General features: G+C 59.3%; 82 protein-coding genes and 2 tRNA genes. 47 read left to right on the top strand and 37 right to left on the bottom strand.

From position 1 onward, the window contains the following. Positions 1-355 precede the first annotated feature (355 nt). From BI292_RS08985 to ispD, 5 genes are all read left to right on the top strand, one after another. Positions 356-1987 carry a CTP synthase gene (locus BI292_RS08985; RefSeq protein ID WP_092272412.1) on the top strand — a complete coding sequence of 544 codons (1632 nt, stop codon included), beginning with the start codon at positions 356-358 and terminating at the stop codon, positions 1985-1987. 5 nt (positions 1988-1992) lie between these two features. Next, the gene (gene kdsA / locus BI292_RS08980; protein WP_092272409.1) at positions 1993-2838 is read left to right on the top strand and encodes a 3-deoxy-8-phosphooctulonate synthase; all 846 of its coding nucleotides are present in this window, start codon (positions 1993-1995) and stop codon (positions 2836-2838) included. Positions 2839-2994: 156 nt separating this feature from the next. Beyond that, positions 2995-4284 (top strand): phosphopyruvate hydratase, encoded by a 1290-nt coding sequence (gene eno / locus BI292_RS08975; RefSeq protein ID WP_010462792.1) that lies wholly within the window; start codon positions 2995-2997, stop codon positions 4282-4284. 189 nt (positions 4285-4473) lie between these two features. Then, a complete protein-coding gene (ftsB, locus tag BI292_RS08970; protein ID WP_008028992.1) occupies positions 4474-4752 on the top strand; it encodes a cell division protein FtsB in 279 nt (92 codons plus the stop codon). Next, positions 4749-5456: a 2-C-methyl-D-erythritol 4-phosphate cytidylyltransferase gene (gene ispD / locus BI292_RS08965; protein ID WP_101207659.1), complete on the top strand. Its 708-nt coding sequence runs from the start codon at positions 4749-4751 to the stop codon at positions 5454-5456. The genes ftsB and ispD overlap by 4 nt, the downstream gene beginning before the upstream one ends. Positions 5457-5581: 125 nt before the next feature. Here the strand turns inward: ispD and BI292_RS08960 are convergent, their stop codons facing one another. Further along, a complete protein-coding gene (locus tag BI292_RS08960; protein WP_092272403.1) occupies positions 5582-6478 on the bottom strand; it encodes a LysR substrate-binding domain-containing protein in 897 nt (298 codons plus the stop codon). 118 nt (positions 6479-6596) lie between these two features. Here BI292_RS08960 and BI292_RS08955 point away from each other — a divergent pair, with 118 nt between their 5' ends. The 8 genes from BI292_RS08955 (at position 6597) to rpoS (ending at position 13814) form a co-directional block, all read left to right on the top strand. Continuing rightward, positions 6597-7709 carry an S-(hydroxymethyl)glutathione dehydrogenase/class III alcohol dehydrogenase gene (locus BI292_RS08955; RefSeq protein WP_092272399.1) on the top strand — a complete coding sequence of 371 codons (1113 nt, stop codon included), beginning with the start codon at positions 6597-6599 and terminating at the stop codon, positions 7707-7709. A 91-nt stretch (positions 7710-7800) separates the two neighbouring features. Continuing rightward, positions 7801-8646, top strand: coding sequence for an S-formylglutathione hydrolase (gene fghA / locus BI292_RS08950; protein WP_101207658.1), 846 nt, complete (start codon positions 7801-7803; stop codon positions 8644-8646). Positions 8647-8689: 43 nt separating this feature from the next. Further along, positions 8690-9163, top strand: coding sequence for a 2-C-methyl-D-erythritol 2,4-cyclodiphosphate synthase (gene ispF / locus BI292_RS08945; RefSeq protein WP_092272393.1), 474 nt, complete (start codon positions 8690-8692; stop codon positions 9161-9163). Then, the gene (gene truD / locus BI292_RS08940; RefSeq protein WP_101207657.1) at positions 9160-10218 is read left to right on the top strand and encodes a tRNA pseudouridine(13) synthase TruD; all 1059 of its coding nucleotides are present in this window, start codon (positions 9160-9162) and stop codon (positions 10216-10218) included. The genes ispF and truD overlap by 4 nt, the downstream gene beginning before the upstream one ends. Next, positions 10206-10955 carry a 5'/3'-nucleotidase SurE gene (gene surE, locus BI292_RS08935; protein WP_101207656.1) on the top strand — a complete coding sequence of 250 codons (750 nt, stop codon included), beginning with the start codon at positions 10206-10208 and terminating at the stop codon, positions 10953-10955. The genes truD and surE overlap by 13 nt, the downstream gene beginning before the upstream one ends. A 41-nt stretch (positions 10956-10996) precedes the next feature. Continuing rightward, entirely contained in the window at positions 10997-11632 is a 636-nt protein-coding gene (locus tag BI292_RS08930) for a protein-L-isoaspartate(D-aspartate) O-methyltransferase (protein ID WP_177327881.1), read from the top strand. 211 nt (positions 11633-11843) lie between these two features. Continuing rightward, positions 11844-12701 carry a peptidoglycan DD-metalloendopeptidase family protein gene (locus BI292_RS08925; protein WP_092272381.1) on the top strand — a complete coding sequence of 286 codons (858 nt, stop codon included), beginning with the start codon at positions 11844-11846 and terminating at the stop codon, positions 12699-12701. Between the two features lie 105 nt (positions 12702-12806). Next, the gene (gene rpoS / locus BI292_RS08920; protein WP_101207655.1) at positions 12807-13814 is read left to right on the top strand and encodes an RNA polymerase sigma factor RpoS; all 1008 of its coding nucleotides are present in this window, start codon (positions 12807-12809) and stop codon (positions 13812-13814) included. Between the two features lie 481 nt (positions 13815-14295). Here the strand turns inward: rpoS and fdxA are convergent, their stop codons facing one another. The 4 genes from fdxA to BI292_RS08905 all read right to left on the bottom strand — a co-directional run bounded on the left by fdxA (position 14296) and on the right by BI292_RS08905 (position 18426). After that, entirely contained in the window at positions 14296-14619 is a 324-nt protein-coding gene (gene fdxA, locus BI292_RS08915; protein WP_064393166.1) for a ferredoxin FdxA, read from the bottom strand. Between the two features lie 141 nt (positions 14620-14760). Next, entirely contained in the window at positions 14761-17340 is a 2580-nt protein-coding gene (gene mutS / locus BI292_RS08910) for a DNA mismatch repair protein MutS (protein ID WP_101207654.1), read from the bottom strand. A gap of 196 nt (positions 17341-17536) precedes the next feature. Further along, complete coding sequence (locus tag BI292_RS28925; RefSeq protein ID WP_167370419.1) at positions 17537-17704, bottom strand: hypothetical protein; 168 nt, start codon at positions 17702-17704, stop codon at positions 17537-17539. Continuing rightward, complete coding sequence (locus BI292_RS08905) at positions 17701-18426, bottom strand: zeta toxin family protein (protein ID WP_101207660.1); 726 nt, start codon at positions 18424-18426, stop codon at positions 17701-17703. Before BI292_RS08905 ends, BI292_RS28925 begins: the two co-directional genes overlap by 4 nt. A 249-nt stretch (positions 18427-18675) precedes the next feature. Between BI292_RS08905 and BI292_RS08900 the strand changes: the two genes are divergently transcribed. From BI292_RS08900 to recX, 23 genes are all read left to right on the top strand, one after another. Continuing rightward, on the top strand, positions 18676-19410 hold the full coding sequence (locus tag BI292_RS08900) for an XRE family transcriptional regulator (protein ID WP_092272372.1): 735 nt from the start codon (positions 18676-18678) through the stop codon (positions 19408-19410). Positions 19411-19948: 538 nt separating this feature from the next. Continuing rightward, a complete protein-coding gene (locus tag BI292_RS08895; protein ID WP_101207653.1) occupies positions 19949-20299 on the top strand; it encodes a phage holin family protein in 351 nt (116 codons plus the stop codon). A gap of 28 nt (positions 20300-20327) precedes the next feature. Then, entirely contained in the window at positions 20328-20912 is a 585-nt protein-coding gene (locus BI292_RS08890) for a hypothetical protein (RefSeq protein WP_101207652.1), read from the top strand. Next, the gene (locus BI292_RS08885; protein ID WP_101207651.1) at positions 20909-21091 is read left to right on the top strand and encodes a DUF2635 domain-containing protein; all 183 of its coding nucleotides are present in this window, start codon (positions 20909-20911) and stop codon (positions 21089-21091) included. The genes BI292_RS08890 and BI292_RS08885 overlap by 4 nt, the downstream gene beginning before the upstream one ends. Then, a complete protein-coding gene (locus BI292_RS08880; protein ID WP_101207650.1) occupies positions 21091-22587 on the top strand; it encodes a phage tail sheath subtilisin-like domain-containing protein in 1497 nt (498 codons plus the stop codon). The genes BI292_RS08885 and BI292_RS08880 overlap by 1 nt, the downstream gene beginning before the upstream one ends. 67 nt (positions 22588-22654) lie before the next feature. Further along, positions 22655-23002, top strand: coding sequence for a phage tail tube protein (locus BI292_RS08875; RefSeq protein WP_101207649.1), 348 nt, complete (start codon positions 22655-22657; stop codon positions 23000-23002). Then, positions 22999-23295: a phage tail assembly protein gene (locus BI292_RS08870; RefSeq protein WP_101207648.1), complete on the top strand. Its 297-nt coding sequence runs from the start codon at positions 22999-23001 to the stop codon at positions 23293-23295. The genes BI292_RS08875 and BI292_RS08870 overlap by 4 nt, the downstream gene beginning before the upstream one ends. A gap of 130 nt (positions 23296-23425) precedes the next feature. Continuing rightward, positions 23426-25231, top strand: coding sequence for a phage tail protein (locus BI292_RS08865; RefSeq protein ID WP_101207647.1), 1806 nt, complete (start codon positions 23426-23428; stop codon positions 25229-25231). Next, entirely contained in the window at positions 25218-26456 is a 1239-nt protein-coding gene (locus BI292_RS08860) for a DNA circularization protein (protein WP_101207646.1), read from the top strand. Before BI292_RS08865 ends, BI292_RS08860 begins: the two co-directional genes overlap by 14 nt. Before the next feature lie 3 nt (positions 26457-26459). Further along, positions 26460-27509, top strand: coding sequence for a phage baseplate assembly protein (locus tag BI292_RS08855; RefSeq protein WP_101207645.1), 1050 nt, complete (start codon positions 26460-26462; stop codon positions 27507-27509). Positions 27510-27645: 136 nt separating this feature from the next. Next, positions 27646-28155, top strand: a complete 510-nt coding sequence (locus BI292_RS08850) for a phage baseplate assembly protein V (RefSeq protein ID WP_101207644.1) — start codon at positions 27646-27648, stop codon at positions 28153-28155. Then, positions 28155-28553 carry a phage GP46 family protein gene (locus BI292_RS08845; protein WP_101207643.1) on the top strand — a complete coding sequence of 133 codons (399 nt, stop codon included), beginning with the start codon at positions 28155-28157 and terminating at the stop codon, positions 28551-28553. The genes BI292_RS08850 and BI292_RS08845 overlap by 1 nt, the downstream gene beginning before the upstream one ends. Next, complete coding sequence (locus BI292_RS08840; protein ID WP_101207642.1) at positions 28543-29583, top strand: baseplate J/gp47 family protein; 1041 nt, start codon at positions 28543-28545, stop codon at positions 29581-29583. The genes BI292_RS08845 and BI292_RS08840 overlap by 11 nt, the downstream gene beginning before the upstream one ends. After that, the gene (locus BI292_RS08835; protein ID WP_101207641.1) at positions 29574-30170 is read left to right on the top strand and encodes a YmfQ family protein; all 597 of its coding nucleotides are present in this window, start codon (positions 29574-29576) and stop codon (positions 30168-30170) included. The genes BI292_RS08840 and BI292_RS08835 overlap by 10 nt, the downstream gene beginning before the upstream one ends. A gap of 172 nt (positions 30171-30342) precedes the next feature. Then, positions 30343-31446 carry a phage tail protein gene (locus BI292_RS08830; RefSeq protein ID WP_101207640.1) on the top strand — a complete coding sequence of 368 codons (1104 nt, stop codon included), beginning with the start codon at positions 30343-30345 and terminating at the stop codon, positions 31444-31446. A 7-nt stretch (positions 31447-31453) separates the two neighbouring features. Beyond that, complete coding sequence (locus BI292_RS08825; RefSeq protein ID WP_101207639.1) at positions 31454-32020, top strand: tail fiber assembly protein; 567 nt, start codon at positions 31454-31456, stop codon at positions 32018-32020. A gap of 37 nt (positions 32021-32057) precedes the next feature. Beyond that, positions 32058-33266 (top strand): carbohydrate-binding protein CenC, encoded by a 1209-nt coding sequence (locus tag BI292_RS08820; protein ID WP_101207638.1) that lies wholly within the window; start codon positions 32058-32060, stop codon positions 33264-33266. Positions 33267-33279: 13 nt separating this feature from the next. Continuing rightward, positions 33280-33477 (top strand): hypothetical protein, encoded by a 198-nt coding sequence (locus tag BI292_RS08815; protein WP_101207637.1) that lies wholly within the window; start codon positions 33280-33282, stop codon positions 33475-33477. Between the two features lie 19 nt (positions 33478-33496). After that, positions 33497-34060 carry a glycoside hydrolase family 19 protein gene (locus BI292_RS08810; RefSeq protein WP_101207636.1) on the top strand — a complete coding sequence of 188 codons (564 nt, stop codon included), beginning with the start codon at positions 33497-33499 and terminating at the stop codon, positions 34058-34060. After that, positions 34042-34572 (top strand): lysis system i-spanin subunit Rz, encoded by a 531-nt coding sequence (locus BI292_RS08805; protein WP_101207635.1) that lies wholly within the window; start codon positions 34042-34044, stop codon positions 34570-34572. Before BI292_RS08810 ends, BI292_RS08805 begins: the two co-directional genes overlap by 19 nt. Positions 34573-34651: 79 nt before the next feature. After that, entirely contained in the window at positions 34652-35152 is a 501-nt protein-coding gene (locus BI292_RS08800) for a CinA family protein (protein WP_092272319.1), read from the top strand. An 83-nt stretch (positions 35153-35235) separates the two neighbouring features. Next, positions 35236-36288 (top strand): recombinase RecA, encoded by a 1053-nt coding sequence (recA, locus tag BI292_RS08795; protein WP_092272316.1) that lies wholly within the window; start codon positions 35236-35238, stop codon positions 36286-36288. A gap of 8 nt (positions 36289-36296) precedes the next feature. Next, positions 36297-36764, top strand: coding sequence for a recombination regulator RecX (recX, locus tag BI292_RS08790; protein ID WP_092272313.1), 468 nt, complete (start codon positions 36297-36299; stop codon positions 36762-36764). Between the two features lie 51 nt (positions 36765-36815). Here recX and BI292_RS08785 read toward each other — a convergent pair whose 3' ends face one another. Further along, positions 36816-37934 carry a TIGR00730 family Rossman fold protein gene (locus tag BI292_RS08785; RefSeq protein ID WP_092272310.1) on the bottom strand — a complete coding sequence of 373 codons (1119 nt, stop codon included), beginning with the start codon at positions 37932-37934 and terminating at the stop codon, positions 36816-36818. Between the two features lie 348 nt (positions 37935-38282). On the opposite strand from BI292_RS08785, the gene BI292_RS08780 reads away from it, so the two are divergent. Next, positions 38283-38477, top strand: a complete 195-nt coding sequence (locus BI292_RS08780; RefSeq protein WP_054047053.1) for a hypothetical protein — start codon at positions 38283-38285, stop codon at positions 38475-38477. Positions 38478-38493: 16 nt separating this feature from the next. Here BI292_RS08780 and BI292_RS08775 read toward each other — a convergent pair whose 3' ends face one another. Continuing rightward, positions 38494-38919, bottom strand: coding sequence for a PA3611 family quorum-sensing-regulated virulence factor (locus BI292_RS08775; RefSeq protein WP_092272307.1), 426 nt, complete (start codon positions 38917-38919; stop codon positions 38494-38496). Between the two features lie 190 nt (positions 38920-39109). Here BI292_RS08775 and BI292_RS08770 point away from each other — a divergent pair, with 190 nt between their 5' ends. The 3 genes from BI292_RS08770 to BI292_RS08760 all read left to right on the top strand — a co-directional run bounded on the left by BI292_RS08770 (position 39110) and on the right by BI292_RS08760 (position 41211). Beyond that, on the top strand, positions 39110-39868 hold the full coding sequence (locus BI292_RS08770) for a tRNA-uridine aminocarboxypropyltransferase (RefSeq protein ID WP_092272304.1): 759 nt from the start codon (positions 39110-39112) through the stop codon (positions 39866-39868). A gap of 255 nt (positions 39869-40123) precedes the next feature. Further along, on the top strand, positions 40124-40774 hold the full coding sequence (gene erdR / locus BI292_RS08765; protein ID WP_092272301.1) for a response regulator transcription factor ErdR: 651 nt from the start codon (positions 40124-40126) through the stop codon (positions 40772-40774). Positions 40775-40848: 74 nt separating this feature from the next. Further along, a complete protein-coding gene (locus tag BI292_RS08760) occupies positions 40849-41211 on the top strand; it encodes a diacylglycerol kinase (RefSeq protein ID WP_092272298.1) in 363 nt (120 codons plus the stop codon). Here the strand turns inward: BI292_RS08760 and BI292_RS08755 are convergent. Then, positions 41208-42134, bottom strand: coding sequence for a LysR family transcriptional regulator (locus BI292_RS08755; protein WP_178076554.1), 927 nt, complete (start codon positions 42132-42134; stop codon positions 41208-41210). The genes BI292_RS08760 and BI292_RS08755 overlap by 4 nt on opposite strands. A gap of 138 nt (positions 42135-42272) precedes the next feature. Between BI292_RS08755 and fpr the strand changes: the two genes are divergently transcribed. Continuing rightward, positions 42273-43052: a ferredoxin-NADP reductase gene (fpr, locus tag BI292_RS08750; protein ID WP_003443014.1), complete on the top strand. Its 780-nt coding sequence runs from the start codon at positions 42273-42275 to the stop codon at positions 43050-43052. Between the two features lie 161 nt (positions 43053-43213). On the opposite strand, the gene tsaA is transcribed toward fpr, so the two are convergent. The 5 genes from tsaA to rimO form a co-directional block, all read right to left on the bottom strand. Beyond that, on the bottom strand, positions 43214-43912 hold the full coding sequence (tsaA, locus tag BI292_RS08745) for a tRNA (N6-threonylcarbamoyladenosine(37)-N6)-methyltransferase TrmO (protein ID WP_101207633.1): 699 nt from the start codon (positions 43910-43912) through the stop codon (positions 43214-43216). 208 nt (positions 43913-44120) lie between these two features. Next, complete coding sequence (locus BI292_RS08740) at positions 44121-44591, bottom strand: DUF1456 family protein (protein WP_092272289.1); 471 nt, start codon at positions 44589-44591, stop codon at positions 44121-44123. Positions 44592-44665: 74 nt separating this feature from the next. Then, on the bottom strand, positions 44666-45376 hold the full coding sequence (locus BI292_RS08735) for an rRNA pseudouridine synthase (RefSeq protein ID WP_092272286.1): 711 nt from the start codon (positions 45374-45376) through the stop codon (positions 44666-44668). A 190-nt stretch (positions 45377-45566) separates the two neighbouring features. Next, entirely contained in the window at positions 45567-46040 is a 474-nt protein-coding gene (locus tag BI292_RS08730) for a GNAT family N-acetyltransferase (protein WP_101207632.1), read from the bottom strand. Between the two features lie 118 nt (positions 46041-46158). Next, positions 46159-47496, bottom strand: coding sequence for a 30S ribosomal protein S12 methylthiotransferase RimO (gene rimO, locus BI292_RS08725; RefSeq protein ID WP_092272280.1), 1338 nt, complete (start codon positions 47494-47496; stop codon positions 46159-46161). Between the two features lie 288 nt (positions 47497-47784). Here rimO and BI292_RS08715 point away from each other — a divergent pair, with 288 nt between their 5' ends. Next, positions 47785-49686 carry a potassium transporter Kup gene (locus tag BI292_RS08715; RefSeq protein ID WP_092272277.1) on the top strand — a complete coding sequence of 634 codons (1902 nt, stop codon included), beginning with the start codon at positions 47785-47787 and terminating at the stop codon, positions 49684-49686. 250 nt (positions 49687-49936) lie between these two features. On the opposite strand, the gene BI292_RS08710 is transcribed toward BI292_RS08715, so the two are convergent. The 4 genes from BI292_RS08710 to BI292_RS08695 form a co-directional block, all read right to left on the bottom strand. Beyond that, the gene (locus BI292_RS08710; RefSeq protein ID WP_101207631.1) at positions 49937-51232 is read right to left on the bottom strand and encodes a virulence factor family protein; all 1296 of its coding nucleotides are present in this window, start codon (positions 51230-51232) and stop codon (positions 49937-49939) included. After that, on the bottom strand, positions 51232-53874 hold the full coding sequence (gene mprF, locus BI292_RS08705; protein WP_101207630.1) for a bifunctional lysylphosphatidylglycerol flippase/synthetase MprF: 2643 nt from the start codon (positions 53872-53874) through the stop codon (positions 51232-51234). The genes BI292_RS08710 and mprF overlap by 1 nt, the downstream gene beginning before the upstream one ends. Before the next feature lie 278 nt (positions 53875-54152). Then, positions 54153-54229, bottom strand: a tRNA-Met gene (locus BI292_RS08700). A gap of 220 nt (positions 54230-54449) precedes the next feature. Continuing rightward, positions 54450-54526, bottom strand: a tRNA-Met gene (locus BI292_RS08695). Between the two features lie 300 nt (positions 54527-54826). Here BI292_RS08695 and dinB point away from each other — a divergent pair. Further along, entirely contained in the window at positions 54827-55888 is a 1062-nt protein-coding gene (dinB, locus tag BI292_RS08690; RefSeq protein WP_101207629.1) for a DNA polymerase IV, read from the top strand. Positions 55889-55997: 109 nt separating this feature from the next. Here the strand turns inward: dinB and BI292_RS08685 are convergent, their stop codons facing one another. The 4 genes from BI292_RS08685 to BI292_RS08670 all read right to left on the bottom strand — a co-directional run bounded on the left by BI292_RS08685 (position 55998) and on the right by BI292_RS08670 (position 60771). After that, positions 55998-56951, bottom strand: a complete 954-nt coding sequence (locus BI292_RS08685; RefSeq protein ID WP_092272253.1) for a hypothetical protein — start codon at positions 56949-56951, stop codon at positions 55998-56000. Between the two features lie 17 nt (positions 56952-56968). Continuing rightward, positions 56969-58684, bottom strand: a complete 1716-nt coding sequence (locus BI292_RS08680) for a proline--tRNA ligase (RefSeq protein WP_101207628.1) — start codon at positions 58682-58684, stop codon at positions 56969-56971. A 130-nt stretch (positions 58685-58814) separates the two neighbouring features. Beyond that, on the bottom strand, positions 58815-60374 hold the full coding sequence (locus BI292_RS08675; RefSeq protein WP_092272247.1) for an AmpG family muropeptide MFS transporter: 1560 nt from the start codon (positions 60372-60374) through the stop codon (positions 58815-58817). 43 nt (positions 60375-60417) lie between these two features. Next, positions 60418-60771: an MGMT family protein gene (locus tag BI292_RS08670; RefSeq protein WP_101207627.1), complete on the bottom strand. Its 354-nt coding sequence runs from the start codon at positions 60769-60771 to the stop codon at positions 60418-60420. Positions 60772-60936: 165 nt separating this feature from the next. Between BI292_RS08670 and BI292_RS08665 the strand changes: the two genes are divergently transcribed. Then, a complete protein-coding gene (locus BI292_RS08665; protein ID WP_092272241.1) occupies positions 60937-61944 on the top strand; it encodes a DUF481 domain-containing protein in 1008 nt (335 codons plus the stop codon). A gap of 75 nt (positions 61945-62019) precedes the next feature. Here the strand turns inward: BI292_RS08665 and BI292_RS08660 are convergent, their stop codons facing one another. After that, positions 62020-63447 carry a toxin-antitoxin system YwqK family antitoxin gene (locus tag BI292_RS08660; RefSeq protein ID WP_101207626.1) on the bottom strand — a complete coding sequence of 476 codons (1428 nt, stop codon included), beginning with the start codon at positions 63445-63447 and terminating at the stop codon, positions 62020-62022. A 132-nt stretch (positions 63448-63579) separates the two neighbouring features. Beyond that, a complete protein-coding gene (locus BI292_RS08655; RefSeq protein ID WP_002554837.1) occupies positions 63580-63789 on the bottom strand; it encodes a cold-shock protein in 210 nt (69 codons plus the stop codon). A 356-nt stretch (positions 63790-64145) separates the two neighbouring features. Here BI292_RS08655 and dcd point away from each other — a divergent pair, with 356 nt between their 5' ends. Further along, positions 64146-64712 carry a dCTP deaminase gene (gene dcd / locus BI292_RS08650; protein ID WP_054047011.1) on the top strand — a complete coding sequence of 189 codons (567 nt, stop codon included), beginning with the start codon at positions 64146-64148 and terminating at the stop codon, positions 64710-64712. Between the two features lie 106 nt (positions 64713-64818). Next, positions 64819-65025, top strand: a complete 207-nt coding sequence (locus BI292_RS08645; RefSeq protein WP_092272235.1) for a hypothetical protein — start codon at positions 64819-64821, stop codon at positions 65023-65025. A gap of 161 nt (positions 65026-65186) precedes the next feature. Here BI292_RS08645 and pdeM read toward each other — a convergent pair whose 3' ends face one another. From pdeM to BI292_RS08590, 11 genes are all read right to left on the bottom strand, one after another. Beyond that, entirely contained in the window at positions 65187-65840 is a 654-nt protein-coding gene (gene pdeM / locus BI292_RS08640) for a ligase-associated DNA damage response endonuclease PdeM (protein WP_092272231.1), read from the bottom strand. Beyond that, positions 65840-68326, bottom strand: coding sequence for a ligase-associated DNA damage response DEXH box helicase (locus BI292_RS08635; protein ID WP_101207625.1), 2487 nt, complete (start codon positions 68324-68326; stop codon positions 65840-65842). The genes pdeM and BI292_RS08635 overlap by 1 nt, the downstream gene beginning before the upstream one ends. Positions 68327-68561: 235 nt before the next feature. After that, complete coding sequence (locus tag BI292_RS08630) at positions 68562-69326, bottom strand: ABC transporter ATP-binding protein (RefSeq protein WP_092272224.1); 765 nt, start codon at positions 69324-69326, stop codon at positions 68562-68564. 13 nt (positions 69327-69339) lie between these two features. Beyond that, positions 69340-70458, bottom strand: a complete 1119-nt coding sequence (locus tag BI292_RS08625; protein ID WP_101207624.1) for a succinylglutamate desuccinylase/aspartoacylase family protein — start codon at positions 70456-70458, stop codon at positions 69340-69342. A gap of 27 nt (positions 70459-70485) precedes the next feature. Then, a complete protein-coding gene (locus tag BI292_RS08620; RefSeq protein ID WP_101207623.1) occupies positions 70486-71196 on the bottom strand; it encodes an ABC transporter permease in 711 nt (236 codons plus the stop codon). Then, entirely contained in the window at positions 71193-71921 is a 729-nt protein-coding gene (locus BI292_RS08615) for an ABC transporter permease (RefSeq protein WP_092272213.1), read from the bottom strand. Before BI292_RS08615 ends, BI292_RS08620 begins: the two co-directional genes overlap by 4 nt. Before the next feature lie 56 nt (positions 71922-71977). After that, on the bottom strand, positions 71978-72760 hold the full coding sequence (locus BI292_RS08610; RefSeq protein WP_092272210.1) for a transporter substrate-binding domain-containing protein: 783 nt from the start codon (positions 72758-72760) through the stop codon (positions 71978-71980). A gap of 438 nt (positions 72761-73198) precedes the next feature. Beyond that, positions 73199-74887: an ATP-dependent DNA ligase gene (locus tag BI292_RS08605; RefSeq protein WP_101207622.1), complete on the bottom strand. Its 1689-nt coding sequence runs from the start codon at positions 74885-74887 to the stop codon at positions 73199-73201. Beyond that, a complete protein-coding gene (locus BI292_RS08600; RefSeq protein WP_101207621.1) occupies positions 74884-75918 on the bottom strand; it encodes a ligase-associated DNA damage response exonuclease in 1035 nt (344 codons plus the stop codon). The genes BI292_RS08605 and BI292_RS08600 overlap by 4 nt, the downstream gene beginning before the upstream one ends. Before the next feature lie 188 nt (positions 75919-76106). Next, a complete protein-coding gene (locus BI292_RS08595) occupies positions 76107-78557 on the bottom strand; it encodes a penicillin acylase family protein (RefSeq protein WP_101207620.1) in 2451 nt (816 codons plus the stop codon). A 306-nt stretch (positions 78558-78863) separates the two neighbouring features. After that, positions 78864-79508 (bottom strand): glutathione binding-like protein, encoded by a 645-nt coding sequence (locus tag BI292_RS08590; RefSeq protein WP_101207619.1) that lies wholly within the window; start codon positions 79506-79508, stop codon positions 78864-78866. A gap of 145 nt (positions 79509-79653) precedes the next feature. Here BI292_RS08590 and BI292_RS08585 point away from each other — a divergent pair, with 145 nt between their 5' ends. Beyond that, complete coding sequence (locus BI292_RS08585; RefSeq protein WP_101207618.1) at positions 79654-80202, top strand: cysteine hydrolase family protein; 549 nt, start codon at positions 79654-79656, stop codon at positions 80200-80202. Positions 80203-80395: 193 nt separating this feature from the next. Here the strand turns inward: BI292_RS08585 and BI292_RS08575 are convergent, their stop codons facing one another. From BI292_RS08575 to BI292_RS08565, 3 genes are all read right to left on the bottom strand, one after another. Further along, on the bottom strand, positions 80396-80611 hold the full coding sequence (locus tag BI292_RS08575; protein WP_101207616.1) for an SEC-C metal-binding domain-containing protein: 216 nt from the start codon (positions 80609-80611) through the stop codon (positions 80396-80398). A gap of 5 nt (positions 80612-80616) precedes the next feature. Next, positions 80617-81102: an LEA type 2 family protein gene (locus tag BI292_RS08570; protein ID WP_101207615.1), complete on the bottom strand. Its 486-nt coding sequence runs from the start codon at positions 81100-81102 to the stop codon at positions 80617-80619. Between the two features lie 162 nt (positions 81103-81264). Continuing rightward, a partial coding sequence (locus tag BI292_RS08565) for a YchJ family metal-binding protein (RefSeq protein ID WP_178076553.1) occupies positions 81265-81568 on the bottom strand: 304 nt, incomplete at its 5' end.

Below are 81568 nucleotides of genomic sequence, written 5' to 3'. Positions count from 1 at the left end.
TTGCGGGGGTTGAACGGGGAGGCGGGCGAGGGCTGGAATTTACATTGGCAGCCGCCGAGCGAAGATCAAGGTTTGAGCTGATAGGGGCTTTCCGGTAGACTACGCTCCCTTCTTGATACAACTTCTGTGGATTCGCCTGAATTGCAGGAGTTGCCGATTACCAAGCAGTCTTTGCTGGGCGATTCCAAAAAATGTGTAGCGAGCAACGCACCGGAGTTTCATCTCCCGGTCTGTCACAACGCGGCGGTTTTTTTGAAAGGTGCACTGTGATTAATGCAGGTGATCGGGGGCTTCGGCCTTCCTTCGCTTTCCCCGGCGGCTCGGACCGCTTTAACGCAGACTTCTAGGGTTTTTCATGACGCGCTACATATTCGTCACGGGCGGTGTTGTTTCTTCATTGGGGAAAGGCATTGCCTCGGCTTCATTGGCGGCCATCCTGGAGGCGCGGGGACTTAAGGTCACCATGCTGAAGCTGGACCCGTACATCAACGTTGACCCGGGCACCATGAGCCCGTTCCAGCACGGTGAAGTGTTCGTCACTCACGACGGCGCCGAGACCGACCTGGACCTGGGCCACTACGAGCGGTTCATCCGCACGACCATGACCCAGAACAACAACTTCACCACTGGCCGTGTCTACGAACACGTGCTGCGCAAAGAGCGCCGTGGTGATTACCTGGGCGCGACCATTCAGGTGATCCCGCACATCACCGACGAAATCAAGCGCCGCATCATCAAGGGTGCCGGCGATGCTGACGTGGCGATGGTCGAGATCGGTGGCACCGTCGGTGACATCGAGTCGCAACCGTTCCTCGAAGCCATTCGTCAATTGCGTTTCGAAGTCGGCGCCAAGCGCGCGATGCTGATGCACCTGACGCTGGTGCCGTACATCGCCACTGCCGGTGAAACCAAAACCAAACCAACCCAGCACTCGGTCAAGGAACTGCGTTCCATCGGCCTGCAACCTGACGTGCTGGTGTGCCGCTCCGATCACCCGATCGACATCTCGTCGCGTCGCAAGATCGCCCAGTTCACCAACGTTGAAGAACGTGCGGTGATTGCGCTGGAAGACGCCGACACCATCTACAAGATCCCGGGCATTCTGCACTCGCAAGGCCTGGACGATTTTGTTGTCGAGCGTTTCGGCCTGCAATGTGGCGGCGCCGATCTGTCCGAGTGGGAAGCCGTGGTCGACGCCAAGCTCAACCCTGAGCACGAAGTCACCATCGCCATGGTCGGCAAGTACATGGAGCTGCTGGACGCCTACAAGTCGCTGATCGAAGCGATGAGTCACGCCGGCATCAGCAACCGCACCAAGGTCAACCTGCGCTACATCGATTCCGAAGACATCGAAAACCAGGGCACCGCGCTGCTCGAAGGTGTCGACGCGATCCTCGTTCCGGGCGGCTTCGGTCTGCGCGGCGTGGAGGGCAAGATCACCGCCGTGCAATACGCTCGCGAAAACAAGGTTCCGTACCTCGGCATCTGCCTCGGCATGCAAGTGGCGGTCATCGAGTTCGCACGTAACGTGCTGGGCTGGAAAGACGCCAACTCCACCGAGTTCGATCGCGCCAGCGGTCACCCGGTCGTGGGCCTGATCACCGAGTGGGAAGATGCCACCGGCGCGGTCGAAACCCGTACCGAAGCGTCTGATCTTGGCGGCACCATGCGTCTCGGCGCACAGGATTGCCTGCTGGAGCCGGGTTCGCTGGTTCACGATTGCTACGCCAAAGACGTGATCGTCGAACGTCACCGTCATCGTTACGAAGTGAACAACAACCTGCTGCCGCAAATCATGGAAGCCGGCCTGAAAATATCCGGTCGCTCCGGTGATGGCGCGTTGGTTGAAGTGGTCGAAGCACCGGATCATCCTTGGTTCGTCGCTTGCCAGTTCCACCCGGAGTTCACCTCGACACCGCGCGACGGTCACCCGTTGTTCACCGGTTTCGTTAAAGCAGCGTTGACTCAACACCAGAAGAAGGCTTGATTCCAATGGCGCAGAAGATCATCCGTGTAGGCGATATCGAGATTGCCAACGACAAGCCAATGGTGCTTTTCGGTGGCATGAACGTGCTGGAAAGCCGCGACATGGCGATGCAGGTCTGCGAAGAGTACGTAAAGGTTACCGAGAAACTCGGTATCCCTTACGTGTTCAAGGCCAGTTTCGACAAGGCTAACCGTTCCTCCGTGACCTCTTACCGTGGCCCCGGCCTGGAAGAGGGCATGCGCATTTTCCAGGACATCAAGCAAGCCTTCGGCGTGCCGATCATCACCGACGTCCACGAGCCTGAGCAGGCTGCGGTCGTCGCTGAAGTCTGCGACATCATTCAGTTGCCGGCCTTCCTGTCGCGCCAGACCGACCTCGTGGTCGCGATGGCCAAGACTGGCGCGGTGATCAACATCAAGAAAGCCCAATTCCTTGCGCCGCACGAGATGAAACACATCCTGAGCAAGTGCGTGGAAGCGGGTAACGATCAGTTGATCCTCTGCGAACGCGGTTCGAGCTTCGGCTACAACAATCTGGTCGTCGACATGCTCGGCTTCGGCATCATGAAGCAGTTCGAATACCCGGTGTTCTTCGACGTGACTCACGCGCTGCAAATGCCTGGTGGTCGTTCCGATTCCGCCGGCGGGCGTCGCGCCCAGGTCACCGATCTGGCCAAGGCCGGCATCAGCCAGTCGCTGGCGGGTCTGTTCCTCGAAGCCCACCCGGACCCGGATAACGCCAAATGCGACGGCCCTTGCGCCTTGCGCCTGGACAAACTGGAGCCATTCCTGGCCCAGCTCAAAGCGTTGGACGAACTGGTTAAGAGTTTTCCGACGGTAGAAACCGCGTAAACCTCTTTTCTCCGGTAAAGTACCGCACGATTTAATGTTCAGGCCCTCGGGCCTGAGCCTTATCGTCCGCAAGACTGCCCGCTGTACATCACTTGCCGACGGTAAAAGATTTCCTCTAGCTGCGTCGTTTTCGTCAACTTTGGAGTGTTTACAACAATGGCAAAAATCGTCGACATCAAAGGTCGTGAAGTTCTCGACTCCCGTGGCAATCCCACCGTCGAAGCGGACGTGCTTCTCGATAACGGCATCATCGGTAGCGCTTGCGCGCCGTCCGGTGCTTCCACTGGCTCGCGTGAAGCACTCGAGCTGCGTGATGGCGACAAGAGCCGTTACCTGGGCAAAGGTGTACTCAAAGCCGTAGCCAACATCAACGGTCCGATTCGTGACCTGCTGTTGGGTACCGATCCAAGCGACCAGAAAGCCCTCGATCACGCGATGATCAAGCTCGACGGCACTGAAAACAAAGGTTCCCTGGGCGCCAACGCGATCCTCGCCGTTTCCCTGGCCGCGGCCAAGGCAGCAGCACAGGACCAGGACCTGCCGCTGTACGCTCACATCGCCAACCTGAACGGCACGCCGGGTGTTTACTCGATGCCGGTGCCGATGATGAACATCATCAACGGTGGCGAACACGCCGATAACAACGTCGACATCCAGGAATTCATGGTTCAGCCGGTTGGCGCCAAGTCTTTCTCGGAAGGTCTGCGCATGGGCACCGAGATTTTCCATCACTTGAAAGCTGTGCTGAAGGCCCGTGGCCTGAGCACTGCAGTCGGTGACGAAGGTGGTTTCGCGCCGAACCTGGCGTCCAACGAAGACGCTTTGAAAGTGATCTCCGAAGCCGTGGCCAACGCCGGTTACAAGCTGGGCACCGACGTGACCCTGGCACTGGACTGCGCGGCCAGCGAATTCTACGAAGACGGCAAATACAACCTGTCCGGCGAAGGCCAGGTGTTCACCGCTGAAGGTTTCGCTGATTACCTGAAAGGCTTGACCGAACGTTATCCGATCATCTCGATCGAAGATGGCCTGGACGAGTCCGACTGGGCTGGCTGGAAGATCCTCACCGACAAGATCGGCGAGAAGACCCAACTGGTAGGCGACGACCTGTTCGTGACCAACACCAAGATCCTCAAGGAAGGCATCGATAAAAAGATCGCCAACTCGATCCTGATCAAGTTCAACCAGATCGGCACTCTGACCGAAACCCTGGAAGCCATCCAGATGGCCAAGGCTGCCGGTTACACCGCCGTGATCTCGCACCGCTCCGGCGAAACCGAAGATTCGACCATCGCCGACCTGGCCGTGGGCACTGCGGCTGGCCAGATCAAGACCGGTTCGTTGTGCCGTTCCGATCGCGTGTCCAAGTACAACCAACTGCTGCGTATCGAAGAGCAGTTGAATGGCAAAGCCAAGTACAACGGTCGCAGCGAATTCCGCGGTTAAGCTGTACGTGGTAAAAAGCGCTACACAGTAAAAAGGTGTCGGATTGTGTCGAAATAAGTCGCGACAGCGATGGATTTGCCACTAATCTGATGTCTCAAGAGCACAAGCCTGGGTCTTCCAGGCTTCGTGCTATCAGAAGCTTCATAGTTTTGGCATGGCTGTCTTTTTTCACTGGATACCTGATATTCGATGCGCAGTCCCAATTGGTTGTTCCTCGTCTTGCTCCTGCTGCTGGCTGGCCTGCAATATCGCCTGTGGGTGGGAAATGGCAGCCTGGCGCAAGTGGCCGAGCTGACTCAGCAGATCGCAGATCAACACGCTGAGAACGAAGGCTTGCTGGAGCGCAATCGGGTGATGGACGCCGAAGTCAGTGAGTTGAAGAAAGGCATGGAGACCGTTGAAGAGCGGGCTCGTCATGAGCTGGGTATGGTCAAGGACGGTGAAACCCTTTACCAGTTGGCTCAATGATCCAGTCGTTACCGGCCTTCTGGGCCGTGATTCCTGCCGCGGGCGTCGGTGCCCGAATGGCTGCGGACCGTCCCAAGCAATACCTGCAACTGGGCGGCCGAACAATTCTCGAACACAGCCTCGGCTGTTTCCTTGACCATCCTTGCCTGAAAGGCCTGGTGGTCAGTCTTGCTGTTGATGATCCTTATTGGCCAAACCTGGCCTGTGCTGGCGATGCGCGGATTCAGCGCGTCGACGGCGGCGCCGAGCGTTCCGCTTCGGTGCTTAATGCCTTGCTGCATTTGCACGCGTTGGGTGCCGACGAAGAAGACTGGGTGTTGGTGCACGACGCCGCGCGGCCCAATCTGGCGCGCGATGACCTGGACAAATTGCTCGGTGAACTGGCCGATGATGCGGTCGGTGGCTTGCTCGCAGTGCCGGCGCGGGACACGCTGAAACGCGTCGACAAGCACGGGCGCGTGGTTGAAACCGTGGATCGCAGTGTGATCTGGCAAGCGTATACGCCGCAGATGTTTCGCCTCGGCGCGCTGCATCGGGCGTTGGCTGACAGTCTGGTGGCGGATGCCGTTATCACTGACGAAGCGTCGGCGATGGAGTGGGCGGGTCTGGCGCCACGCTTGATTGAAGGGCGCTCGGATAACCTCAAGGTTACGCGGCCGGAAGATCTGGAATGGTTGCGGTTACGTTGGGCTAATCGCCGCTGAGTTTTTTGTTGACTGGCCTGCCGCCATCGCGAGCAAGCTCGCTCCCACAGTGGATTTGAGTTCGACGCATAACCCCTGTGGGAGCGAGCTTGCTCGCGATGGCGGTGGTTCGGTCAACACATCACTCAGACCCGATACTCCGGCCGCTCAGCCAACCCTTCCTTCAAATAATCCACCAACTTCCTAACCTTCGGCGACAGATGCCGTTGCTGTGGATACAGCGCCCACACCGCGGTATTCGGCGGTTGATGCGCTTCCAGTAACGAAATCAATTCGCCGCTTTTCAGATGCTCCAGCACGTAATAATCCGGCAACTGACACAACCCCACGCCTAATAGCGCCGCATCCAATACCGCTTGCCCACTGTTGCAACGCCAGTTGCCCTGCACACGCTGGGAAAATTCGCGGCCGTTCTGTTCCAGTTGCCACAGATCCGAACTGCCGATCAGGCAATTGTGCCGACTCAATTCCGACAAGCTGTGTGGGCGACCATACCGTTCCACGTAGGACGGTGACGCGCACAAGTACATGCGGCGCGGCGCCAGGCGTGCGGCCACCAGTCGTGAGTCCTGCAAGCGACCGAGGCGGATCGCCAGATCGAGGCCTTCATGCACCAGATCGAGTTGGCGATTGCTCAGCTCGATGTCAATCCGCAGTTGCGGATACAGCGCCATGAACCGTGTCACCAGCGGCACGATAAAGCGCTCGCCGTAAGCCACCGCGCAAGTCATGCGCAACATGCCTTTGGGTTCGCTGGTCAGATCGCCGACTGCACGCAGCGCTTCTTCGCGGCCATCCTGCAAACGCTGGCAATGTTGCAGGAAGGTTTGCCCGGCTTCAGTCAGCGTCACTCGGCGCGTGCTGCGATACAGCAATCGCGTCTGAAGTCGTTCTTCCAGACGTACGATTTGTCGACTGACATGCGAGGAAGAAACCCCAAGACGTTCCGCCGCAGCGGTGAACTGGCTGCATTCGGCAACGGCGACAAATTCGTCGATCCCTTCCCAACGGTTTTCAGACATCGTTGATTATCCCTGTACAGCAATAATATTTTGCATTTGGCCCGATTATTCATCGTTCGGCCATGTATTACACTCCTGTTCTTGTTTTTATATTCATTGGATTCTCTGGAGAGTCAGCATGATCAAGTCGCGCGCCGCCGTAGCCTTCGAGGCGAAGAAACCCCTCGAGATCGTTGAAGTCGATGTCGCCATGCCGAAGGCCGGTGAAGTTCTGCTTCGCGTCGTGGCTTCCGGAGTTTGCCACACCGACGCTTACACCTTGTCCGGCGCCGACCCGGAAGGCATCTTCCCGTCGATCCTCGGCCACGAAGGTGGTGCCGTGGTTGAAGCCATCGGCGAAGGCGTGACCTCGGTTGCGGTGGGCGATCATGTGATTCCGCTGTACACCCCGGAATGCCGCCAGTGCAAATTCTGCCTGTCGGGCAAAACCAACCTGTGCCAAGCGATTCGCTCGACCCAGGGCAAAGGCCTGATGCCGGATGGCACCACGCGCTTTTCCTACAAGGGTCAGCCGATTTTCCACTACATGGGCACCTCGACCTTCTCCGAGTACACCGTGCTCCCGGAAATCTCCGTTGCCAAGATTCCAAAAGAAGCGCCACTGGAAAAAGTCTGCTTGCTCGGCTGCGGTGTCACCACCGGCATCGGCGCCGTGCTCAATACCGCCAAGGTCAAACCGGGTGATACCGTGGCTATTTTTGGCCTCGGCGGCATTGGCTTGTCGGCAGTCATCGGCGCTGCCAAAGCCAAGGCCGGGCGGATTATCGCGATCGACATCAACCCGGAGAAATTCGAAATCGCCAAGCAATTGGGTGCAACCGATTGCGTCAACCCGAAAGACTTCGATCGTCCGATCCAGGAAGTCATCGTCGACATGACCGATGGCGGCGTCGACTTCTCCTTCGAATGCATCGGCAACGTGCAACTGATGCGTGCAGCCCTTGAGTGCTGCCACAAGGGTTGGGGCGAATCGGTGATCATCGGTGTCGCCGGTGCTGGCCAGGAAATCGCCACGCGTCCATTCCAACTGGTCACTGGGCGCGTCTGGCGCGGGTCGGCGTTCGGTGGCGTGCGCGGTCGTACCGAGTTGCCGAGCTATGTCGAAATGGCCGAAACCGGCGAGATTCCTCTGGATACTTTCATCACCCACACCATGGGCCTGGAAGATATCAACAAGGCGTTCGACCTGATGCACGAAGGCAAGAGCATCCGTACCGTCATCCATTTCTAAGAAACAGCGACAGGCCTCCCGCCATAAGCTGCAAGCGAGCGCGCCTCGACTTGCAGCTTGAGGCGGGTGGCGTGCAGTTGGGAGGATTCCCGTGAGCCTGGAAAACATCTCTTGCCAGAAAAGCTTCGGCGGCTGGCACAAGCGTTATCGGCACCGTTCCGATGTGCTCGGTTGTGACATGGTGTTTGCCGTATACCTGCCGCCGCAAGCGGAGCAGGGCGGCAAGTTGCCGGTGCTGTACTGGTTGTCCGGTTTGACCTGCACCGACGAAAACTTCATGCACAAGGCTGGCGCGATGCGCATGGCCGCCGAGCTCGGGCTGATCATTGTTGCGCCGGACACCAGCCCGCGCGGCGCCGATGTGCCGGGCGATCCGGATGGCGCCTGGGATTTCGGCCTCGGTGCCGGTTTTTACCTGAATGCCACACAGGAACCCTGGTCGCGGCACTATCGGATGCATGATTACGTGGTGCAGGAATTGCCGGCACTGGTCGAAGCGCATTTCCCGGCATCGACCAAGCGCGGCATCAGCGGCCATTCCATGGGTGGCCACGGTGCGCTGGTCTGTGCATTGCGCAATCCCGGGCGTTATCAGTCAGTGTCGGCGTTCTCGCCGATCAACAACCCGATGGATTGCCCGTGGGGTCAAAAGGCCTTCTCCCGCTACTTGGGCGAGGACCGTTCAAAGTGGCGTGAATGGGATGCCTGCGCGCTGATCGCCGAGGCCGACGAGAAGCTGCCGTTGCTGGTCGATCAGGGCGATCGCGACGATTTTCTCGCCACTCAACTCAAGCCTGAAGCCCTGCAGCATGCCGCGAAACTTGCCGGCCACCCGCTGACGTTGCGCCTGCAACCGGGCTACGACCACAGCTATTTCTTCATCGCCAGCTTCATTGACGACCACTTACAGCATCACGCACGCGCCCTAGCCGAGTAATGCGGGTAGAATCACGCCCTGACAAAAATCGGGGCGTTTTTTTATGCGTATTGGCCACGGCTATGATGTGCACCGTTTCGCTGAAGGCGATTTCATTACTCTGGGCGGCGTGCGCATTGCACACAGCTTCGGGCTGCTCGCTCATTCCGACGGTGACGTCCTGCTGCACGCCTTGAGCGATGCCTTGCTCGGCGCGGCTGCGTTGGGCGATATCGGCAAACATTTCCCGGACACCGACCCGACCTTCAAGGGCGCCGACAGCCGCGCGCTGTTGCGTCACGTGGTCGCGCTGATCCACGCCAAGGGCTGGAAAATCGGCAATGTCGATAACACCATCGTCGCCCAGGCACCGAAAATGGCCCCGCATATCGAATCGATGCGCGCGCTGATTGCCGCGGATCTTCAAGTTGAGTTGGATCAAGTGAACGTGAAAGCTACCACCACCGAGAAGCTCGGCTTCGTCGGTCGCGAAGAAGGCATCGCCGTGCATTCCGTTGCCTTGTTGCTGCGCGCATGAACGAAGCGCAATTGCTCGGCCCGCGTGCGTATGGTGATGCCCTCGGCAGCGCCGTGCTGAAAGCCACGGCGGAAGATTTCCAGGTCGATGAAGTCCTCGATATTCCCCTGAGTGGCGACGGCGAACACCTATGGATCTGGGTGGAAAAACGCGGTTTGAACACTGAAGAAGCGGCCCGGCGAATTGCCAAGGCTGCCGGCGTGCCGTTGCGCACCGTCAGTTACGCGGGGCTCAAGGACCGTCAGGCATTGACGCGCCAGTGGTTCAGCGTGCAACTGCCGGGCAAGGCTGACCCGGATCTGTCGGCGGCTGAAAACGACACGTTGAAGATCCTCAAGACCGGTCGGCATAAACGCAAACTGCAACGCGGTGCCCATTCGGCCAACGGTTTCACGTTGCGCCTGACGCAATTTGCCGGCGACAAAGCGGCGATCGAAGAGCGTCTGCAATTGATCGCCAAGCAGGGTATTCCCAATTATTTCGGCGCCCAGCGCTTTGGTTTTGACGGCGGCAACGTCGTTGATGCGCGTGCCTGGGCGGCGCGCAAAGCGTTGCCGGAACAGCGCAATGTGCGTTCGCGTCTGTTGTCCACGGCACGCAGTTTTCTCTTCAACCAAGTGTTGGCGGCGCGGGTTGCCGACGGTAGCTGGCAGCGTGCGCAGGTCGGCGATCTGCTGGCCTTCACCGACAGCCGCAGTTTCTTTCCGGCGGGTGAGGCTGAATGCAGCGATCCGCGCCTGGCGATTCTTGACCTGCACCCGACTGGCCCGCAATGGGGCGAAGGTGACTCGCCGACGACGGGCGCTGTCCATGAACTGGAGCAGGCAATCGCCAACCGCGAAGCAGACTTGCGCGACTGGTTGATTAACGCCGGTATGAGTCACGAACGCCGCATCCTGCGGCTGCCCATTGCTGGGTTGACGTGGCATTATCCCGAGCCTGACATTCTGCAACTGGAATTCGTCCTGCCGGCCGGATGCTTCGCCACCGTATTGGTGCGCGAACTCGTCGATCTGGTGCCGGTGGGGCAGACGGACAGCCCATGCGTATTCTGATTTCTAACGACGATGGGGTAACCGCACCCGGTCTCGCCGCGCTTTATGCTGCGCTGGCGGATTTCACCGAGTGCGTGGTTATCGCCCCGGACCAGGACAAAAGCGGCGCCAGCAGTTCGCTGACGCTCGACCGTCCGTTGCACCCGCAAACCCTCGCCAACGGCTTTATCAGCCTGAATGGCACACCGACCGATTGCGTGCACCTGGGCCTCAATGGCCTGCTGGAGCGACGTCCGGACATGGTGGTTTCGGGGATCAACCTCGGCGCCAACCTCGGTGACGACGTGTTGTATTCCGGCACGGTGGCGGCGGCCCTCGAAGGGCGCTTCCTCGAACGTCCTGCGTTTGCCTTTTCGCTGGTCTCACGGCAAGTGGAGAACCTTCCCACAGCCGCTTACTTTGCGCGCAAACTGGTCGAGGCTCACGCCGACCTCCAATTGCCACCGCGCACGGTACTCAACGTGAACATTCCCAACCTGCCGCTGGACCACATCCGCGGCATTCAGCTGACCCGCCTCGGGCACCGCGCCCGCGCTGCCGCGCCGATGAAAGTGGTCGACCCGCGCGGCAAGTCCGGTTACTGGATTGCCGCGGCCGGCGACGCCGAGGATGGCGGCCCGGGCACCGACTTTCATGCGGTGATGCAGGGCTATGTTTCAATCACTCCACTACAACTGGATCGCACCTTCAATGATGCCTTCAGAAGTCTCGATGGCTGGCTGGAGGGGCTGCACTAATGGGTCGTGAACAAGACGATATGCTCCGTCGCGGCATCGGCATGACCTCGCAACGTACTCGCGAGCGCTTGATTCAGCGGTTGTACGAAGAGGGCATTTGCAACGCCAAAGTGCTGGAAGTCATCCGCCGCACGCCTCGTCATCTGTTCGTTGACGAAGCCTTGGCGCACCGCGCTTACGAAGACACCGCGCTGCCGATCGGCAACAACCAGACCATTTCCCAGCCTTATATGGTGGCGCGCATGAGCGAGCTGCTGCTGGAGGCCGGTCCGCTGGACAAGGTCATGGAGATCGGCACCGGTTCGGGTTATCAGACTGCTGTGTTGTCGCAACTGGTTGAGCGGGTGTTCTCGGTGGAGCGCATCAAGGTTTTGCAGGATCGAGCCAAGGAACGTCTGGTCGAACTCAACCTGCGCAACGTGGTATTCCGCTGGGGCGATGGTTGGGAAGGCTGGCCGGCACTTGCGCCGTACAACGGCATTATCGTCACCGCCGTTGCCACTGATGTGCCGCAAGCGTTGCTCGATCAATTGGCTCCGGGCGGGCGCCTGGTGATCCCGGTCGGGTCCGGCGAGGTCCAGCAATTGATGCTGATCATCCGTGAAGAACAGGGCTTTTCCAGACGTGTGCTGGGGGCGGTGCGCTTTGTGCCACTGCTCAACGGGCCGCTGGCCTGAGCATTTGTTCGGCGGCGCTGAATTCTCACAGATCGGCCGTGTCTTACAGCGGCGACGTTTGTTTAAACGGGATTCATCGGCGGGCAGCAAACGTGTGCGAGCGGTGAATTCGCTTCATTAAAGGTAAAGCCTGCATCGCCCGTTATACTTGCGACATTTCGTGCCGAAATACGGCAATCCATATTTTCAGCCACCACAAAGGGAGCGGCGGGTGAGTCTCACAGTCATTGCGCAGCGTATGGGTACAGCAAGCTTTCAGCGCCTGGTGACTGGCCTTGTCTTGAGCACGTTGCTGGTCGGTTGCTCCAGCACCAAGTCGAGCACCGTGGGCGTGGTCGATCGCAACAAATCGGTCAACCAGCGTCCGGCAGTGACCACCGGCCAATATGTCGTTCGACCAAAAGACACCTTGTTCTCGATCGCTTTTCGCTACGGCTGGGACTACAAAGCCCTCGCCGCACGGAACAATATTCCTACGCCGTATACGATCCATCCGGGTCAGACAATTCGCTTTGACGGTCGCGCCGGTTCAACGCCGCCGACGGTGTCGAGCTCGTCCACTTCAACGCCTTCCTCGACGTTGAAAACCACGGTAATCCGCCGCCAGCCGAATGGCGCAACGACCAGCACAGCGGTGGTTGCACCGTCCGTCGCGAGCAAGGTTCCGCTTGCTCCACTACCTCCAGCGGGCCCAGCCCCGACCGGCTGGGGATGGCCATCTAATGGCATATTGATTGGTAAATTCTCTTCAAACGGTAGTTTGAATAAAGGAATTGATATCGCCGGGGATTTGGGACAGCCTGTTTTAGCTGCGTCTGATGGGACGGTGGTATACGCCGGGAGTGGCTTAAGGGGCTACGGCGAATTAGTCATCATCAAACACAGCGATACCTACGTCAGTGCCTACGGACATAACCGCAGGCTTTTGGTTCGGGAGGGACAGCAGGTCAAAGTCGGGCAGACAATTGCCGAAATGGGGTCAACGGGCACAGACCGGGTGAAACTGCATTTTGAGATTCGCCGCCAAGGTAAACCTGTAGATCCGCTGCAATTCCTGCCGCGTCGTTGATTTGTTGTCAGCCTGTTCCGTCACGTAGAGGGGACAGGCTTCAGCGCTGCCAAGGATAAAGGCGCCGCTTGAGCTTGAGGTCGAACTCACCAAAGGACTATAACAATGGCTCTCAGTAAAGAAGTGCCGGAGTTTGACATCGACGATGAGGTTCTCCTTGTGGAGACCGGCATCGCCACGGAATCGATGTCGGACGATGAAGGGGCAGCTCCACCTTCCGTTCGTACTAAATCCAAACACTCCGCTTCGCTAAAGCAGCACAAGTACATCGACTACACACGAGCACTCGATGCTACGCAGCTGTATCTCAATGAAATCGGCTTTTCCCCTCTGCTATCCCCGGAAGAAGAAGTGCATTTTGCGCGTTTGTCGCAAAGTGGCGATCCGGCTGGGCGCAAACGCATGATTGAAAGCAACTTGCGGCTGGTGGTGAAAATCGCCCGACGTTACGTCAATCGCGGCTTGTCGCTGCTGGACCTGATCGAAGAGGGCAACCTCGGTCTGATCCGCGCAGTAGAGAAATTCGACCCTGAACGCGGCTTCCGCTTCTCGACCTACGCAACCTGGTGGATTCGTCAAACCATCGAGCGCGCGATCATGAATCAGACCCGGACCATCCGGCTGCCGATTCATGTGGTCAAGGAACTCAACGTGTACCTGCGGGCTGCACGCGAGCTGACGCAAAAGCTCGATCACGAACCCTCACCCGAAGAAATCGCCAACCTGCTGGAGAAACCAGTGGGCGAGGTCAAGCGCATGCTGGGCTTGAACGAGCGGGTTTCTTCGGTCGACGTCTCGCTGGGTCCGGATTCGGATAAAACCCTGCTGGACACCCTTACTGACGATCGCCCGACCGATCCATGCGAACTGCTGCAGGACGATGACCTGTCCCAGAGCATTGATCAGTGGCTTTCGGAGCTGACCGACAAGCAACGCGAGGTGGTCATTCGCCGCTTCGGCCTGCGCGGTCACGAGAGCAGCACGCTTGAAGACGTGGGCCTGGAAATCGGTCTCACCCGGGAGCGGGTCAGGCAAATCCAGGTTGAAGGCCTCAAGCGACTTCGCGAGATTCTCGAGAAGAACGGCCTGTCGAGTGAGTCGCTGTTCCAATAAAGCGTTCATTCACTGGCAATGAAAAGCCCCGACTGGTTCGGGGCTTTTTGTTGCCCGCCAGAAAACTCTGGATCGTAGACTCGTGCTGTAAGACTTCGCTTACTCTCTCGTAAGTGTTCGTTATTTTTACAGGTTGGCAGTTGGCGCTTTTGTTGGGTGTTGGCCTTTAACTATCTGTAAATAAAGGATATTTCTTTTTATTAAGCTCATATGACAGCCCCAGCCAGCTGCGCAGGCCGGTTGCCGATGTCAGGGATTTCTCTAGTATCTGAACTGTGTCGACGGACAGACACACCCTTCAAGGATGAGGGGAAAGGACATTGCAGGACGCAATTCATCAGGACGATGAAAAGGATTAAAGGGAATAAGGACGAAATGTGGGCGGGTCAAACCGCCCCTTTTTTTCGCCTGCAGAAAAGTCGTTTGATCCTGCAAAAACAAAAAAGGCCCGCGAGGGGCCTTCTTCGAGAACGCGGCGCAATCAGCGTTCGAGATCCTTGATCTTGCCTTTGACGCCATCCCACTCTTCGGCATCGGGCAACGATTCTTTCTTCTCGGTTATGTTTGGCCAGATCTCGGCCAGATCAACGTTCAGCTGGATGAATTCCTGCATGTCTTCCGGGACTTCATCTTCAGAGAAAATGGCCACGGCCGGGCATTCCGGTTCGCACAGTGCGCAGTCGATGCACTCATCCGGGTGAATCACCAGGAAGTTCGGGCCTTCGTAAAAGCAGTCCACCGGACAGACTTCTACGCAGTCGGTGTACTTGCACTTGATGCAGTTGTCGGTGACGACGAAGGTCATTTCTAATTTTCTCCTCAGGCGGCGGCAGCGGAGCCCCTTCACGTTGGGGTCGCCAGGTTTGGGAGCGATAGTCTGCAGGCCGGCTAAACGCCTGCAGCATCCCAAACCGCGCGAGATTCTAACAGCTTGCAGGCAAGTGCGTTAGATCCGTGTCTTTAGTGCATAGAGCATTTCTAACGCACGACGCGGACTCAGATCATCCAGGTCGAGTTTAGCCAGTTCGTCGAGCACCGGATGCGGCAGGCTGGCGAACATGTCGCTCTGCAGCGGCGCGGCCGGTTTGCCCTTGACCGGTTTCGGTACTTCGTGGGGCAGGGCGGTGGCCTCAAGGCGACCCAGATGCTCGCGAGCACGCACGATCACTTCGCTCGGCACACCGGCCAGTTGCGCGACCGCCAAGCCGTAGCTCTGGCTCGCCGGGCCGGGCAACACGTGGTGAAGGAAGACGATGCGTTCGTTGTGCTCGGTGGCATTCAGGTGCACGTTGGCCACCAGCGGTTGCGCTTCCGGCAATACGGTCAGTTCAAAGTAGTGCGTGGCGAACAGCGTGTAGGCGCGCAGATAGGCCAAGCGCTCGGCCGCCGCCCACGCCAGCGACAGGCCGTCGAAGGTGCTGGTGCCGCGACCGACTTCGTCCATCAACACCAGGCTGCGCTCGGTGGCGTTGTGCAGGATGTTCGCGGTTTCGCTCATTTCGACCATGAACGTCGAACGCCCGCCGGCCAAGTCATCGCTGGAACCGATGCGGGTGAAGATCCGGTCCACCAGCGACAGTTCGCAACTGGCCGCCGGGACGAAACTGCCGATGTGCGCCAGCAACACGATCAACGCGGTCTGGCGCATATAAGTGGATTTACCGCCCATGTTCGGGCCGGTGATCACCAGCATGCGCGTGTTGTCGTCGAGGCTCAGGTCGTTGGCCACAAACGGCGTGCTCAGCACTTGCTCGACCACCGGGTGACGACCCTGGCTTATGCGCATGCACGGCTCTTCGACGAAACGCGGGCAGTTCAGATCGAGGTTCAGCGCACGTTCGGCGAGGTTGCTCAGCACGTCCAGTTCGGCGAGTGCAGCGGCGGTGTCTTGCAGCGGCGGCAGTTGCGCGATCAGGCTTTCGAGCAGCGCTTCATAGAGCATCTTTTCACGCGCCAGGGCACGGCTCTTGGCCGACAACGCCTTGTCTTCGAACGCTTTGAGTTCCGGCGTAATGAAGCGCTCGGCACCTTTGAGCGTCTGGCGCCGGATGTAGTCTGCAGGCGCCGACTCGGCTTGCTTGCTCGGCAACTCGATGAAGTAACCGTGGATGCGGTTGTAGCCGACTTTCAGGTGCGAGAGGCCGGTGCGGGCCTTTTCGCGCGCTTCGAGATCAATAAGGAACTGCCCGGCGTTTTCGCTGAGCGATTGCAAGTCGTCGAGTTCGGCGTCGTAACCGGTTTTCAACACGCCGCCGTCACGGATGACCGCAGGCGGGTTGTCGATAATGGCTTTTTCCAGCAGCGCCGCCAGTTCCGGGTAGGTGCTGGTGGTCGCGGCCAATTGAATGATGTGCGGGGCTTCGAGCTCGCGCATCGCCACTTGCAACTCGGGCAGCGCGCCGAGGGCATCACGCAGGCGAGCGAGGTCGCGAGGGCGGGCGTTACGCAGACCAATCCGCGCCAGAATTCGCTCGATGTCGCCGATTTCCTTGAGCTGCGGTTGCAGCTTTTCGAAACGGTAGCTGTCGAGCAGATTGGTGATCGAGGTCTGACGCGCGAGCAATACAGTCAAGTCGCGCAGTGGACGGTTGAGCCAGCGGGTCAGCAAGCGGCTGCCCATGGCGGTCTGGCAGCGATCGACCACCGATTGCAGGGTATTGTCGCGCCCGCCCGCCAGATTGGTGTCGAGCTCGAGGTTGCGACGGCTCGCGCCATCGAGCACCACAGTGTCGTCCAGGCGCTCATGACGCAAACTGCGCAAGTGCGGCAGGGCGGTGCGCTGGGTTTCCTTGGCGTAGCTGAGCAGGCAACCGGCGGCGCCGATGGCCAGCGTCAGGTTTTCGCACCCGAAGCCTTTAAGGTCTTGCGTGGAAAACTGCTGGCAGAGACTTTTCAACGCCGAATCGCGTTCAAAATCCCACGGCGCACGGCGACGAACCCCACGACGTTTCTCCGCCGGCAGGTCCTTCGGCCAGTCATCCGGGATCATCAGTTCCACCGGATTGACCCGCTCCAGTTCCGCCAGCAGATTTTCCCAACCCTTGATTTCCAACACGGTGAAGTTGCCGCTGGTGATGTCGAGCACTGCCAGACCGAACAGACGCTCATCGCCCAGCACCGCAGCGATCAGGTTGTCGCGACGCTCATCGAGCAACGCTTCATCACTGACCGTGCCCGGCGTAATAATCCGCACCACCTGACGATCAACCGGGCCTTTGCTGGTCGCCGGATCGCCGACCTGCTCACAGATCACCACCGACTCGCCAAGCTTCACCAGCTTCGCCAGATAACCTTCGGCGGCGTGGTAAGGAATCCCACACATCGGAATCGCCTGCCCCGCCGATTGCCCCCGGGCCGTCAGGGTAATGTCCAGCAACTTGGCGGCCTTCTTCGCGTCTTCATAGAAGATCTCGTAGAAGTCGCCCATGCGGTAGAACATCAACTGGTCGGGGTGCTGATTCTTCAGACGCCAGTACTGCTGCATCATCGGCGTGTGGGAGGACAGATCGGAGAGTGCTTTATTCATCGGAAATCAGGAAAACTCGTTGAAAGATGTAGGGCAAAGGAGGGGCATCGGCCCGGCTTTTCCGCGATGGGCGCAAGGTTAACATGGGTGGTCTGTGGGGCGCAGGCATCTGAGCCCGATGGCGCCTCGGACCATTACCGTGGAACAAAAAAAGCCCGGCATTTGGCCGGGCTTCTCGATGATCTGCGAAGTGCTGTCAGCCTTGTTTGGTCTCGACTTGCATCATCACAAGATTCTGCTGTTTGGTCGCCTCGATCAAAACCTCACTGTAAACGCGTTTTTTTTGCTCCGATTTAGCGTTACGGATAAAGTCGGCAAAAAGGCTTTTGGCACCCTTGTTACTGCCTGGCTTGATCGAAATCATGATTTCGCTCCTGATGATAATTCGAGCGTGGCCTCAAGATCGGCCCGCGTATGGCGCTCAGGTATATGGTAGTCAATCTTATCGACGCCGGCTTTGTAAAGACATCCTGAGTTATCGATATGTTTGAGCAGCAAATCCACATGTATATCGCTGCCGTACTCTAGCTTAAGTGCGTTTACAACGTCACGCGCTGCGAAATACTGATCGATGAAATGCGCCTTGCGAATTCTTCTGCCCTCCGCTTCCTCTCGGGCTTTGACAAAGCCCCAAGCAAGTTGCGGATTTTGATAGACGTACAGGATTTGTACAAACCGTCCCTTTTTCAAGGATCGCTCGACATTTTTTCTGGCGACATCAATGTTTGAAAACGTGCCATCGAGTAGAAAAGATTGTCTCTGGTCGAGAGCGAAGTCGAGTATTTTTTCGACGAGGATCGAAACGCCGCCCTGAAAAAGCCAAGAGTTAGCACCGGTGTATTCCGAAAACTCGTTCCGAAGCTCGTCCGGATCAATCCTCAAGATTTTCGTATCGGCGAAAAGATTCAAAAGGGCGATTGATGCTTCAGTTTTACCAGCCCCAGGGGAGCCCGCCATGAACACCGACACCGGTGCTTCTTCCGGGGGATAAATTGCTTGGTTCGTCCGACGCGTTCCGATTGCCTTCTTGTTTGCACGAGCGAAGCTCACCGCTTGGGCAGATACCTTTATCTCTCCAGGCGTCATTTGATGCCTTGCGGGTATCGTCTCATTCACCACGAGCAAACTCCTTTTTGTTAGTCGTAATCTTCGGAGCTGCGAAGCTTAGCCCGGTCAGTCAAGGATGAAGTGGTAGTAAATGAAACAAGAATTGTGTGCCTCCTTTGCAGTGCAGGGTCAGCAAAGCACTCACAGACGCTGGCGGTAGACCTCTTTTTTCAGGTTTATGCATATCTGCATTTGTTTTCCTGAAAAACATCAAGCATTATTCGCGTTATGCAAAAACGCAACGTTTCCTCAGTCTTAAGAGCATTGCTCGATCAGCACGGGATCTCCCCCACGGAGCTTCACCGTCGCACGGGTGTGCCGCAATCCACGCTTTCGCGGATTCTCAGCGGGAAGATCGTCGATCCTTCGGATAAACACATTTCGAAGATCGCCGAATACTTCGCCGTGAGCACCGACCAGTTGCGCGGGCGCATGGACCTTGCGCCCGCCGCTGGCGGTGGCCGCGATCATCTACATTCCGAACTCAAGGACATAAGTTTGTGGGACGACGACACCCCAGTCGATGACGACGAGGTGTCCGTGCCCTTTCTTCGCGAGGTTGAATTGGCGGCAGGATCAGGAAGATTCGTCATTGAAGAGAGCGAGCGCTCAAGCTTGCGCTTCGGCAAACGCAGCCTGCGGCACAACGGGGTGCAGTTCGATCAAGCCAAATGCGTGACGGTACGCGGCAACAGCATGTTGCCTGTGCTGCGCGATGGCGCGACTGTCGGGGTCAACGCCGGCAAATGCGGGATCGGCGACATCGTCGACGGCGACCTCTATGCGATCAACCATAACGGCCAGTTGCGGGTGAAACAGCTTTACCGCTTGCCGACCGGGATTCGCCTGCGCAGCTTCAATCGTGACGAACACCCGGACGAGGACTACACCTTCCAGGAAATCCAGGAAGAGCAAATCGTCATCCTCGGTCACGTCTTCTGGTGGGGTATGTACGCCCGCTGACGTCACCGCCCGCCGATAAAACCCGCTGCCCGGCGGGTTTTTTTTCGTCTGTAGAAAACCGCCAACACCCGCATTCACGGGGCTCTCATGCGTCTGTGCATTTCAGATGCATAAATAAATGCATTTACGCATTGACTGTATATGCATCCATGCATATTCTTTGTCTCAAGCGGCTCAACAAAGCAGCTCGAAACCAGGCTCTTTAGTTCCACGACAAAGGCAGCGATGAACCGGCCTCAACGGTTCAGAGGGTTGGCAACTGACCCGGGTGTGCAGCGTAAAGCACCAAAAGCAGTTATCCGGCGGGCAGGGACCGCGGTCGGAAAAACAATTTGAATCGATCCGTACCGCGCCAGTAGCGCCGAACGATCAGCGCAGGACCGCATTACTGAAAAGCCCGGCGCGTTGCCGGGCTTTTTGGAATGCCTACCTGATGTCAGGCACGTCGAGAGACAAGGTTTGAAACACCTATCCATTCCTCTACCCACACACAAACACAAACAACTCATTCCTCATCAATTACACCAGGAGGTGTGACATGACAAACGAGCAACAAGCGTTGCTGGACATGCCGATCTGGCTTGTCATCGTCCTCGCCCTGGTGGGCGGGGTGTCTGGCGAAATGTGGCGCGCCGACAAGGAGGGCGCCCGAGGCTGGGCGCTGATCCGGCGCCTGGCATTGCGCTCCGGGGCCTGCGTGATCTGCGGGGTCTCGGCAATCATGCTGCTGTACGCCGCCGGGGTGTCGATCTGGGCGGCTTGCGCATTCGGTTGCCTGACGGCGATGGCCGGGGCGGACGTGGCCATCGGGCTTTACGAGCGTTGGGCGGCGAAGCGCATTGGTGTCTGCGATGTGCCGCCGCGTGATTCTCGTTCTGATCAAAGTTGAACCCCTGATAAAACACTGGAGCGCCCTGATGAAGATCTCCCCGATCCTCACGCAGTTGCGTGAGCAATGCCCAACCCTGGCTAGTCGTGTGGCGGCCGGCATCGACCCAATCACCCTGAACACCGACACGAACCTTCAAACCCCTTTTGCCTACGTTGTGCCCCTCGCCGATGTGGCGAGCAGAAGCCTTGCGCAAAACCTCGCCCTGCAACCTATTCGCGACCGCTTCGAAGTGACCTTGGTGCTTGACACCAGCGACGCTACAAAAACGCTGGATCTGTTGCACGACCTGCGCGCTGAGTTGTGGCGGGCGCTAGTTGGGTTCAAACCGGGCAGCGACTACGACGCTATCGAATATGAGGGCGGAGAACTGCTTTCCATCGATAACAACCGGGCGTTGTATCGCCTGCGCTTTTTTGCCGAATTCCAGCTCGGCCGCAATCTGCCCAATCAGCCGGCAGAGAGTTGGCACGAGCGTGAACTGGACGGTTTGTCGTCCTTTACCGGGGCCACCGTGCGGGTCGATGCCATCGATCCGGCGGACCCTAATCTGCAACGTCCAGGCCCCGACGGGCGCCTGGAAATGACTTTTCCTGGAGATGTAACCCCATGAGCAAACGCATCACCGTGCTGCCGGCACCTGGCCGTGTCGTGCCGGACCCGGAGGCGGGCGATCTGCTGCCCTCCGACGGCCGTGAAGTGCCGGACAACGCTTGGTGGCGTCGTCGTCTGGACGATGGCGATATCACAACCCAAGCCGTGCAAGCGGCCAAACCACAGGGAGCCAAATAATGGCGATCGGATTCAGCAACATCCCCGCGGACATTCGTGTCCCGCTGTTTTACGCCGAGATGGACAATTCGGCAGCCAATAGCACGTCGTCTGCCATGCGCCGTTTGATCGTTGCCCAGGTCAACGATGACATCACTGCGGCCGATGTCGGCAAACTGGTGCTGGTGTCCAGCGTGGCGCTGGCGAAAAGTATCGGCGGGCAAGGTTCAATGCTTGCGTCGATGTACGAAACCTTGCGCAAAACTGACCCCACCGGCGAGGTCTGGTGCCTGCCGCTGCACAACACGGACGGGAGCATGGCCAAAGGCGTGCTGACACTGACCGGAACTGCGACGCAAAGTGGCGTGCTCAACCTGTACGTCGGCGGTATTCGTGTGCAAGCGGCTGTCGTCAATGGCTTCACTGCGGCACAAGCGGCGACGGCGTTGGCGCTGAAAATCAACGCGGCGGCGGATCTGGCGGTCAGCGCGTCGGCGGTGGAAGGCATCGTTACCTTGAGCGCGAAATGGACGGGCGACAGCGGCAACGACATCAGCCTGCAATTCAATCGCCTGGGCAAGAGCAATGGCGAAGAAACTCCGGCGGGCCTTACCTCGGCGATAACCGCCATGACCGGCGGCGCCGGTGTGCCGGATCAAGTCGCTGCAGTAGCGGCGCTGGGCGATGAACCGTTCGAGTTCATCTGTCTGCCCTTCTCGGACCTGTCGTCCCTCAACACCTGGCAAGCCGTCATGGATGACAGCACCGGACGCTGGTCGTGGGCCAAGCAATTGTTCGGTCACGTCTACAGCGCCAAGCGCGGCACCATCGGCACGTTGGTCGCTGCGGGCCAAGCGCGTAACGACCAGCACATGACCATCCAGGCACTGGAACCGGGCGTACCGCAACCGTTCTGGGTCCAGGCTGCGGCGCTGGCAGCGCGCACTTCGGTGTTCATCTCCGCCGACGCCAGCCGTCCGACCCAAAGCGGCAGCCTGCCAGGTCTCGACCCGGCGCCGGCCAGCGAGCGCTTCACCCTGACCGAGCGTCAGTCGCTGCTTAACTACGGCATCGCCACCGCGTACTACGAAGGCGGTTACGTGCGCATACAGCGCTCGATCACCACCTATCAGAAGAACGCTTACGGCCAGGCTGATAACTCCTACCTGGACAGCGAAACCATGCACCAGTCGGCGTTCATCGTGCGTCGTCTGCAAAGCGTGATTACCAGCAAATACGGGCGCCACAAACTGGCCTCCGACGGCACCCGTTTCGGCGCCGGCCAGCCAATCGTCACCCCGAGCACCATTCGCGGTGAGCTGATTGCCCAGTACGCCAAGCTCGAACTGGAAGGCCACGTGGAGAACGCCGAACTGTTCGCCGAGCACCTGATTGTCGAGCGCGACGTACAGGACCCGAGCCGCGTAAACGTGCTGTTTCCGCCGGATTACATCAATGGCCTGCGCGTGTTCGCACTGCTCAACCAATTCCGTCTGCAGTACGACGACGCGGCTTGATTCGCGCGTTTGAGTTTGTGATTTCAGCCCACCTTGCGTGGGCTTTTTATTTGAAGGGAGAAACACCATGGGTCAACTGATTGCGGGCACCTGCTACGTCAAAGTCGACGGCGCTCAACTGACGATCAATGGCGGCTGCGAAGCGCCACTGATGTCCACCAAACGCGAAACCGTCGTACCGGGTTTCTACAAGGAAACCGACATTGCGCCATCTTTTAAAGTGACGGCGCTACACACCCCAGATTTCCCCCTCAAGCAACTGATTGCAGGCGTGGACATGACCGTTACCTGCGAATTCAGCAACGGCAAAGTCTACGTGCTGGCCGGTGCCTATCTGGTTGAAGAGCCGGTGTCCAAGGGCGATGACGCGACCATCGAACTGAAATTCGAAGGCATCAAGGGGACTTGGCAATGAGCGCCGCCGTGAAGCTTCAAGTTGCGATCGAAGCCCACGGCGAGCCTTTGACCGAACTCAACCTGCGCCGCCCGACGGTGCAGGAAGTGCGGGCGATCAAAGCGTTGCCGTACAAGATCGACAAGAGCGAAGAAGTCAGCCTCGACATGGATGTCGCGGCCAAATACATCGCGGTCTGCGCCGGCATTCCACCGTCGTCGGTCAACCAGTTGGACCTGGCTGACCTCAACGCGCTGAGCTGGGCCGTCGCGAGTTTTTTCATGAGTGCGGCGTCGGAGCCATTACCGACCTGATCGCGGTCGCCTATGACCTGGCCTGGTTCTGGAAGGTTGACCCCGAACAGATGATGGCCAGGCCACTGGATGTGCTCCGGGAATCCCTGGAGCACGCGCAACGGATCAATGCGATGCAGCAGGTGCAGTGATGGCAGATGAAGACACGATCAAAAAATCGGTGCTGTTGACCGGCATCGACGAACTCTCGCCCAAGCTCAAAGCCCTTGTCTCGAAGGTCGGCAGCTTTAAAAACAGTTTTGAGCAGGCCGGCCTCGGCAAGCTGGACATCAGTGGCCTGTTCAATGGCGGCAGCGTGATTACGCCCTTCTTGGAGGGAATCAAGGCGTCCGACGCGTTCAAGATTAAATTGGCCGAGGTCAGTGAGTCGGCCAGGCCGGTTGATTTGCCAGGTGCGCCCGAGAGCGCTGCGCAAGAGATGAATATTTTCAGTGCGTCGATGGCCAAAGTTTCGACTTCCATCGACGCCGCGCTGGCACCGGCAGTCGCCACACTGGTGGTCGGTCTTGAGCCTTTGTTGACCGGTGTCGGCAGTTTGCTCAATGACAATCCGAAGCTGGTCGAAGGGCTGGCAGTCGGTGCCATGGCTTTTTCAGCAATGCAAACCGCCGTAGCCGGTGCGACACAGGTTTTTGACCTGATGAACAGCGTGCTCAAGACCAGTCCGATCATGCTGATCGCCTTGGGTGTCGCATTGGCGGCTGGTCTGATAATTGCTAACTGGACGCCGATTTCAGCGTTCTTCACCCAGCTCTGGGACGGCGTGAAAAACCTCGCAACGAAGGCCATGGCGGTGTTGAGTACGGTGTTCAACTGGACGCCGCTCGGCATGTTGATAGCCAACTGGGCGCCGATTGCCGGGTTCTTTTCCGTCATCTGGGCGCGCATCAAGGTGCTGACCTCTTCGGTGGTGGGTTTCCTCAAAACGGCGTTTTCCTGGACGCCTTACGGGATGATCATCGACAACTGGGCCGGGTTGACCGGTTTGTTCTCGGCGACCTGGGAGCTGCTCACGGCCATGACGGTGCCGGTGATCGACTTCCTCAAAGGCCTGTTCGACTGGTCGCCGCTGGGCATGATCCTCAACAACTGGGGAAGCATCACCGGTTTCTTCGGTGCGATCTGGACCACGCTGCAATTGGCGGCCCAGACGATAAAAGACTTATTCGGAACGTTGTTCGATTACTCGCCGCTGGGCACGATCATCAACAACTGGGGCGCTATCAGCGCGTTCCTCGATCCGCTGTGGGCCACGCTGCGAGCCTCGGCGCAAGTGCTCAAAGACTTCTTCATCAGTGTGTTCGAATGGTCGCCGATGACGCAGATTGCGGCGAAATGGCAGCCGATCAGCGAGTTGTTCTCGGCGCTGTGGGGCGTGGTGCAAGCCTTGGCCGCACCAACGCTGGAGTTCTTGCGCGGGATGTTCGAATGGTCGCCGTTGGGACAAATCATCAAGAACTGGGAACCGATCACCGAGTGGTTCAGCGGTCTGTGGAACAAGCTTCAGGACGTCATCGCGCCGATCAAGGAATTGTTTGAAGGTGGCTTCGCGGGCGTGATTGCCAAGGTCACCGGCAAGGTTGAAAGCTTGGCCGAGGCGCAGCAGCAAACCAATACCGAACCTAATGGTGGATTGGCACCGGCGTTTTTTGGCGCCAATGCGAAGCCGTCATCAAGCACGGAGTTGGCGTCCGGCAACTTGGCGCCAACGCCGTCGTTGCTGACGGGCTCCCTTACGCAAAACTCCAGCGCGCTTATCCAGCAAACTGCCGCCAACAACCGCACCCAACTTGAAGGCGGCCTGACCGTGCGCTTTGAAAACGCACCGGCCGGCCTACGCACCGATCAGCCGCAAACCAATCAACCGGCGCTGATGCTCAATTCGCGCATCGGCTATCGCTCACTTTCCCTGGGAGGTTCCAATGAGCTGGCGTGACCGTTTATTGCCGGCGTCCTTTCGGGGCGCTGGTTTCTGGGTCGATCAGGCGAAAACCCCGGTCGGTAAAAAGGGCCAGTTGCACGAATACCCGCAGCGCGATTTACCGTTTTTCGAGAACCTTGGCCAGCAAGCGAAGGTTCACGACCTGACGGCATTCATCGTCGGCGCGGATTGTCTGGAACTGCGCGACAAACTGCTCAAGGCCCTGGAGCAGGGCAGTGGTGAACTGGTTCATCCGTGGTTGGGACGGCTGCAAGTCAAGGTCGGCGAATGCGACATGACCCACACCCGCCAGGACGGCGGACTGGTGACTTTTGCACTGAAGTTTTACCCCGATGAACCGCTGCCATTTCCCACCGCTACCGTCAGCACGCAGCAAATGTTGTTGGTCTCCGCTGACAGTTTTCTGGGGGCGGCGGTGGCGCGTTTCGAAGACGCTATGAGCTTGATCAAAGCCGCGCGCATAGGCATTGCCGACCTGCGCAATAGCATCAAGGAGGTCTACGCAGTCGTACAGCAACAACTGCAGCCGCTGATCGATCAATACCGGCAGATCAGCGACCTGGTCAAAGCGGTCAAGGAGTTACCCAAGGAAGTGGCGGCCGAATTCAAAGGTTTGATCGGCGACATCAAGGAGCTCAAGGACTTCGCCCGTAGCGGCTACCGTGGCGTGATTGCCAACGTTTCCCAACAGGTCGAAGCCATCCGCAAGGCCGACGCTCCGAAGATCACCACCGGCAATGACACCACTGCCGCCGCGCAAGCATTGACCAATCTGGTGCAGGACACGTTGCTGGTACAGGTCGCGCAGTGGGTCGCCGCGATGCCGGTAGCCTCGCGGGCGATCAAGCTCGGGTCCACGCCTTCACTGGAGCAGCAAGCTGCGCAACCGGTACAGCGCCAAGCCGTGCCGGTGGCCGACGATGTGCTGGCGTTGCGCGCGGCGCTTGAGGAGGCAATCCAGCAAGCATCGAACAAAGCCGATCCGGCCCATTATCAAGCCATGACGGACCTGCGTCACAAGCTCAGCGCGCACCTGACGGCCGTTGCGTCGTCGGGTGTCAGGCTGGTCAGCAAGTCGTTTCAAGAGAGCTTTCCAGCGCTGGTGGTTGCCTTTAAGCAGTTGGGCGATGCGACGCGAGTGGAGGAGGTGACCCAGCGCAATGGCATTGTCCACCCCGGTTTCTCCCCGCCCAATGACCTGAAACTCTCCGGGGAGTAAGGCATGAGTGAATTGGATAACAAAGTCACTTTGACCGTTGATGGACTGGAATACGGCGGCTGGAAAAGCGTGCAAATCATCGCGGATCTGGAGCGTCAATTCCGCACGTTCAAGCTCGACATTACCTGGCAGTGGCCGGGGCAGACGCAGGTGCGCCGGATTCAACCCGGTGCGCCATGTGAGGTGCGTATCGGCAGTGAACTGGTCCTTACCGGATACGTGTTCAAGGCACCGATCAGCTATGACGGCAGGCAAATCAGCCTGAGCGTCGAAGGCAGTTCGAAAACCCAGGACCTGGTGGACTGCGCCGCCATCAACCGTCCAAACCAATGGCACCAGCAACCATTGCTGAGCATCGTCGAGGCGCTGGCATCCTCGTACTCGGTATTCGTCACCAGTGAAATTACCGAAACCGCCCGGCTCGGCAGTCACACCATCGTGCCGGGGGAAACGGTCTTCCAGTCCATTGATCGATTGCTGACGTTGTTTCGCGTGTTTTCTACTGATGACGCTCAGGGCCGGGTGGTTCTGGCGCGACCCGGAAGCGGTGGGCGGGCCAGTGATGGTCTGGAACTGGGCAAAAACATTCTCTCGGCCAACGCGCCAATGGATTACAGCCAAGTGTTTGCCGAATACCGGGTAATCGGTCAGCAAAAAGGCAATGACCTGAAGAGTGGGGCGGCCGTCAGCGAAGTCGAGGCGATCGCGAGCGATCTTGGCTACAAACGCAAGCGGGTGACGGTGATCAATGAAGGCATGCAGATCACTCCTGAACTGGCATTGCAACGGGCCAGATGGGAGGCCGGGACTCGCGCCGGCAAGGCGTTAACCAGCACTTATCAGGTGCAGGGCTGGCGCCAGGCCAATGGTGATTTGTGGCGTCACAACACGCTGGTCAAGGTCAAGGATCCGGTGCTGGAAGTGGATGGCGACATGCTGATTTCCAAAGTCACGTATGCGCTTTCGGCGCAGGGCTCAGTAACCACTCTGCAAGTTGCACCGCCATACACCTTCGACGCCAATCCGACGCCGCCCAAGAAAACTTCAGGTTGACGCTCAAACATGTGGGAGCGAGCTTGCTCAGGAGGACAGCAGCACTTTCAACATCTATAACGCGTGACCCACCGCCATCGCAAGCAAGCTCGCTCCCACACTTGATCGCATTCAGCCTGAACCTGAAGGAAACCCAATGAGCCTACTGACACGCCTCCTGGCGCGCGGCACTGTCGTGCTCGCCAACTCGGCCACCAAGTTGCAATCGCTGCAGATGCGCCTCACCGCCGGCGAAGTGAACGACGAAATGGAACACTTCGAACCCTACGGTTTCACTAGCAATCCACTGGCCGGGGCTGAAGGCATTGCTACGTTTCTGGGCGGCGATCGCTCCCACGCTATCGTTCTAGTAGTTGCTGATCGACGTTACCGCCTCAAGGCTCTGGCTCAGGGTGAAGTGGCGATTTACACCGACGAAGGCGACCGGATTCACTTCAAGCGCGGGCGAATCATCGACATCCAGACCGCGACCCTTAACATCCGCGCCAGCAGCGCAGTGAACATCGACACACCGACCCTGACCCAGACAGGCCAAATCATCTCACAAGGCGACCAAGTCGCAGGCGGTATCAGCCAGATCAAGCACGTGCACGTCGGCGTGCAGGCGGGCAACGGGCAGACCGGCATGCCGGCGGGAGGCCATTGATGTTCATCAGTCAAAACCTGCATGCCGCGCTGACCCGCGCGGTGCTGATCAGCCTATTCACTTGGCGCCGCGCCGCCGCTGACGATGGCCTTGATGACGAGGAACGTTTCGGCTGGTGGGGCGACACTTTTCCTACCGTCGCCGACGATCGCATCGGTTCGCGGCTGTGGCTGTTGCGCCGGGTCAAGTTGACGCGGCAAACGCAGATGGACGCCGAGTTCTATGCCCGCGAAGCGCTGCAGTGGCTGATCGACGATGGTCACTGCCGCGCCATCGACATCATCAGCGAACGCCTCGACACCCAGCGCCTGAACCTGCGCACGTTTCTGACCCTGGCCGATGGCGAGCGCCTGGACATCAATCCTGATAACAGTTGGCAGGTGATCTATGCCGTTTGAAACCCCTACGCTGCCGGTGCTGATCAAGCGCACCCAAAGCGACCTGGCCAGCGATTCGCTGCGCCAGTCCGATGCGCAAGTTTTGGCCCGCACCCTCGGTGGCGCAGCCTATGGCCTGTATGGCTATCTCGACTGGATTGCCGAGCAGATCCTCCCGGACAAGGCCGACGAATCGACCCTGGAACGGATCGCTGCATTGCGTTTGAACCAGCCACGCAAAGCGGCGCAAGCCGCCAGTGGCCAAGTCAGCTTTACTGCAAACGCCGGTGCGGTGCTGGATGTCGACACGCTGCTGCAATCGAGTGACGGTCGCACCTACAAAGTCACCGCGTCGCGTACTACTAGCAACGGCATCAACAGCACCGCGATCGCCGCGCTCGATGCCGGAAGTCTGGGCAATGCTGATCCAGGTATAACGCTCATTCCGGTGCAGCCGATCCAGGGAATCGCTGGCAACAGTTTCACTGTGCTGGCGCCAGGCCTGATCGGCGGTGTGGCCCGTGAAAGTCTTGAATCGCTGCGCTCGCGAGTGATCAGTTCCTATCGCATCATCCCTCACGGCGGCTCGGCGCAAGACTACGAAACCTGGGCGCTGGAGTGCACTGGTGTTACCCGTGCATGGTGTCGCGGCACCTACTCGAAACTGGGTATCGTCAATTTGTACATCATGCGCGACGACGATCCGCAACCGGTGCCCAATCCGGCGCAATTGGCTGAAGTCCAGGCCTACATCGAACCGTTGCGACCGGTGACAGCGGAGTTACATGTGCTTGCGCCGATCCAGGTGCCCGTTGTCTACACACTGAGCCTCACACCGGACACGACGGCGGTGCGCGCAGCCGTAGAAGCGCAGCTGCGCGACTTGCACAACCGTGAGGCCGGTCTCGGTGACACCTTGCTGATCAGTCATATCCGCGAAGCGATCAGCAGCGCTACCGGTGAGAGCGACCACACGCTGACGTCGCCCACTGCCGATGTCGATTCGGCCGTCAACCAGTTGCTGACGTTCGGAGGTTGCGTATGGGCCTGAGAACCGCCGCGCAATATCACGCGCAACTGCGCCACTTACTACCTAGCGGTCCGGCGTGGGACCCCGAGCAGGTTCCGGAACTGGAAGAGGTGCTCGTAGGTATCGCCGAGGAATTGTCACGCCTTGACGCTCGCGCCTCTGAGTTGCTCAACGAAATGGATCCGGCCGGCGTCAGCGAACTGGTGCCCGATTGGGAGCGGGTGATGAACCTGCCCGACCCATGCCTTGGCGCCACCCCGTTGTTCGACGACCGGCGCCTCGCCGTGCGCCGTCGTTTGCTCGCCGTCGGCAGCCAGGCCATCGGTTATTACGTCGAAATTGCCCGCACGCAGGGTTATCCGAACGCCACCATCAGTGAACTCGAAGCGCCGCGAATGGGCCGCTCTCGGTTTGGCGTGGCGCACTTCGGTACGTGGCAAGCACAGTTCATGTGGACCCTCAACACGGGTGGTCGGCTACTGCTGGGTCGCCGTTTTGGTGCCAGTTATTGGGGGGAGCGCTTTGGCATGAACCCGGGCTCGGCGCTGGAATGCCTGATTCAACGCAGCGCACCTGCACACACCAGGGTGCACATTAATTATGACTAGCGGGCCGTGCCAAGCTCCGGCAATGCTGTAGTGAAAGGGCCCGGCTCAGGAAGACCTTAACCAATCATCATTTCAGAACGCCCACCCATCGGTGGGCGTTTTCTTTCATACATGACCTGCTGCGCTGTTTTGCCAATGGCTGTGCATGGCTTAATTACAGGGAACACCCACTATGGATTATCCAAAAAGCGTCCCCAGTGTCGGACTGGTGAATGGACGGTTCGTCGATGAAAACCCGGTCGCAGGTTCGCCCGGCTCGTTGATACCCGCGGTTTGGGGCAACGCTGTTACGCAAGAGATTTTGAATGTTGTAGCGGGCGCCGGGATGGCTGCCTCGGAAGCGGACAATGGTCAACTGCTGAAAGCGATCCAGGCAATCATTGCCGTGACTACTCCCACGCGATCGGTGGTGACGCGTATCGCGGCCTCGAAAATGCTGACGCCGGAGGAACTCGGTCTGGTATTGATCGACGCCAGCCCGGGGGCCGCCACCGTGGTACTGCCTCCCGCCAATCTGGCCATGGGCGTGCGCGATGTAATCGTCCGACGTGTAGACAACAGCGGTAGTCGCCTGGTGGTCCAGGCTGACGGCACTGATCGGATCAGATTTCATACCCATCTTTCAGCCGTTGGCTACCCATTTCTAGTGTTAATGGGCGGTGGTGACTGGTGGCATTTGCGTAGCGATGGCGTGGGTAGTTGGTGGCCGGTGGGCCGTCTGGACGGATCTGCCCTGGGACGCCAAGTGTTCGAAACCACGCTGCAAATCAACCCCGGGGGCTATGGCGCTCTCAATGGCAATGTCCTTGTACGTAGCGAATGGCCTTGGTTATGGGACCACGCGCAAGCATCAGGTGCGTTGACGACGGAGGCGGCGAGAGGTGGCAGGGAGGGTGGCTGGACCACTGCAGATGGCGCGTTGAACTTCAGACTTCCGGAGGTGCGAGGGGAGTTTCTTCGAGTGCTTGACGAGTCACGAGGCTTGGATCCGGCGCGAGCGCTGGGCAGCAACCAGCTTCACTCGCTGCAGAAACATAACCATTTTCTCCCCACCGGCACGACCAGCTCAGTCAGTCCGGCCTCAAGTATTCCTGACGGGATATGGGATGTGGGGCATGACGTTAATTACAGCCCAACCGGTACCACCATCGCTACGACTTATCCTAATCCCGCCTTCAATGCCGGAGCCGACGTCGATATAGGCACCATCGGGACTTTCACAACTGAAACCCGCCCTCGAAACATTGCCTATCCGGGCCGAATCAAGTTGATCTGAGGTACTTATGTTTAATTATTTGATCGATAAAAGCGGCGCCTTGGTCGGCCCTGTCGAGTTTCCGGTAGTGCCGGGCATGGGCGTGCAGTTACCCAGCAATGCAGTCTCGTTGGGAATCGAATTAGCCGAGGCGCCAGGGGACCATACATGGGCGTTCGTCGACGGTGCACTGAAGCTCCAAGCCGATTATCGAGGTGATGTATATCGCACGGATACGGGGTTCAGAGAAACTTGGGTAGAACTGGGTGATTTGCCAAGCGGCTATACAACTCAGGTTTTTCCGGGCGCTTATCACTGTTGGGCTAATGATACTTGGATGCTAGATGAGGCAGCCAGACTCGCTGATCTCCAGCGACAAGTATTGGTGAAACGCGATGATTTACTGCGCGAGGCAGTTCTGCGCATCGCTCCCCTTCAATACGCTGACGATATCGGCGACGCCACTGACGATGAGCAACTGGCCCTGATGGAGTGGAAGCTCTATAGCGTCGAGTTGAATCGCATCGAGAAACAGGCGGATTACCCTGCTGAGATCGCCTGGCCAACCTCACCCCTGTCGGTCACCCATCCATAAACCGGTGCGGGATGGCTTTTAACCAAGGAAAAAATAGATGGATTATCCAAAGAGTGTTCCCAGCGCGGGACTCGTTGACGGGCGATTTGTCGATGAAGATCCGGTGGCGGGCAAGCCTGGCTCGCTGATCCCGGCTCGTTGGGGTAATGCCGTTACGGAGGAAATTCGCAACGCCATTACGGAGGCAGGTTTGACGCCGAAGGAAGATCTGAATAGCCAACTTGCAATGGCCATTCGGCAACTGTCAAAACCGGATCCATTGCAACTTTACCCCTTGCAGGTGTACCGAAAAAACGTCCTTATCAACGGTGGTTTTGATATCTGGCAGCGCGGATCGTCAAATCTTGCGCCCAACGTCGGCGGCTACATTGCGGATCGTTTTCGGTGTGACTGGAACGGCAACGCGGGCGTGAACATCGCCCGGCAAAATTTTTCGTTGGGGCAGACCGAAGTTCCCAATGAGCCTAGGCATTTCCTGCGCTGGCAGCAAATAATCGCTGGCTCCGGCGCGACAATTCACCAGATATCACAAAGTATCGAATCGGTAAGAACGCTGGCAGGCAGCGTCGCCACTCTCTCGTTCTGGGCGAAGTCTGATGCGCCTCGCCCATTGAACGTATCTATAGCTCAGAACTTCGGGCCCGGTGGGTCGGCTGCTGTCGCCATAAACGTAGGCAGCTTTGAACTGACCACGTCCTGGGCTCGGTATACATCGACTTTTCAGGTTCCATCACTGGCCGGAAAGATGCTGAGTACTGTGGATAACGACTTTCTGCGACTGGCATTCAATCTGCCGTTAAATGCTTTACAGACCGTCGACCTAGCGCAGATTCAACTTGAAGCAGGGCCCGTGTCCACGCCATACGAGTATCAGCCCGTCACGCAACAGTTAATCAGCTGTCAGCGATATTTCGAGAAGTCTTTCAATTCCGGACTTGCGATACAGGCGGGGAATGGCACCGTTACGTCTCAAGCGACCTTCAGTCAGGTCGTTGGCGCTAACAGTCGGCAGTCCGGAATCAACATTCCATTTTTTGTGCAAAAAAGGGCTCAAGCAACTGTCTCGATATTCTCTCCGGGTGATAACAGCAACCAAGTCTGGAATCAGTCAATTGCCAAGGCATGTACGGAAACGGCCGTCCAGGGCTACACAAATCGCAGCGTTGCTTTCACTACGGTAACAGCCGTTGGTAGTGCTACTGGGCATACATTGCAAATCGAGTGGACTGCGGACGCAGAACTTTAGGAGAGCGTAAAGCATGAGTTATCAGTTGACCGTTAGTGGTGTCGTTCGCGTTTCTGACTTGGCTTTTATTCCTTCAGACCCGGCTAACCGTGACTGGGCCGATTATCTGAACTGGGTTGCATTGGGCGGTGAGGTTCAGCCGTTGCATTCGCCGCCAGAAAGTCAGGTATCTGATGAAGGCGTACTCGCTTTTTTGAAACGAATGGTTTGACCAACAAAGTGGCGACCCTATGAATGTCACGACGCAACAATTACAAAACATCATGCCCAACGCCCGCACCCAAGCGGGCGTTTTCATTTCCGCCCTCAACACCGCCATGACCCACCGCAACATCAACACGCCGAAACGCATCGCCGCGTTCCTCGCGCAGGTCGGCCACGAGTCGGGGCAGTTGCAGTACGTGCGGGAGTTGGGCAGCGACCAATACCTGAGCAAGTACGACACCGGCAGCCTCGCCGCGCGTTTGGGCAATACCCCGCAGGCGGATGGCGACGGCCAGAAGTACCGCGGCCGTGGGCTGATTCAGATCACCGGACGCGATAACTACCGAACCTGCAGTCTTGGCTTGTTCGGCGATGATCGTTTGCTGTTTATCCCCGAGCTGTTGGAAAAACCGCAATGGGCCGCAGAATCCGCCGCGTGGTTCTGGGAGCAGAAAGGCTTGAACGAACTGGCTGATCGCGACCAGTTCAACAGCATCACGCGGCGGATCAACGGTGGTCTCAACGGGCTCGAGGATCGCCTGCAATTGTGGGCGCGGGCGAGGGCGCTGTTATGCCAGCCTTCGGCATGACGTCCTGGCGAGTGATTGGGATTGTGCTGTTGGTGGCTGTGTTGGCGGGTGTTGCGGCGGCGCTGGCCTGGCAGGTTCAGGATTGGCGGTTTGGCCGGCAACTGGCGGAGCAGGCCAGATTGCACGCTGAAACGCTGAGTCAATTGAGCGAAGCAACGGCGACTCAGCAACGGGCCGAGCAGGCTAGACGCCAGGCTCTGGAGCAACGTTTGTCGGCCAGTGAGCAAACCCATTATCGAGTGCTAAGCGATGCCCAACGTGATCAGGATCGCTTGCGCGATCGTCTTGCTACTGCTGATGTGCGCCTGTCAGTCCTTCTCGACGCCAGCGACGTCGCCGCCCATTGCGCAATGCCCGCCGCCACCGGCGCCGGCGGCGTGGATCATGGCGCCGCACGCGCCCGACTTGACCCGGCGCATGCTCAACGAATTATCGCCATCACCGACGCCGGCGACCGCGGATTGATCGCCTTGCAGGCGTGTCAGGCGTATGTCAAAGCCTTGGATCGCTAACATTTGGACCCATGCTGCGGCTTGCAAGCGGCATTTGCTCGTGTACGGTGGTCCCATTGCGCTCGATCAGGAGAGGACTGTGAAAGAAATCACCCAGCTGGCCGCTGAACTTGGCAGACGCCTGCAGGTTCTCAATGCTCATGTCACCACTGCCGAATCGTGCACCGGTGGCGGGATTGCCGAGGCGATCACGCGTATTCCCGGGAGCTCGGCATGGTTTGAGGCCGGCTACGTGACGTACTCCAACCGACAGAAAACCGCACAATTGAATGTCCCCGAGGCGTTGTTTGAATCGGTGGGGGCGGTCAGTCGCGAGGTGGTCGAGGCCATGGTGGTTGGCGCGCAGGGCAAAAGTCATGCGCATTTTGCCGTGGCGGTCAGCGGTGTCGCGGGGCCGGATGGCGGCTCGGCGAGCAAGCCGGTGGGCACGGTCTGGCTGGCCTGGGGTGTCGGCGATGCGGTTTTCAGTGAGGTCCAGCACTTTGCCGGCAACCGCGACGAGGTCCGCCGACAAACGGTGAAGGCCGCGCTAGAGGGGCTGCTGCGCCACGCCGCCGGAGAAATCTCAAATCAGGGGTAGGCGATCCTCAAACGCTGTGGAATAATACTGGCTACTTATACAGGTGTTGGCCGTCAGGCCTTATTGATTACGTGAGGACTTTAATGGACGACAACAAGAAGAAAGCCTTGGCTGCGGCCCTGGGTCAGATCGAACGTCAATTCGGCAAGGGTGCCGTGATGCGTATGGGCGATCAAGACCGTCAGGCGATCCCGGCTATTTCCACTGGCTCTCTGGGTCTGGACATCGCGCTCGGCATTGGCGGCCTGCCAAAAGGTCGAATCGTCGAGATCTACGGTCCTGAATCCTCCGGTAAAACCACACTGACGCTGTCCGTGATCGCCCAGGCCCAGAAAGCCGGCGCGACCTGCGCATTCGTCGACGCCGAACACGCACTCGACCCTGAGTACGCTGGCAAACTGGGCGTCAACGTCGACGACCTGCTGGTTTCCCAGCCGGACACCGGCGAGCAGGCCCTGGAAATCACCGACATGCTGGTGCGTTCCAACGCGGTTGACGTGATCATCGTCGACTCCGTTGCTGCACTGGTGCCGAAGGCTGAAATCGAAGGCGAAATGGGTGACATGCACGTCGGCCTGCAAGCCCGTCTGATGTCCCAGGCGCTGCGTAAAATCACCGGTAACATCAAGAACGCCAACTGCCTGGTTATCTTCATCAACCAGATCCGGATGAAAATCGGCGTGATGTTCGGCAGCCCGGAAACCACCACCGGTGGTAACGCGCTGAAGTTCTACGCCTCGGTTCGTCTGGACATCCGCCGTACTGGCGCGGTGAAAGAAGGTGACGAGGTTGTTGGTAGCGAAACCCGCGTCAAGGTTGTGAAGAACAAGGTTGCTTCGCCGTTCCGTCAGGCCGAGTTCCAGATTCTTTACGGCAAAGGCATCTACCTCAACGGTGAGATGATCGACCTCGGTGTGCTGCACGGTTTCGTCGAGAAGTCCGGCGCCTGGTATGCCTACAACGGCACCAAGATCGGTCAGGGCAAGGCCAACTCGGCCAAGTACCTGGCAGAAAATCCGGACATCGCCGCAACGCTCGAGAAGCAACTGCGTGACAAGCTGCTGAGCCCGGCACCGGACGTCAAGGCATCGCCAGCCAAAGCGACTGCTGATGACCTGGCTGACGCTGATATCTGATTGATCCGATGACCGCCGTACTCGATACACTCGTCGCGGTGCGGCGAACCGCCATGGACCTGCTCGCCCGACGCGAGCACGGTCGAGTCGAGCTGACGCGTAAACTGCGTCAGCGCGGCGCTCTCCCTGAAATGATCGACACCGCGCTCGACCGGCTGACGGAAGAGGGCTTGCTCTCCGAATCCCGCTACCTCGAAAGCTTTGTCTCCTACCGAGCCCGTTCCGGCTATGGGCCGTTGCGGATCCGCGAAGAACTCAGCCAACGCGGCCTGCAGCGTCCTGACATCGAACTCGCATTACGCGAGAGCGGTATCAATTGGCAGGAACAGTTGGAAGACACCTGGCGTCGCAAGTTTGCCGGGCACCTGCCGATCGACATGCGTGAACGTGCCAAGCAAGGGCGTTTCCTCAGCTATCGGGGGTTTTCCATGGAGATGATCAGCCGCTTGTTCAGCGGTCGAGGAGTCGACGATTAAATGAAAACGGCCCGCTATTTCGATAGCGGGCCGTTTTTTTTTGCCTGTCGTTTAGCTCACGTTGGACGGTTCCCGCGAACGCTGTTGCGCTTGGGGTTGGGGCTGCTCCCAGTTTTCCGGCAGATTGATGTAATCCACCAGTTCGCGCAGGCGCCCGTGGTCACGGGCATTGAAGGTGAAAGCCAGCCGCGCCAGATGGCTGAACTGCGGATCATCGTGCTCTTCGCCGGCATAAACGTGCTGATGGAAATGATCGCTCAGGCACAAATCGGCAAATGCCGTTTGCATCTCTTCGAGCGCATCTTCGCTGAGTTGATGATTCATGCGGATCACAAACTGCTTTTTGAGCCAGCGGCTGGAGTGGAAGTTGCTGTAGAACCGGTTGATCTCGGCCACCGCCTCTTCGGCGCTGTAGACCAGGCTGACCAGCTTCAAATCCGTGGGCAGGATGTACCGGTTGTCCGCCAGTTGATGCTGGATAAAATCCAGCGCGCCTTGCCAGAACGTGCCACCCGGCACATCCAGCAACACCACCGGGACCAAGGGGCTTTTGCCCGTCTGGATCAAGGTCAGCACTTCCAGCGCTTCGTCCAGCGTGCCGAAGCCGCCGGGACATAAAACCAGCGCATCAGCCTCTTTGACGAAGAACAGCTTGCGGGTAAAGAAGAAGTGGAAGGACAGCAGATTGGTCGTGCCTTGCACCGTCGGGTTGGCATGTTGCTCGAAGGGCAGGGTGATATTGAAACCCAGGCTGTGCTCCCGACCGGCGCCTTCATGGGCGGCGGCCATGATCCCGCCGCCGGCACCGGTGATCACCATCAGGTCCGAGCGTGCAATCGCAGCGCCGAGTTCGCGGGCCATGCCGTACAGCGGATGTTCAATCGGTGTGCGCGCCGAGCCGAAAACCGTGACTTTGCGACGTCCCTTGAACTGTTCCAGCACACGAAAGGCGTGCTCCAGTTCGCGCAGGGCTTGCAGGGTGATCTTGGCGTTCCAGCGGTTGTGATCTTCCTGGGCCATGCGTAGCACAGTCAGGATCATGTCGCGGTAAATCGGAATATTGGGGCTGTTCGGTGAAACCAGCTTGAGTTGCTCTTCGACCTTGCTGATGAGGTCGTGGCCGCTTTCTTCAAAATGACGGCTGAGGAGGTCATTCGGTAGGTAAGGCATTCAACTTCTCCTTGCATGCAGGCTGTGGTTTTTCCAGTGCATGGAAAAAACCTTCGCAACAAATACACAACGGGCCGCTCCTTTTCGGCCTTCAATACAGTGTGAATAGATTAAATCTAGTCCCTCGAGGGCGATTGCGCTGGGTTGATCATTGCGCCGCAAAGTCTTTCCTGGCAACCGCTTATTAACGAATCCCAAGGTGGTTTCGCCGCTCGTCTGAACGTGGTCCCAGTGGCTGTGGCTCTGATTTACTAAGTTACAGGTGTGACACGACAACTTTGCGTCAACGACAACACGCAAGGTTCACGCAATTCAGGGATCAGAGGGTGTGCAGGGAGGCGGGAAGCCATGGCCAGATTGATTCTGGAGATCGATGCGCAACTGTATCGATTATTGAAATCGTCAGCCGAGACCAATCATTTGAGTCTTGAAGAGGAGTGCTGTCGGCGTCTGGGCGGCGGTGAGCGCCGGTCGCGCTATTTGCAGGCATTGTTGGCAGAATTGCGCGCCGAGGATGAACAACGGCGCGCCAATTCTCGATAACTGCTGCTTCCGATAATTACTTCTTCTTCGCCGGACCGGCTTTCGGGCAATCGGATTCCTGATAGCTGGCAGAGCCGACGTTGCGGTTGGTCTTCACTTCGGTGAAGTCGTAACGCATCACCGCGCCTTTGGCCATCAGTTTGCGGAACGATGGATTGTTGCAGACCGAGGCGCCCAGCTGGAAATACACGGCTTTGGGGTCAGCGCGCATTTTGTCGGCATGGCTGCTTTGCACGCTCAGGTGGTTGATCAGCGTAGTGCCTTCAACGGTGTAGCCCTGATCAAGAATGTCTTCGTTGATTGCCCGTGGCGTGCCGACGCTGCTCTGTGCGGCGACGTTGCGCAGTTCTCGACTGAGATTTTGCTCACTCAAGGAAGCAGCTTGAGCGCTGAAGGACGACGCCAGCAAAACGGCAGCGGTGGGAACGATAAGGCGCAGCATGAAACTCTCCTGGTTCAGTGACTGGTGATTTCGACCAGCCACATGACTGTGCGTTCAGTGGCGGCGAATTATAGGGGAGCGGGCCCGGACGGTACAGGCTTGCGCCGGCCGCTCTGATAAACTGCGGCACTTTCCACGTTGCCGAGTGCCTTTTTGTGTCGATTTACCTTGCCTGTCGGCGTTGCCTGCGATGAATCCCGTGCCTGCCAAGTTTGCGATAAACGCCGTGGCCCGTTTGCGCGATCAGCGCGAAGAGGAAGGTATCAAGCCGATTCAGGCCCGTGGCTGGCGGGCAACGCGGTGCCGCGCCTGCCGCGTGATCGAGAGCCATTGCCTGTGCGCGTGGCGTCCGCAGGTCGAAACGCGTTCGGGCGTGTGCCTGATCATGACCAACAAGGAAGTGTTCAAACCGAGCAACACCGGTTGGCTGATTGCCGACGTGGTGCGCGATAACCATGCCTTTATATGGTCGCGCACCGAAACCGATCAGCAGTTGCTGGATTTGCTGGCCGATCCGCAATGGCAACCGTATCTGGTGTTTCCCGGCGAATATGTCGAACCCGAGCGGGTGACCAATACCGTCGACGTCGATAGCAGCAAGCGTCCGCTGTTCATTCTGCTCGACGCCACGTGGACCGAAGCGCGGAAGATTTTCCGCAAAAGCCCTTATTTCGATCGCCTGCCGATCCTCAGCCTGTTGCCGGAAAAACTCTCGCGTTACCGCTTGCGCCGCTCGACCCGCAGCGAGCATTTGTGCACCGCGGAAGTGGCCGCGTTGTGCCTGGACCTGGCGGGCGACAGCGCTGCGGCCTCGGCGCTGGACGCTTACTTCGACGTCTTCAGCCAACATTATCTGGACGCCAAGCAACAGCTGGAAATGAACGTTGAAACACCGGCGCACGCCGAGCTGAAGCCATTCGTGCAGAACACGGCGCCAGTGATCGGCTGATTGTCGCCCATACTGCAAAGAACTGTCCCGGCAACGCACCTTGACCACCCTTGTTTGGCTGGGCATGCTTGGCGCCGATTGGGGTGCGGCCAAAGTTTGATACGCCGACTTCTTACGTCCGGGAACTGCTTGATCAGCCCACGTAATTGGCGTTGAACGTGCCCTGTTGGTGCCGCTCCGTGGCTGCACCCAGAGTTGTTTTGGCGAGGCCTGAATGCATCAGGCGTCCCATGAAAAAACAGGATCATTTGAAAAATGGCCACATACGAAATCCTGATTGCCGATGACCATCCTCTTTTTCGTAGTGCGCTGCACCAGGCGCTGACCCTGGGCCTGGGCCCCGACGTGCGTCTGGTAGAAGTGGCGAGCATTGCCGAGTTGGAAACCCGTCTCGACGAAAAGGCCGATTGGGATCTGGTGCTGCTGGACCTGAACATGCCCGGCGCCTACGGTTTTTCCGGGCTGGTGCTGCTGCGCGGGCAATACCCGCAGATCCCGGTGGTAATGATTTCGGCGCAGGAAGAAGCGACGATCATGGTCAAGTCCCGTGAGTTCGGCGCCAGTGGTTTTATTCCGAAGTCGAGCGACCTCGGGGTTATTCAAAAAGCCGTGCGTGCCGTGCTGGATGGCGATGTGTTCTGGCCGCCGCAGGCGTTTGAAGCGGTGAGTGTGTCCGCCGAGGCCAAGGCTGCCAGTGAAGGGCTTGCGAGCCTGACGCCGCAGCAGTTTCGCGTATTGACGATGGTCTGCGAGGGTTTGCTGAACAAGCAGATCGCCTATGAGCTGAGCGTGTCCGAAGCGACCATCAAGGCGCATGTCACGGCGATTTTCCGCAAGCTGAATGTGCGGACCCGAACCCAGGCTGCTTTGCTCTTGCAACAACTTGAGTCAATTTCGAACAATTAAGCGCCGCTTATTCACGCTTTTTTGACTTTGATTACTCTAGCTTTCCCACTCCTTTCTGGTCAGTTGCCCACTCTATGTCACCTTTTAAAGGCCAGACCGGCCTAAAACGCATCCTCAACGCCTCCGGTTATTCACTGGACGGTCTGCGCGCAGCCTTCACCGGCGAGGCGGCTTTTCGGCAACTGGTGTTGCTCAACGTCGTTCTGATTCCGCTTTCGTTCTTCCTGAACGTCAGCCGCGTCGAGCAAGCGTTGCTGATCGCCGTGTGCCTGTTGGCGCTGATTGTCGAGTTGCTGAATTCGGCAGTAGAAGCGGCCATCGACCGCATTTCCCTTGAATTGCACCCGCTGTCGAAGAACGCCAAAGACATGGGCAGCGCCGCGCAGTTCGTGGCGTTGACCATGATTGCGCTGGTGTGGGCGGTGATCCTGCTTTAAGCGATGGTCGGCAGGACGATCTCGTCGCTGCGCTGAACCCCAGCGGTGAAAGCGCGGCACAGTTCGAGGAATTCGCGCATCGCCGGTGTCTGGAATTTCTGTTTGTGCCAGATGAAATAGAACTGCCGCGCCAGGTCCAGATCCGGCGTTTCCACTGCCACCAGGCTGCCGCGGCGGAACGCATCGCGCAGCGCCAGGCGTGAAATGCAGCCAATCCCCAAACCTGATTCCACTGCGCGTTTGATCGCTTCGGTGTGTTCCAGTTCGAGGCGAATATTCAACGCGCTGCGATGGTGACGCATGGCTTGATCGAAGGTCAGCCGCGTGCCGGATCCTTGTTCACGCAAGATCCACGCTTCGTGACTCAATTCTTCCATGCTCGCGATCCCGCGTTTGGCCAGCGGATGTTGCGGCGCGCAGAACACCACCAGTTCATCCTCGACCCAGCTCTGCACTTCGATGTCCGGATGGCTGCAATCGCCTTCTATCAGACCCAGATCAATTTCGTAGTGAGCGACTTGTTGCACGATGTTGGCAGTGTTCTGCACGTGCAGTTTCACTTGGCTTTCCGGGTGGCGCTGCATGAAGCTGCCGATCAGCAACGTCGCCAGGTAATTGCCGATGGTCAGCGTCGCCCCCACCGCCAACGAGCCGAAACCGGATTTGCCGTTGAGCAAGTCTTCGATCTCTTTGGACTGGTCGAGCAGCGCCACCGCTTGCGGCAACAGTTGTTTGCCGAGGGCGTTGAGGCTCAGGCGTTTGCCGGCGCGGTCGAACAGTTGGCAACTGGACTGGCGCTCCAGCTCGGTGATCGAGGTGCTGGCCGCCGATTGCGAGAGGTTGAGCAGACCCGCAGCACGGGACACGCTTTCCTGCTGAGCAACGGCGACGAAGACTTGAAGTTGACGTAGAGTAAATCGCATATCTATATAACCGATAACCCTTATCTTAATAATCCAGTTAACAGATATTGTGGCTGCCATTAGAATGCGATGCAATTGCGCACATCGGTTCATTTTTCACGCAGCCAGCGCAGACCAATCTCCAGGAGTCCCACGTACATGAGCAACATGAACCACGAGCGTGTCCTCAGTGTTCACCACTGGAACGACACTCTGTTCAGCTTCAAGTGCACCCGCGATCCGGGCCTGCGCTTCGAGAACGGTCAGTTCGTGATGATCGGCCTGCAACAGCCCAATGGCCGCCCGCTTATGCGCGCTTACTCGATTGCCAGCCCGAACTGGGAAGAGCATTTGGAGTTCTTCAGCATCAAGGTGCCTGATGGCCCGCTGACTTCCCAGTTGCAGCATCTGAAGGAAGGCGACGAGATCATCATCAGCAAGAAGCCTACCGGCACGCTGGTGCTGGATGACTTGAAGCCTGGCAAACATTTGTACCTGCTCAGCACCGGTACCGGTCTGGCGCCGTTCATGAGCGTCATCCAGGACCCGGAAACCTACGAGCGTTTCGAAAAAGTGATCCTGTGCCACGGCGTGCGTTACGTCAACGAAGTCGCTTACCGCGAGTTCATCACCGAGCACCTGCCGCAGAATGAGTTCTTCGGCGAGGCCCTGCGTGACAAGTTGATCTACTACCCGACCGTGACCCGCGAGCCGTTCGAGAACGAAGGTCGTCTGACCGATCTGATGCGCAGCGGCAAGCTGTTCAGCGACATCGGCCTGCCACCGATCAACCCGCAGGACGACCGCGCCATGCTCTGCGGCAGCCCGAGCATGCTCGACGAAACCAGCGAAGTGCTGAACAGCTTCGGTCTGAAAGTTTCGCCGCGGATGCGCGAGCCGGGTGATTACCTGATCGAGCGCGCGTTCGTCGAGAAGTAAACCCGCTGCGACCTTGTGGGAGCGAGCTTGCTCGCGATAGCGCTATAACAGTCAACATCAATGTTGAATGTGAAGGCCTCATCGCGAGCAAGCTCGCTCCCACATAAAGCAAAAGCCCGCATTGCCTGAGAAGGCAATGCGGGCTTTTTCGTTTTCGGCGTTTAAGTGTTCGCGGGGATAACTTCGAGGACGCGAATCAAACCAGCCTCGGGATAATGCCAACGCACATCCAGGTCCCAGAATTGCGCGCCATATTCGCGTTCCGGCGCAGGAGTCTGGTAGGCCGGGCGTGGGTCTTGCGCCAGACACTGCTCGATCAACGCCACCAACGGCTCATCCAGACGTTGAGCATGGCCATGCGCCTGCTGCAACGCCGAATCCGTCCACTGCACGGGAATCAGCTGCGGTGCGGCACTGGCGATGCTGTTGGAGGCGCTGTCGATGATGTCGGCGTAAGGCACGTAGGGTTTGATGTCGAGAATCGGCGTGCCGTCGAGCAGGTCGATTCCGGAGATGAACAGCCGATTGGCTTCGACCTTGTCCAGTTTGACCACCGATTGACCGATTCCATTCGGCCGATGTGTCGCGCGGGTGGCAAACACGCCCATGGACTTGTTGCCGCCCAGACGCGGCGGGCGGACTTTCAGGCGCGGTTTTTCTTCCATGGCCTGGTGAAACAGGAACAGCAGCCAGACATGACTGACCTGCTCCAGCCCTTGCACCGCGTCACCCTGATCGAACGGCGCCACCAGTTCCAGCACACCACGCGCGGCCGGGGCCAGTTGCGGTTGGCGCGGGATGGCGAATTTCTCCTTGAAGCAGGAGCGCACGAAGCCGATGGGGGAAACGCTGTAGGTCATGGTTTGGGTCGAGGCGGGAATGGAGGCGGGCATGATAACCCGATCGACCGTTACATCGGTGGTGCCTGTCAGTCCGCCATCGCCAGCAGGCTCACTCCCGCACTGATCTCCCGTGCGGCACAGATCAAATGTAGGCGTGAGCCTGCTCGCGATGGCGATTGCGAAAACGCCTTCGCGGGCAAGCCTCGCTCCTACAGAGGGCCGGCTATTACTGCGGGCGAACGCGCAGGGTCAGGCCTTTGAGGAAGTTGCGCAGCAACTGGTCGCCGCACGTGCGGTAGTTGGTGTGGCCGAACTTGCGGAACAGCGCGCTCAGCTCAGGCTTGGACACCGGGAACTCGGACGCCTTGAGGATCGCGTGCATGTCGTCTTCTTTCAGTTCGAAGGCCACGCGCAGTTTCTTCAGGATGATGTTGTTGGTCACCGGCGTTTCGATCGGCTGCGGCGGACGGCTTTCGTCCTTGCCGCGCTTGAAGATCACCAGGCCATCGAGGAAGTGCGCCATGACTTCGTCTGGGCAGCGCACGAAACCTTCCTCGTCCTCTTCTTTCTTGTCGAGGTAGGTCAGCAGGTCTTCCATGGACACGTCCATGCCGCCGATCTTGATGATCTCGATGAGTTTCTTGTCGCTGATGTCGAGCATGTAGCGCACGCTGCGCAGTACGTCGTTATGAATCATGGTGTGCAATCCTGATATCGGCAGTGGGCGCCGCCTAAAAAGCGGCGCCGAGATGTAGGGCGGCGTGAAAAGTCTTAGAACTTCTCTTTGCCGGACAGGTAGCGCCATTGGCCCAACGGCACTTTGCCGATGGACACGCCGCCGATGCGAATGCGACGGATGGCGACGACCTTCAGGCCGACGGCCTGGCAGAACAGGGCGATCACGCCCGGTTGCGGGTTTTTCATGGCGAAGCGCAGGCGGTTCTCGTTCTGCCAACTGGCCTTGACCGCCGGCAGCTCCTTGCCTTTGTAAGTGAGGCCGTGGTTCAGGCGATTGAGGCCGTGAGCCACCATGTCGCCTTCAACCTCGACCACATATTCCTGCTCGATTTTCGCCGCATCCGCCGTGAGCTTGCGCAGGATCTTCCAGTCCTGGGTGAACACCAGCAGACCGCTGGCGTTGGCCTGCAGGTCGGTGCTGGCGGTCAGGCGCAGGAAGTGGCCCTTGAGCGGCCGCTTGCTGAAGCGGTGTTCATCGCTCAGGGTCTCGGGGCTGAGGGTTGCCAGCGCGGTGTCTGCGTCCATGCCCACGGGCACGTTGAGCAGAATGGTCACCGGCTCCGGCGCGGTCGCCTTGGCCTCTGGGTCGAGCTCGACTTTCTGGTTCTCGACCTTGAATTGCGGCTCGTCGATGACTTCGCCGTCAACGGTGACCCAGCCGCCCTCGATGAACAGCTCAGCCTCCCGACGGGAACAGCCGACGAGTTCGATGAGGCGTTTGGAGAGACGAATCGGGTCAGTCATGACAGGGCCGTAACAAAAAAGGGGTGGGCATTGTACCTGCTGGGCGCCGGTTAATCCCGGCTCCATTTGCGAGGTTCGGCTTTTTGTGGGAGTGAGCCTGCTCGCGATAGCGGTGGTTCAGTCAATTTAGCTGTTGAATGACACACCGCTAGCGCGAGCAGGCTCACTCCTGCACTTGATTTGTGTTGTGTCAGCCATGCTTGGAACGTTGCTGGTTCTGTCGCAAACGCATGTGCAGCAGCGGATAGGGCTGGCCCATGCCGTCATGCTCGGTGCGGCCAATCACCTCGAAACCCTGCTTGAAGTAAAACCCCAGCGCTTGTGGATTCTGTTCGTTGACGTCCAGTTCGTAAGCGTTCAGGTGTTCCAGCGCATAATGCAGCAACTGTTTGCCCAAACCCTGACCGCGATGCGCCGGGTCGATGAAGAGCATTTCGATCTTGCCCGCCGCGATCCCGGCAAACCCGGTGATGCGCTGGCGCGAGTCTTTGGTGCAAATCAACATCACCGCATCGAGGTAACGGGTCAGCACCAGGTTCTTCAGCAGTTCGATGTAACTGTCGGGCAGAAAGTCATGGGTGGCGCGCACCGAAGCCTCCCAGACCCGTGTGAGTTCTGCGTAGTCGCTTTGTTTCGGCGTATGAATGACCGAGTGCTGGCGCATGCCCGCCTGGCTCCGATGAATGGATGAATGATGGAGGCGAATCCGTTCTTCACAAAACGATAGACCGAAAAAAGCCCCGCATCTCGTCGAGAGAGCGGGGCTTTGCGGTTTTTTTGCGTTAGATCTGTTCAGCCCACAAGTCGTATTCGTCGGCGTCGGTGACTTTGCACCAGACTTTGTCGCCCGGCTTCAGATTGCTGCCGTTGTCGATAAATACGTTACCGTCGATTTCCGGTGCATCGAAGAAGCAGCGGCCGACCGCGCCTTGCTCGTCGACTTCATCGACCAGCACTTCGATTTCACGGCCGACACGCAGTTGCAGGCGCGCCGAGCTGATCGCTTGCTGGTGCGCCATGAAGCGATCCCAGCGGTCTTGCTTGACGTCGTCCGGGACGATGGCCGCGTCCAGCAGGTTAGCCGGGGCGCCTTCGACCGGCGAGTACTGGAAGCAGCCGACGCGATCAAGTTGCGCTTCGGTCAGCCAATTAAGCAGGTACTGGAAGTCTTCTTCGGTTTCGCCAGGGAAACCGACGATGAAGGTCGAACGGATGATCAGGTCCGGGCAGATCTCGCGCCAGTTCTTGATCCGCGCCAGGGTCTTGTCTTCGAACGCCGGGCGCTTCATCGCTTTGAGGACTTTCGGGCTGGCGTGCTGGAACGGGATGTCCAGGTACGGCAGGATTTTCCCGGCGGCCATCAGCGGAATCAGCTCGTCAACGTGCGGGTACGGGTAAACGTAGTGCAGACGCACCCAGACACCGAGCGAGCTCAGGGCTTCGCAGAGTTCGGTCATGCGGGTTTTCACCGGCGCGCCGTTCCAGAAACCGGTGCGGTACTTGACGTCGACGCCGTAGGCGCTGGTGTCTTGCGAAATCACCAACAGCTCTTTGACGCCGGCCTTGACCAGACGCTGCGCTTCGTCGAGGACGTCGCCGACCGGACGGCTGACCAGTTTGCCGCGCATCGACGGGATGATGCAGAAGCTGCAGCTATGGTTGCAGCCTTCGGAAATCTTCAGGTACGCGTAGTGGCGCGGCGTCAGTTTCACGCCTTGCGGCGGCACCAGGTCGATCAGCGGGTTGTGATCTTGACGCGGCGGCACAGCGTCGTGCACGGCGTTGACCACTTGCTCGTATTGCTGCGGACCGGTCACGGCGAGCACGCTCGGGTGGACCTTGCGAATATTGCCTTCCTCGACACCCATGCACCCGGTGACGATGACCTTGCCGTTTTCCTTGATCGCTTCGCCGATCACTTCCAGCGATTCAGCCTTGGCCGAGTCGATGAAACCGCAGGTGTTGACCACCACCACATCGGCGTCTTCGTACGTGGAGACGACGTCATAGCCTTCCATGCGCAGCTGGGTAAGGATGCGCTCGGAGTCGACCAGTGCTTTGGGGCAACCCAGAGATACGAAGCCAACCTTTGGATTGGCCGTGGCGGGAGTGGTGGACATGTCTAACCTCGGTATTTGTTGACGCCTCCAGCCGGGAACGGCAAGGCGACTGACGGGCACTTGGCGTGCCTCTGATCAAAAAGTGCGCAATTCTAGCGATGGGCGAGGCACTTGACCAGCTTTATGAGGGAAATGCGACGAGTGCTGCGCTATGCTTCGCGCCGTTGAGCTTTATCGAATTTTTACAGTCAACAAATCGTCTGTAACCTGAAGTAAAACAGCGCATGCTGCACGGCAAAGCATAGTGCTTCTTATAAGTAGTCCGGGTCTGAGTAGTAGGAGTTTTGGATGGGTCAGGCAAGTAGTCAGACGGCGGGCGGCGAACATTCGGCAGCAAAACCGATCGGCATGCTGGTCGCGGCGGTTGGGGTGGTTTACGGCGATATCGGCACCAGCCCGCTGTATACGCTCAAGGAAGTTTTCTCTGGCGCCTATGGTGTACCGGTCAACCACGACGGTGTATTGGGCATCCTCGCGCTGATCTTCTGGTCGCTGATCTGGGTGGTCTCGTTCAAATACATGATGTTCGTGCTGCGCGCCGACAACCAGGGCGAGGGCGGGATCATGGCCCTGACCGCGCTGGCCCGTCGCGCCGCCGCCGGGCATCCGAAACTGCGGACCTTGCTGGTGGTGTGCGGGCTGATCGGCGCGGCGCTGTTCTACGGCGACAGCATGATCACCCCGGCGATCTCGGTACTCTCGGCGGTCGAAGGCCTCGGGCTGGCATTCGATGGCATCGACCATTGGGTCGTGCCGTTGTCGCTGGTGGTGCTGGTGGCGCTGTTTTTGATTCAGCGCCACGGCACCGCGCGCATCGGCATTCTGTTCGGGCCGATCATGGTCACCTGGTTTGTCGTGCTTGGCGCCCTCGGCGTTTACGGCATTCTGCAACACCCGGAAGTGCTTCAGGCGATGAACCCGGTGTGGGCCGTGCGCTTCTTTATTGTCCATCCGGGCATGGGCGTGGCGATTCTCGGCGCGGTGGTGCTGGCGCTGACCGGCGCCGAAGCGCTGTACGCCGACATGGGCCACTTCGGGCGCAAGCCGATTGCCCGCGCGTGGTTCATCCTCGTGCTGCCCGCGCTGGTGCTCAACTATTTTGGCCAAGGCGCATTGTTGCTCGGCGATCCTGAAGCGGCGCGCAACCCGTTCTATCTGTTGGCGCCAAGCTGGGCGCTGATCCCGCTGGTCGGTCTCTCGACACTGGCCACGGTGATCGCTTCGCAAGCGGTAATTTCCGGCGCATTCTCCCTGACCCGTCAGGCGATCCAGCTCGGCTACATTCCGCGCATGCACATCCAGCACACCTCCAGCGCCGAACAGGGCCAGATCTACATTGGCGCGGTGAACTGGTCGCTGATGGTTGGCGTGATTCTGCTGGTGCTGGGCTTCGAATCCTCGGGCGCGCTGGCCTCGGCGTACGGCGTCGCGGTGACTGGCACCATGCTGATGACCACCGTGCTGGTATCGGCGGTGATGTTGCTGCTGTGGAAGTGGCCACCGATCCTCGCAGTACCATTGTCGATTGGTTTCCTCGTCGTCGATGGCCTGTACTTCGCCGCCAACGTACCGAAAATCGTCCAGGGCGGCGCATTCCCGGTGATCGCCGGCATCGTCCTATTCGTCCTGATGACCACCTGGAAGCGCGGCAAACAGCTGCTGGTCGAACGTCTCGACGAAGGCGGCCTGCCACTGCCGATCTTCATCAGCAGCATCGCCGTGCAACCGCCGCATCGCGTCCAGGGCACCGCCGTGTTCCTCACCGCGCGCCCCGACGCCGTGCCCCACGCGCTGTTGCACAATTTGCTGCACAACCAGGTGCTGCACGAGCAAGTGGTGCTGCTGACGGTGGTCTACGAAGACATCCCGCGCGTGCCGGCATCACGCCGTTTTGAAGTCGATGCCTACGGCGAAGGCTTCTTCCGGGTCATCCTGCACTTCGGCTTCGTCGACGAGCCGGACGTGCCGCAAGCGCTGAAGTTGTGCCATCTCGATGACCTGGACTTCAGCCCGATGCGCACCACCTACTTCCTCAGTCGCGAGACGGTCATCGCCTCGAAACTCGAAGGCATGGCACGTTGGCGCGAAGCACTGTTTGCGTTCATGTTGCAGAACGCCAACGGCAATCTGAGGTTCTTTAATCTGCCGTTGAACCGGGTGATTGAGCTGGGGACGCAGGTGGAGATGTAAGCTTTGAAGAAAAGCCCCCGCTGCCGTTGAGGTAGCGGGGGCTTTTTTGTGTCTGGTGCATATTTTGAAGGAACAAAGATCCCCTGTAGGAGCGAGCCTGCTCGCGATAGCGGTGGATCATGCGCTATCAATGTTGCCTCTGCCTCTATCGCGAGCAGGCTCACTCCTACAGGAAAGCAGGGTGTCTGCTGGAATGAAAAAGCCCCCGCAACCTTAGGCTGCGGGGGCTTTTTATTCAGCGAGGCTCACATCACTCCTGCGCTGCTTCTTCCTTGGCCTGACGCTTGACGATGATGTCCACCAACCGCTGTGCCAGCGCCGGGTAGTTTTCATCGAAGTGATGACCGCCAGGCAATTTCATCGCTTCGCCCACCGCAGTCTTGTCAGTGCAGCCACTCTCGTCGACTTCTTCTTCGCCGTAGATGCACACCACTTTGTCGGCGGGCAGTTTGGCCATTTCCGGGCCGGTGGCGGCTTCTTTGCCGGCGTTGCCGAGCCAGCCTTCGACTTCGATCTCGAAGCTGCCGGTGCGGGCGAACGCCAGCAGAATGATCGCGTCGACGCGTTGCTGCTCCGCTGGCTCCAAGCGGTTGTAGATCGCCGGGAGGACGTCGGCGCCGAACGAGTAGCCGGTGAGGATGAAGCGTTTGGTGCCCCATTTCTGCCGGTAGTGCTGCATCAGTTCGGCGAGGTCGAGGGCACTTTGCTCCGGGCTCTTGTGCTGCCAGTAGTAGCGCAGGGTGTCGATGCCGACCACCGGGTAGCCGATCTTGGCCATCTCGCCCGCCACATCGCGGTCGAGGTCGCGCCAGCCGCCGTCACCGGAGAGGAACAGGGTGACGGTGTCCTTGGCCTGGCCAGCCGGGACTTCGACGACCGGAATCTGCAGGCCGCCTGCGGCTTTATCGCCGCCGACGAGGATCTTGCGCAGTTCGTTGTTCAGCACTTGCGGCAGGTTGATGTCGTAGTCGCTGATGCTGGTTTCGGCGTTAGGTTGATCGCGCACAAAACCTGCGCTGGTGTCATCCGGGTTGTCGTTCCAGGCCGCCAGCCAGTGGCCGTGGGTCGCAGTTTTTGGCAGCAGGTGCGTGCAGCCGGGTTTCTCCAGCGCGAGGTCGACGGAAACCGCTTGAGCCTTGTCGTCCTTCTGCTCGGCCAACCAGCGCCACGCCAGCACCGCGCCTGGGCCGATGCCGCTGACCAGCGTTGCCGGACCTTGCAGTTGGCGCAAACCCGATTGCAGCGCGCGGCTTTGCAGCAGGCAATCCTTGGGCAGGATCACCTGGACGATCTGCGCCGAACCGCTGCGGCTCAAGGTCTTGAGTTGCTGATCATTGAGTTTCTGTTCGTCGGGCACCGCCACCAGCACCTGAGCCTTCGGCGTGGTGCCGGGGATCACGCGAGTCATGGCGACGCCATCGGCCGGCGGCAGTTGTTCGAGCGTCGGTTCCGGTGCCGGGCGTTTCATGTACCAGTAACCGCCACCGGCAATCAGGGCCAGCACTACCAGTGCCGCCAGTACGTACCGCAAGGAGCGTTGAATCATCAGCGTTTCACCAATCCAGTCAAGCCGCCTGCAATCAGGGCGGCAGTATCGGCCAGCGCCACCAGCGGATCGAGTCCGGCGGGCACGGCCATATAACGGGGTTCCCAGTCAGGCTGGAATTTGTCTTTGAAGCGGCGCAAGCCTTGGAAGTTGTACAGCTGCTCACCACGGCGGAATACCATCGAGCCCAGACGCTGGGTCAGCGGTGCGCCACGCCGGGGTTGTAGCCCCGAGAGCGGCACCATGCCCAGGCTGAAACGTGCGTATCCATGGTTTTTATAATGTTGAATCAGGCCGACCATCATGAATTCCATGGTCAGCTTCGGCGCTTCCGGGTGCGCGCGCATCAGGTCGAGGCTGGCCAAGTCATGGCTGTAAGTCTCGAGCAGATTGGCGAATGCCACCGGGCGTCCTTCGAAACGAATCACCGCGACACGGAAATGCTTGAGGTATTCATTGCTGAAACGGCCGAGCGAGAAGCCTTTCTCGCGCACGTTCTTGCCGGTCAGCCAGGCATCGGAAATCACCTTCAGCTCATCCATCGGTGCGTGGCCCGGTTCGTGGATTTCCAGCGACAAGCCGTCGCGGGTGCCACGGTTCCAGGTGTAGCGCAGGTCTTTCATCTCTTTGCCCTTCGCTTCGAGATCAAAGCGATGCAGATCGACCCGCGCTTCTTCGCCGAGCTTGATCGCGGTCAGGCCGATGTCCATGTAGTACGGCAGGTTCTCGGCGCGCACCTGATAGAACACCGGGCGGGCGTGGTGGATGTCACAGAGGTCGCGGAACTGCCAGATCATTTCCGCACGTTGCTGGCTCGGACCGATCGGGTCGTACAACGCCACCAGGCTGCGGCCACGGCGCGCGTACATCAGGAACGCCTGGTCGTTGGGATGAAACAGCAACGCCTTGTCGCCGGTGAGCGCGAGGCCGCCGTCGGGTTGCGACGACGCCATGAGGATTTTCACCGCGCGGTCCAGCTCTTCGGTGGTCGGCAAATGAATCACCGGACGCGCCGTACGCAGCAACCAGGTCAGCGAAACCACCACCAGCAGCACGGCGGCGCCCAGCAGCGAGCGCAAACCACGTGGTGCATCGGCGTCTAGGGTGAACTGCCACCAGAGCTGATGGCTGTAAGGCACATCCTGATACGCAAACAGCAGCAGCCACATTGACGCCGCGAGTACGCACAGGCTGGCGACCAGATACAGCGGCGAGAACGGCAGTTCAGTCAGGCGGCTGGCGCGATAGAACGAACTGCGAAACACCCCGAGCAGGCTCGCGGTGAGGGTCATCAGGCAGGCTTCTTCCCAGTCGAAACCCTTGAGCAGCGAGAGCAGGGCGCCGACCAGCAACAGAATGGTGGTCAGCATCCATGCCGCCGAGAGTCGGCGGCGCAGGCCTTGGGCCAGCAGCAAACACAGCACGCCGATCAGGCTGGCACCAAAGTGCGAGGCGTCGACCAAGCGGTGCGGGATCAGAAAACCGATGTGTTCCAGTCGGGTGTCGATCTCCGGAGTCGCGCCGGAAAACAGCAGCACCACGCCGGACAAGAACACCAGCAACGCAAGGATTGGCGCCGCCAGACCGGACGCCGCGCGCAGCGACTGCCGCGATTGGAACAGGCGCTGGCCTTCATTGATCAGCAGGAAGATGCACGCGACCAGCAGCGGCAGCACCACGTAAATCAGACGATAGAGCAGCAGCGCCGCGGCGAGTGGCGCAGCGCCGAGCGTGTCGGCAAACGCGGCGAGCAGAATCGCTTCGAACACGCCGACGCCGCCGGGCACATGGCTGAGCACGCCGGCGGCCAGCGCCAGCAGGTAAACCAGCAGGAACGCACCGAAGGGCGGCGCTTCCGGCAGCAACAGATACAACACGGTGGCGGCCGCGGCGACGTCCAGCGCGGTGATCACCAGTTGCAGGAAAGTCAGGCGCCGACCCGGCAGGCGCAGCGTGCGGCGGCCGGCCTTGACCAGCAGGTTGTCCGGGTAGGGCTGTTCCGGCAAACGCCGACGGTAAATGCCGATCGCCAGCACCGCAGTCAGCAGCAGCACCGCAGCAGCGATCACGCCGAGCAAAATCTCGGGAAGTCCCAGCGCGGCAGAGGCGGCGGGCAGGTTGCTCAAGGTCGCGAGCGCTGCCAGTGGTGGTAGCGCGCAACCGAGCGAGAGGCTGGCAAACAGCGTCATGTGCGCGACGTCGGCAGCGCCCAGACCATGCCGTGCATATAAACGGTAGCGAACCGAGCCGCCCGAGAGCATCGACAGGCCGATTGCGTTACCGATGGCGAATGCAGTGAAGCCGCCCAGCGCCAACGTGCGCGGCGCAAGCGTCACGCCGGCGTAGCGGCTGGCCGACCATTCATAGCCGAGCAAAATGACGAAGCCAACGATGGTCGCGGCCAGCGCACCGATCAATGCCGGTTTCGGCACTTCCAGGATCGAGTCGTGCAGCGCATACAGATCAAGTTCGCTTAATAGATGGCGACAGGCAATCAGCGCGATGGCGAACAACAGCAGGGTGACCGCCAGACCAATAGGCTGGCGATACTTGCTGACCCGATCAAGCAGGCGCAAACGCTCGGCTTTGATCGGTTGTGTCGCGGTGACGGGGTCTTGTGGATCAGACGAATTGGCGCGCATCAATCACCTCTTGGATTGTGCGCGACAGGATGGAGGTATCGAGCCAAGTTACCAATCCCTGTAGAAAAAAATAATCACAAATTGTAACGCCTCTCACCGCTGTTCGGTGATCGCGCGTCATCGGTCGTACACAGCCTGCCAAGGGCTCAGCATAGACTGGCCTGAAGGCGAGGGCGGTTCTAGTACGGTTCACTGCACGGTGACAGATCATTGTTGCGAAAGGACTTTTTCGACAGATACAAAAAAGGCCACTCTTTCGAGTAGCCTTTCTTGATGTTTGGTTGCGGGAGCCGGATTTGAACCGACGACCTTCGGGTTATGAGCCCGACGAGCTACCAGACTGCTCCATCCCGCGTCTGTGTGGCGGCATTCTACAGAGGAACGCCGGGGTGTCAACGGTTAACTTTGAATTAGGTCAAATAAGCGTGAATTAGCGTCCGATGGTGACGAGTGACAGGTAAGCATCGGAATCAGAACGATTTCTGCTTTATTGCCTGTGCGCGGCCAGGTGTTGAATCAGACAAAATAGACGCGCACAAAAAAGGCCACTCTTTCGAGTAGCCTTTCTTGATGTTTGGTTGCGGGAGCCGGATTTGAACCGACGACCTTCGGGTTATGAGCCCGACGAGCTACCAGACTGCTCCATCCCGCGTCTGTGTGTCGGCATTCTACAGCGCAGCGCGAGTGTGTCAACCTTCAATGTGAAGAAAAACGCTTGTTGTTCAATCGCTTAGCATTGGAAAGGGGCGGGTGAAAGCGCTACAAGGCAGGCATGGCAAGGGCTGCAGCTCTATTGGAGGGGGGTGTTCGATTGATAAAACAAATTCATAGGGCCTTTTCCTGCGCGTAATAAAGAAGATTCAGAGTACTGGTGCTATATACAGGTGTCAGTGAGATACTGCCGGCCCGGCCCGTTAACGCTGTATTTATTCGCCAAGAACACCGCTTTTATATGACTCAACGCAAAATCATCCACGTCGACTGTGACTGTTTCTACGCCGCCATCGAGATGCGTGATGACCCGCGCCTGGCCGGCAAGCCTCTGGCGGTGGGTGGTTCGGCGGACCGGCGCGGCGTCATTGCGACCTGTAACTACGAAGCGCGGGCCTATGGCGTGCGGTCGGCGATGTCGTCCGGGCATGCCTTGAAGCTGTGCCCGGACCTGACCATCGTCAAGCCGCGAATGGACGCCTATAGAGAAGCATCGAAGGAAATTCACACGATCTTCACCGATTACACCGAGCTTATCGAACCGCTTTCCCTCGATGAGGCTTTCCTCGACGTGTCCGACAGCGCGCACTTCGGCGGCAGCGCCACGCGCATTGCCCAGGACATCCGTCGTCGCGTCTCCAATCAACTGCACATCACCGTGTCTGCTGGCGTGGCGCCGAACAAGTTTCTGGCGAAGATCGCCAGTGACTGGAAAAAGCCCAACGGCCTGTTCGTGATTACCCCCGATCAGGTCGAGGATTTCGTCAGCGGTTTGCCGGTGAGCAAGTTGCACGGCGTGGGCAAGGTCACCGCCGACAAGCTCGGACGGCTCGGCATCGTCGATTGCGCGCATTTGCGGGAGTGGAACAAATTGGCGCTGGTGCGTGAATTCGGCAGCTTTGGTGAGCGACTCTGGAGCCTGGCGCGTGGGATAGATGAGCGACCGGTGCACAACGACAACCGTCGGCAGTCCATCAGCGTCGAAAATACCTACGACGTCGATCTGCCGGATCTGCGCAGTTGTCTGGATAAACTCCCCGAATTGCTCGAGACCCTGGCCGGACGCATGGCGCGGATCGACAGCAGCTATCGGCCGGGCAAACCGTTCGTCAAAGTGAAATTCCATGACTTCACGCAAACCACGCTGGAACAGGCCGGGGCAGGGCGGGATCTGGGCAGTTATCAGTTGTTATTGACCCAGGCGTTCAATCGCGGCGGCAAACCGGTGCGGTTGTTGGGGGTCGGGGTGCGGCTGGAGGATTTGCGCGGAGGGTTTGAGCAGATGGAGTTGTTTGAACGGTAGCGACAGGTTTTGATGCGGTGAATGTGAGGACGCTTTCGCGGGCAAGCCTCGCTCCTACAGGAAAACACGATACCCGTAGGAGCGAGGCTTGCCCGCGAAGCTTTTGCCTTTAATTCGGATTCGGATCCGCCACCAGTCGCCCGGCATCCTTGGTCAATGACTTGAGGAATTCGGTTTGCAGCTCCGGATCGTTGCGTGTCAGCTCGATCAGGCTTTGCTCCAGCTCACTGGCTTCTTCTTCCAGACCCAATTCCGACAGACGTTTGACCCGGTGTACCCACTGGCTCACTTCGTCGTCTTCAAGATCGTCGTAAATCAAACCGTGCGCTTCGAGTAGCTTGCCGCGCAAACCGCTGCTGACCGCCAGGGACGAGTCGGTGTGCACGTCGTCCTGGGCGTCGGCGACGGTGATCAGCAGCCGGCTCAGATGATTGATGTCATGTTCGGCGAACGGACTGTCCAACAGGTTCAGGCGCAACACGCCGTTCTTGTCGGTGTTCAGTTCGAAGGTTTCCTTGCCAGCCTTGACCTGTACCGGGCGTTCGCTCCACGGCAGGCTCGAATATTCGGTGCGCTTGTCCAGCTGAACTTCGTCGATGCCGGCGAGGTTTTGCTGGGCGCGGCCGTGAGACTGCACGTTCATGAACGGGTTGATCCCGGCGAAACCGTAGCTCAGCCAATCCTTGGTCACGCTGTCCGGCAGGTTGCCGAGGGCGAACACGTTGACCACGTTCGCGCCGACACCGGCCACCACCGCGACCATCCCCAGCGGGATCTCGTAGACCTCCCGCCAAGGTTGGTAAGGCGTATAGCGGTCGTAATGGCGCGTGACCTCGAACTCGGTGACTTCGAAGGATTTCTGCTCGTGGATTTTCACCCGCCGTTGCGGCAGCTCAAGCACCTTGGGCTCACCGACATCGATCTGCAGGCTGTGATCGAGCAATTTGCGCTCGACACGTTCCTCGTGCTCGCTGCGTTGCGACATTTGATTGGCACAACCGCTGACCAGCAGGGTGCCGCACAGGGCGGCACCACCGAGGCCTAAGGTGTTTCGCTTGAACATGACTTCTCTATCTGGTGTCAGCGGCGGATACGCGCCTGGAGGAAGGACAGCACGTCAGCGACCGGCAGCGCTTGCGCCTCGGCCTCGGTGCGGCTCTTGTATTCCAGGTTGCCTTCGGCGAGGCCGCGGTCACTGACCACGATCCGGTGAGGAATGCCGATCAGCTCCATGTCCGCGAACTTGATGCCCGGGCTGGTTTTCTTGTCACGATCGTCCAGCAGCACTTCGAAACCGGCCGCGGTCAATTGCGCGTACAGCGTGTCAGTGGCTTCGCGAACCTGTTCGTTGTCGTAGCGCAGTGGCACCAAAGCGATCTGGAAGGGGGTGAGGGTATCGCTCCAGATAATCCCTTTGTCGTCGCTGTTCTGCTCGATGGCCGCAGCCACCACGCGGGAAACGCCGATGCCGTAGCAACCCATTTCCAGGGTCACCGGCTTGCCGTTCTCGCCCAGCACTTCGCACTTCATCGCTTTGCTGTACTTGTTGCCCAGCTGGAAGATGTGCCCGACTTCGATACCGCGCTTGATTTCCAGGGTGCCCTGGCCATCCGGGCTCGGGTCACCAGCGACAACGTTACGCAGGTCGGCCACGGTTGGAACCGGCAGATCGCGCTCCCAGTTCACGCCGAAGTAGTGCTTGTCGTCGATGTTGGCGCCAATGCCAAAGTCGCTCATCAGTTCAACCGAGCGGTCGATGATGATCGGCAGCGGCAGGTTCAACGGGCCGAGGGAGCCGGCACCGGCGCCAATCGCGTCGCGCAGTTCACTCTCGGACGCCATCACCAGCGGGCTGGCAACGCCTGGCTGCTGGGATGCCTTGATTTCGTTCAGCTCATGGTCGCCACGGATGATCAGGGCAATCAGCTTGCCCGCTTCTTCGGCGTGAACCACGAGGGTCTTGATGGTTTTTTCGATCGGCAGACCGAAACCTTCGACCAGTTGCGCAATGGTCTTGGCGTTAGGTGTGTCGACCAGACGCAGCTCTTCGGCAGGCGCGGCGCGGGAGGTCTCGCGCGGCACTGCTTCGGCCTTCTCGATGTTCGCCGCGTACTCGGAACCGTTGCTGAAGACGATATCGTCTTCGCCGGACTCGGCCAGTACGTGGAACTCGTGGGAACCGGCGCCGCCGATCGAGCCGTTGTCGGCTTCAACAGGACGGAACTTCAGGCCCAGGCGCGTGAAGATATTGCAGTAGGCCTGGTGCATGCGATCGTAAGTGACCTGCAGCGATGGCTGATCCGCGTGGAAGGAGTAGGCGTCCTTCATGATGAATTCGCGGCCGCGCATCAAGCCGAAGCGTGGACGGATTTCGTCACGGAATTTGGTCTGGATCTGGAACACGTTGATCGGCAGCTGTTTGTAGCTGCTCAACTCGTTGCGCATCAGGTCGGTGATCACTTCTTCGTGGGTCGGGCCGGCGCAGAAATCGCGACCGTGACGATCCTTGAAGCGCAGCAGCTCAGGGCCGTACTCTTCCCAGCGACCGGATTCCTGCCACAGCTCAGCCGGCTGAGTGCTCGGCATCAACACTTCGAGCGAGCCGGCGGCGTTCATTTCTTCACGAACGACGGCTTCGACCTTGCGCATTACTCGCAAGCCCATCGGCAGCCAGGTGTACAGGCCCGAGGCGAGTTTGCGGATCATGCCGGCGCGCAGCATCAGCTGGTGGCTGATCACGACCGCGTCGGAAGGCGTTTCTTTCTGTGTGGCGAGCAAAAATTGACTGGTGCGCATGGTTGGCCGTTGTCGGTTGCTGATGACGAGAAATGACGGAGCATTGTACGGGCGAGATCTGCTGACGTACAGAAGTGCGGCCGGCGGTGTGGCTCGATGGCGGGAATCCTCCCGCCATTGGAGATCTTTCCTACGGCTGATCCGCGACCGGCGTTTGTGCCGGTTCAGGTGTCGGCTTTGGGCCGGCCCGGCGGCTCTCCTGGAACCAGTGCAGGGCGATCAGCAGCAGCGTCGGAACGCCGAGCAGCGCGGTGATCAGGAAGAAGTTGTGATAGCCGAATTTCTCCACCATGACCCCGGAATAACCGCCGATCAGGCGCGGCAGCAAGAGCATGATCGAGCTGAGCAGGGCGTATTGGGTGGCGGAGAACTTGAGGTTGGTCAGGCTCGACAGGTAGGCGACGAACGCCGAAGTCGCCAGACCCGAGCTGAAGTTGTCGAGGGAAATGGTCAGGATCAGCATGTTCAGGTCCGGCCCCATGTCCGCCAGCATCAGGAACAGCAGGTTGGTGCCCGCCGACGTGATGCCGCCGATCAGCAGGATCGGCAAAATGCCGAATCGCACGATCAGCAAACCGCCCATGCCAGCGCCGACCAGCGTCATGATCAAACCGAAGATTTTGCTGACGCTGGCAATCTGGTCCTTGGTGAAACCCTGGTCGATATAAAAGACGTTGGCCATTACGCCCATCACCGTGTCGGACATCCGATACGTCGCGATCAGCCCGAGCAGCAGGAAGGCCTGCCAGCGGTAACGCAGAATGAAGTCGTTGATCGGCGTCAGCACCGGCGCCAGACCACGGCGGCCCATGGCTGACAGGCACATGGCGGTCAGCGTGATGTAGAGGATTGCGCGCAGGAACGCGCGGTCTTCGAGCAGCAGGTCGAGCAGGCTTTCGGCGCCGAACAGCACGCTGGCGAAATCGGTGTTGTAGAGCTGAGTGAACATGGCCGGCACCGACACCAACAGCACGATCAGGACAAATACCGACGCCAATTGATGGACAAAACTGTAGCGCCCGGCCTGCAACTGAGTGCGCAGCGGCACCGGTGGCTCGCGCATGAACAGCGTGGTCAGCAGCGCAGGAATCATCAACGCGCCGAACAGCACATAAGTGCCGGCCCACGCCGAGTGCTGATAGTTGAAACCGGTGGAGCCAAAACCTTCGGCGAAGAACAGCGCGCCCGCAGTCGCCAGCAGCGCAGCAATGCGATAACCGGACATGTAGCTGGCGGCGAGGGCGGCCTGGCGGCTGTCGTCGGCGATTTCCAGACGATAGGCATCGACCGCGATGTCTTGCGTGGCGGAGGCGAATGCGACGACCACGGCAATCGCGATCAGCCAGGACAGGTGCTTCTGCGGATCGCAGAAACCCATGCCGATCAGGCCGAGGATCACCAATGATTGCGAAAGCACCAGCCACGAGCGGCGGCGGCCGAGTTTGCCGAGCAGTGGCAGGCGCCATTGATCGAGCAGCGGCGACCACACCCATTTAAAGGCGTAGGCCAAACCGATGAGGCTTGCATAACCGATGGTTTCGCGAGCCACACCGGCTTCACGCAACCAGACTGACAACGTCGAAAACACCAGCATGTAGGGCAGGCCGGCGGCGAAACCAAGCAACAACAGCACAAGTGTTGAAGGGCTGGCATAGGCGGCGAGCGCGGCGCGCCAGGTTTTACGGGGCATGGGCTGGAGTCTGCCTCAAGATTACGGAAACAAAGCGCGCACTCTAACCGCTGTGCTCTACCGGGCGCCAGCCATGACGCTGAATATCAACACGATTGTTCAGGACACTGATGCCTTCGGTGCGCAAACGCGCACGTTGTTCATCGCCGGAAGCGCTGCCCGCCGGCAAGCTGATTCTCCCAACGGTGCCGAGCACGCGATGCCAGGGCAGGGTGGTGTCGCCGGGCAATTGGCTCAAGGTGCGCCCAACCCAGCGCGCGGCCCGGCCGAGTCCGGCCAATTGCGCCAATTGCCCGTAACTGACGACTTTGCCCTCGGGCACTTGAGCCAGGGTCAAATAGAGTGCCGTGCGTCGGATTTGCGCCGGGCTTTCGGTTTCGCTGGTTACGTCGTTCACGTCCGCAATACCTGAGGAAATGGGTTTTTATCGCCGCCAGATTAGAGCCTGCGGTGCCAATTGAGAAATGAACTCAATAGAATTAGTCGGGTCAGTCCTTGCTAGCGCGTTATTCCTAGGGATAATGCCGACTTTTTTTCGCAAACCAGAGCCTTCGATCCGCTTATGTTGTCCAGAACCTTGTTGTGCCTCGCTGTCTTCAGTGCTTCCACGCCTTTGCTCGCCGACACCGTATGGTTGAAAAACGGTGACAAATTAAGCGGCAAGATCACCGTGTTCGATGGCGGCAAACTGCTGATCCAGACCGCATACGCCGGCGCTATCCCGATTGACTGGAAGCAGGTCAAAACCCTGGAAAGCGACCAGGAACTGCTGGTCAAGCAAGACGCCTACAACGGCGAGAAGGCCAAATCGCTGCAAGCCGCCGAGGATGGCAAAGTCACCCTGGCCAATGGCGAAGCGCCGAAAACTGTCGAGTTGGCGAGTATCCAGCAGATTCTCAAGCCTAAACCGGTGGTCGAAGATCTGGTGTGGAAGGGCAACGTCGACATGGCGCTGGACTATCAGCGCGCCGAGAAGGACACCGATGATTACGACGTCGGCTTCAAGACTTCCGCGCGCCATGGTCGCTGGCGGCACATTGCCGAAGGCGAGTACAACCGCGAATTCCAGGACGACGTGGTCACCACCGACAACTGGCGCGCCGAGTATTCCCTCGACCGCTTCCTGACCGATCACTGGTACTGGCAGGGTCGCTTGAACTACAAACGCGACAAGGTTGAAGAGTTGTCCCGTCAGCGCGTCGTCGGTACCGGTCCGGGTTATCAATTCTGGGATAACGAACTGGGCGCGTTCTCGCTGGGTTCGCTGCTCAACCGCACCGATTACGAATACAGCGATGGCGGCAAGGACGACTTCTATTCGGTCGCGATGAAGTGGGATTACAACCGTTACCTGATTGGCAAGAAAGTCGAGTTCTTCACCAACGGCGAACTGGGCAAGCCGCTGTCCGGCGTAGCCGATTACTCGCTGGATGCCGAATTGGGCTTGCGCTACAAGGTCACCGAGTGGGCTTCGCTTAACCTCAAGGCTGAGCGCGATGTCATCAGTGGCACCAATGACGCCGATCTGAACAAGACGCGCTACACCGCAGGGTTTGGCGTGGCTTGGTAACTAGCTGACAGATCAAAAAAATCGCAGCCACTGAGGCTGCGATTTTTTTTGCTTTTTTTTGTGGGGGATCGCGGCTTAGGTGCATTCACCCTGACGCACACCGGCCTCGTAACGGCATTCGCCATTCGGGCTGCCGTCCTGTTTCCACATGTGCATCACGCCTTGCTCGCGGCCCTCGACGTAATCGACTGATGAGCTCATCTGGCCGTTTTCGAACCAGGTGATGGCCGGGCCCTGCAGTTTGCCGTCCTTGTAGATGCGGTGATCCTTCAACTGCCCGCTCTGATACCACTCCTTGAAATCACCCTGTTCGCGGTGCTTTTCGTCCCATTGCCATTGCACGGTTTGCACGCCTTGGGCGTTCCACGTGGCGTAACTGCGCTGCACCTGTTTTTCGAAAAACTGCTTTTCCTCGACTTTGCCGTCGGCGTAATAGCTGATGACCCAGCCGTCCGGGCTGCTGTCGACGTTGTTGCGCGTGCTGCGCACCGAGCCGTCTTCGAAGTAAGACGTGCTGGCGCCCTGTGCCAGGCCCGCGACGAAGGTGCTGCTGTCTTTGAGTTTGCCGTTGGGGTAATAACTCAGGGCCGGGCCGTCCGGGACGTCGTTGCGATAACTGATCCGGCCAATCACTGCGCCGTTTTCGTCATGTTCCAGGTATTCGCCGTCGACGCGTTTGCCCTGATGCCAGTTATAGGCCTCGGCTTCTTTGCCGTTGTCGTGATAAGTGGTTTCCCGGCCTTCCAATTGACCGTCCAGGTAATGAGAGCGCTTGGTCAGTACGCCGCTGTCGGAATAGCTGAGCACTTCACCTTGAGGGTTGCCCTGCAAGTCGTACTTCAAGGTCTGGCCGAGTTTGCCGTTTGGGTAATAGGTTTTCGATTCCAGAACAGGTTTGCCCGAGACGAAGTCCTTGGCGTCGACGAAGTAGTCGCGGCGCAGGGTGCCGGTTTCCGCGTACTGGATTTTGGCGTGCCAGGCTTTGCGCTTTTTATCGTAGGTCAGTGGCATCGGCAGGTAGAACGTCGCCTGGCCCTTGCTGGTCGGTGCGTATTCCTCGTCCAGATACAGCTTGCCGTCCACCAGCGATGTGGTCAGCTGGGCGCATTCTTTCGGCGTGCAGGCACGGACTTTCTCGAAAAATGCGCGTTTGCCGTCACATTCCGAGAGCGTTATCAGCAACGGGGTTTCGTCGTCGATCAATTGCTGCACTTCGTCGATCAGTCGGCCGAACGATTCGTTGGGCACGCCCACTGATTCCGGTGTGAGGTAAACCTCATTGCTGCCGCAAGCGTGTTCGGTCGAGAGTTGCAGTAACACTGCCGCGCGCAGCTGTAGCTGCGAGGCGCCTTGAGCGTCAGGGCCTTTGGCGAGATAGGTCGCGTGGGTGTTCATGCCGACGATGATGGTCGGGTGGTCGGGGCGGGGATCGGCGTGAATCGAGAAGGGCGACGAGAGGGCGATCAGTGCTGCGCCCAGGGTTTTCCATTGGTTGAACGGCATCCTGCTGCTTCCATGTGATTTTCCAGGTGGCGAATCATATAGAAGGAGGGCGCTGTGGCGTAAGGCAAAAACACTCGCCCACAAAAAAGCCCCGCTTTTGAGGGCGGGGCTTTTTACTAAAGCAAGTACAAGTTAGATAACTTGAACTTCTTCAGCTTGCATGCCTTTCTGACCGCGGGTAGCGATGAAAGAAACCTGTTGGCCTTCTTTCAGGCTTTTGAAGCCGTCGGATTGGATTGCTTTGAAGTGAACGAACAGGTCGTCACCGGATTGTGGAGTGATGAAGCCGAAGCCTTTTTCATCGTTGAACCACTTAACGGTACCGGTTTGGCGATTAGACATGGTGTAACTCCTTGAACAAAGATAACTGCGACGCAGGAAGAACCCTGGCCGAGACTGAGTGCAAAGAGCAGGAAAAATTCTTGTAGATGGTTGGATCGAAATTCAACATATCGTGTAGAGATTCTCAGTGACACAAGCAGCACAGTGGCGCCACCTTAACCCTTTTTGCAGAACGTGCCAATGCTTCGTGCGAATGTTTCTCTGATTTCGTGACTGACGGTGCATCGGATCGGCGCCAAGCCCCGGTAATCACGGGGGATCGCCGAGAATTATTTCTCGCACTTTGAACCCGGGGCGTGCGCCTAGTAAGATGCCGGACAGAATTTTTCCACCTCGCTATTCAGGACAACCCCGCCATGAGCATCAAATCGGACAAGTGGATTCGCCGCATGGCGCAAGAGCACGGCATGATCGAACCGTTCGTCGAGCGCCAGATGCGCGGCGAAGGTGCCGAGCGGCTGATTTCCTACGGCGTGTCGAGCTATGGCTACGACGTGCGCTGCGCCGGTGAATTCAAGGTGTTCACCAACATCAACTCGGCCATCGTCGACCCGAAGAACTTCGATGAGAAGAGCTTTGTTGATGTCACCAGCGACGTCTGCATCATCCCGCCCAACTCTTTTGCACTGGCGCGCACCGTGGAATTCTTCCGCATCCCGCGCAACGTGCTGACCATCTGCCTGGGTAAAAGCACCTACGCGCGTTGCGGCATTATCGTCAACGTGACGCCGCTTGAGCCTGAGTGGGAAGGTCACGTCACTCTGGAATTCTCCAACACCACGACCCTGCCGGCGAAAATCTACGCCAATGAAGGCGTGGCGCAGATGCTGTTTTTCGAATCCGACGAAGAGTGCGAAGTGTCCTACAAGGACCGTGGCGGCAAGTATCAGGGCCAGCGCGGCGTCACGTTGCCACGCACCTGAGTCGTCCATCTGACAGGTTCGGGGAATTCTTTGGCGGCTAAACACTCTATTGGGTGTACTGCCCGGTTTGCTTACAGCGGATCGGGCCATTGCTCAGGAGTGCTCCATGAAGATCGATCCGCAAATAAGCGCCGAACTGGCCAGGCTCGAGCCCAATCAAGTCGGTGTCCTGGCCTGGTCCTTGTTGGCGCATCCGCCAATGCTGGCAGGGGGCATCCCCGGCCAACCCGACCCAGACTCCCCCAATGAACAGCCCACCGAACCCGGTGTGCCAACCCTGCCAGATGAGCCACCTCCGGCGCCTGTCGCCTGATGTTGGTCCCGCGCTCGTCGCATGACGCGGGATCGATCACGCCTACCTGTAATCGATAACGCGTTACCTGTAGGAGCAAAGCTTGCTCGCGATGGCGGTGTATCTGTCAGCTAATAGTTGCCTGACTCACCGCCATCGCAAGCAAGCTTTGCTCCCACGATTCAAACTGGCCAAATCTCGCCATCGCCGATGACGAACACCCGACAGCTGTCATCCCGATCGACCTGATAACCGCCGGTAAATGCGCCGAACGCAGGCATCAGGCTGATCTGCTCGCCCAATCTGAAACACGCCAGACGCAAACTTTGCCGACCCTTGCCATGCAGTCGATAAACCGGGTGCACGTGGCCCGCCAGCACGTGGCGGCTCGGGTGCGGATCCGGTTCGTGCTGCAACGCAAACGGCCCCAGCAGCAGCGGTTCCGGGACCACGCGGATGTTCAGCGAGTCCGGCGGATCGCCCGCGCGTTTGTCGTGATTACCGCGAATCAGCGTCATCGGCAGCGCGTGATGACGCTCACGCCAGGTCGCCAACGCCTTCAATGTCTCGGTCGCGTGCGAGCCCGGCCCATGCAGAAAGTCGCCAAGAAAGATCAACTGACGACAGGGCAGGGCGGCCAGCAATCCGTCCAGCACCGCAATGTTTTGCGACGTGGTGCCGCGCGGCACCGGTTGGCCGAGGCTGCGATACGCCGCAGCCTTGCCGAAATGCACGTCGGCGATCAGCAGTGCCTGCTGCGCTGGCCAATAAATCGCTTTCTCGGGCAACAACCAAAGCTCTTCGCCAGCCAGGCGCACAGGAAACGGCGCGCCCATCAGTTTTTCCCGGTTTCAGCGGTTTTTTCCAGATCGCCGACCATTCGGCGGATGCGATCAGCGAGTTTTTCCGAGCTCATGCTTTCGCGCATTCTTTCCACCAACAGCGGAAAGCCTAGCGGCGTAGGACGTTTGATCTGATGCAGGTCGAATCTCAAACTATTGATGTGGGCCAACGTTTCCTCCAGTCGCCGAATATCCAATTCTTCCCGTAGGACTTCTTCCCCAGCCTGGGCCAACAACAAGTTGTCGGCGTCGTACTGCTTGAACACCTCGAAAAACAAACCGCTCGATGCCTGCACCTGTCGCGTACTTTTCGGCGCGCCAGGGTAGCCGGCGAACACCAGCCCGGCGATCCGGGCGATCTCGCGAAAGCGTCGCAGCGCCAGTTCCCCGGCATTCAGGCTGGCGAGCACGTCGGCCAGCAGATTGTCGGCGCTGAGCAACGCCGGATCCAAGTGTTCGGACCAATCGACATAGGTGGCGCTGAGCAATTCGAGCCCGTAATCGTTGACCGCAATCGAGAACGTCACCGCTTGGCGCTGACTGATCCGCCACGCCAACAGGCTCGCCAGGCCCAAATGCACTTGGCGCCCGGCGAACGGATACAGGAACAAATGCCAGCCTTCGCGCGACTTCAGCGACTCGGCCAGCAGGCTGTTTTCGGTCGGCAACCCGGACCAGCGTTGCTGCACTTCCAGCAGCGGGCGCAGCGCTTTCATTTCCGGGCCGACAAAGTCGCCGGCGGCGGCGCTGCTGAAACGTGCGACCACCGCCCGCGCCAGTTCATTGGAAAGCGGCATGCGCCCGCCATTCCAGCGCGGCACTGTGGCGCGTTTGACCGTGCTGCGGCGCACGTACGCGGTCATGTTTTCGACGCGGATCAGCTCCAGCAAACGCCCGGCGAAGAGAAAACCGTCGCCAGGCTTGAGCCGAGCGATAAATCCTTCCTCGACGCTGCCCAGCGTTTTGCCGCCACCGCCCTTGCTCCAGAACTTCAGCTGGATGCTCGCGTCGCTGACAATCGTGCCAATGCTCATGCGATGGCGTCGCGCCAGTCGCGCATCGGGTACGCGCCACACGCCGTGTTCGTCCGGTTCGACCCGGCGATAATCCGGATACGCCGTCAGAGAAAGTCCGCCGTGACGTACGAAAGCCAGCGCCCATGCCCAATCCGCCAGGGTCAGATCGCGATAAGCCCAGGCGCCGCGGACTTCTTCGTACAACTGTTCAGGAATAAAGCCACCGCCGAGCGCCATGCTGACCAGATGCTGCACCAGTACATCCAGCGGTTTGTGCGGTGATTGGCGCGGTTCGATGCGCCGCTGCGCCACGGCGTCTTGCGCGGCGGCGGCCTCGACCAATTCGAGGCTATGGGTCGGCACCAACGTGACGCGCGACACCCGCCCAGGCGCGTGACCGGAACGCCCGGCGCGCTGCATCAGCCGCGCCACGCCTTTCGCCGAGCCGATCTGCAACACGCGTTCGACCGGCAAAAAATCCACGCCCAAGTCGAGGCTGGAGGTGCAGACCACCGCTTTCAGTTGGCCGTCCTTGAGCGCGCGTTCCACCCAATCGCGGGTGTCGCGCGACAGTGAGCTGTGATGCAAGGCGATCAGCCCGGCCCAGTCCGGGCGCGCCTCCAGCAAGGCCTGATACCAGATTTCCGATTGCGCGCGGGTATTGGTGAACACCAGCGTGCTGGGGCTGGAATCGAGTTCGGCGACCACTTGCGGCAACATCTTCAAACCGATGTGCCCGGCCCAGGGGAAGCGTTCGATGGCCGGTGGCAGGAGGGTGTCGACGCGCAGGTCTTTGCCGTTTTCACCCTGCACGCTGACGCCGTTGTCTTGTGGGATTAATACCTGCTGCGCGTGGTCCTGATTACCCAACGTCGCGGAAACGCCCCAGACAATCAACTGCGGATGCCAGCGGCGCAACCGCGCGAGGGCCAGTTGCAACTGCACGCCGCGTTTGTTGCCGATCAATTCGTGCCATTCATCCACCACCACCATGCGCAACGTCGACAACGCCGTTTGCGCATCGGCGCGGGCGAGCATCAGGGTCAGGCTTTCCGGCGTGGTGATCAGCGTCGTCGGCAGTCGCCGACTCTGGCGTGCACGTTCGCTACTGCTGGTGTCGCCGGTGCGCAGGCCAACGCTCCAGCCAATTTGCAAATCCTGCAATGGCGCTTCGAGCGCGCGCGCCGTGTCGGCGGCCAAGGCGCGCATCGGCGTGATCCACAGCACGGTGATCGGCTCGGCGGGCGGCTTGCGCTTCTTCGGTTTTTCCACCGGCGTGACGCTTGAGGCAAAGCGATTGAGCGCGGCGAACCACACGGCATAGGTTTTACCGGCGCCAGTGCTGGCGTGCAGCATCCCGGATTCGCCGCGTTTGACCGCGGTCCACACTTGTTTCTGAAAGGCGAACGGCTTCCAGCCGCGGGCGGTGAACCATTTTTTTGCGTAGTCGGGGGAGTTGCCCATGCCGGCCGTGTGCGCTCTGAAAGTGTTCTTTCAGTGACCACGGCGGCGGGCGAAAGGTTTAAAGATGATGTACTGACATTGATGACCACACACGGACCTGTAGGAGCAGAGCTTGCTCGCGAAGGCGTCGTATCAGTCAACATAATCGTTGGCTGATAGGACGCCTTCGCGAGCAAGCTTTGCTCCCACAGCAAGCTTCGCTCCTACAGGGTGAGCGGTGTTGTTGGGTGGCGGGTTATTTGAGATTGCCGCTGAGAAACTGCTTCAGCCGCTCGCTCTTCGGATTGCCCAGCACCTCTTCCGGCGCGCCTTCTTCTTCCACCAGACCCTGATGCAGAAACAGCACCTGGCTCGATACTTTGCGCGCGAAGCTCATTTCGTGGGTGACCATGATCATCGTCCGGCCCTCTTCGGCCAGCCCCTGAATCACCCGCAGCACTTCGCCGACCAGTTCCGGGTCGAGCGCCGAGGTCGGTTCATCGAACAGCATCACCTCCGGCTCCATCGCCAGAGCGCGGGCAATCGCTACCCGTTGCTGCTGGCCGCCGGAGAGGAACGCCGGGTATTGATCGGCCACTCGCGCGGCCAAACCGACTTTGTCCAGATAACGCCGCGCGCGGTCCTCGGCTTCTTCCTTGCTGCAACCGAGCACGCGGCGCGGCGCCATGGTGATGTTTTCCAGCACCGTCATGTGGCTCCACAAGTTGAAATGCTGGAACACCATGGCCAGCCGCGTGCGGATCCGTTGCAGTTCATCAGGGTCGGCGACGTGCATGCCGTGGCGGTCCTTGATCATCCGCACGTCTTTGCCGTCGAGGCTCATTGCGCCGTCGTTCGGTTGCTCAAGAAAGTTGATGCAACGCAGGAACGTGCTTTTGCCCGAGCCGCTGGCGCCGATCAGGCTGATCACGTCGCCGGTGTTGGCCTTGAGCGAAACACCTTTGAGCACATGATGGTCGCCGTAACTTTTATGCAGGCCTTCGATGGTCAGTTTGTACATGGGGCATGCATCCTCAAGGCGAAAGTAGGTAGCCGCTGCGATAGGCTTCGGTGCCCGCGACGTGGGCGATCACCATGCCGGCAGTGGCCATGCGCCGCAGCGAGCGGGCGTACATCAACCCGGCGGCGGTGCAATGGATTGGGGTGACGCGATCGAGGATCGGGTCGATGACTTCGGCGATCAGTTGCCCGGCCTGCAGGTATTGCCCCGGTTGCGCGCAGAACACCAGCAAACCGCCGACCGGCGTGGCCACCGGTTCGACGCCGGCCAGCGGCGTGGCGGGATAAGGCAGTTCGGGCAGTGGCGCTGGTTCGCCAGCGATGGCGCCGACGTGAATCAGATAGTCGAGCAACGCCTGGCAATCGACACTGGCCAACGGGTGATTGACGTCACCCTGACCGCGCAATTCGACGGTGACCGAAAAACTCCCCAGCGGAATATTGAAGTGCTCGCCGAAGCGCTCCTGCAACTGCCACCAGAGCAAGGTAAAACACTCGTCGAACGACTGACCGCCGGAATCGGTGGCGAGCAGGCTGGCCTCGGCGCCGATGTAGCGCGCCAGCGGCTCGACCTGCGGCCAGGCCTCAGGCGTGGTGTAAAGGTGCGCGACGGCTTCGAAATCGCAATGCAGGTCGAGCACGATGTCCGCGTCACAGGCCAGCCGTTGCAGGGTCAGGCGCTGGGATTGCAACTGCGTGCTGGCGGTCTGGCGGGCGAGGGCGTTGCGCAGGCTGCTGCGGATCAACTCGAGATTGTGCTGTGGATCGTCGCCGAGCTGGCCTTCGATGTCGTTGCCGACTTCTTCGCTCAAATCGACGAACCAGCGATTGAAATTCTGCCCGCTCTCCAGCTCGTAACGGCCCAGCGGCACGTCCATCAGCACTTGTTCGAGGCCGACCGGGTTGGCAATCGGCACCAGGACAATTTGGCTGCGCAAACGCCCGGCCGCTTCCAGCTCGGCCAGGCGTTGCTTGAGGTGCCACGCGACGAGCATGCCGGGCAATTCGTCGGCGTGCAGGGACGCCTGGATGTAGATCTTGCCTGTGGCCGACGCAGGGCCGAAATGAAAACTGTGGATGTGTCGCGCAGTCCCCGGCAGCGGGGCCAGCAAGTCATGGATCTGGTGGCGCATCGTGCGTTTCCTGAAACAGTAAAAGGCCTAGTGGGTCGGCCCGAGGAAGGCTAGCCAGCGGCGTTCGGCAAGTCGAAACAGGCCAACCAGCGCAAAGGTTATGGTCAGGTAGATCAGCGCGGCGATGCCGAACGACTGGAACGTCAGGAACGTCGCCGAGTTGGCGTCCCGCGCCACTTTCAGAATGTCCGGAATGGTCGCGGTGAACGCCACGGTGGTCGAGTGCAGCATCAGGATCACTTCGTTGCTGTAATACGGCAACGAGCGACGCAGGGCGGACGGCATGATCACGTAGGCATAGAGCTTCCAGCCGGTCAGACCGTAGGCCTTGGCCGCTTCGACTTCACCGTGCGCCATGCTGCGAATCGCCCCGGCGAAAATCTCCGTGGTGTAGGCGCAAGTGTTCAGGGCGAAGGCGAGGATGGTGCAGTTCATCGCATCCCGAAAGAACGCGTCGAGCACCGGTTGTTCGCGGATCGCCGCGAGGCTGTAGATGCCGGTGTAGCAAATCAGCAACTGGATATACAGCGGCGTGCCACGGAACAGGTAGGTGTAAAACTGCACCGGCCAGCGAATGTAGAAGTGCGGCGACACCCGCGCAATCGACAGCGGGATCGACACCACAAAACCAATGCAGATCGAGGCGCTGAGCAGCCACATGGTCATCGCCAGACCGGTGATGTTGTAGCCGTCGGTATAAAGGAAGGGTTTCCAGTATTCCTGCAAGAGTTCGATCATCGTACGGCCTCCCGGGAGCCGGCGGCGTAGCGGCGTTCGAGCCAGCGCAGGACGAAGTTGGAAATGCTGGTGATCACCAGATAAATCAGCGCGGCGAGCACCAGAAAGTAAAACAGTTGATAGGTGCTTTTACCGGCGTCCTGCGCAGCCTTGACCAGATCGGCGAGGCCGATGATCGACACCAGCGCGGTGGCCTTGAGCATCACCATCCAGTTATTGCCGATGCCCGGCAGGGCGAAACGCATCATCTGCGGGAACACCACCAGCCGAAAGCGCTGGCCGCGTTTGAGGCCATACGCGGTGGCGGCCTCGACCTGGCCGCGCGGCACCGCAAGAATGGCGCCACGGAAGGTTTCGGTGAAATACGCGCCGTAAATGAAGCCCAGGGTGATGACCCCGGCGCTGAACGGATTGATTTCGATGTATTCCCATTCCATCAAATCGGTGAACGACGTCAGCCAGGTTTGCAGGCTGTAGAAAATCAGCAGCATCAGCACCAGGTCCGGCACCCCGCGAATCAGCGTGGTGTAGAGCTGCGCCGGCACGCGCACCAGTTTGAGTTTTGACAGTTTGGCACTGGCGCCCAGCAAGCCGAGGAGCACGGCGACTATGAGCGACAACACCGATAATTTGATGGTCATCCAGGTGCCTTGCATCAGCAACGGACCGAAGCCCTGAAGGCTGAAGGCAGAGAGCCCCAGATTTTGTAAGAGGTTTTCGAACATAAATCAGCAACCTGATCGAGTAAAAAAAGCGCCCATCGTGAGATGGGCGCCGGGCATTATTTGCCGCTGTACAGATTCAGATCGCCAAAGTGTTTCTTCTGAATGGTGGCGTAGGTGCCATCGTCGTGTAACGCTTTGATACCTTTATCCAAAAGTGCTTTGAGGTCTTTGTTACCTTTAGAGATACCGATAGCTGTTTTGGCTGGCAGCAATTCGCTGTCGACCGGCTTGCTGATCTCGTAGCCTTCACCTTTTGGCGACTTCAGGAAGCCCAATTCAGCTTGCAACATGTCTTGAATGGCGGCATCGAGGCGACCCGAGGTCAGGTCCGAATACACCTGATCCTGGTTCTGGTAGGCCTGGGTTTTGACCCCGGCCTTGTCCAGCACGGCTTTGGCGTAGGCTTCTTGAATGGTGCCTTGCTCGTAACCGACAGTCTTGCCCTTCAGCGAAGCGACGTCTTCGCTCAGGCCGGAACCCTTCTTGAATACGTAAGCGGTTGGGCCGGAGAACAGCTCGTTGGAGAAGTCGATGACTTTTTCGCGAGCCGGGGTGACGGTCATCGAAGAGATCACGCCGTCGAATTTATTGGCCTTTAGGCCCGGAATCATGCCGTCGAAATCGCTTTCGACCCATTTGCACTTGACCTTCAGCTCGGCGCAGATCGCGTTGCCCAGGTCGATATCGAAGCCTACCAGGCTGCCATCGGCCGCTTTCGACTCGAACGGTGCGTAGGAAGGGTCAACGCCAAAACGCAGCTCTTTATATTCCTTGGCCAGCGCGGAGCCGGCAGCCATGCACAACGCCAGTGCAGAAAGGGTCAGCAATGCTTTTTTCATTATTCAATCCCTAAAAACCAATATGAGCGCTTGTGGCGCAGAATTATTGTTACTGGAAAGCGTAAGACCTAATGAAAGTAGCAATTTCCGAACCAGAGTCCCGAACAAGCGTTTTAAAAGGTGATTCAACAAATGCCTGAACAGGATTTGTGCACGCAAATGGGCGTGCGGAAATTGCTGCACCAATATAGTTCAGATCCGGGTAAAGGCTCGATGCGGGTGCTTTGGGAAAGCGCGGAGTCAGTCGGTATTCGCTTTGACTGACCCTGCGCCATCGCGAGCAGGCTCACTCCTACAAGGTTTGTGCTAACAGAGATTAACGAACACCGCTAACCCCCTGTAGGAGTGAGCCTGCTCGCGATAGCGGTGGGTCAGCAAAATCTCTTCTAGCTGACACTGCGCTTTCGCGGGCAAGCCTCGCTCCTACAGGGGCGGTCTTTAGCTCAGGAGGTCTTGCAGGGTGGCGAGGCTGTCGGCTTCTTCGACGGTTTTGTCCTGGCGCCAGCGCAGCATTCTTGGGAAGCGCACGGCGATTCCGCTTTTGTGCCGTTTCGACAGCGCGATGCCTTCGAAGCCCAGCTCAAACACCAGACTCGGCGTCACACTGCTCACCGGCCCGAACTTCTCCACCGTGGTTTTGCGCACGATGCCGTCAACCTTGCGCATTTCCTCATCGGTCAGCCCCGAATACGCCTTGGCAAACGGCACCAGGGTGCGCTCGCTGGCGTCGGGCGGGCCGTCCCACACCGCGAACGTGTAGTCGCTATAAAGACTCGCGCGCCGGCCATGCCCGCGTTGCGCATAGATCAACACCGCGTCAACGCTGAACGGCTCGACTTTCCATTTCCACCAGACGCCCATGTCCTTCGTCCGGCCGACGCCATACATCGCGTCCCGGGCCTTGAGCATCATGCCTTCGACGCCGAGGCGCCGCGACGCTTCGCGCTGTTCGGCGAGGTCGAACCAGTCTTTGCCGGTGAGCAGCGGCGAGGCCAGCAGCACCGGGCTGTTGCACGTGGCAATCACCTGCTCCAATTGCTCGCGGCGTTCAGCCTGCGTGTGGTTGCGCCAATCTTCGCCCTGCCATTCCAGCAAGTCATAGGCGAGCACCACCACCGGCACGTCTTCGAGGATTTTCTTGCCGAGGGTTTTGCGCCCTATGCGTTGTTGCAGCAAGGCAAATGGCTGCACGGACGGCGGCGCGGTGGATTGCGGATCGAAGGCATCCTCGGTGTCCGGTTGCGAGGATTTCCACACGACAATTTCACCATCGATCACCGTGCCGTCCGGCAAACCGTGGGTCAGCGCATGCAATTCGGGGAAGCGCTCGCTGACCAATTCTTCGCCCCGCGACCAGATCCACAACCTGCCCTCGCGCTTCACTACTTGCGCGCGGATGCCGTCCCACTTCCATTCCACTTGCCACTGGCTGGCCGGGCCGAGCAGCGCTTCAAACTGCTCGACCGGTTGCGCCAAGGCGTGCGCGAGAAAAAACGGATACGGCTGACCGCCGCGTTGCGCGTGTTCTTCATCCGATTGCGGCGCGATCAGTTTCAGGTAACTCGCAGCGGTCGGGCGGTTGGACAGGTCGGTGTAACCCACCAGGCGCTGGGCCACGCGTTTGCTGTCGAGCTCGGCCATCGCCGCCAATGCGCGGGTGACCAGCAACTTCGAGACGCCGACGCGAAAGCTGCCGGTGATCAATTTGATGCACAGCATCAGGCTCGCGCTGTCGAGTTGTGCCCACAGTGACGGCAAATGTCGGGCGAGAAATTCCGGCGTTTCACCGCGCAGCGGCAGCAGTTTTTCTTCGATCCACACCGCGAGGCCGTCGGTTGAGCTGTGATCGGTTTCCGGCAATACCAGCGAAATGGTTTCCGCCAGATCGCCGACGGCCTGGTAACTTTCCTCGAACAACCACGGCGACAGTCCGGAAATACTCACCGCCAATTCCCGCAGTGCGCGTACTGGCACCAATTGCCGAGGCCGCCCGCCAGACAAAAAGTACACCGCCCACGCCGCATCTTCTGGCGCGGCTTGGGCGAAGTAGGCTTGCATGGCCGCCAGTTTGGCGTTGCTTGAGGTGGTGGCGTCGAGTTCGGCGTACAGCTCGGCGAAGGCTTTCATCGTTGCCCCTCGGCAAGTTCGGCGGGCGCGGCGGCGTTCTCTTCTTCGTCATCGCCGTATTCAGTGCTGAAACCTTGTGCGTCGAGGCCTTTCTCGCGCAGATGCTGGACCAGCACACCAATAGAGCCGTGAGTGACCATCACTCGTTCGGCGCCGGTCTGCTCGATGGCCCACAGCAGGCCCGGCCAATCGGCGTGGTCCGAAAGCACAAAACCGCGATCAACGCCGCGCCGCCGCCGTGGGCCGCGCAAACGCATCCAGCCGCTGGCGAAACCGTCGCTGTAGTCGCCGAACCGGCGCATCCAGGTGCTCGCGCCGGCAGAGGGCGGGGCGATGACCAACGCCTGGCGCATGATCGGATCGCTTTTTTTGATGTCGCCGGCGTAAATCGTCGGCGGCAGATAAATGCCGGCGTCGCGGTAGACGCGGTTCAGCGGCTCGACGGCGCCGTGCGACAAAATCGGGCCGATGCTGGCGTCGATGCCGTGCAAAATCCGCTGCGCCTTGCCGAAGGAATAGCAGAACAGCACGCTGGCCTTTTGCGCGGCGATATTGGCCCGCCACCATTGGTTGATCTCGGCGAAGATCTGCGCTTGCGGCTGCCAGCGGTAGATCGGCAGACCGAAGGTCGATTCGGTGATGAAGGTGTGGCAGCGCACCGGTTCGAACGGCGCGCAGGTGCCGTCGGGCTCGATTTTGTAATCCCCCGAGGCGACCCAGACTTCACCGCCGTATTCGAGGCGCACCTGCGCCGAACCGAGCACATGGCCGGCCGGATGAAAGCTCAGGGTTACGCCGTGGTGCAGCAAACGCTCGCCGTAGGGCAGGGTTTGCAGGTTGATGTCCTGGCCCAGACGCGAGCGCAGAATCCCTTCGCCGGGCGCCGCTGCGAGGTAATGCTGATTGCCGCGATGCGCATGATCGCCGTGGGCGTGGGTGATCACCGCACGTTCCACCGGGCGCCACGGGTCGATGTAGAAATCCCCGGCGGGGCAGTACAAACCTTCCGGGCGCGCGATAACAAGATCCATATTGTCGCCAAATAGGGGGGGCTTGTTAGGTATGAGGCTTGCGTGAGGCGGGAAGTTCTATCGGAGTTCAGCGCTATTCCTGTGGGAGCGAGCTTGCTCGCGATGGCGCTATTTCAGTCAGCATCATGGTTGACTGTAAAGGCCTCATCGCGAGCAAGCTCGCTCCCACAGGGGGGCAGGATTGTTGCTTATTTCCCTGGTGTCAGGGTCAACCGCGCCTTGCCATACACCTTGTCGAAGTTCTGCGGCTGCATTGGCAAGCTCATGTATTGCCCTTTCAGCCATGGGTCGATGCTGTTCAGGTAATTCGGGCTCGCCGGATTGCCCGATTGCCCGGTGCCGTTCTGCCCCATCAGCGGTTCAGCCTGGCCGAAGTCGACGATAAAGCGCATCGCCGGTACTCGCGTTGTATTGAAGTTCTCGCCCCAGGCGAACGCTGCGGTGTTCAACGTGGTGTGATCGCCGCCGGCCGCCATCGGCCCGCGAACGGTCTGGCCATTGGCATTCTTCCATTCGTAGCGGTGCAATTTGCCCCACTGCCAGGCCTTGTGATCGCCGCCCATTTGGCTGTCGCCTGCACTGATCGCCGCCGCCAGACTGCGCGCGAGGATCGCCGGTTTGTCTTCTTTCTGCGGGGTGCGCGCGTCGTCCCAGAACGGGCTGTCTTCGCGAGCAAGCAGGTGATCGGCCTGCGCCGCGTAGGACAACTCGCCGTTGGCGGTAAAGGCTTGCCACGCCGGGCTGCTTTCCGGGCCGAGTTCGTCGAGGAAAATCTGCTTGGCGCTTTCCTGCAGGAACAACTGGTAAATCGCTGCATCGGCGGACGTCGGGCTGAGCTTGCCGTCGAACGCCATCAAGCGCGTCAACGCTTCGCGAGCCTTGCTGCGATCCGCTTCCGGCAACTTGTCGATTGCCTGTTTCAGCGGCTGCGGCATGCCCGGCGCTTCAAACATGCTTTTCAGTTTGGCGGCGAACGTGGTGGTCTGGTCGTACTGCATGGCGATCAGGCTGCGCGTGTCGTGCTTGCCCGCGCCGGCCAGTTGGGCCATGCGCTCGCCGCGTTCCGGGGCGGACCAGGAATTCGACAATTGCATGCCGTAACCATGCGGAATCACCCGTTGGTTGGCGGTGCCGAGCCAGCCTTGCGCCGGGTCCTGGTCGTAAGGATGGAGCATCGGGTCGGCGTAACCGTCCCAGTCGTAGCGACCTTCCCAGCCCGGCGATGGCAGCAGGCCTTCGCCTTCGCGGCGATTCGGGTAACGGCCGGTGACTTGCCAGCCAATGTTGCTGGCGTCGGCGAACACCAGATTCAGGGCGATGGCGCGGATCTCGCGGCTGGCGTCCGAGGCTTTCTCGACGGTTTGCGCGCGGGACAGGTCGAAAAACGCGTCCAGAGTCTTGTCGTCGGTGAAGCTTGGGGTCTGCAACGCGACGCCAAAACCATTGGCCATGTTCAGGCCCTGGGCACTGTTGAGCAGCGCGCCGTGGCGGGTTTCGTACACGGGTTCGCGAATCGAGCGCTGACCTTTGACGAAGAAGGTTTCGTTGCGCACGGCCACTGGCTGCCATTTGCCGCCGACGTCATAGGCCAGGCCATTGCCCTGGCGGCGGATTTTTTCCAGGAACAGGTCCTGGTTGTCGCCCATGACCGCGGTCATGCTCCACGCCACTTTGCCGTTGAAACCGCCGAGCACCATCGGCAGGCCGGCGACGCTGACGCCCGCGGCCTGATATTTCGGCGCGCGGATCTGCACGTAGCTGTACAGCGACGGCACGCCCATCGGCCCGTGGCTGTCGCTGGCCAGCAGGCTTTTGCCGCTGCGGCTGCGCTGCGGGCCGATCGCCCAGTTGTTCGAGGAGGTGGCGCCGAGCAGGTTCAAATCCGCCAGTTGCCCGGTGGCTTTGCTGATTTCGGCCAGACCGGGGATCGCGCCGTTGAGCTTGATGCCTTGCAGTTTGTCCGCTTCGGCTGCCGGCAGTTTTTCATCGGGCGCGGACGGCGTCAGCCACGGCAGTTTGTCGGTGGTGACGGTTTGCGCGAGCACCAGCGCGGAAATTTCTTCCGGCAGGTTGGCCGATTGGCTGAAGTTGAGCAGGCAGAAAATCAGCGCCGAATCTTCAGGTTTCCAGTATTCCGGTTTGTAGCCGCTGGCGGCGAGGTCGGCCGGCAGCTTGTCGCGGTAGCGGAACAGGTAGGCGTTGACGCCGCGCGCATAGACTTCGAAGAAGCGCTTGAGGCGTGGCGACGAAGCTTTATACAACTCGCCGGCGCTTTTCTTCAGGTTGACGGCGCGCATGTAGCGGTCGGCGTCGAGCAGGTCGGCGCCGGACATTTCTGCCAGGCGGCCCTCGGCCAGCAGGCGCATGGTGACCATTTGCGTGATGCGGTCGCTGGCGTGCACGTAACCGAGGGCGAACAGCGCGTCGTGGAAGGTGTTGCTTTCGATCAGCGGCATGCCCATGGCATTGCGCCGCACCGAAACGTTCTGCGCCAGGCCCTTGAGCGGCTGCACGCCGGAGGCTGGGGGGAGGGTGTTCTGAGTGTCCCAGGTCTGACAACCGGTCAGGCTCAAAACACCGGCCACTGCTGCGGCAACGCCGAACCGGGGAAGAAAATGTGTGAGGGCTGGCGAGGCCATGGCAAAGCTCCTGCGGGGGTAGTAACGCAATAAAGCCGCTACGTTAGTGAGCAGGAGGTAGCCGCGCAAGCGGGGCGCAGGGTTATTTGCGGATTTGTCCGATAAACCGCCGATCAGCAGGCCCTGATACCCCTGGTGACCCTGTGGCGAGGGGGCTTGCCCCCGTTCGACTGCGAAGCACTCGCCAATCGGTCAGCGAAGTCTCACTGCAAGAACATCGTCGCCGGTTTTGGCACCGCTTTGCGGTCCAACGGGGGCAAGCCCCCTCGCCACAAAATCTCACTCACCAATCAAGACGCATCAATCTCAAGACTTGGGTGGATTGACCTTCGCCGCCAGCGCATACGCCTTCACCGTCGCCGGGCGATTCTGGATGTGAGTGAACCAGCGCAGGACGTTGGGGAAGTCTTCAAGTTTCTGGCTCTGCCATTTGTGCGAGACGATCCACGGGTAGATCGCCATGTCGGCAATGCTGTATTCGCTGCCGGCGACGAATTCGTTATTCGCCAGTTGCTTGTCGAGCACGCCGTAGAGGCGCGCGGTTTCGTCGATGTAGCGCTTGATCGCGTAGGGGATTTTCTCCGGCGCGAACTGGCTGAAATGGTGATTCTGCCCGGCCATCGGGCCCAGACCGCCCATCTGCCAGAACAACCATTGCAGCGCCTGTTGGCGCCCGCGCAGGTCTTTGGGCAGGAACTTGCCGGTCTTCTCGGCGAGGTACAGCAAGATCGCGCCGGACTCGAACAACGGCAGCGGCTCACCGCCGTCGGCCGGCTCGTGATCAACGATTGCCGGGATTTTGTTGTTCGGCGAGATCTTCAGGAATTCAGGCTTGAACTGGTCGTTCTGGCTGATGTTGATCGGGTGCACGTCGTACTTGAGGCCAGCCTCTTCGAGGAAAATCGAGATTTTGTGGCCGTTCGGGGTGGTCCAGTAATACAGGTCGATCATGGAGTGCTCCAGAAATTAGACGTCGTTAAGTACGGACAGCCAGCGCTCGCATTAGGTCGTCCTGATTGCACCGCAGAGCTTGCCTGTAGGAAGAGGTGATGCTGAAGTGCGGGAAATTCAATGACCCGACGTGAGAAAAGTCAGCATGGAGCTCAAGACCAACGCGGCGCTGATCATCATCGATCAACAAAAAGGCATCCTGCATCCCCGGTTGGGACGTCGGAATAATCCGCAGGCTGAAGAGCGCATCGTCGAATTGCTGGGGTATTGGCGCCGCACCGCGCGGCCGGTGATTCATGTGCAGCATTTGTCGCGCTCAGCGGATTCGGTGTTCTGGCCGCAGCAATCGGGCGTCGAGTTTCAGGATCGGTTTCAGCCGATGACGGGGGAGCGACTGATCCAGAAGCAAGTGCCGGACGCGTTTTGTGCGACGGGGCTGGAGGCGCAGTTGCGTGAGGCGGGGATTGAGCAATTGGTGATCGTTGGGGTGGCGACCCATAATTCAGTGGAATCCACGGCGCGAACGGCGGGGAATCTGGGGTTTGAAGCGTGGGTGGTGGAGGATGCGTGTTTTACCTTCGACAAGGCTGATTTTTTCGGCAACCCGCATTCCGCCGAGGAAGTGCATGCGATGTCGCTGGGCAATCTGCATGGCGAGTACGCGACGGTCATCAACAGCGAACAAATCCTGTAGGAGCAAGGCTTGCCCGCGAAAGCGATCTCACATCCGGCAAAAATGTTGAATGACACACCGCCATCGCGAGCAAGCTCGCTCCCACAGGGGATGCAGGGTGACCGCAGAAAGCGGTGTCACCCAGTCTCAAATGTAGGAGTGGGCCTGCTCGCGATGGGGGTTCAGCGGGCGAAGCAGGTGTTCGCCCGAAGCATCAAGCGCCGTGGCACTTCTTGAATTTTTTGCCGTTGCCGCATGGGCAAGGGTCGTTGCGGCCGACGTCTTTCAGGGCGTTGCGCACCGGTTCCTGGTGGGCGTGGCCGCAGTTCGGGCCGTGAACGTGGCCATGGTCGTGATCGTGGTGATCGTGGGCATGAGCGTCATGGTCATGATTGCAGTCTGGGCCATGGACGTGGGGTTGCTGGGTCATCGGGTTTACTCCGGAATTAAATCGGCGGGGATTATCACGCCATTACGCGCCAGGTGCACGTAGTGCGCGATGAATAAACCGGTTTCCAGTTCACCTTCCAGACGATAGGGGATGGGTTGCTTGGGACTTTTCAGCATTTTCACCAGGTCGCGCACCTTCGGCCACAGGTTGGTGCGGATCGGCACTTTGAAATAAGCGCTGCGCTTGGGCCCGACGTTGAACCAGTGCTCATGCTCGCCCTCGGTCAGCAACATGTCGCCCAGATGAATGCGGTATTCCAGACCGCGCACGGTCAAGTCGTCATTGTTGGGATTGTCGATGCGAAAGTGCAGGAGGAATTTCTGCTCCAGCAGTTTCGCGCGCACCACCTCGACCTTGACCAGATGCAACTGCGGCTCGGGCTCGTCGCTGCTGAACCAGGAGGCGCAACCGCCCAGGCTCAGGAATACGAGCAGGGTGAGCAGATGTAACGTTCGGCGTTGACGGGTCATGGTGATGGTTCTCACTTGTAGCAGCTGGCGAAGCCTGCGTTCGGCTGCGAAGCAGTCGCCATCCTGGCAACTCGGTCTAACCGGCACACCGCGGCGCCTGATCTCACGACTGCTGCGCAGTCGAACGCAGCCTTCGGCAGCTGCTACAGGGTGACCATCATCTCAATTGCCGAAATATCCTGCGCAGCACTTCTTGAATTTCTGCCCGCTCGCACAAGGGCAAGCGTCATTGCGCCCAGCCTTGAGCGCCACGGTCGGGTCGATGAAGTACCAGCGCCGGTCGTTCTGCACAAACGATGAACGCTCGCGGTGACTGTGTTCACCGCTGCCATCGTGCCAGCGCGCGGTGAAAGTGACGAAAGCGTGTTCCGGTTGCCCGCCCAGCACTTCCGAACTTTCCACCTCCAGCCCCAGCCAGGTGCTTTGCGCGCTCCAGTCGCTCATCGACTGCCGATCCAGCCCGGCC

It is taken from the genome of Pseudomonas sp. 43NM1 (genome assembly GCF_002836905.1).
GTDB lineage: Bacteria > Pseudomonadota > Gammaproteobacteria > Pseudomonadales > Pseudomonadaceae > Aquipseudomonas > Aquipseudomonas prosekii.
Note: the sequence above shows the minus strand (reverse complement) of the source record. Positions and strands in the feature narration are given on the sequence as shown.

Excerpts from the sequence above, each read along its gene's own strand:
- BI292_RS08880 (WP_101207650.1), top strand. The coding sequence starts at position 21,091 with ATGGCGATCGGATTCAGCAACATCCCCGCGGACATTCGTGTCCCGCTG.
- BI292_RS08960 (WP_092272403.1), bottom strand. The coding sequence starts at position 6,478 with ATGTCTGAAAACCGTTGGGAAGGGATCGACGAATTTGTCGCCGTTGCC.
- BI292_RS08660 (WP_101207626.1), bottom strand. The coding sequence starts at position 63,447 with ATGCCGTTCAACCAATGGAAAACCCTGGGCGCAGCACTGATCGCCCTC.
- ispD (WP_101207659.1), top strand. The coding sequence starts at position 4,749 with ATGATCCAGTCGTTACCGGCCTTCTGGGCCGTGATTCCTGCCGCGGGC.
- pdeM (WP_092272231.1), bottom strand. The coding sequence starts at position 65,840 with ATGGGCGCGCCGTTTCCTGTGCGCCTGGCTGGCGAAGAGCTTTGGTTG.
- BI292_RS08855 (WP_101207645.1), top strand. The coding sequence starts at position 26,460 with ATGAGTGAATTGGATAACAAAGTCACTTTGACCGTTGATGGACTGGAA.
- BI292_RS08830 (WP_101207640.1), top strand. The coding sequence starts at position 30,343 with ATGGATTATCCAAAAAGCGTCCCCAGTGTCGGACTGGTGAATGGACGG.
- BI292_RS08605 (WP_101207622.1), bottom strand. The coding sequence starts at position 74,887 with ATGAAAGCCTTCGCCGAGCTGTACGCCGAACTCGACGCCACCACCTCA.
- BI292_RS08955 (WP_092272399.1), top strand. The coding sequence starts at position 6,597 with ATGATCAAGTCGCGCGCCGCCGTAGCCTTCGAGGCGAAGAAACCCCTC.
- BI292_RS08875 (WP_101207649.1), top strand. The coding sequence starts at position 22,655 with ATGGGTCAACTGATTGCGGGCACCTGCTACGTCAAAGTCGACGGCGCT.
- fdxA (WP_064393166.1), bottom strand. The coding sequence starts at position 14,619 with ATGACCTTCGTCGTCACCGACAACTGCATCAAGTGCAAGTACACCGAC.
- BI292_RS08715 (WP_092272277.1), top strand. The coding sequence starts at position 47,785 with ATGGGTCAGGCAAGTAGTCAGACGGCGGGCGGCGAACATTCGGCAGCA.
- BI292_RS08590 (WP_101207619.1), bottom strand. The coding sequence starts at position 79,508 with ATGATCGACCTGTATTACTGGACCACCCCGAACGGCCACAAAATCTCG.
- BI292_RS08825 (WP_101207639.1), top strand. The coding sequence starts at position 31,454 with ATGTTTAATTATTTGATCGATAAAAGCGGCGCCTTGGTCGGCCCTGTC.
- BI292_RS08615 (WP_092272213.1), bottom strand. The coding sequence starts at position 71,921 with ATGTTCGAAAACCTCTTACAAAATCTGGGGCTCTCTGCCTTCAGCCTT.
- BI292_RS08710 (WP_101207631.1), bottom strand. The coding sequence starts at position 51,232 with ATGATTCAACGCTCCTTGCGGTACGTACTGGCGGCACTGGTAGTGCTG.
- BI292_RS08665 (WP_092272241.1), top strand. The coding sequence starts at position 60,937 with ATGTTGTCCAGAACCTTGTTGTGCCTCGCTGTCTTCAGTGCTTCCACG.
- BI292_RS08860 (WP_101207646.1), top strand. The coding sequence starts at position 25,218 with ATGAGCTGGCGTGACCGTTTATTGCCGGCGTCCTTTCGGGGCGCTGGT.
- BI292_RS08735 (WP_092272286.1), bottom strand. The coding sequence starts at position 45,376 with ATGACTGACCCGATTCGTCTCTCCAAACGCCTCATCGAACTCGTCGGC.
- BI292_RS08680 (WP_101207628.1), bottom strand. The coding sequence starts at position 58,684 with ATGCGCACCAGTCAATTTTTGCTCGCCACACAGAAAGAAACGCCTTCC.
- BI292_RS08575 (WP_101207616.1), bottom strand. The coding sequence starts at position 80,611 with ATGACCCAGCAACCCCACGTCCATGGCCCAGACTGCAATCATGACCAT.
- BI292_RS08840 (WP_101207642.1), top strand. The coding sequence starts at position 28,543 with ATGCCGTTTGAAACCCCTACGCTGCCGGTGCTGATCAAGCGCACCCAA.
- BI292_RS08760 (WP_092272298.1), top strand. The coding sequence starts at position 40,849 with ATGTCACCTTTTAAAGGCCAGACCGGCCTAAAACGCATCCTCAACGCC.
- BI292_RS08895 (WP_101207653.1), top strand. The coding sequence starts at position 19,949 with ATGACAAACGAGCAACAAGCGTTGCTGGACATGCCGATCTGGCTTGTC.
- BI292_RS08570 (WP_101207615.1), bottom strand. The coding sequence starts at position 81,102 with ATGACCCGTCAACGCCGAACGTTACATCTGCTCACCCTGCTCGTATTC.
- BI292_RS08610 (WP_092272210.1), bottom strand. The coding sequence starts at position 72,760 with ATGAAAAAAGCATTGCTGACCCTTTCTGCACTGGCGTTGTGCATGGCT.
- BI292_RS08870 (WP_101207648.1), top strand. The coding sequence starts at position 22,999 with ATGAGCGCCGCCGTGAAGCTTCAAGTTGCGATCGAAGCCCACGGCGAG.
- BI292_RS08740 (WP_092272289.1), bottom strand. The coding sequence starts at position 44,591 with ATGATTCATAACGACGTACTGCGCAGCGTGCGCTACATGCTCGACATC.
- BI292_RS08850 (WP_101207644.1), top strand. The coding sequence starts at position 27,646 with ATGAGCCTACTGACACGCCTCCTGGCGCGCGGCACTGTCGTGCTCGCC.
- BI292_RS08810 (WP_101207636.1), top strand. The coding sequence starts at position 33,497 with ATGAATGTCACGACGCAACAATTACAAAACATCATGCCCAACGCCCGC.
- mprF (WP_101207630.1), bottom strand. The coding sequence starts at position 53,874 with ATGCGCGCCAATTCGTCTGATCCACAAGACCCCGTCACCGCGACACAA.
- BI292_RS28925 (WP_167370419.1), bottom strand. The coding sequence starts at position 17,704 with ATGATTTCGATCAAGCCAGGCAGTAACAAGGGTGCCAAAAGCCTTTTT.
- BI292_RS08685 (WP_092272253.1), bottom strand. The coding sequence starts at position 56,951 with ATGTTCAAGCGAAACACCTTAGGCCTCGGTGGTGCCGCCCTGTGCGGC.
- BI292_RS08585 (WP_101207618.1), top strand. The coding sequence starts at position 79,654 with ATGGAGCTCAAGACCAACGCGGCGCTGATCATCATCGATCAACAAAAA.
- BI292_RS08930 (WP_177327881.1), top strand. The coding sequence starts at position 10,997 with ATGACCTCGCAACGTACTCGCGAGCGCTTGATTCAGCGGTTGTACGAA.
- fpr (WP_003443014.1), top strand. The coding sequence starts at position 42,273 with ATGAGCAACATGAACCACGAGCGTGTCCTCAGTGTTCACCACTGGAAC.
- surE (WP_101207656.1), top strand. The coding sequence starts at position 10,206 with ATGCGTATTCTGATTTCTAACGACGATGGGGTAACCGCACCCGGTCTC.
- BI292_RS08845 (WP_101207643.1), top strand. The coding sequence starts at position 28,155 with ATGTTCATCAGTCAAAACCTGCATGCCGCGCTGACCCGCGCGGTGCTG.
- BI292_RS08730 (WP_101207632.1), bottom strand. The coding sequence starts at position 46,040 with ATGCGCCAGCACTCGGTCATTCATACGCCGAAACAAAGCGACTACGCA.
- BI292_RS08985 (WP_092272412.1), top strand. The coding sequence starts at position 356 with ATGACGCGCTACATATTCGTCACGGGCGGTGTTGTTTCTTCATTGGGG.
- BI292_RS08655 (WP_002554837.1), bottom strand. The coding sequence starts at position 63,789 with ATGTCTAATCGCCAAACCGGTACCGTTAAGTGGTTCAACGATGAAAAA.
- recX (WP_092272313.1), top strand. The coding sequence starts at position 36,297 with ATGACCGCCGTACTCGATACACTCGTCGCGGTGCGGCGAACCGCCATG.
- BI292_RS08595 (WP_101207620.1), bottom strand. The coding sequence starts at position 78,557 with ATGGCCTCGCCAGCCCTCACACATTTTCTTCCCCGGTTCGGCGTTGCC.
- kdsA (WP_092272409.1), top strand. The coding sequence starts at position 1,993 with ATGGCGCAGAAGATCATCCGTGTAGGCGATATCGAGATTGCCAACGAC.
- BI292_RS08755 (WP_178076554.1), bottom strand. The coding sequence starts at position 42,134 with ATGCGATTTACTCTACGTCAACTTCAAGTCTTCGTCGCCGTTGCTCAG.
- rimO (WP_092272280.1), bottom strand. The coding sequence starts at position 47,496 with ATGTCCACCACTCCCGCCACGGCCAATCCAAAGGTTGGCTTCGTATCT.
- ftsB (WP_008028992.1), top strand. The coding sequence starts at position 4,474 with ATGCGCAGTCCCAATTGGTTGTTCCTCGTCTTGCTCCTGCTGCTGGCT.
- mutS (WP_101207654.1), bottom strand. The coding sequence starts at position 17,340 with ATGAATAAAGCACTCTCCGATCTGTCCTCCCACACGCCGATGATGCAG.
- BI292_RS08645 (WP_092272235.1), top strand. The coding sequence starts at position 64,819 with ATGAAGATCGATCCGCAAATAAGCGCCGAACTGGCCAGGCTCGAGCCC.
- BI292_RS08865 (WP_101207647.1), top strand. The coding sequence starts at position 23,426 with ATGGCAGATGAAGACACGATCAAAAAATCGGTGCTGTTGACCGGCATC.
- BI292_RS08635 (WP_101207625.1), bottom strand. The coding sequence starts at position 68,326 with ATGGGCAACTCCCCCGACTACGCAAAAAAATGGTTCACCGCCCGCGGC.
- BI292_RS08805 (WP_101207635.1), top strand. The coding sequence starts at position 34,042 with ATGCCAGCCTTCGGCATGACGTCCTGGCGAGTGATTGGGATTGTGCTG.
- BI292_RS08620 (WP_101207623.1), bottom strand. The coding sequence starts at position 71,196 with ATGATCGAACTCTTGCAGGAATACTGGAAACCCTTCCTTTATACCGAC.
- BI292_RS08775 (WP_092272307.1), bottom strand. The coding sequence starts at position 38,919 with ATGCTGCGCCTTATCGTTCCCACCGCTGCCGTTTTGCTGGCGTCGTCC.
- BI292_RS08600 (WP_101207621.1), bottom strand. The coding sequence starts at position 75,918 with ATGGATCTTGTTATCGCGCGCCCGGAAGGTTTGTACTGCCCCGCCGGG.
- BI292_RS08890 (WP_101207652.1), top strand. The coding sequence starts at position 20,328 with ATGAAGATCTCCCCGATCCTCACGCAGTTGCGTGAGCAATGCCCAACC.
- BI292_RS08905 (WP_101207660.1), bottom strand. The coding sequence starts at position 18,426 with ATGACGCCTGGAGAGATAAAGGTATCTGCCCAAGCGGTGAGCTTCGCT.
- BI292_RS08900 (WP_092272372.1), top strand. The coding sequence starts at position 18,676 with ATGCAAAAACGCAACGTTTCCTCAGTCTTAAGAGCATTGCTCGATCAG.
- rpoS (WP_101207655.1), top strand. The coding sequence starts at position 12,807 with ATGGCTCTCAGTAAAGAAGTGCCGGAGTTTGACATCGACGATGAGGTT.
- dcd (WP_054047011.1), top strand. The coding sequence starts at position 64,146 with ATGAGCATCAAATCGGACAAGTGGATTCGCCGCATGGCGCAAGAGCAC.
- BI292_RS08785 (WP_092272310.1), bottom strand. The coding sequence starts at position 37,934 with ATGCCTTACCTACCGAATGACCTCCTCAGCCGTCATTTTGAAGAAAGC.
- eno (WP_010462792.1), top strand. The coding sequence starts at position 2,995 with ATGGCAAAAATCGTCGACATCAAAGGTCGTGAAGTTCTCGACTCCCGT.
- BI292_RS08835 (WP_101207641.1), top strand. The coding sequence starts at position 29,574 with ATGGGCCTGAGAACCGCCGCGCAATATCACGCGCAACTGCGCCACTTA.
- erdR (WP_092272301.1), top strand. The coding sequence starts at position 40,124 with ATGGCCACATACGAAATCCTGATTGCCGATGACCATCCTCTTTTTCGT.
- BI292_RS08820 (WP_101207638.1), top strand. The coding sequence starts at position 32,058 with ATGGATTATCCAAAGAGTGTTCCCAGCGCGGGACTCGTTGACGGGCGA.
- ispF (WP_092272393.1), top strand. The coding sequence starts at position 8,690 with ATGCGTATTGGCCACGGCTATGATGTGCACCGTTTCGCTGAAGGCGAT.
- recA (WP_092272316.1), top strand. The coding sequence starts at position 35,236 with ATGGACGACAACAAGAAGAAAGCCTTGGCTGCGGCCCTGGGTCAGATC.
- BI292_RS08675 (WP_092272247.1), bottom strand. The coding sequence starts at position 60,374 with ATGCCCCGTAAAACCTGGCGCGCCGCGCTCGCCGCCTATGCCAGCCCT.
- truD (WP_101207657.1), top strand. The coding sequence starts at position 9,160 with ATGAACGAAGCGCAATTGCTCGGCCCGCGTGCGTATGGTGATGCCCTC.
- BI292_RS08885 (WP_101207651.1), top strand. The coding sequence starts at position 20,909 with ATGAGCAAACGCATCACCGTGCTGCCGGCACCTGGCCGTGTCGTGCCG.
- BI292_RS08625 (WP_101207624.1), bottom strand. The coding sequence starts at position 70,458 with ATGCGCCACCAGATCCATGACTTGCTGGCCCCGCTGCCGGGGACTGCG.
- BI292_RS08770 (WP_092272304.1), top strand. The coding sequence starts at position 39,110 with ATGAATCCCGTGCCTGCCAAGTTTGCGATAAACGCCGTGGCCCGTTTG.
- BI292_RS08630 (WP_092272224.1), bottom strand. The coding sequence starts at position 69,326 with ATGTACAAACTGACCATCGAAGGCCTGCATAAAAGTTACGGCGACCAT.
- dinB (WP_101207629.1), top strand. The coding sequence starts at position 54,827 with ATGACTCAACGCAAAATCATCCACGTCGACTGTGACTGTTTCTACGCC.
- tsaA (WP_101207633.1), bottom strand. The coding sequence starts at position 43,912 with ATGACCTACAGCGTTTCCCCCATCGGCTTCGTGCGCTCCTGCTTCAAG.
- BI292_RS08780 (WP_054047053.1), top strand. The coding sequence starts at position 38,283 with ATGGCCAGATTGATTCTGGAGATCGATGCGCAACTGTATCGATTATTG.
- BI292_RS08815 (WP_101207637.1), top strand. The coding sequence starts at position 33,280 with ATGAGTTATCAGTTGACCGTTAGTGGTGTCGTTCGCGTTTCTGACTTG.